A 114,819-nucleotide genomic window follows, 5' to 3' on the forward strand; every position below is an offset into this window, starting at 1 on the left:
GCCCGCGACGGTGAGCAGGTGTACCAGGAAGGCTGCCTGTCGGTGCCCGGCATCTTCGCCGACGTGACCCGGGCCGACCGGATCACCGTCGAATACCTCGACCGCGAAGGCGTGAAGCAGGTGCTGGACGCCGATGGCCTGCTGGCGGTCTGCATCCAGCACGAGATGGACCACCTGCTCGGCAAGCTGTTCGTCGACTATCTCTCGCCCCTCAAGCGCGAAATGGTCCGCAAGAAGCTCGCCAAGCAGCGCCGGATGGCCGCGGCCTGAGCGGCCCCGCCGCGGAGGCATGGTGGCGGGCCCCCTGCCGCGACGCAGGGCGCATGACCGTCCCTGCACCTGGCCCGCCGTCGCTTGCCGTGCGGCCGCCGGTCCGAGGCCCCGCCTTTCCCGCCCCGTTCTGATCCCCGTCCATGCGCATCGTTTTTGCCGGAACCCCCGATTTCGCCGTGCCCTGCCTGCGTGCCGCCGCTACGCGCGCCGAGGTGGTGGCGGTCTATACCCAGCCCGATCGTCCCGCCGGCCGTGGGCGCGGGCTCGCCCCTTCCCCGGTCAAACAGGCCGCACTCGAACTGGGCTTCGAGGTCCGTCAGCCCGGGAACTTCCGCGCGCGCGAAACGAAACGGGCGCTGCGCGACCTGCAGCCCGACCTGATGGTGGTGGTGGCGTACGGCCTGATCCTGCCGCAGTCGGTGCTCGATATCCCCGCGCACGGCTGCTGGAACGTACACGCCTCGCTGTTGCCGCGCTGGCGCGGCGCGGCGCCGATCCAGCGGGCGATCCAGGCGGGTGACGCGGAGACGGGCGTGTGCCTGATGCAGATGGAAAAGGGCCTGGACAGCGGTCCGGTGCTGCTGTCGCAGGCCATCGGGATCGGCGCCGACGAGACCGGCGGGCACTTGCACGATCGCCTGTCCCAGCTGGGCGCGCAGGTGCTCGCCGATGGCCTGGGCCTGTTGCGGGCCGAGATCAAGCCGGTGCCCCGCGCCCAGCCGGAGGCGGGCGTCACCTACGCGCACAAGCTGGACAAGGCGGAGGCGAAGCTCGACTGGCACCGTCCGGCCGCCAGCCTCGCCGCGACCGTCCGCGCCTTCAACCCGTGGCCGATGGCCGAGTGCCAGCTGGCCGGCGAGCGGCTGCGCGTCCACGCCGCGGTGGCCCTCGACGAAGCGCATGGCGCCCCGCCTGGCACCCTGCTGCGTGCAGGCCGTGAGGGCCTGGATGTGGCCTGCGGCACCGGCGTGCTGCGCATCCGCACGTTGCAGCGTGACGGCGGCAAGGCCATCACCGCTGCGGATTTCCTCAACGCGCGGCAGGACCTGCGCGCCGGCTGAGGCTCAGTCGGCCACGATGCCGGCGACGACTTCGCAGGGCAGGCCGGCCGCGCGGACCGCGTCGGCCCATCCGCTGCGTTCACCCCGGCGGAAGGCGTCGCCCGGCGCGAGAACCACGACGCGTACCCCCCGCAGGGCGGCGTCGACGACCTTCGCCCGTGCCGCTCCGTCGTCGGCGGAGAGTATCTCGACGTGGGCGTCGCGGCGTGCGAGCGCGCGCAGGTCCGGCGGGACCGCTTCGTCGTAGAACAACCGGTCGACCCGATGCATCGCGCGCAGCGCGTGCAGGGTCAACAGCGACGGGTCGCCAGGGCCGACGCCGACCAGGGCCACGCTGCCGGTCGCCGCCGGTGCATCCGCAGCCAGGCCCGCCGCGAGTGCGGCCTCCGCTTCATCGAGGCGCCGTTCGCGCAACAGCGCGGGAATGCGCCCGTCCAGTACCGCCTCGAACCAGCGCCGCCGCTGGGCCAGGTCCGGCAGTGCATGGCGGATGGCGTCGCGATGGCGCGCGAACAGGTCGGCGAGTGGCCCCAGCGAGGCGTCGAGGGTAGCTTCCAGCTGCTCGCGCACGCGCCGGGCCAGCATCGGTGCGGCGCCGGCCGATGAGATGGCGACCAGCAGCGGGCTGCGGTCCACGATCGCCGGGACCTGGAAGGTCGACAGTGCGGCATCGTCGACGATGTTGGCGAGCCGGCGGCGGCGCCCGGCCTCGGCGGCCAGGTGGGCGTTGAAGTCAGCGTCGTCGGTCGCAGCGACGACCAGCCAGCAGCCGTCGATCCAGTCCGGATTGAAATCGCCCGGGAGGCGCACCAGCCGCCCGTGGGCCAGCCAGTCCTGCAGCGTCGGATGCAGCTCGAGCGCGAACAGCCGCACGCGGGCGCCCGCGCCGAGCAGGGCTTCGACCTTGCGCAGCGCCACGTCGCCACCGCCGACCACCAGCACTTCGCGGCCGTCCAGGTCGGCGAACAGGGGGAACAGGCGCATCGGCACTCCTTCGGGACGGGGCATCCGGCGGGACTCGCCAAACCGGAATGTTGCATGGCAACATGACTGTAACCCACCGGTGTCATCGGCATGCTACGGGTCCTTCTCGTCAACGATACCGAAAGGCAGATCGGCGATCTTCGCGCGGCGCTCCGCGCGTTGGGCCATGACGTGCTCGACGGCGTGGCGACTGCGGGTGCCCTGCTGAAGGCGGTGGAGACGCAGCGTCCGGACGTGGTGATCCTCGATGTCGAATCGCCGTCGCGCGACACCCTGGAGCAGCTGGCGGTCATGCACCGGCATGCGCCGCGGCCGGTGGTGATGTTCGCCAACGATCGCGACGAGGGGCTGATCGAGGCCGCCGTCGGTGCCGGCGTGACCGCCTATATCGTCGATGGCCTCAGCCCGCAGCGGCTGGCGCCGATCCTCCGCGTCGCGCAGGCGCGCTTCGACCAGCAGGCGCGGGTGCAGCGCGAACTCGACCAGGCCCGCCAGCAGCTGCTCGACCGAAAGGTCGTCGACCGCGCCAAGGGGCTGCTGATGGAGAAGCGCCGCATGAGCGAGGACGAGGCCTATACCGCGCTCCGCCAGCAGGCGATGCGCCAGGGGGTGCGGCTGGCCGACGTTGCCCGCCAGATCATCGGCATGGCCGACCTGCTCGGATGAGGACCGCATGACATCGAACCCTTCCGTCCTGCAGCTGGGTTTCATCCCGCTGGTCGACTGCGCACCGCTGGTGGTCGCGCGCGAACTCGGGCTGGACCGTCGCCACGGCCTGGCCTTCGAACTGCGCCGACAGGCCTCGTGGGCCGCGGTCCGCGACCGCCTGATTTCCGGCGAACTCGACGCCGCGCATGCGCTGGCGGGCATGGTGCATGGCCTGCAGGCGGGCATCGGCGGCCCGCAGGTCGACATGGCAGTGCTGCTGACGCTCAACCAGAACGGCCAGGCGATCACCCTGTCGACGCGGCTCGCGGACGCGCTCGCGCAGATGCGCACACTCGGCAAGGCACTGGCGACCCTGCCAAGACCGGCGGTGTTTGCGCAGACGTTTCCCACGGGTACGCATGCGATGTGGCTGTACTACTGGCTGGCGGCCCAGGGCGTCGACCCGATGCGTGACGTGCGCATCGTCACCCTGCCGCCGCCGCAGATGCCGTGGGCGATGGAGTCCGGCGAGATCGACGGCTATTGCGCCGGCGAACCCTGGTCGGCGCAGGCGGAGGCACGCGGGCTCGGACGGCGGGTGATCCGCAGTGGCGAGATCTGGCCCGGCCATCCGGAAAAGGTGCTCGCCTGCCGGCGCGACTTCATCGATGCCGATCCGGGTCGCGCCGTCGCCCTTACCGCCACCGTGCTGGAGGCCTGCCGCTGGCTCGATGACGCCGACAATCGCCGGGAGGCGGTCGAATGGCTGGCCCGCCCCGATGTGATCGACCAGCCTGCCGCGCAGGTCGCGGCCTGCCTGTTGCCGGACGAACCGGCCGTTGCGGAGCGCACCCGCCTGCGTTTCCACGGTGGCGGGGAGGTCAACATGCCCTGGCTGTCGGACGGCTACTGGTTCCGCCGGCAGTTCCGCCGCTGGGGTTTGCTGGACGGTGCGGAGGCCATGGATCGCGAGGCCGTCGCGGCCGTGCAGCAGGTCGCGATCTACCGGGACGCGGCCCGCGTGTCCGGTGTCGCGGTGTCGCCGCACGACATTCGTGGGAGCGTGCTTTTCGACGGCGGGCGCGCCTGACGGTTGCATTGGAAACTGGATTTGTGCAGCGCACAAAAGCGCGCTAGGGTCGATCCACGGCCGATGCATGGGATCCATGCGGTGTCCGCGGAGGCAGGCAACGGTGCCGCCGCCGCGAACGGGCCGGCAGGGGGAGAAGGTGACGATCGGGCGCCGCTGTGCGGCGTCGAGGCACGAGGGCATCCACGCGGGGGCGGGGGTGCCAGGGAGGCAGGGCGGATCGCGACTAGGCAATCGGCAGCAACCTGAAAACGAAGCTCCGGCAGCAGGGCCAACGCAGGCTTTCGCTGCCCAAGACAACGGCGTCTTTCCCGGCATCCACCGGGGGGCGCCGTTTTCTTTTCCGACTTTCCAACCCATGCCGTGTGCGCCAGCGCGCCGCGGCCGTTGCAGGAGGCGTGCGGATGAACCGGAGTTTCTGGCAGGCGGGCCATGCACCGACGTTGCTGTCGGCCTTCCTCTATTTCGACCTCAGCTTCATGGTCTGGTACCTGCTGGGGCCGCTGCAGGTACAGATCGCCGAGGCGCTGCAGCTCGACACCCAGCAGCGTGCCCTGATGGTCGCCGTACCGATCCTGTGCGGCGCCCTGTTGCGGTTGTTCCTCGGCCTGATGGCGGACCGCATCGGCGCGAAGCGCACCGGAGCGCTGGCGCAGGTCGTGGTGATCATCGCGCTGGCCGTCGCCTGGAAAGTCGGCGTCCACAGCCTCGGCCAGGTGCTGCTGCTGGGCGTGATGCTCGGCGTGGCCGGCGCGTCCTTCGCGGTCGCGCTGCCACTGGCCTCGCGCTGGTATCCGCCGGAGCACCAGGGCACGGCGCTGGGCATCGCCGGTGCCGGCAACTCGGGCACGGTGCTGGCGGCCCTGTTCGCGCCGGCGCTTGCGATCGCCTTCGGCTACCAGAACGTGTTCGGCCTGGCCTGCATTCCGTTGCTGGTGGTGCTGGCAATCTTCCTGGTCTTCGCGAAGGACGCGCCGGTCGCGGTGCCGCGCAAAGGCCTGCGCGACTACGCGACGGTGCTGGTCGGCAACCGCGATTCCTGGTGGTTCATGTTCTTCTACGCGATCACCTTCGGCGGCTTCGTCGGCTTCGCCGGTGCCTTGCCCGGCTACTTCCATGACCAGTTCGGCTTCGAGCCGAAGCTCGCCGGCTGGGCGACCGCCGCCTGCGTGCTGGCCGGTTCGCTGATGCGTCCACTGGGTGGCGTCATTGCCGACCGCATCGGTGGCACGCGCTCGCTGCAGATGGTCTATGTCGCGGTCACGGTGCTGGTCGCCACCGCGGCACTGGGCATCGGCGGTGCGGCGGCGACGGTGGCGCTGTTCGTGCTGACGCTGCTGTGCCTGGGTGCTGGCAACGGTGCGGTGTTCCAGCTGGTGCCGCAGCGCTTCGGCGCGGAGATCGGCCTGATGACGGGCCTGATCGGCATGGCCGGCGGCGTCGGTGGCTTCCTGCTTGCGGCCGGGCTGGGCGTGGTCAAGCAGCAGCTTGGTTCATACGCCCTGGGGCTGTGGCTGTTTGCCGTCGTCGCGATGACCGCGGCGCTGTGCCTGGTCGGCGTCAAGCAACGCTGGCGCCTGCACTGGGCCGCCACCGGCGCGGCACGCGTCTGACCCGGAGAGCACGACGATGAAGAAACCCCGGCTGGTGGTGGTGGGCAACGGCATGGCCGGCATCCGCACGCTCGAGGAGCTGCTGAAGCTGGTGCCGGACATGTACGACATCACGGTGTTCGGCGCCGAGCCCCACCCGAACTACAACCGCATCCTGCTGTCGCCGGTGCTGGCGGGCGAGCAGGCCTTCGAGGACATCGTCCTCAATCCGCTCGAGTGGTACGCGGATAACGGCATCCGCCTGCACCTGGGCAAGCAGGTCGTGCGCATCGACCGCGTGCACCGCAAGGTGGTGGCCGACGACGGAACCGAGGCGGAGTACGACCGCCTGTTGCTGGCGACCGGATCCATGCCCTTCATCCTGCCGATCCCGGGCAAGGACCTGCAGGGCGTCATCGGCTACCGCGACATCCACGACACGCAGGCAATGATCGAGGCGGCCAGGGTCAAGAAGCACGCCGTGGTGATCGGTGGCGGCCTGCTTGGGCTGGAAGCGGCGAATGGCCTGAAGCTGCGTGGCATGGACGTCACCGTCGTCCACCTCGCCGGCTGGCTGCTGGAGCGCCAGCTCGATCCGGTGGCGGCGCAGCTGCTGCAGAAGTCGCTGGCCGAACGTGGCCTGGGTTTCCGGCTGAACACGTCGACTACCGAGATTATCGGCAACGACGCCGGCGAAGCGGTCGGCGTGCGCTTCTCCGACGGCACCGAACTGCCGGCCGACCTGGTGGTGATGGCGGTCGGTATCCGCCCGAACGCCACGCTGGCGCAGGAAGCCGGCATCCACTGCGACCGCGGCGTGGTCGTCAACGACACCCTGCAGACCTACGACCCGCGCGTGTACGCGGTCGGCGAATGCGCCAACCACCGCGGGATCGCCTACGGTCTGGTCGCGCCGCTGTTCGAGCAGGCCAAGATCTGCGCCAACCACCTGGCGCAGTACGGCATCGGCATCTACAAGGGTTCGGTGTCCTCCACCAAGCTCAAGGTCACCGGGATCGACCTGTTCTCCGCCGGCAATTTCATGGGTGGCGAGGGCTGCGAGGACATCGTGCTGTCCGACCCGGCGGGCGGCGTCTACAAGCGCCTGGTGGTGCAGGGTGACCGGCTGGTCGGCGCCTGCCTCTACGGCGACACCGAGGACGGCGGCTGGTACCTCAAACTGCTGAAGGACGCCACGCCGATCGACGACCGCCGCGACCAGCTGATCTTCGGCGAGACCGCGCTGGGCGAGGCGGGCACGTCGGGCCAGAGCCGCGCGGCGACCATGGCCGACGGCGACGAGGTTTGTGGCTGCAACGGCGTCTGCAAGGGCACGATCGTGAAGGCCATCAGCGAGCAGGGCCTGTTCACCGTCGACGAGGTCAAGAAGCAGACCAAGGCAGCGAGCTCCTGCGGGTCCTGCACCGGCCTGGTCGAGCAGATCCTGATGAACTGCCTGGGTTCGAACTTCCAGGAGACGCCGAAGACGAAAGCGGTCTGCGGTTGCACGTCGCACACGCATGCGGAGGTGCGCCAGGCGATCCGCGAGCACCGCCTGCTCAGCCATGCGCAGGCCTATGCCTTCATGGAGTGGCGCACGCCCAATGGCTGCGCCACCTGCCGCCCGGCGATCAACTACTACCTGGTCTCCACCTGGCCGCACGAGGCAGTCGACGACCCGCAGTCGCGCCTGGTCAACGAACGCGTGCATGCCAACATCCAGAAGGACGGCACCTACTCGGTGGTGCCGCAGATGAAGGGTGGCGTCACCAATCCGTCGGAACTGCGACGCATCGCCGACGTCGCCGACAAGTTCGCGATCCCGATGGTCAAGGTCACGGGCGGCCAGCGCATCGACCTGCTCGGGGTGAAGAAGGAGGACCTGGTCGAGGTCTGGAAGGACCTCGGCATGAAATCCGGGCATGCCTACGGCAAGTCGATCCGCACGGTGAAGACCTGCGTCGGCAGCGAGTTCTGCCGCTTCGGGACGCAGAACAGCACGCAGATGGGCATCGACCTGGAGACGATGCTCGCCAACATGTGGAGCCCGCACAAGGTGAAGCTGGCGGTCTCGGGCTGCCCGCGCAACTGCGCCGAATCGGGCATCAAGGACGTGGGCATCATCGCGGTGGACTCGGGCTGGGAGATCCACGTCGGTGGCAACGGTGGCATCAAGACCGAGGTCGCGCGCTTCCTGTGCAAGGTGCGCAACGCCGACGAGGTCAAGGAATACACCGGCGCATTCCTGCAGCTCTATCGCGAGGAGGCCTATTACCTGGACCGCACCGTTCACTACATCGAGCGCGTGGGCCTGGACTATGTGAAACAGCGCGTGGTGGAGGACGCCACAAACCGGCGCGCGCTGTTCGAGCGCCTGCTGTACGCGCTGGAGGGCCTGCCGGATCCATGGGCGGAACGCATCGCGGGCAGCCGGCGGCGCGAATACGAGCCGTTGCGCATCGACGCCCGGCTCGTCGCGGTGGAGGGCTGAGCGATGGCACGACACACTGGCTGGATCCGCATCTGCGTGCTCGACGACATCCCGGCACTGGGCGCGCGCGTGCTGGCGCAGGACGGCGGCACCGACATCGCGCTCTTCCGCACCGCCGACGACCGGGTGTTCGCGGTCGCCGACCGCTGCCCGCACAAGGGCGGGCCGTTGTCACAGGGCCTGGTCGCCGGCGACACGGTCACCTGCCCGCTGCACAACTGGACCATCGGCCTGGAAAGCGGCGAGGCCTGCGCACCGGACGTGGGCTGCGTACGCCGCTATCCGGTACGGATGGAGGGCGACGAGGTCTGGCTGTCGATGGCGGCGCCGGCCTGATGGACGCACCGGTCGCCACGCGTTCCGGCACGGATGCCGCTCCCCATGCCCTGGGAGGGGGGAGCGGCATCCGCCGGACGCGCACGCGATCGACCTGCTGCTACTGCGGCGTCGGCTGCGGCGTGGTGATCGAGGCCGAGCATGGCCCCGCGGGCAGCCGGATCGTCGGCGTCGAGGGCGATCCGGACCATCCCGCCAACTTCGGCCGGTTGTGCAGCAAGGGACATCGCCTCGCGGAAACGGCGCGCAGCGACGCCGGTCGCGCGTTGCAGCCGGAGCTGCGCCACCAGCGGCACGAGGCGCGCCGCGCGGTCGACTGGGGCATCGCCCTCGATACGGTGGCGCACCGGTTGTCCACGATCATCGCGGAGCACGGCCGTGATTCCGTCGGCTTCTACCTGTCGGGCCAGCTGCTGACCGAGGACTATTACGTCTTCAACAAACTGGCGAAGGGTCTGGTCGGCACCGCCAACGTCGACACCAACTCGCGCCTGTGCATGTCGAGCGCGGTCAGTGCCTACAAGCTTGCCTTGGGCGCCGACGGACCGCCGACCTGCTACGAGGACCTTGAACTCGCGAAGACGGTGCTGTTCGCCGGCAGCAATGCGGCGCATGCGCATCCGGTATTGTTCCGCCGGCTGGAAGCCGCGCGGGAATGCGATCCCTCGGTGCGCTGGATCGTGGTCGACCCCCGGCGTACCGACACCGCGGCGATGGCCGACCTGCACTTGGCGGTGCAGCCGGGAACGGACGTCGCGCTGTTCAACGGCATGTTGCACCACCTGATCTGGGAGGACCGGATCGATCGCAGCTTCATCGCCACCCATACCGCGGGCTTCGACGCGCTCAAGGACGTGCTGCGCGACTATGCGCCGCGCACTGCCGCAGAGATCTGCGGCATCCCGGTCGCCGACCTGGTCGAGGCCGCCGAATGGTTCGGTCGCAGCCCGGCGTCGCTGTCGCTGTACTGCATGGGCCTCAACCAGTCGGTGCATGGCACCGACAAGAACCTGGCGCTGATCCATCTGCACCTGGCCACCGGACAGATCGGGCGCCCCGGCGCGGGGCCGTTCTCGCTCACCGGCCAGCCGAACGCGATGGGCGGCCGCGAGGTGGGTGGTCTGGCGACGATGCTCGCCGCGCATCGCGACATCACCAACGACGGCGATCGCGCCGAGCTGGAACGCCTGTGGGGCCTTCCGTCGGGACGGCTGCCGTCGAAACCCGGCCTGCCCGCGGTGGCGATGTTCGACGCGCTGCGCGACGGCAGGCTGAAGGCGGTCTGGATCGCCTGCACCAACCCCGTGCATTCCCTGCCCGACAATGCGCGCGTGCGAGATGCCCTGGCGCGCGCCGAATTCGTCGTCGTCCAGGATGCGTTCGTCGACACCGACACCGTGCCCTTCGCCGACGTGCTGCTGCCCGCGGCCAGCTGGGGCGAGAAGGACGGCACGGTCACCAACTCCGAGCGCCGCATCTCGCGCGTGCGGGCCGCCGTGCCTCCCCCCGGCCAGGCCCGTACCGACCTGTGGATTGCCTGCGAAGTGGCCAGGCGCATGGAAGCGCGGCTCGGGGTCGCCGGCCAGCCGGCGCTGTTCAACTTAGCCGGACCGGCGGCCGTGTACGACGAGCATGTGAAGCTGACGGTCGGACGCGACCTCGACATCGGCGGCCTGGACCACGCACGGCTCGATGCCGATGGACCGCAACAGTGGCCGTTTCCCGCGGGTGCGACGACGGGTGCGTCGCGGCGCTACGGTGATGGCCGCTTCGAGACGGCGGATGGGCGCGCGCGCTTCCACCCGACACCGTGGCGACCGCCTGCGGAACCGACCAATGCGCAATACCCGCTGCGCCTCCTGACCGGTCGGTTGCGCGACCAGTGGCATGGCATGAGCCGCACGGGCCGCCTGCCCGAACTGTTCGCGCACAGCCCGCGCCCGGCGCTGCGGATGTGCCCCGCGGATGCCGCGCGGCGCGGCCTGTCGGGCGGCATGCTGGTCCAGGTCGAAAGCCGCCGGGGGCGCCTGGTGCTCCCGCTCGAGCTGTCCGATGAGGTGTCGTCCGGGACGGTGTTCGCGGCCATGCACTGGAGTGGCCAGCACCTGTCCAGCGGCGGCATCAACGTGGTCTGCCAGCCGGCGGTGGATGCGCGTTCGCAGCAGCCGGAGCTGAAGCATGCGGCCGTGCGCGTCCAGCCGGCATCATTCGGCTGGCACCTGCTGGCGGCGCGACGCGGTGACCCGCTGGCCTTGCACCAGGCGATACAGCCGCTGTTGGCGCGCTGCGGGTACGCGGCGATCGCGCTGTATCCCGATGCGGGCGATCCGGCGCTTGCGTGGTGCGTGCTGAATGCGGCGCATCCCGAGGCGCAGGCCGAAGACTGGATGCGATGCCTGGTCGAAGCCTTCGCCCTGCAGCCCGGTGCCGACACCCTCGAATACCGTGACGCCCGCCGCGGCCTGCTCAAGCGCGTGGCCTGGCGCGTGGACAGCCCGTCCCTGATCGATGGCCTGCTATGGGCCGATTCGCAGCCAGACCCCGCCAGCGAGGCCCTGCTCGAACGAGCGCTCTCCGGCGAGCCCTGGGCCGGATCGCGGCTCGGCGTGCTGTCCGGCGCGCTGGCCGCGGTCGCGCGCGACCCGGTGGTGTGCAGCTGCCGCGGTGTCCGCCTGTCCGCGATCCGCACCGGTATCGCCCAGGGCGACGACCTCGCGGCACTCAAGCAGGGACTCGGCTGCGGGACCGAATGCGGTTCCTGCGTCCCCGAACTCACCCGACTGTGCGCGGCATCGCCGCGCGCCGCGCTCACCGAACGAGGTGCCTGATGATGCCGACCCACGATACCCCCACGCCTGGTCGCCGCGCCCCCGCTGAGGTCGTGCTGCTGTCGGCCGGTCCAGGGGCACTCGACCTGTTGACCCTGCGTGCGGTGCGCGAGCTGGAGGCCGCCGACGTGCTCCTGGTCGACGAGCTGGTCGACCCGGCGATCGCTGGCTTCGCGCCCGGCGCACGGCTGATCCGGGTCGGCAAGCGCGGCGGCTGCCGTTCCACCCCGCAGGCGTTCATCTGCCGGCTGATGCGGCGTTATGCGCTGCGTGGCCTGCGGGTGGCGCGCGTCAAGGGTGGTGACGCGCTGCTGTTCGGACGTGCCGGCGAGGAGATCGCCTTCCTGCGCGCCGCCGGTATCGAAGTGCGCATCGTCAACGGCGTCAGTGCGGGCTTCGCGGCAGCGGCCAGCCTGGGCGTCTCGCTGACCCATCGCGATCATTGCCATGGCATCACCTTCGTTACCGCGCACACGCATGACCACGGTGAACCGGACTGGGCGGCCTTGGCGGCGACCGGCACCACGCTGGCGATCTACATGGGCATGCGGCGCGCGGGTGCGCTGGGTGCGGCCCTGCGCCGGCACCTGCCGGCCGCCACGCCGGTCGCCATCGTGCAGTCGGCCAGCCGGCCAGACGAGCTGCGCTGGCTGACCACGCTTGCGGGGCTGGAGGATGTCGCCGACGTGCTCGACCCCGGCGCGCCCGGGGTGATCTTCGTGGGCGAGGCGGTGGGCGAGGCCAGCGGTCGATTGCCGCGCCCCGCCGTGGCTGCGCGCGCCGACGCGGACCTGCGCGGGGAGGCGCTGGCGTTCGCCTGAGGCTCAGCCGGCCAGCAGGCGCCCGCCGTCGAGGTGGATGACCTGCCCGGTGCTGTAGGTCGCGTCGACCAGCAGCCAGCGCACGGCCTCGGCAACCTCCTCGGGTGTCCCGGTGCGCTGCATGGGCGTGCGCTCGATCATCGCCGCCTGCTTGACCGTGCAGGCATCGCCCGCAACCGCGTCGCCGTCGCCGGGCTCGGGCCACAGGATCGCGCCGGGCGACACCGCGTTGACCCGCACGTCCGGACCAAGCTCCATCGCCAGCGAGCGCGTCATCGCCAGCAGCGCCGCCTTCGCCATGCAGTAGACAGTGTGGTCGTGCAGCGGTCGCTCGGCATAGATGTCGACGAGGTTGACGATGCCGCCCTTCGCCGCCACCAGGTGCGGCGCGGCGGCCTGCGAGAGGAAGAAGGGCGCAAATGCATTGCTCGCGAACAGCCGGTCCCACTGTGCGGGCGTGGTGGTGCCGATCGGTGTTGGCTCGAAGCTCGAAGCGTTGTTGACCAGTGCATCGAGGCGGCCGAAATGCCCCACCGTGCGCGCGACCAGTTCCGGCAGGCGGTCGAACGTGCTGAGATCCGCCTGCAGCGGCAGCACGCTGCCCGGGCGCTCGGCATTCAGCGCTGCGGCCAACGCTTCAGCCTCGGCCACGGAGCCGCGGTAGTGCAGCGCGATGTTGAAACCGGCGCCGTGCAGCCGGCGCGCGGTGGCCGCGCCGATGCGGCGGGCGGCGCCGGTGACGAGCGCGACGGGGCGGGTCGATGCCATGGCAGTGCTTCACTAGACCAGCCACGAGGGTAGCCGGCCCGCCGCCGCAAGGCCAAGCGCGCGCCGGCCTGCGATAATCCGCCCCATGAACGCCCTGCCGACCCCCGACGCCGACGCCCTCGCGCACAGCCACCGACTGGCCGCCCACCTGCGGGCGGAGATCGACGCGGCCGAGGGCCAGGCCATCCCGTTCTCGCGCTTCATGGAGCTGGCCCTGTATGCGCCTGGGCTGGGCTACTACAGCGCCGGCGCGACCAAGTTCGGCGAGGCCGGCGACTTCATCACCGCGCCCGAGCTGGGCCCCGTGTTCGCCGCCTGCGTGGCCGAGGCCGTCGCGCCCGTGCTCCAGCAACTCGGCGAGGAGGCGCGTTTCCTGGAGCTCGGTGGGGGCACCGGTGCGTTCGCCGAGGTCGTGCTCAAGCGGCTCACCGAGCTCGACGCGCTGCCCGAACGCTACGCCATCCTCGAGCCCAGCGCGCAGCTGCGCGAACGCCAGCGCGAGCGCCTGCAGGCGGCGCTGCCGCCGCTGCATTTCGAACTCGTCGAATGGCTGGATGCACCGTTCGGCGACGACTGGGACGGCGTGCTGTTTGCCAACGAAGTCATCGACGCCCTGCCGACGCCGCGCTTCGCGATCGTCGACGGCGAGGTCCATGAGGAACTGGTGGTGCGCGACGGCGGCGACTTCGCGCGCATCACCCGGCCGGCCGATGCCTTCCTCGGCAATGCGGTGCGCCAGCTTGAGCAGCGGCTTGGGCGGCGCTTCCCGGACGGCTACCGCTCCGAACTCTTGCCGCAGCTGCCGTACTGGATCCAGGCCGTCAGCGGCGGCATGCGCCGCGGCGCGATGCTGTTCGTCGACTATGGCCATCCGCGCGCGGAGTTCTACCAGGCCGAGCGCAGCGACGGCACCCTGCGTGCGTTCTACCGCCAGCAGATGCACCACGACGTGCTGCGCTGGCCGGGCTTGCAGGACATCACCGCATCGGTCGATTTCACCGCCCTGGCCGAGGCCGGCGTGGGTGCGGGCTTCGACTTCGCCGGTTACTGCACGCAGTCCAGCTTCCTGATGGGCAATGGCCTGGCCGGCGTGCTCGGACGCATCGAACGCATCGCCGACGAAACCGAGCGCCTGCGCCGCACCGAAGAGGTCAAGAAGCTGACCCTGCCCAGTGCGATGGGCGAGCGCTTCCAGGTGATGGGCTTCCAGAAGGACGTCGAGTTCGGCACGGCGTTCCTCGCGGGCGACCTGAGCTTCCGCCTGTGAGTCGCGGCCGGTGACGCGGGTCCTGCGTCCGCTGCGCTGGCCACGCGGCTGGCTCTGCGCCTGGCTGATGTTCGTCGCCGCGGTGGTGGTGGTGTCGTTGCTGCCGGCGCGCGACCTGCCGCCGATGCCCTTCGATGGCGTCGACAAGCTCGAACACCTGCTCGCCTACGCCGCGATGGCGACCGGCGCGATCATGCTGTTCGCCTCGCGCCGCACCCATGCCGCGGTGGCGCTCGCCCTGGTTGCACTGGGCATTGCCCTGGAGTTCGCGCAGGGCGCGATGACCGATTCGCGAATGGCCGATGGCGCGGATGCCGTGGCCAATGCGCTGGGGGTCGCCATCGGCTGGTATCTGGGCCGCACCCCGGTCGCACGCGGGCTGTTGGCGCTGGAAGCGCGGTTGTCCGGCCGTCCGGGCCGACAGGGGCCGCGCACGCCCTGAGATGGGTGCCCGAGCCGTGACCGCGATCACCCAGTGCGGGCGTGGGGGCTTGCAGTGGCGTTGAAAAGTGGTGAACCTACGGCCGCCTGACAGGGGGTCGGGCGTCACCATCACAACGAAAGGAATCGCCCATGACTGCCCGTCCTTCCCGGCTCGCGCTCGCCGTTGCCGCATCGCTGGTCGCCGTTCTCGCGCCGGCCCAGGCCCAGCAGGCCGAAGACGCCGCCACCACTCTCGACCGGATCGAAGTGACCGGCTCGCGCGTGCTCGGACGTACCGCCGAGGAAACCGCGGCCCCGGTCGACATCATCGGCCGCGAGGAAATCGAATCCACCGGCGCGATGGAAGTGGGCCAGATCCTGCAGATGCTGGAGCCCTCGTTCAATTTCTCGCGCACCTTCGTGTCCGACGGCACCGACATCCTGCGCCCGGCCACGCTGCGCGCGCTGGGCCCGGACCAGGTGCTCGTGCTCGTCAACGGCAAGCGCCGCCACCAGCAGGCGCTGGTCAACGTGCAGCAGACCATCGGGCGCGGCTCGGCCGGTACCGACATCAACGCGATCCCGGTGTCCGCGATCGAGCGCATCGAAGTGCTGCGCGACGGCGCCGCCGCGCAGTACGGCTCGGACGCGATTTCCGGCGTGATCAACATCATCCTGAAGAAGCAGACCGACCACACCGACGTCGTCGTCGAGGGATCGCAGTACTACGCCGGCGACGGCGAGACGTTGCACGGCTCGGTCAATACCGGTTTCAAGCTCGGCGGCGATGGCGGCTTCCTCAACCTCTCGGCCGAGGCCCGCAACCGCAACGAGACCAATCGCGCGGGTCCCGACAGCCTGCGCGTCGATCCCCCGCGCGTGACCCAGCGCCTGGGCGACGCCGACGCCAAGGACCAGTACCTGTGGTTCAACAGCGGGCTGCCGGCCGGCGCCGGCGAGCTGTATGCCTTCGGCGGCCTCTCCCGGCGCGAGGGTGACTCGTCGGGCTTCTTCCGCAGCGCCGGCGACAACCGCACCGTGCCGGACCTGTATCCCGATGGCTTCCTGCCGAACATCCTGACCACGGTCGACGACGGCTCGATCGCGGTGGGCTACCGCGCACCGCTGGGCAATACCTGGGACTGGGACATCTCGGTCAACCACGGGCGCAGCCGTTTCGGTTTCGAGGAAGGCAACTCGGTCAATGTGTCGTGGTGGTACGAGCCGATCGATCCGGCTGATCCTTCCGCCGGCATCCATGCCGACTCCCCGACCCAGGCCGACACCGGCAAGCTCGAGTACGACCAGACCACCTTCAACCTCGACTTTCGCGGCAGCGTAGGGGGCTTCAACGGCGAGCCGCTGTACCTGGGCACGGGCCTGGAGTACCGCCGCGAGAACTACGCCATCCGCGCCGGCGACCTGGTGTCCTACAGCTATGGGCGCACCAACGATCGCGGCATCGACATCGTCGGTCAGACCGGCGAGACCGCGCAGCCGGGCATGCAGGGCTTCCCCGGCTTCTCGCCGACCGAGGCCGTCGACGAGGGGCGCCACAACGTGGCGGCGTACCTGGACGCGGAGACCAACCTCACTGAGCGCTTCCTGCTCGGTGCCGCCGTGCGCTTCGAGGACTACTCCGACTTCGGCAACACCACGACCGGCAAGCTGTCGGCGCGCTTCGACGCGACCGAGGCCTTCGCCGTGCGCGGCACGGTCTCCAGCGGCTTCCGCGCGCCGGGCGTGCAGCAGCTGTTCTACGGCCAGCGCTCGACCAACCTCAACGCCGCCGGCGTGCTGACCGACACCCTCACCGCGCGGCAGGACAGCGATGTCACCCGCGCTTTCGGCATCGAGCCCCTGCAGGAAGAGACCTCGACCAGTGGCTCGCTGGGCTTCGTCATCACCCCGAGCGACCGTTTCTCGCTGACCGTCGACCTGTTCCGCATCGACATCGACGACCGCATCATCTTCTCGAGCAACATCCAGCCCGAGTCGGTCGGCACCGATGGCAACCCCTGCGCGGCCGACAACGCCAACTGCCCGATCAGCGCGATCCTCGACCCGATCGGCGTCGGCCAGGTGCTGTTCTTCACCAACGCCATCGACACCCGCACCACCGGCCTGGACTTCGTCGCCAACCACAACACCGAGTTCCAGGGCGGCTCGACGCTCAACCTCACCGCGTTGCTGCACTTCAACGAGACCGAAGTCACCGCGCGCCGCTCGCAGTCGCCGATCCTCTCGCCCGAGGCGCTGTTCGACGACACCCAGGTGACCCTGCTCGAGGAAGGGCAGCCGGGCGAGCACCACGTGCTGCAGGCCATCTGGGGCAAGGACGCGTGGCAGGTGACCGGCCGCGCGAACTACTACGGCTCGGTCTCCGGCGAAGGCTTCACCCCGGGCATCAAGCAGACCTGGGGCGGCAAGACCCTGTTCGACCTGGCGGTGCGCTATGCGTTCTCCGACGCGCTCGCGCTGACCGTGGGCGGCAACAACATCTTCGACACCTATCCCGACACGTGGGACGCGGTCGACGGCGCTCCGTTCCCGCAACTGGGCTTCAAGTACGGCTGGGAGACCTTGCCGTTCGGCATGAATGGCGGCAGCTACTACATGCGGCTGGGCTACCGGTTCTGACCGGCGCCCGGCAGGGCAGCGGGCCGCGGCGGTGAATCGCCTGGTCGCGTGGCACGCAGGGTGGCTCGCCCGGGGCAGCCGGTCCGGGATACCGGCTCAGGGCATCGCCTCAGTGCCGCCGGGCCCTGCACTTCGTGCAATGGCTCTGATCCGTTCGCGTCGCAGCGCCTCGCCCACCGCGCGGCCGCTGCGTCCCTCGGCGACGTCGCGTGCCTTCACGGCGAGCGCGGCCTCGAGCGCGGCGACCAGCCGGTCCGCCTGGGGATAGGGGCTGTGTTCCAGACCGGTGCGTCCCTGCGCATCGGCGCGGCACGCCAGCGCCAGCCGGCGGATCCGTTCCGGTTTGCGGAAGCCATCGCAGCGTGCCAGCAGGTCGTGCAGGGTGGCGGGACGGAGTTCGTCGATGCGGTGGATGTTGAGGTGCTCGCGGCAGACCACCTCCGCCAGCTCGCGGTGTCCGTTGGGCACCTTGAGGCGCGTCGCCAGGGCCGCCAGCGGCGCGAGGCCGCGCTGCTCGTGTCCGCGATGGGAGGGCAAGACGCCATCGGGCGTGAGGGCCTTGCCGAGGTCGTGCGTGAGCGCTGCGAAACCGACCCGGTCGTCTCCCGGCGCCAGTGCGGCGGCCCGCTCGCATACCAGTTCGACATGCACGCCGGTATCGACCTCGGGGTGGTATTCGGCCCGTTGCGGAACGCCGTACAGGGCGTCGACCTCGGGCAGGACCACCGCCAGTGCACCGCAGTCGCGCAGGGAGCGCAGGAAGGCCGAGGGCGACGGCGCGGCCAAGGCCTTGCGCAGCTCCTGCCATACGCGTTCGGGCACCAGCTCGGCCACCTCGCCTGCGGCGACCATCGAGCGCATGAGCGCGAGGGTGTCCTCGGCGATGCTGAAACCGAGTGGAGCGAGGCGGGCCATGAAGCGCGCCGCACGCAGTACGCGCAGCGGGTCTTCGGCGAACGCGGGGCTGACGTGGCGGAGGCGGCGCGCTTCGATGTCGCGCCGGCCACCGAACGGGTCGATCAGGCGACCGTCGGCGTCCTCGGCGATGGCATTGAGCGTGAAGTCGCGGCGTTCGAGATCCTGTTCGAGCGTGACCGACGGGTCGGCGTGGACGACGAAGCCAACGTGGCCGCGCCCGCTCTTGCGCTCGGTCCGGGCCAGCGCATGTTCCTCACCGGTCGCGGGGTGCAGGAATACCGGGAAGTCGCGCCCGACTTGACGGAAACCCGCGTCGCGCATCTCCGCCGGCGTGCGGCCCACCACCACCCAGTCGCGATCCCCCGGGGGCAGCCCCAGCAGGCGGTCGCGCACCGCGCCACCGACCAGGTAGGTACCGGGGGGACTCATGTCCGGGCACGTACGCCCAGGATGACCGGGACCTGCGCAGGGACCGGCGTCGCATCGATGCCGAGGCGGGCAAGCCCGTCCTCGTCACTGATCGAATCCAACTGCAGGGCGCGCCAGTTATCCCGGCTGATCGGCTTGCCGGGCAGGTGCTCGCCGACGCCCGCCTGCAACCGGCCCAGAGCCTCGGGCAGACCGAGCACGATGCGATGGCGTCCACGCGCCCGCGCGGCAAGACGGATGATCCCGGCCAGCGTGAGGATGTCGGGACCGACCAGCGGATAGGTCTGGTGCACGGTGGCGGTGTTGCCCAGCGCGCGGGCGAAGGCCTCGACCACGTCGTCGATCCAGACCGGCTGGAACCTGGCGTCCGCCCGGCCCACGGGGAGCACCGGCGCAAACCGCAGGAGCGCGTCGAAGCGACAGAACAGGCCGTCGCCCGGGCCCGCGATCACCGACGGCTGGAACAGCGTCCAGTCCAGCCGCGAGGCACGCACTTCGCGTTCGGCATGTCCGCGCGCTTGCAGGTAGTGGCTCTGGCCGATGCCGGCGTTCAGGGCGCTCATCTGGAGCAGCCGGCGCACGCCGTTCTCGTGCATCGCGGTCACCAGCGAACGCGTGAGCGCAGTGAACACCCGCTCGAACTCTTCGCCGTCGTCGCGTTTCTCGTTGAGGATGCCGGCGAGGTTGACGACGGCATCGGCGTCGTCAAGCACCGCGCGCAGGAAGTCGACATCATGGACGTCGCCTTCGAGGACGCTGGCATCGCGGCTCAATGCCGCCCGCCGGGCCCGGTAGGCCGCCGCGTCCTTGCCCGGGCCGCGGCTGAGGACGGTCACCCGCCGGCCATCGTCCAGCAGGCGCTGCACCAGCGGACGGCCCACGAAACCGGTGCCCCCCAGTACAACCACGTGGCGAAGGTCGTCGCCCACCCGCTCAGCCTCCCACCGCCGCGGCAGGGCATGCGAATGCCTTCCGCGGGCCGTCGACCCGGCCGCGCATGCGGTCTTCCAGGCGCAGCGCATCGCCGTCCAGCTTCCAGTCGTAGATCACGCTGAAGGCCAGTACGCGGGCGGTGTACTCACGTGTCTCGCGGTAGCTGATCGTCTCGATCCAGAAATCGGGATCCATGCCCGGGCGCTGCGTGCGCCAGCGCAGCAACGGGGTCGGGCCGGCGTTGTAGCCGGCAATGGCGAAATAGGGTTGCCCACCGTTCTCGTCCATCATCTGCCGCAGGTAGGCGGTACCGAGCACGATGTTGGTGTCGGGATCGTAGAGGCTCGATGCCCCGCCCCAGGACCGGCCGAGCCGGCTGGCGACACTGGCACCGGTCGCGGGCAGGATCTGCATCAGGCCCATCGCGTTGGCGGGGGAGCGCGCGCGTGGATTGAAGGTGCTTTCGGCGCGGATCTCCGCGGCCACCCATGCCGGATCGAGGCGGTTGCGGGTGGCCTCGCGGCGGATGGTCGCGTCGTGGTGCAGGGGAAAGCGCAGGTCGTAAAGGCGGCGCTCGTCGGGGTTGGAGAGGTCCAGTCCGAAGACCGCGCGGTCGAACCAGCCGTTGGCTTCGGCATAGTCCACGGCGAGGATGCGTTCGGCGTCGCTGAAGCGCCCGCGCGCATCCTTCCACTCGGCCACGGCCCACCCGTAATGCCCCAGGCGTGCCAGCAGCACCGCGCGCTGCAGGGCCGGATCCCCGGTCACCTTGCGGACGGTCGCGGCATCGGCCTGTGGTTGCCAGGGGCACAGTGCGTAGGGCGCGTCGATGCGATCGGCGGCGAGGAAGCCGTGGAATTCGCTTTCGTTGGCGGCCTGGTGGTACAGGCGACGTGCACCGGCGTGATCGCCGGCCTTCTCGCTGAGGCGTGCTTCGAAGTACGTCCAACGCGCCTCGTTCCGCTGCTCGGTGCCCATGCGTCGGATGGCCGACAGGGCCGCGGTCCAGTCGGAGCGCGACAGCGCTTCGCGCACCTGCCATTCGTGCAGGCGCGGGTCGTAGCTCGCGTCCGGGACCCGCGCCAGGCGTTCAGCCGAGCGGGGCAGGTACGACGCCACGGTCCACAGCGCGATCTGGTACAGCACGCGGCCGCGGTCCGCTTCATTGAAACCCAGTGCATCGGCGTAGCGCGGCAGGGCGGCTTCGGCGGCATCCGGATCGGCCTTGCCCAGGCGCGCGAGGCCCTGCGAGGCCACCCGGCGGCTGCGTTCGGTCTTCGGCCAGTCCAGTGCGCGCGCGTGCGGCGCACTCATGAAGGCGGCGTAATCCGCGGCGAGCGTGGCGTCCCCGCCGGACATGCCGCGTCCGATCGCGCGCATCATGCCGGCATCCCATGCATCGATGGCCTTGTCGAAGCGCTCCCAGCGCAGTGCGGGCGTCAGCTCGCCGCGTGCCGCGAGGGTCGCGAACACCGGGTCGCAGGCATCGGGCAGGGACGTGCCACTGCCGGTCCACGTGGCCTGGGCGCGCGCGGTCCAATCGCTGCGCATGCGGCCCGTGGCGCTTTCCGCCTGCAGGGCATGGCACTCGAGCGCCGTCGCGTCGATGCCCTCGCGCCAGGCCGCGACGTAGGCGGGCCAGTCCTCGCGCCTGGCCAGTTGCCCCAGCCAGGCGAGCCGGAACGCGGTGCCCACGGCTTCGTCGCCATATCGCTTCAGGAAATCCTCCGCGCGCGAAGCGGGCAGCGTGTCCAGATTGCGGCGCAGGTCCGCGTATCCGATCCAGCGGTACAGGGCATGATCGGCCAGGTCGCCGTGACTGCCTGCGTCCAGGCGCCCTGCCTGGGCGGCGTCGATGGCGTCTCCCACCCGCGGGAGGCGCGGATCGGGCAGGGGTTGCAGCGTGGAAGGGCGTGGAGCGGGCGTGGACGCGGCGACGGCGGCCGTCTGGGCAGGGCTGGCGCATGCGGTGCCCGCAAGGGCCGCCACGATGAGCGCGAACGCGGTCCGGGGAGAGCGGGGGATGGTCATGGGCCGACTATAGCGGAGGCTTCATGAAGCCTTTGGTGAAAGCGCTCGCACGCAGGGTCGCGGTTCCAGCGATGGCGATCCTTCACGTACGCTTCGGAATCCTCTTCCCGGGTGTGCGTCATGTCCTTGCCGGTTTCCCTGTTGTGTTTCCTGGCCCTGGGAGGCGTCGCGGGCGTGCTCGCTGGGCTGTTGGGGGTCGGCGGGGGGCTGGTGCTGGTGGCTGCGCTGGCCTGGCTGCTGCCACTGATGGGGGTGCCGCAGGAAGCGGCCATGCATGCGGCGCTGGCCAGTTCGCTCGCGAGTATCGTACTGACCGCGGCGGCATCCGCGCGCGCGCACCATCGGCGCGGCAGCGTGATGTGGCCGACGGTGGCCTGGATGGTGCCGGGCCTGCTGCTGGGCGGCTGGCTGGGCAGCGGCATCGCGGTACGGATCGACGATGACGTGTTGCGCTGGCTCGTCGCCGGCTATTGCCTGCTGGCTGCAGCGCAACTGATGCTGGGCCGCCCCCGTACCGGCGTCACTCATGGAACGTCGCCGCGTGGCGTGGGCATGACGGCAGCGGGCGGGGGCATCGGTGCGCTCTCGGCGGTGGTCGGCATTGGCGGGGGCAGCATGACCGTCCCCTTGCTGGTGGCCCTGGGCAGCGCGCCGGTGCGGGCGGTGGGCACGTCTTCCGCATGCGGCATCGCCATTGGCCTGGCCAGTGCGGCCGGGTATGCCGCGCATGCACCCGACGGTGCCCTGCCCGCGCACGCCATCGGCTACGTGTATGTGCCCGCCGCGCTCGGCGTCGCGGCGGCCTCGGTACTGGCGGCGCCGTACGGGACCCGCCTTGCCCACCGCCTGTCCGGTGACGCCCTGAAGCGTGTCTTCGCCGTGTTCCTGCTGCTGGTGGGGGCCAGCCTGGCTTTCAGCGGCTGAACCCGATGGTCCGCCTCCCGCAGGAACGGGAACGCCCGGCACTCGGCCAGGCGTTCCGGCGCATCAGGCGATGCCGTCCTTCGGCGTGCGCCTGCCGGCGGCGTCCCTCGCCGGAGCCGTGTTGAACCGGCATTCAGGTTGCGGCGCCCGCCGACCTTAGTACGGCACTTGCAAGCCGGGACGCGCGGCCGTGGCGGCACCACACCCCGTCCCCATGCCTACGGTCATGGTTGTGGCGGATTCACAAAACGTTTACAAATCCCGGGTGCCCCCAAGGAATACGGACAGGGGTGGGGCGCATTGGTTTGTCAGTTCTGTCAGCCATTCCTAGGGAGAGAGAGCACCATGAACGTGCAACACCGCAACATCCTGGCGCGCGCGATCCGCGCGTCACTGCTGGCCGGCATGATCGTCGCGCCGGCCATCGCCACCGCCCAGGACTCGGGCGATGCGGCCAAGACCCTCGACTCGGTCACCGTCACCGGCACCCGCATCAAGAAAGCCGAGATCGAGACGCAGGTCCCGATCCATACGGTCAGTCGGGAGGACATCGACCGCACGGGACTGACGTCGCTGGGCGACGTGGTCCAGGAGCTGACCGGATCCGGATCGGCCCTCAACACCAAGTTCAATTCCTCGGGCAACTTCGGCTTCCCGCCCGATGGCGGCGGCGTCGGCGCGGGTTCCGCGCAGGTCGACCTGCGGCACCTCGGCTCCAAGCGCGTACTCGTGCTGGTCGACGGCGTCCGCTGGGTCAACGAAGCCTCGGCGTCCGGCGTGGGCGCCTCGACCGACCTCAACACCATCCCGCTCGCCATCGTCGAACGGATCGAGGTGCTCGAGGACGGCGCATCCTCCCTGTATGGCTCGGATGCGATCGCGGGCGTGGTCAACATCATCACCCGGCGCGACATGGACGGCGCGCAGATCAGCGTCGGCTATGGCCAGTACGGCGAGGGCGACGGCGCGAACAGCAACGTGGACCTGTCCTGGGGCATGACCACCGAGCGCAGCAGCCTGTTCCTCGGCCTGAGCTACGTCGACCAGGAGAAGATCAAGGCGTCCGACCGCGAGCAGTCCTCGTATCCGGTGCCTGGCACCGGCGTGGCGTTCGGCAGCTCGGGCACGCCCACGGGACGCTTCATCTTCACCGATCCCAACACCGGCGTGACCCATGACATCACGCCGAACGACGCAACGCCCGACCCGTCCTACGACCCGTCGCAGGGCTGCACGCGTACCGACGGGTTCCATTGCTTCGCCACCGACGACCGTTTCAACTTCGCGCAGTACAACCTGCTGCTCACGCCTTCGCGACGGATGGGCCTGTTCGGCCAGTTCCGCTTCGACATCAACGACAACGTCCAGTGGTACGTGAAGGCCCTCGCGAACCGCCGTGAGTCCACCAACCAGGCGGCACCGGAACCGATCTTCCTCGGCCCCGAGGCGGGCACCGGCAATCCGCTGGCGGACAACATCGTGATTTCCGGACTGAACCCGTACAACCCGTTCGGGTTCGACCTGGACTCCTCGAGCAACCTGATCCTGATCGGGCGGCGTCCGGTGGAAGGCGGGCCGCGCGTCTTCGAGCAGCAGGTCGACACCCAGTACGTCGCCACGGGCCTGGAAGGCAGTTTCGAGGCTGGCAGCCGCTACTGGTTCTGGGACGCCAACGCCGCCTACAGCCGCAACGAGGCCGAGCAGACCAACCGCGGCAGCTACAACATCCGCAAGATCTCGCAGGCGCTGGGCGACCCGGCAGCCTGTGCGGCGATCGCCGGTTGCGTGCCGCTGGACATCTTCGGCGAAGGCACCATCACCCGGGAAATGCTGGACTTCATCCAGCCGGTAGTGCGCGATAGGAGCGAGCAGACGCTTGGACTCTTCTCGGCGAACCTGTCGGGCGACCTGTTCGACATGTGGGCCGGCCCGCTGTCGTTCGCCACGGGCTACGAGTACCGCAAGTACGAAGGGTGGTACCGGCCGGATCCGATCACCGTGGCCGGCGATTACAACGGCGTGCCGTCGCAGGCGACATCGGGCGAGTACGACGTCAACGAGGTCTACGTCGAGTTCAACGTGCCGCTGTTCGCCTTGGCTGACGGCCAGAAGCTCGACCTGAGCCTCGCCGGGCGGTACTCGGATTACTCCACCTTCGGCGGTGAGTTCACGCCCAAGTACGGATTGCGCTGGCAGGTGGCCGACGAGCTGGTCCTTCGCGCGACGTTCGCCGAAGGCTTCCGGGCGCCGTCGATCGGCGAGCTGTACGGGTCCGACAGCCGGTTCGATGCGCAGCTTCGCGATCCCTGCACCGAGCCCTTCCTCGACCCGTCGGTGGAGCCGAACTGCCGCACGCTGGGCGTGCCGGCGGGCTATGCGCAGGCGAACCCGCAGATCTCGGTGGTGACGGGTGGCAATCCGGACCTTGAGCCGGAGACCTCGAACAGCTTCAGCACGGGCTTCGTCTACAGTCCGGCCTTCGCCAGCGACGCGGCATGGTCCGAGCGGCTCGACCTCGAGGTGACCTACTACCGGCACAGCCTGGAAGGGGCGGTGCAGGCGATCGACGCGCAGACCCAGCTCGACCTGTGCGTGGAGACGCTCGACCCGCTGTACTGCAATGGCATCTCGCGTGCATCGACGGGTGGCATCAGCAACTTCAGCAACCGCCTGACCAATCTCGGTTCGATCAAGACCGAGGGCTGGGATGCCGATCTGGCGTGGACGCTGCCGGAAAGTTCGGCGGGCCGGTTCCGTGCGACCTGGCAGAACACCTTCGTCACCCGCTACGAGGCCGTGGGCGCGGCGGGACAGGTGCAGCCGCGCGCACCCGGCATCGAGGTCAACGACAGCGCGATCCCGGAGTGGACGTCGAACGCGGTGCTGGACTGGTCGCGGAACGCATGGACGGCGTCATGGACGATCCGCTACATCAGCGAGCTGACCGAGGACTGCGGCGGCGCGGTGACGTTCCCGGTCTGCGGCGACCCCGACACCGGCACCAACACGCTGGATGCCATCACCTACCACGACCTGCAGGTGGGCTACCGCTTCGACTGGCTGAAGGGCTTCACGCTGACCGCGGGCGCCAACAACGTGCTCGACGAGGACCCGCCGATCTGCCTGTCGTGCTCGTTGAACGGCTACGACGCGTCGACCTACGACATCCCGGGCGGACGGTTCTTCTACGTGCGCGCCGACCTGCGGTTCTGAGGTCGCGTCAGCGGAATGGCGGCCGGTGCGAACGCGCTGGCCGCCAACCGTTCCACCCCTGTCCTGCGAACGCTCAGGGCGTGGGTGTGGGCGTAGGGGTGGCGGGGCGCTTGCGGTAGACGATGAAGATCACCAGGTCTTCGGAGCCCCGCTGGTACAGCGCATGGCGGCTGCCGTCGCGGGTGAGGATGGCATCGCCCGGGCCCACCGCACGGGTTTCGCCGTCGAGCATCAGCTCGCCTTCGCCCGACAGGATGTAGTAGATCTCGTCCTTGTCGTTGAGGTGCGCACCGATGCTGGCGCCCGGATGCAGGGCGCGCTTGCGGAAGATGGTCTCGAACCCCTCCGCGTCATCGAAGAACGGATAGGCGGTGGTGGTGCCCGTGCCCTCGTGGGGACCCGGTTGCTCGACCGCGATGTCGCGTTCGTTCTCGACGTAGGAATCCGTGCGCGGCTCGCCGGCATGCACGCAGGCGGCGAACGCGAACGTCGAAAGGAGGGCGATGCAGCGGGTCTTCATGGCCTGGTCCCGAGCGTCGATCAGGGAAGCGGGCAGCCTGTCGGGCCGCCCGCTGGGATTGCCTCGTGTGCCGGCTTACTTGCCGAGCACGGACTTGACGTAGGCCACGATCGCCTCGTCCTGCGCGTTGTCGAAGAACGCCTTCTGGAAGCGCTCGCCGCCGACGGCCTGCTTGACCAGCTCCGGGTCGATCGACTTCAGGCCCTCGACGAAGTCCTTGGACGCGCCGGCCTTCACGTCGGCCAGGATGCCCGCGTTGGTCATCTGCGATTCCTTGCGCTCGGCCGGGTAGCCCTGGCCGCGCTCGCCGGCAAACGCCTTCTCGAAGATGTAGCGGATGTTGATCTCCGCACCCCAGCCGTAGCCCTTGGCGAAGGGCAGGGCCAGCGCGTTGCCGTTGTTGACCTGGGCGAACAGGAAGGCGTCGGTCGGCTCGATGCAGTAGCCGCAGTACACGCCCGGCCAGGCATTGAGCGACATCATCGCGCCCTGGCCGGTGCCACAGCCGGCGACGACGAAATCGACCGCCTTCGAATTGATCAGCAGCGCGGCGCAGATGCCGAGGTGGATGTAGGTCAGGCGGTGGTCGTTGTCACCGTCCATGCCGACGTTGAAGACCTGGTGGCCCTGCGCGGCGGCGACGGTGTTCAGCTGCTCCAGCACGACCGGGTTCTTGGCGGCCTGGCTGAATTCCTGCATCAAAGCGATTTTCATGGGGGAGCTCTCTTGCGTGTATGGAGATGGTTAGCGTCCGGCACGCGGGGTGCCGGGGTGCGGTCCGGGCGCCTGCCGGGACCGCGAGGGGCGCGTCAGCGCGCCAGCCAGCCGCCGTCGACCGGGATCACTGCGCCGTTGACGTAGTCGGAGGCGGTGCTGGACAGGAACACCGCGGTGCCGCCCAGGTCGGCCGGCTCGCCCCAGCGTGCGGCCGGGATGCGATCGAGGATGGCCTTGTTGCGGTCCTCGTCCGCACGCAACTGCGCCGTGTTGTCGGTGGCCATGTAGCCCGGCGCGATCGCGTTGATGTTGATGCCCTTGGCCGCCCATTCGTTGGCCAGCAGGCGGGTGATGCCGGCGATTCCGCTCTTGGACGCGGTGTACGACGGCACGCGGATGCCGCCCTGGAAGGACAGCATCGAGGCGATGTTGATGATCTTGCCGCGGCCCTGGCCGATGAAGTGCTTGCCGGCGGCCTGCGACATGAAGAAGGCGGACTTGATGTTGACGTTCATCACGTCGTCCCAGTCCTTCTCGGAGAACTCGACGGCGTCGGCGCGGCGGATCAGGCCGGCGTTGTTGACCAGGATGTCGAGGCCGCCGAGGCCTGCAACGGTTTCGGCCACGATGCGCTCGACCGGCTCGATGCTGATCAGGTTGGCGTCGATGTTGAGGAAACGGCGGCCGAGGGCCGTGATCTTCTCGCCGGTCTCGTCGGCCGGCACGATGCCGGCGGCGGCAATGTCCGCGCCTGCGGCGGCCAGCGCCAGTGCAATGCCCTGGCCCAGGCCGGTGTTGGCGCCGGTGACCAGCGCGACCTTGCCTTCGAGACTGAATGGATTCGACATCGGTGTTACCCCTTCGCGTTCTGAGTTGGCGGGCGCGGGCCCGTGGTGGCGCTGGATGCGGGGTGCCCGTTGCAACCGGTGGCACGCCGCGATGGCGGGTTGGGCTGTCTTTCGATTCTAGGCGGTTTGGAAACCGGTGTCATTCCGCGCTGCGCCATTGGCTGGCCCGCGGCGGGGTGGGATTCAGGCTTCGGGCGGCTGGCAGGAGTCCCGCGCGACCAGGTGCGGGCGCACGCTGGCGACCGGTCGGCCGCGCAGGTCGTCCTCGGACTGGATCAGCATGGCCGCGGCGATCCGCCCGGTATCGCGCGTGTCGCGACGGACCGAGGTCAGCGGCGGCCACAGGCGCGAGGCCAGCGGGCTGTCGTCGTACCCGATCACGGACAGCTGGCGCGGGATGCTGATGCCCATGCGCAGCGCGACGCGGTACACGCCAGCGGCCATTTCGTCGTTCTCGCAGAAGATCGCGGTCGGCCGGTCCTTCGCCGAGAGCAGTTTCTCGGCCGCGGCCACGCCCGATTCGAAGGTGTAGCCGGCCTCGAGCACCCGCGACTTCGGCAGTTTGATCCCGCGTCGCGACAGTGCGTCGACGAAGCCCTCGGTGCGCTCGATCGCGGACCGGTAGGCGCCGGGTCCGGTGATCAGGGCGATGTCGCGATGGCCCAGGGTCTGCAGGTAGTCGGCCGCTTCGGCCGCGCCATCGCGGTCATGGGTGATGACCATCCGCGAATGCGCGTCCAGCGCTACCGCCGCGATGCGGGTGTAGCGGCAGCCTATGCTGGCGAGCATGTCGGCCAGGGCCTGGTCCTCAGACACGCGCGGGACCAGCATCACGCCGTGCAGCTTCTGCTGCTGCACGAAGCGCCGCACGCCGTCGATGTAGTCGGGGCTGCGGCTGTCGCAGGGATGCACCACGAGCTCGAAACCCGACCCGCGCAACGCATCCAGCGCGCCGTACTGCATGTTCACGATGAACTGCGCGGTCGGGTTGTCGTAGACCATGCCGATCAGGAACGAGCGGCGGAAGGCGAGGCCGCGCGCCAGCGGGTCGGGGGTGTAGCCCACCTCCCGCATCAGCGCCTCGACCCGTTCGCGGGTTTCCTCGCGCACCAGCGGCGAGCGGTTGATGATCCGCGAGACGGTCTTCTTCGATACGCCGGCGAGCCGCGCGATGTCGTTGATCGTCGCCGCCCGGCCCTTGAAGTCGGCCGGGTCGATCGCGCTCTTGCGTGGTTTCTTGGCTGCGGGCATCGGGTGGGTCGCGTCGTGGTCCCGTGGATTCTAGCCGCTCCGCTCAGTCGAGCGCGCGGTACCGGTAGTCGATGAAGCGCACCTTCCCGTCGCCGGCGGCATAGACGCCCGGACGCAGGGAGAGGAACCTGCCGGCGACGTTGTGGTGGTACCCGGACAGCTCCATCTGGACGCCGTACTTGGTCCACTCGTCGCCGTCGAAGCTGTAGTGGGTGGTCAGGATCTGATCCTGGTAGGTCATCCGCAGCCAGAGGTCGCCGCCGGGGCCGGGGGACAGCTTCGCGGGGCGCTCCTTGCCGTAGCGGTGCATGATGAAGTCCTTGCCGTTGCTGCCGACGCCGGCATACAGGCGGTCGCTGTAGAACATCAGGGCGCCGCCGACCGCGCCCGGTTCGATCCGCATGTGGACCTCGAACTGGTAGTCCCGATCGCCGGCGATCTGGGTCAGCGGCGACGCGTCGGCGGGGACGGTGCCCTTGCCGGCCAGGACCAGCGCGCCGTCTTCAAACGACACCCGCGACATTTCGCCCGGCTCGGGGTCGTAGAACGCCCACTGCGTTCCCAGTGCCGGGCCGTCGAACGCGTCGGACAGCGCCATGCCGTGCTCGACCGCCGTCCCTGCCGGCTTCGGCAGGGGTTCGCCGAGATCACCGCCCTTGGCGACGAACCAGCCGTCCGCGGTCCATTCGATCGGATCCAGCAGGGCCTGGCGGCCGAGCGTCCACAGGCCGTTTTCGTAGCCGTGGTAGACCATCCACCACTGGCCCGCGGTGTCTTCGACCAGGGTGGCGTGGCCACGCGACCACCAGTCCTCGCCGCGCGTTTCGGTGCGCACGACGGGGTTGTTCGGTGCGTTCTCCCAGGGGCCGTGGATCGACTTGGAGCGCGCGACGATCACCATGTGGCCGGTCGGCGGCCCGGCGGTGCCGCCGACCGCGGTGATCATGTAATACCAGTCGCCGCGGCGGGTGATCTTGGGTCCTTCCTGCGCGTAGCCTTCGACGACCCACTCCTCCGGGTACTGCCAGCCATCGTAGACGTGCTTGACCTCGCCCACCGTGGACAGGCCGTCGTCGGACAGCCCGACGTAGTCGCCGCCGCTCAGGAACAGGTAGCGCTTGCCGTCCTCGCCGACCGCGTGGCCGGGGTCGATGTGGCCCGGCAGGCCGATGTTGACCGGTTCGCTCCACGGGCCGTTGATGTCATCCGCCCAGACCACGTAATTGCTGCGTTGCGTGCCCTCGGTGCCGCCGACGCGCGCCGGGAAGTAGATGTAATAGCGACCCTCATGGAGGACCAGGTCGGGCGCCCAGATGGAGCCGACATTCTCGGTGATCGCATGGCCCACCGGAGCCCAGTTGACCAGGTCGCGGGAATGCCAGATCGGCAGGCCGGGATAGGCATCGAACGACGACAGCGTCATGTAGTAGTCGTCGCCGACGCGCAGGACCGACGGGTCCGGGTGGTCGCCGCCGAGGATCGGGTTGAGGAAGGTGCCGTTGCCCAGGTCCGCCTTGCGCTGGTTCTCGATGCCGCGGGCCCACGCCAACGTCGGCGACGTCGCATCCTGCCGCGGGCCGTCGCTGCGGGTGGCCGACGGTTCCGGGGCCGAGGGAGTCGGGCTGCAGCCGGCGGCCACGAGGGCTGCGAGCGCGGGAGCGATGAGCGAGGCGAGGGTCCGGGAATTCGAAAGGGGCATGGGTCTCTCTTGGAATGGGCGCTACCGGCGGGATGACACCGCTGGTCAATTCCAACCTAGCAAAGCGGCCGCCCGGGGGCATCGTGCGGCGCAACATGGCCTTCGCAGGCATTGCCGCTACAGTGAAGGTGAACCCACGGCAGCTTGCAGGGTGCTGTTATGACACCGTTGGCCATCCTCGCGGTCCCCTTGGAATACGGACCGGAACGTCCCGTAGAGGGGCGCCTCCGGTGAGCGTCACGCTGGGTCTGGACCTCGGAACGCAGGGCCTCAAGCTCATCGCCTGGGACGGTGAAGCGGCCGCGCCCCTGTTCGTGACGGGGGAGCCGCTGGCGTTGCATGAAGGGGCTGGCGGGGTCCGCGAGCAGCAGGCCGGGGACTGGGTGGTCGCGGCGACGCGATGCATCCAGCGCATACCCGCGGCCGTGCGCGAGCGGGTCGTCGCGATCGGCGTCTCGGGCCAGCAGCATGGTCTCGTTCCTTTGGGGGCGGAAGGCCGTGTACTGGCGCCGGTCAAATTGTGGAACGACACGAGCAGCGAAGCGGATGGCCGCGCGATCATGCAGGCGGCCGGGGGACGGGACCGTTGCATCGCGCTCGCGGGCAACCCGGTGCCGGCGGGCTACACCGCGTCCAAGTTGCCGTGGACGCGCCGCCACCGCCCCGAGGTCTATGCGGCGCTCGCGACCATCCTCCTGCCCCATGACTATCTCAACTACTGGCTGACCGGCGAACGCTGGATGGAGTGCGGGGATGCCTCCGGCACCGGGTGGCTGGACGTGCGGACGCGGCAGTGGAGCGATGCCATGCTCCGCGCCACTGACGCCGACCGCGACCTGCGCGATTGCCTGCCGCCCCTGGTCGCGCCCGACGCCTGCGTGCCCATCGATCCCGCGACAGCGGAGCATCTGGGCCTGCCGCGCCACGCCGTGGTGTCCGCGGGGGGCGGCGACAACATGATGGCGGCGATCGGCACCGGCAACGTCGTTCCCGGCAGACTGACCCTGAGCCTCGGTACCTCGGGCACGCTGTTCGCCCATGCCACACGTTTCGTGATTGACCCGGAGGCCCGCTGGGCGGCGTTCTGCGATTCCACCGGGGCGTGGTTGCCGCTGGTATGCACGATGAACTGCACGGTGGCCACGGAAGCCATCGCGGCCCTGTGCCGCATCGAACCCGGTGAGCGGGATGGACTCGTCGACGCGACGGCGCCCGGAGCCGGCGGGGTGGTGATGCTGCCTTTCCTCAACGGTGAGCGCACGCCCGACCTGCCATTGGCCACGGGCAGCCTCCATGGCCTGACGCCCTCGAACTTCGATCGCGCGTCGCTGTATCGCGCAGCGATGGAGGGTGCGACCTTCGGCCTGCGCCATGGCTATGACGGCCTGCGAGACGCCGGCTTGGCCTTCGACCGGGTGCGCCTCACCGGCGGCGGCAGCCGCAGCGCCGCGTGGCGGCAGATGGTCGCGGATGTGTTCGACCTGCCCGTCGAAGTGCCGGTCGAGTCCGAAGGCGCCGCGCTCGGCGCAGCCCTGCAGGCGCTCTGGGCGCATCGACGCCTGGTCGAGCCCGGGCTGGCCCTGGCCGACGTCGTCGACACCCACGTCGCGATCGACCCCACCCGCGCTGCCCGCCCGGACCCGCGCCGCCGCGGGGCCTATGCAGCGGCCCATGCGCGCTACCTCGAGCATCTCGATGCCATGGCGCCGATGTTGGTGCGTGGCGCTCCCCCCTCGTGACCACAGGAAAGCACATGTCCCAGAGTCCCTACATCGGTTCGACCGAATACTTCCCCGGCATTGGACGGATTCCGTTCGAGGGCGCCGGCTCCGACAACCCGCTCGCCTTCAAGCACTACGACGCGGACAAGGTGGTCGGTGAACGGACGATGCGGGAACACCTGCGGTTCGCCGCGTGCTACTGGCACACCTTCACCAATGCCGGCCACGATCCGTTCGGGCCCGGCACGCGGCGCTTCCCCTGGGAGCACCCGACACCGATGGCGACCGCCGAAGCGCGCGTCGATGCCGCGTTCGAGTTCTTCAGCAAGCTGGGCGTGCCGTACTACTGCTTCCACGACATCGACCTGGCGCCGGACGCCGACGACATCGGCGAATACGAGGCGAACCTGCAGCACATGGTGGCGTTGGCCGGCGAGCGCCAGCAGGCGACGGGCGTCCGGCTGCTGTGGGGCACGGCGAACCTGTTCACGCATCCGCGCTACATGAACGGTGCGGCGACGAATCCCGACTTCGCGGTGGTGGCGCGTGCCGCGGTACAGGTGAAGGCAGCGCTCGAGGCGACGGTCGCGCTCGGTGGCGAGCACTACGTCTTCTGGGGCGGCCGGGAGGGCTATGCCAGCCTGCACAACACCGACATGAAGCGGGAACTCGGGCACTTCGCGCGGTTCCTGACGATGGCGCGCGACCACGGCCGCAGCATCGGCTTCAAGGGCAAGTTCCTGATCGAGCCCAAGCCCATGGAGCCCATGAAGCACCAGTACGACTTCGACTCCGCGACCTGCGCGGGATTCCTGCGCGCGCACGGCCTGCAGGACGATTTCATGCTGAACATCGAAGCCAACCACGCCACGCTGTCGGGCCACACGTTCGAGCACGACCTGCAGGTCGCGTCCGATCACGGCCTGCTCGGCAGCATCGATGCCAATCGCGGCAATGCCCAGAACGGCTGGGATACCGACCAGTTCCCGACCGACCTGTACGACACGGTCGGCGCGATGCTGGTGGTCCTGCGCCAGGGCGGACTGGTCGGTGGGCTGAACTTCGATGCGAAGGCGCGCCGCGAGTCCACCGACATGCAGGACCTGTTCGAGGCCCACATCGGTGGGATGGATGCGTTCGCACGGGGGCTGGAGGTCGCCCATGCGCTGTTGCACGACTCACCGTGGGAGGCCTGGCGCGCCGGACGTTACGCCAGCTTCGACGCGGGCGCGGGGGCCCAATTCGCCGCCGGGACGCTTTCGCTGGACGCCCTGCGCGCGATCGCCGCCGGGCAGGGCGAGCCGGCCCAGCGCAGTGGCCACCAGGAACGCTACGAGAACCTCCTGAACCAATATCTGTTGCGCGCCTGAGCTGCACGGCAGGGCGCACTTCCACATGCACCGGGGACCACGAATGAGCAGCATTGCGCTTGAACGGAACGCGCCGCACGACGGCAATACCCGCTACATCCTGCTGATCAGCCTGGTGGCGACGATCGGCGGCTTCCTGTTCGGCTTCGACAGTGGCGTGATCAACGGCACCGTGGACGGACTCAGGGTCGCCTTCGATTCCGACTCGGTGGGCACCGGCTTCAACGTCGCTTCGATGCTGCTCGGCTGCGCGATAGGCGCGTTCTTCGCGGGGCGACTGGCCGACCTGTACGGGCGGCGCGCGCTGCTGATCGTGGCCGCGATGCTGTTCATCGCCTCGGCATGGGGCTCGGGCGTCGCCACGTCCTCCCTGGAGTTCGTCGTCTACCGGGTACTCGGGGGACTGGCGGTGGGTGCGGCGAGCGTGATGTCGCCGGCGTACATCAGCGAAGTGTCGGCCGCCCGCTACCGGGGCAGGCTCGCGACGGTGCAGCAGATCGCGATCATCTCCGGCCTGTTCGCGGCCTTCCTCAGCAACTACCTGCTGGCCCGGTTCGCGGGCGCGTCGACCGAGATCCTGTGGGCGGGGCACGAAGCCTGGCGCTGGATGTTCTGGATGGAACTGGCCCCGGCGGTGCTGTTCCTGCTGGCGCTTCTGTTCATTCCCGAAAGCCCCCGGTTCCTGGTGGTGAAGAAGCGCACCGGACAGGCGCGCGAAGTGCTGGTCAGGCTGTACGGCGAAGCCGTCGGCAACGCGAAGCTCGGCGAGATCGAGGCGAGCCTGGCGGACGACCACCATCGGCCGCGCCTGTCCGACCTCATCGGCAAGGCGACCGGAAAGGTCCGGCCGATCGTCTGGGTCGGCATCGGCCTGGCGACCTTCCAGCAGCTGGTCGGCATCAACGTGGTGTTCTATTACGGCGCGGTGCTCTGGCAGGCGGTCGGGTTTTCCGAGAACGACGCGTTGCTGATCAACGTGCTGTCCGGAGCGCTGAGCATCGGGGCCTGCCTGCTCACGGTGGCGCTCATCGACCGGATCGGGCGAAAGCCGCTGCTGTGGATCGGTTCGCTGGGCATGGCGGTCACGCTGGGACTGGTGACCGTGGCGTTCGCGACCGGATCGCTGGATGCGGAAGGCACGCTCCAGCTATCGGATGCGATGGGTGTGCTGGCGCTGGTCGCGGCCAATGTCTACGTGATCTTCTTCAACCTGTCGTGGGGTCCGGTCATGTGGGTCATGCTCGGCGAGATGTTCCCCAACCAGATCCGCGGCTCGGGCCTGGCGGTGGCGGGCCTGTTCCAGTGGGGCAGCAACTTCGCCATCACGATGACCTTCCCGATCATGCTGGCCGGCATTGGCCTGGCGGCGACCTACGGCTTCTATGCGCTCTCGGCCTTCGTCTCGATCTTCTTCGTCCTGAAGTTCGTGCACGAAACGCGCGGTCGTGAGCTGGAGCAGATGGAGGGCTGACCCCGCGACGTGGGGCAGAACCCGATGCGCGACGAGGCGCGTACACGACGAGGTGCGTACGCGAAGAGGTGCGTATACGAAGAGGTACCTACACGAAGGGGCGCGACCCGCCGGCCGCGCCCCTCCGGTTTTCCCGCGGTTTACGTCAGGCCTTGAAGAGCGCCGGCAACCACAGCGACAGCTGCGGGAACAGGGTGACGACCACCAGCACCAGGATCGCAGCGATCCAGAACGGCCAGATCGACTTCATGCATTCGCCGATGCCGATCTTGCCGATCGCAGTGCCGACGAACAGGACCGAGCCCACCGGCGGCGTCACCAGCCCGATGCCGCCGGCCAGCACCAGCACGGTGCCGAAGTGCAGCGGATCGACGCCGAAGGCCTTGGCGACCGGCAGGAAGATCGGCGTGCAGATCAGGATCATCGGCGCGAGGTCCATGAAGGTGCCGAGCAGCAGCAGGATCAGCACGATCAGGAACAGCACCGAGTACTTGCTGTCCGCGATCCGCCCCAGCAGGTCGACGGCCGCCGCCGGAACCTCGAGGTAGGCGAGCAGCCAGCCGAACAGGGCCGCCGTCGCGATCACGAACAGGATCACGCCGGTGGTGCGCGCGGCATGCGCGACCGCCCCGCGGAACGCGGTCCAGTCCAGCATCCGATAGATCGCGATGGTCACCAGCAACGCGTACACCACGGCGACCGCGGCACTTTCCACGGCGGTGAAGATGCCGGCGCGGATGCCGAAGAAGATCAGCGCGACCAGGCCGAGGCCGGGCAGGGCCGCCACCATGCGCACCAGCACCGCCCGCATGCCCGGGAAGACTTCGGTGCCATAGCCGCGACGCCGTGCCACCAGGTAGCCGGTGAACATCAGGGTCAGGGTCATCAGCAACGCGGGCAGGATGCCGGCGGCGAACAGGTCGGCGATCGAGATGCCCCCGCCGACCGCGGCCGAGTACAGGATCAGGTTGTGCGACGGCGGGACCAGCAACGCGACCAGCGCCGCGGTGATGCTGACGTTGACCGCGAAGTCGCGGTCGTACCCGCGGTTCACCATCTGCGGGATCATCGTGCCGCCGACCGCCGAGACATCGGCGATCGCCGAACCCGACACGCCGCCGAAGAACAGCGACGAAAGCACGCTGACCTGGCCCAGACCGCCCCGGATCCGGCCCACCAGCGCCGCGGCGAGGCTGATGAGGCGTTCGGAGATGCCGCCGCGCATCATGATCTCGCCGGCGAAGATGAAGAGCGGAATCGCGATCAGGGATGCCGTGCCGATGCCGGAGCCGATCTGCTGCACCATCACGATCGAGGGCAGGTCCAGGTACAGCAGTACCACCAGCGAGGCAGCGGCCAGCGAGTACGCGACCGGGACGCCCAGCAGCAACAGGACGATGAACACGCCGAACAGGAGGGTCATGGCCATGGGTCAGTCCTCCCTGGAGCCGCTATCGGTGATGAAAAGACGCGCGAAGCCGAACAGCACCATCAGCGCGCCGCCAACGGCCAGCGGCAGGAACGGGATGCTTTGCGGCAGTGGTGCGCCGGCCATGCTGATGGCGAAGCCGTCGGCGAGCAGGCGGGTGCCCCAGAACGCCATGACGCCGCCAATGGCGATCGTGACGATGCAGGCAAGCACGTGCGACGCCAGTCGACCCGCCGCCGGCATCGCCTGCGCCAGCAGGTGGAAGCGGAAGTGCCGGTCCTCGTGCACGGCGGCCGCCGCGCCCAGGCTCATCGCCGTGGCGAGCAGCAGCAGGGTGACCGGTTCGGTCCAGCTCGGCGAATTGTTGAGTACGTAGCGGGCGAACACCTGCCAGCCCTGCACGCCGACCAGGCCGAGCATGGCGACACCTGCGACGCCGACGGAGAGCGAAGCCAGCCGGTCGAGCATGCGCAGGGGCGCGGGGCGAGGGGGGGCGACCGCCGGGGTCGCATTTGCGGTAGCGGAAGTCGGGTTCATCGGTTTCCTCAGGCGAGGTCGCGGATCTGCCGGTACAGCGGCGCGATCCGGTCACGATTCAGATAGTCGTCCAGCAGCGGTTTCGCGGCGGCATGGAAGGCGGCGGTGTCGACGTCGTTGAAGGCGACACCATGCGCCGCCACCGAGGTACGGGCCTCGGCTTCGGATGCGTCCCACAGCTCCCGCATGACCTTGACCGACGCACGCGACACGTCGCGCAACAGCGCACGGTCACGTTCCGAGAGCGCGTCGAGCGTCCGTTGCGAGACCAGCAGGACGTCGGGCGCGTAGGAGTGCTCGCTCTGGGACCAGTAGCGAGCGGCCTCGAAATGGCGGCTGGAGTTGAAGCTGCGCATGTTGTTCTCGGCGCCGTCGATCAGGCGCGTCTCTAGCGACGAGAACACCGCGCCATAGGACAACGGCGTCGGGTTGGCGCCGAACAGCCGGAGCAGCTGGATGAAGATGTCGGAAGCGGGTACGCGGAACTTCAGGCCCTGCATGTCCGCGGGGGTGACCAGCGGACGTTGCGTGTTGTAGAAGCAGCGCGCGCCGCTGTCGTAGATCGCCAGGCCCGCGAGGCCGCGGTCCTCGAACCCTTTCAGCACCGCGTTGCCGACGGAGCCGTCGAGCGCACGGCGCAGGTGCGCCACGGAATCGAAGACGTAGGGCAGGCACAGGGCCTGGGTCAGCGGGAACGCGTTGTTCAGGCCTCCGGTGTACACGCGGGTGATGTCGATGGCACCAAAGCGGGCCATGTCGATCGAGTCGGCCTCGCGACCAAGCTGGCCCGAGTGGTACAGGCGGATGCGCAGCCTTCCACCGGTCTCGCGTTCAAGCGTCTCGCTGATCCACTTGACCGCCTCCACGGTGGGATAGCCATCGACATGCACGTCGGTAGCCGTCATGACGCCCTCGCCCGGGCGAGCGAGGCCAGGAAGCGGCAGCGCGGTGCAGGCGGCGGCGCCGAGGCCGGCCGCCAGGAATCGACGACGGTCCATCATGCCGCCGCACCGCCTGCGGTCGATGTCGCGGTCACCGCACGGCCCTCCAGTTCGCCCAGCACGTCACCCGCCTCGGTCGTGAAGCGCACGCGCGCCACCTGGCCGGGAAGAATGTCATGTATACCGGTGGCATTCCCGGTGGCAATAAGGTCGCCCGCCTTGAGCGGGCGACCACGCCTGGCCGAACGGGCCAGCGCGAACGCGATCGCTGCATGCAGGCCGCCGGGCAGCGTGGTCGCGCCCCCGCTGCCGACGCGTGCGTCGTCGATGAAGGTCTCCGCCTTCAGCCGTGCGTCGCCGAACCCGCGCCAGTCCGCGATCTCCGGACCGAGGACGAGACCGTTGTTGTTGCCGAAGTCGGACACCACCACGCGTGGACCGAGGATGTTGATGGTGGCCAGCGGGCTGCTCGCGACTTCGATGCCGGTGAACAGGCGCGCGGGCACTTCGGCGGCCTGCGCGGGCGTCCAGTCGAGTTGGTCGGCCGGGACATCGTGCTCCAGTTGCAGCACGTACTCGGCTTCCACCGCGCCGAAGCCGCCCTGGAACACGGGCAGGTCCACCGTGCCGTTCGCCTTCCAGAGGTTGCGCGCGAAGATCGGACCGAGCAGGCGCTCATCGCCCGACGCGTCCCGCCGCTCGGGGGCGATGAAGCCGACCTTCCAGCCCACCACCGTGTCCGGCCACGCGGAGATGGCGAGGTCCTGGACGGCGTAGGCGTCCACCAGCGTGTCCGGGATGGTCCCGGGGAAATCCGGAAGCGATGCGCCCGCCGCCCGCGCATCCACGAAGGCGGAGGCGATGGCCTCGCGCTGTGCTGGCGGCATGGCCGCCCCGTCGTCATTGCCTCTGCTCAAGCTGCTCCCCTCCCGGTTTGGTGGTTCTGCGCGCCGATGTTGCGGTGCACATGGCGTCATCGTTGGGTACTCGTATATGGTAAACCGGTGTCATTTTCAATGTGCAGTGCGACATAAGCTTCGCGAAAATCGAAGGGTCGCCAATCCGGAGGGTAGGCATGCAGGTTTCGAATACGGCGTCCGCGCGTTGGCCGGGCATTCTCTGTGCAGCGGTGTTGTGGCTGGCCGCGCTCTTGCCGGCACACCCCGTGCAGGCCGCAAGCGGCGACGCGCCCGTCGCGTTCCCCGGTGCGCAGGGCTGGGCGGCCCATACGCCGGGCGGCCGGGGCGGCCGGATCATCAAGGTCACGACGCTGGCGCCCGAGGGTCCCGGTTCGTTCGCCGAAGCCGTGCAGGCCAGCGGCCCGCGGATCGTGGTGTTCGAGGTGGGCGGCGTGATCGATCTGGGCATGAAAACCGTCCGGATCGACGAACCGTTCCTGACGATCGCCGGACAGACCGCGCCCCAGCCCGGCATCACGTTCATCAAGGGCGGCCTGGTCGTGGCCGCGCATGACGTCGTCATCCGGCACATCCGGGTCCGCCCGGGCGATGGCGGCCTTCCCCAGCGTGCGGGTGTCGACTTCGATTCGATCACCACCACGCGGGGTGCGGTCGACGTGATCGTCGACCATTGTTCGCTGACCTGGGCCACCGACGAGAACCTGTCCGCATCGAGCACCCGCTTCGCCGGCGAAAGCGAGGCGGAGTGGATGCAGAATGCGTCGCGCCGCATCACCTTCAGCAACAACATCCTGGCGGAAGGGCTTGCCAACGCGACCCATGCGAAGGGCGAGCATTCGAAGGGTTCGCTGATCCACGACCATGTCAACGACGTGCTCATCGTCGGGAACCTCTACGCACACAACTACGAACGCAACCCGCTGTTCAAGGGTGGGGCCCGGGGCCAGGTCATCAACAACCTCATCTACAACCCGGGCCAGCGCGGCATCCACTACAACCTGATCGCAGAGGAATGGCTGGGGCACGAGTATTCGCGCGGCCAGGTCGTGGCCCGCGGGAACGTCATGCGCGCCGGCATCTCGACCGAAGAGCTGGCGTTCTTCTCGGTCGGCGGCTCCGGCGACGTGGACGTGTTCTTCGAGGACAACCTGTCGCTCGACCGGATCGGCCGGCCGCTTCCGATGGAGGGGCGCTACACCACGGCGCCGATCGATGTCGCGGCGATGGCACGTGCGCCGGCGCTGCCGTTCGGGGTCGAGCTTCTGCCCTCCGCCGAGGTGCAGGATGCCGTCGTGGCGAACGCGGGTGCGCGGCCCTGGGACCGCGACGATATCGATCGCCGCATCCTGGCCGACACGATCGAGGGGCGCGGCACGATCATCGACAGCCAGGCGCAGGCCGGCGGCTATCCGCAGCATGAGCCGACGCGTCAGGCGTTCGTCCCGGCGGACTGGGACCTCGACACCATGGAGCCGCTCAAGCCCCTTCCGCGGCGCGAGCCATTGCGCTGATGGGGGAGCGGGCCCGGCGGCACAAGAGAACCTGGTACGCGGTGGCACTTGCGTGGATGGCGATGGCGATGCCGATGAGGCACGCCATCGCGGAGACGCCCTCGTCGGACACCCCGGAGGAAACGGCCTCGCGTATCGAACTGTGGCCGGGCGGCATCGCCCCCGGCTCGGAGCGTGTCGCGGTCGAGCAGCGGATCGTCGAACGCAGCGACGATCCGGCCCTGCCGGACCGCGTCGTCACGGGGGTGACCCGGCCGTACATGGTCGTGCACCGGCCGGCGAAGCCGAACGGCGCCGCGCTGCTGGTCATGCCGGGAGGCGCGTACCGGCGCATCGTGCTGGACAAGGAAGGCTCGGCGCTGGTGCCGGTGTTCGCCGGGCAGATGGGCTACACCGTGTTCGTGCTGCGTTATCGGCTGCCGGGCGAAGGGCACGACGCGGCGCGCGACGTGCCGCTGGCGGATGCGCAGCGGGCCATGCGGCTGATCCGTGCGCGGGCGAGCGAATGGGGCATCGATCCTGCCCGGGTCGCCGCGATGGGGTTCTCGGCCGGTGGGCACGTCGCGGCCAGCCTCGGCACGCGCTACGACGACGCGGTGCATGGGCCGGAGGACCCGATCGATGCCCTTCCGGCTCGCCCTGATGCACTTCTGCTGATGTATCCGGTGATCGACATGGGTGCATACGCCCACCCGCTGTCGCGCGAGAAACTGCTCGGTCCCACGCCCAGCCCCGCGGACATGGAGGCGTACTCGCTGCAGAACCGCGTGCGTGCGGGCATGCCGCCCACCTTCGTGCTGCACGCCGGGGATGATGCCAGCGTGTCCATCGACAACAGCCTCGTGTTCGTCGATGCGCTGCGACGGGCAGGCGTGCCCCATGAGTTCCATGCGTATGCGGAAGGCGGCCACGGCTTCGGCGTGCGCGACATCGGCGGCCTGTCGCTGGTCCTCTGGCCGACGATGGCCGATGCGTGGATGCGAGCCCAATGGAGGGAGGTGCCTGGCGATGCAGAGTGAGGACGGTTCCAGCCGCGTGGACGCAGGCCGGCGACGGCTGCTGGCCTCGGGTGCGCTCGGCGTGGGTCTCGCCGCGATGCCGTGGGGACGATCGCTGGCCTCGGGCGAAGCACCGCTTGCCACCACGCGCAGTGGCCGGATCCGCGGGTTCGATGACGGCGGATGCCGGGTGTTCCGCGGCATTCCCTACGGCGCCGACACGGCATCGCGGCGATTCCGCCCGCCGGTTCGCGAGCTGGCCTGGACGGGGGTCAGGGATGCGACCGCCTTCGGCGCCGCCTGCCCGCAGCGCGGCAGCGAGGCGCCGCAGGACGAGGACTGCCTGTTCCTCAACGTGACCACGCCGGCGCTGCGCGACGGCGGCAAGCGTCCCATTCTCTTCTACATCCATGGCGGAGGCTTCAACAACGGCTCCGGCAGCGATCCGCTCTACGACGGCGTGCATCTGTGCCGCCACGGCGACGTCGTGGTCGTCACCGTCAACCACCGCCTGAACGCCTTCGGCTACCTGTACCTCGGCCATCTCGGAGGCGAGGCGTTCGCAAGCTCCGGCAACGTCGGCCAGCTCGATCTCGTCCAGGCACTCGAATGGGTGCGCGAGCATGCCGCCGAATTCGGTGGCGACGCCGGCAACGTGACCGTGTTCGGCCAGTCGGGCGGTGGTGCCAAGATCGCCACGCTCATGGCCATGCCGGCTGCACGCGGGCTCTTCCACCGGGCCTGGACCATGAGCGGCCAGCAGGTAACCGCGGCCGGTCCACGGGCCGCCACGCAACGGGCCGAGCGCCTGATCGAGGCGGTCGGCCTCGCCGCGGGCGACGTCCAGGGCCTGCTCGCACTGCCGCCGGAGCGCCTGTTGGACGCGTCGAAGGTCAAGGATTTCTCCCGCGTGGAGGACAGCAGCCTGTACTTCGGTCCGGTGATGGACAGCGGCAGCCTGCCGGTCCACCCGTTCTGGCCGGAAGCGCCCGGGCAGTCCGCTTCGATCCCGATGGTGATCGGCAACACCCGCGACGAAACCCGTGCGTTCCTCGGCAACGACCCGGCCAACTTCGAGTTGACCTGGGAGGCATTGCCCGCGCGGCTGGAGGCGCAGCAGTTCGTCGATCTCGACGCAGCGACCGTCGTCGCCGAGTACCGCAGGCTCTACCCCCGCTACTCGCCCTCCGAGGTCTTCTTCGCCGCCACCACCGCGGGCCGCTCCTGGCGCGGTGCGGTGGAGGAGGCCGAGGCCCGGGCGCGCCAGCCAGGTGCGAAAACCTGGGCGTACCAGCTCGACTGGTATCCGGACACCGATGAGGGGCGCAGGTTCCGCGCGTTCCACACGCTGGACATCCCGTTGGTGTTCGGCAATACCGGCCAGCCCGGTTCGCGCACCGGCGACGATGCGGATGCACGCCGCATGGCGTCCACGATGCGCGATGCCCTGCTCGCGTTCGCGCGCACCGGCGACCCGAACCATCCCGCGCTGGCGCGCTGGCACCCCTACACGCTGCCGGCGAGGCAGACCATGGTGTTCGACCGCGAGAGCCGCACGGTCGACGATCCGCGCGGCGCCGAACGCGCGCTCTACCAGCGCGTTCCCTTCGTGCAGCGCGGCACGCAATGACATGTTCCCGGGAGATTTCATGAAGGCCCTCGCTTATGTCCTGTCAGCCACCTTCCTGTGCGCATCGGCGCATGCACAGCCGGTGGGCGAGCGTCCAGCGCCGACGCCGATCAGCGCCGACAAGATCATCCTCGTCGGGGATTCGACCACCCAGGTGATGAGCGGGTGGGGCGGTGCATTCTGCTCGCACCACGTCAGTTCGTTCCTGGCCTGCGTCAATCTCGGCCGTGGCGGACGCAGCAGCTACAGCTACCGTGCGGAAGGTTCGTGGGACATCGCACTCGCGGAGATGACGACCGGTGCGTACGCCAATACCTGGGTGCTGGTGCAGTTCGGCCACAACGACCAGCCGGGCAAGCCCGAGCGCTCGACCGACCTGGCCACGGAGTTCCCGGCCAACATGCGCCGTTACGTCGAGGAGATCCGCGCGGCCGGCGCGCGGCCGGTCCTGGTGACGCCATTGACCCGGCGCGTGTTCAAGGACGGCGAGCTTGTCGACGACCTGAAGCCCTGGGCCGATGCCATCCGCGTGATCGCCACGGACATGCAGGTGCCACTCGTGGACCTGCATGCGCGCAGCGTGGCGGCAGTGCAGGCAATGGGCCCTTCGCAGGCCATGCGTTTCGCGGAGATCCCCGCCCCTTCCTGGATGAACGCCGCGGCGCAGACCGGTACGACCGTCGACCACGTCGTTCCCGCGCCGGTCGAACCCCCGGCGGATCCGACCGGCCGTCCGCCGCTCGCCCAGCCCAAGTGGCAGTTCGACTACACCCACCTCGGCGACGAGGGGGCGGCGTTCTTCTCCGCCATCGTGGCCGACGAACTGTCGCGGGCGGTACCGGAGCTGCGCGGGCGGCTCCATCCCTGATCCAACTAAAGGAGTTGCCTGATGTTCGACAGGCGTCGCCGACGGCTGATGCAGGCTGCGCTCGCCGCCGCGGCCATCCGGCCCGGCGTGGGTGCGGCGGTCCCGATCCCGCCCACGTCGCCGATGCAGCCCGCGGACCTTGTGCTGCGCTATCGGGTACCCGCAAGGCAATGGGAGGACGCGCTTCCCCTGGGCAATGGTCGCCTCGGTGCGATGGCCTGGGGCGGCATCGCGCGGGAACGGCTGCAGCTCAACGAGGACACGCTCTTCGCTGGCGGTCCGTACGACGCCATCAATCCGGAGGCGCGCGATGCGTTGCCTGAAGTCCGGCGGCTGATCTTCGAAGGCCGCTACGCGGATGCCGAACGGCTTGCCGACGAGACGATGATGTCCCGGCCGCTACGCATGATGCCGTACCAGTGCCCGGGCGAGGTCTGGATCGATTTCGACGGCATGGGCGGCATCGATGACTACACGCGCCAGCTCGATCTCGACGAGGCCATCGCCCGCTGCAGCTTCCGCGCCGGCGACGTTCGACACGAGCGCGAGGTGTTCGTGTCGGCGGTGGACGATTGCGTCGTCATGCGGCATCGATGCGATCGCGACGGCGGCCTGGATGGCTTCGTTTCGATCACGTCCGAGTTGCCGCACGCCTTCGAGGCCGATGGCGCTGAGCTGCTGCTGCGGGGACGCAACGGCAGCCGGCACGGCGTCGAAGGCGCACTGCGCCATGCCATGCGCGTTCGACTCGAGATGGACGGTGGAACGGTGCGGGTGGAAGAGGGTCGCCTGCGCTTCGAAGGCGCCCGCAGCGTCCTTCTCAGGATCGCCGTCGCAACCAGCCATCGCGGCCCGCGCGACGTGTCGGGTGATCCCGAGGCGCTGACCGCGGCCACCCTCGATGCCGCCGTGAGGCGTCCGTTCGTACGCATGCGCGACGAGCACCTGGCCGACCATCGCGCGCTGTTCCGCCGCGTGTCCATCGACCTGGGACGCACGGCAGCGGCGGATCGAAGTACCGAACAGCGCATCGACCGGTTCGCGACATCGCACGACCCCGCACTGGCCGCCCTGTACTACCAGTACGGGCGCTACCTGCTGATCGCCAGCTCGCGCCCCGGGAGCCAGCCGGCCAACCTGCAGGGCATCTGGAACGACCTGCGCGACCCTCCGTGGGGCAGCAAGTGGACCCTCAACATCAACGCGGAGATGAACTACTGGCCCGCCGAGGCAGGGGCGCTGCCGGAGTGCGTCGAGCCGCTGGAACGGATGATCGCGGAACTGGCCGAGGCCGGTACGCGGACCGCGCAGGAGATGTACGGCGCGCCGGGCTGGGTCGTCCACCACAACACCGACCTGTGGCGGCAGACGGGCCCCATCGATGGCGCGCGATTCGGGCTGTGGCCGATGGGGGGCGCGTGGCTGCTGCGCCATCTGTGGGATCGCTGGGACTATTCGCGCGACCCCGATGTCCTGCGGCGGGTCTATCCGCTGTTCAAGGGCGCCGTTGATTTCTACCGCGCCGTGCTGGTGGAGGACCCGGCCACCGGTGAACTCGTCACCAACCCGTCGCTGTCGCCGGAGAATCCGCATCCGCACGGCGCATCGTTGTGCGCCGGCCCGGCGATGGACTCGCAGCTGCTGCGCGACCTGTTCGCCCAGTGCGCCGCGGCCAGCCGCATCCTCGATGTCGACCACGGGCTCGCCGAAGCGCTGGAGGCGCTTTCGGCACGCCTGCCCGAAGACCGCATCGGCAAGTCCGGCCAGTTGCAGGAGTGGCGCGAGGACTGGGACCTCGAAGCCCCCGAGCCGCAACACCGCCACGTGTCGCACCTGTATGCGCTCTATCCCTCCGACCGGATCAACCGGCGCGATACGCCCGCGCTGGCGAAGGCCGCGCGACGCTCGCTCGAGCTGCGTGGCGACGACGCCACCGGCTGGGGCATCGGCTGGCGCATCAACCTGTGGGCGCGTCTGGGCGAGGGCGCCCGTGCCTATGAGGTCCTCGAGAAACTGCTCAGCCACGCGCGGTCGTATCCGAACCTGTTCGATGCCCATCCTCCGTTCCAGATCGACGGCAACTTCGGGGGTGCCGCCGGCATCATGGAGACGATCGTGCAGGACTGGGGCGCTGCGGTGTTCCTGCTGCCCGCGCTGCCCGCCCGATGGCCCCGGGGGCGTGTCCAGGGACTGCGCCTCAGGGGCGACGCTTCGCTCGACCTCGCGTGGGACGGCGGCGTGCTGGAGGACGCGACGATCCGCACCGGGCGTGGCGGGCGCTGGCGTTTCGAGCATGCGGGCGCGGGGCTGGACCTCGACCTGCCGCCGGGCGGACGGGCGGTGATCGCTCCGGGAAGCGACGGCCGGCTGGTACGGCGGGCCTGAGTCCGGTTCTGCTTCGATGCAGCGGTCGTCTCCGCGGTCCGCGGAGACGACCTGGGCGAAAAGAAAAGGGTGGCGGACGCCGTTTTCGGGGTCGTGGCTTCGGGCCCACGAGCCCCGGGCGATCTCCGTCGCGGGCTGGAGAGAGTGACGCACCCGCGATTCGGAGATCCCCGACGCCCACCACCTGCGGTGCCATCAAGGCACCCTAGGAGGGGAAAGGGACGCGTGGGCTATTTCATCGGCCCGGCACCGAGGATCACGCGCGCGGGGACGCTGGGCGTCGGGTCCAGGCGTCGGTACAGCGTGGGTGTCCAGCCGACGTTCGTGCCGAGGGATGCCCCGTTCGCCGCGTTGTAGGCGCCGATCACGTCGACTTCGTGGTGGCGCGAGAAGCCGTTGAGCAGGGTACCTTCGATCCGCGCGGAGCTGCCGTTGTACACCTCCACCAGCAGGTCGGCGGTGATGGCGGCCGGCACCAGGAAGTGGTTGTTCTGCGCGATCAGCTGCGACTCGGCGCCGACTCCCCAGCTGTAGCCGTAGTTCGCCGCGCCGTCGCGGGTCAGGCTGTACTGGTTGTTGTAGACGTGGACCTGGCCGAAGCGTACCCGCGGCACGCGCTGGCCGAGGTCATGGAACAGGTTGTGGTGCAGGGTCACCTTGAGGCGGTTGCGGTCCGCAGACGCGGAATCCGACGAGCCGACCAGCATGGCCTTGTCGTGGTTCGCCATGATGTTCCAGGAAATGGTCACGTAGTCCGATGCATTGGTGACGTCCACGAAGCCATCGTGCACCTGGTACAGGCGACCGAAGTAGTGCGGCTGGCGATCGTCCGCGGTCGCGGCGTCGTAGAACGCGTTGTGGTCGATCCAGACGTGGGTGGCGTTCCGCACCGAAATCGAGTCGTACAGGGAGTTCCAGTTGCCGTCGTCCCCATCGGTCGGATCCCAGGCCGGGAAACAGTCATGGGTATCGGCGAAAGCCAGGTTGCGGATGATGACGTTGGCCGGGGCGTTGTTGCTGCCGCTGCCCGGCCGGATGTCGAACCATGCGCCGCGGATCGTGGCATCGCGGGTCACGCCCACGATCGTCGTGTTCGACGGTACGCGGATCCGGATGCGCGCCTGCTGCGCGGCGACGGACGCGACGCGCGCGCGTTCCTGCGGACCGGAAGGTTCGGCATCACGTCCCCAGGTTGCGGGGTCGTAATCGGCGAGGTACCGCGCCAGCGAGTACATCTCGCCGGTCTCCGGATCCGGGCGCGCGTAGTCCTCGCAGGAAAGCGGGGCACCCTCGGCATCGACATTGGCGTCGATGACGCCGGCGACCCGGATGATCTTCGGGGTCGCCGAGGGGTGCGCGAGCGCAGCGACCAGCGCATTGCGATCGCTGACGGTGTAGACGTGTTCCGGCGCGGCGGCCGAGCCACCGGTCGTGCCATTCGGCAGTGCTTCGGTGGGCTGCGCGGCCCAGCCGTCCCAGGCGGCGATCGGCTCCACGCCAACGTCGGGCGGACCGTGGCGGTGGCCGGCGGTGGCGGGGATCAGGGTGAGCGAGAGCGTACCGGCTGCAAGCGCGGCAAGGCGGGTGTGACGGGACATCATCTGACGGCTCCTTCTTTCCGGGGCGGTGAAAGCAGGCGGGCGTCATGCTTCCACGCCGCGCGCGATGGGCACATCGATGCAACGTTCACGACGGCGCGTGCGGGGGAACACGCGGGTGGCCGGGGCCACCGGGTACTGCAGGTGGACGAAGGCCCGGCGCGCTTCGCGGGCCGGGCCTCCGGGTGCTGCGGTCAGAAGCGGTAGCGGAAGCCGACCTTGTAGGTGCGGCCGGTGTGGTCGTACTCGTAGCGACGGTAGGTGTTGATGTCGGTCCAGCGGTCCTGGTAGTCGTCGGTGAGGTTCAGGGCCTCGAACGTCGCTTCCCAGTTGTCGTTGAACTTGTAGGTCGCCGATGCGTCCACGTTGAACGTACCGTCGTAGCCCTCGAACACGTTGCCCGTGCCGCTGGTGCCGGTCAGGTAATCGCTGCGGTAGGCCGCCGACGCACGTGCGCTGAACGTCTCGTTCTCGTAGTACAGGGTGAAGTTGTACGAGTGGTTGGAGAGGCCGAACAGGCGCTCGGTGATCGTCTCGCTGCCGAAGGTGTAGTCACGATCGGAGTCGACGTACGTGTAGTTGCCGATCATGCCCATGTTGCGGATCACCGGCACCGATTCCGTCATCACCGCGAACGGCATCTGGAAGCCGATCTCGTAACCCTTCACCTTGCCGCCCGGACCGTTCTCCAGCGTGCGGATCTCCCACGGACGGCCTTCCGGATCCTGCTGCGCCGGCGACGTGGGGACCAGCAGGTCCAGCGGCAGGCCGGTGGACGCGTAGGTGCCGGTACGCTCGGACGAGATCGGGCTCGACTCGATGTCCTTGTAGAAGTACGCGAAGGACAGGATCGACTCGTTGGCGAAATACCATTCCAGCGACGTATCGAACGCAGTCGCGCGGGTCGGGTCGAGGTACGGGTTCTGGTACGACACGCGGTAGTTGAAGCTGTCCACGCTGCCGCCCGGGGACAGGCTGCCCAGGCCCGGACGGGTCATCACCTCGGAGCCCGACAGGCGCCAGATGAGGTCCGGCGTCACGTTGTACGCCAGGTTGAACGACGGCAGCGTGTCGGTGTACTTCGGACGGTCGACGGTGACGTAGCTGCCGGAGTTGTATCCCGACGAACTCTGCTCGGTCTCCACGTAGCGCACGCCCACGTTGAAGGCGAGGTCGCGGTCGGCGATCACGGTGTAGCCATTCAGTTGCAGGTAGACGCCGGTGTCCTTCTCGCTGACCGTGCGGATGTTGCCCTGGTCGAGCCGGACCGGACGGTTCGGCAGGTCGATGAATTCCACCCAGGCGTCGAGGTCGGGGATCAGCCAGGTCGTGGTGGAGCCGGAACCGGTGTCGCCGTCGAAGTGGTAGAGCTCCGACAGGTCGCCGGTCGCGGGAATGCCGTACTCACCGGGTGCGCAGGTGTAGACATCGGACGCGCAGACCCCGGTGTCGCGCAGGCCGCCCCAGGTGCTGAAGTCAAACTGCTTGTAGTTGACGCCCGCCTGCAGCGAGTAGTCCGGGCTGAACGCCCACTCGATGTCGGCCTGCACGGTGTCGAAGTTGTGCTCGGTCTTGGTCGGGCGGTCGCGGAACTCGGCCATCTGGAAATTGGCCGGGTCGGTCATGTCCTCGCCGTTGAAGCCGATGACCGGGAACTCGTCGTCGCTGTAGTCGTAGTAGAAGCCGTTGTAGTCGCGGTCGTCGTAGACGAAGGTCCGCTCGTACGGGAACTCCAGCGTGGAGCGTGCGCTGCCCAGAAGCGCATGGCCGGTGACGGTGTCGCTGAAGGTCTGCTCGACGTTCACCGTCCACTGCTTGAACTCGCTTTCCCAGGCCTTCTTGAAGTTCTCGGTGCGGACCCAGGCGTTGTTGACCGTCATCGACGTCAGGTTGTTGGTGGCCGGGTCGATCACGTAGTCGACCACGTCCATGTCGTCCTCGTTGCCGCGGAACAGGACTTCGCCCCACTTCTCGCCACGCGAGGCATCGAGGTTGGAGTACAGCAGGTCCAGGTTGATGCGGGTGCTGTCGGTCGGACGTAGTTCGAGCGAGCCGGTCAGGCCAAGGCGCTCGCGCTGGACGTCGATCTCGCCGTAACGCGGGATGCGCGGGTGGAACGCGTTCGCGACTTCGGCACAGCCCGGGTCGCCAGGCGTGGCGACGCAGTCCACCCCGCCGACGGAGCGGAACTGGGCCTGCTGCCAGCGCACGGTGTTCTGGCCGAGCTCGAGGGTCTGGTCGTCCGAGTAGGCCGCCGAGAACGACACCGCCCAGGTATCGGAGGGTGACTTGTAGGCCCAGAGCGCCGCGACGCGCGGATCCACGCCGTCGGTGAGCTCGTTGAACTGGCCCTGGGCATTGGTCACGAAGGTGTGGCCCTGCTTGTAGCCGAAGGGACCGCCCGTGTTGAGGTCGACGATCGCGCCCAGCGAGCCTTCGTCCAGCTCCGCCTCGGCGGTCTTGTGGACCACGACGGAATTGAACAGCTCGGACGCGAACACGTTGTAGTCGAAGTCGCGGCCGCGATTGGGGCCGCCCTCGCCACCGGAGGAGGCAATGGCCTCCATCCCGTTGATGCGCACGCGCGTGTACTCGCCCGACAGGCCACGGACGGAGATATTGCGGCCCTCGCCCGAATCACGCGTGATGGTGATGCCAGGAATGCGCTGCAGCGACTCGGCGATGTTCTGGTCCGGGAAGTCGGCGATGTCCTCGGCGACGATGGCATCGACCGAACCGACTTCCGCGCGCTTGAGCTCAAGCGCCTCGGCGAGGCTGCCTCGGAAACCGGACACCACGACCGCGTCGAGATCGGTAGCGGTCGGATCGTTGGCCTGCTGGACGACCTCGTCTCCGGTGGCGGACTCCTGTGCAAGGGCCGCATGCGGGACCAGCTGCAAGGCGGCAGCGATTGCAACCGCCAGCGTGGTAACCGGTGTCTTTCTGATGGAACGTGTGGAATGCATGTAACCCCTCCCAAGGACTACGTAGCCAAAACACTTGGCCACTTCGTGTTGGTTGACGGCATCGAGAATGGCGACGGCCACCAATGACACCGCTGGTCAGAACCGTAACAACCGATGCCGCAAAGGTCATGCTGCGACGCGCCATTGCGTGGTATCCGCGTAACAGTTTGAAAAATGAAAGGAAAACATGCGCGTGGTGATGTTGCGGCGCAGCACCGGGGCGCCTGCGCCGCGTTCCGATGGCGCGGCGTGAGCGTGCAGTGGTTTCGATGGCACCGTTGGACAGCCAATGCGCCTGCGTCGCGCCGGATCCCGCCGTCGCCGCATTGCCCTCCCCAGCCAGCACCGCCTCCGGCGTTCCTGCGTGGTTGGGGCCGGGGACCCAAACAAAAGGCCCGGCGACAAGCGCCGGGCCCATGAAGCGTGTTGCCGGGAACGCGGGTCAGTACTTGTAGCGGAAGCCCAGCAGGTACTGGCGGCCCGTATGCGTGTACACGCTGGAGCGATCACCCACCGAGTCGACCCACTGGTCGCTCCACTCGTCCGTCAGGTTCAGCCCTTCCAGGCTGATCTGCCAGTTGTCGTTGATACGGTAGGAAACAGACGCATCCACCGTGGTGGTTTCCTTCGTGCCCTCGACGTCGTTGCCGTTGCGGCCCGGAATCGTGGTCAGGAAGGCATCCCGGTACGACACCGACGCACGTGCCGACAGCTTGCCGTCGTCGTAGAACAGCGTACCGCTGGCCGAGTTCTCCGACTGCCCGGTCATCGGGCCGACGGCCGCAGGCGCGCCCGAGGAGCTCAGGTACTGGATCTCCGACTCGACGTGCGTGTAGCTGAAGAGCACGCCGAAGTTCTGCAGCCAACCGCCCATCTCGGTGAACGGATGCTGGTAGTTGATCTCGTAGCCGGTGAGGTCGCCGCCCGGGGTATTGAGGGGCTGGGTGAAGTCGAAGTCGTCCGTCGGGCTGGCGCCCGTGCCGACCAGCAGCGAATCGGGCAGCCCCGAGGTGTTGAACGGGCGCGTCTCGCGGGACGTCTGGATGAAGCTGTCGATGTCCTTGTAGAACACGGCGACGCCCAGCAGCGCGTCGGTGCTGAAGTACCACTCCAGGCCCAGGTCGAAGGTCGTCGCCCGGAACGGGTCGAGCTTCGGGTTGCCCGTGGTGACGGTGCGTGCGCCACCGCTGACGCTCACCGTCGCACCCGGGTTCAGGAAGCCCAGGTTCGGCCGGGCCATGACCTTCGCCGCGGAGAATCGCAACAGGACGTCGGGAGTGAGCTCGCCGACCAGGTTCAGCGACGGCAGGGTATCGCTGTACTCATGGGTCACGCGCGTGGGCACCGCCACGCCGCCGACGAAGGAGTACCCATCGCTGGTCAGTTCGGTCTTGATGTGGCGGACGCCGACGTTGCCGTTGACCGGCATGCTGCCCAGGTCGAAACCGAAGTCGCCCTGCAGGTAGAAGCCGGTGTCTTCCTCGTTGACGGTGCGATTGTTGGCCGCCACGTTGGAAAGCGAATCGGATACCTCGAACAGGCCGCTGTTGCTGTAGATGTCGAACATGTCGTCGAAGGCGCCCACGTCGGGCACCACCCAGCGGTTGCTGGAAACATCGATGTCCTCGAGACCCGCTTCCTTGAGCATCGTCGCCAGCGTGGCTGCGTCGAGTACCGGCACGGCGGACTCGGAGGCACGGCGCCATTCACGCGATTCGTAGGTGAAGTCCTTGTAGTTCACGCCGCCACGCAGGGTGAACGAAGACGAGGCGACCCAGCGGAAGTCCAGCTGTGCATTGTCGAAACTGTTCTCCACCCATTGCGGACGCAGGCGGATCTCCGCGAGCGTCCAGCCGTTGGGGTCGAGCGGGTCTACGCTGCCGTAGTTGAAGTCCGGCAGGCGGCTGCTGCCGCGATAGTCGTACACGTAACCGTCGGCATCGAACTTGTCCATGATGACGGTCGTCTGCACCGGGTTGTCGTAGGTCGAGGTCGACTGGCCGACCAGGAACGACATGTCGAAGCTGTCGGTGAAGTCGATGTCGCCCGAGAAGCCCCACTGCAGGAACTCGGTGTCCTGCTCGTCCGTGCGCGACTCCGACCGGATGTCGACGTTGTCGAACACGCCATAGACGAGGTTGTTGTTGCGGACCTCGCCATCCAGCACGACGGTGGCGGGCTTGCCGGCGCCACTGCGCGAGAACGAGACCGCCTCGAAGTAATCCTCCGTGCGGTCCGCGTCGAAGGTCGCGTAGAGGACATCGAGCGCCAGGTCGATGTTGTCGGTCGGACGGAACTGCAACGAACCGGTCGCGCCGACGCGTTCCTGGTCGTGCTGCATGACGCCGTAGCGCGGGATGCGCGGGTGAAAGACGTCGGCGGAGCCCGCCTCCACGAAAGGCGAGGAGGGGTCGAAGCCGCCGTTGCTGGTGCCACGGTCCCAGCGCACGGTGCTGTGGCCTTCCTCGACCAGACTGCGCTGGGTGTAGGCCACCGAGAGCAACGCGCCGAACCTGCCGTCCGCGAAGGTATTGCTGATCAATGCGCTCGCACGCGGATCGCTGTCGCCGGACAGGTCGCTGTAACCGTACTGCCCGCCAGCGGCGAAGGTGAAGCCGTCGTAGTCGAACGGGCGCGCGGTGCGCAGGTCGATGGTGGCGCCCAGCGAACCTTCCTCGGTCGAGGCGTCGCTGGTCTTGCGCACGACCATCTCGCTGAAGAGCTCGGACGCGAAGGTATTGAAGTCGAAGCCGCGTCCGCGGTTGACGCCGCCGGAGCTGTCGGTGCCGCCGCCGGTGGCGAGCGCTTCCATGCCGTTCAGGCGCACCCGGGTGAACTGCGGGCCCAGGCCCCGCACCGAGATGCTGCGGCCTTCGCCGGCGTCACGGTCGATCGCCACGCCGGGGATACGCTGCAGCGACTCCGCGAGATTGAGGTCGGGGAACTCGGCGACGTCCTCCGCGACGATGGCATCCACGGCGCCCACTTCGCCGCGCTTGATGTCCAGCGCCTGCTCGAGGCTGCCGCGGAAGCCGGTCACGACGACCGAGTCGAGTTCCGTGGTCTGCGGATCCTGCTCGGCCGCCGGGTTGGCTGGACTGGTGGATGGCGATGATTCCTGCGCACGGGAATCGTGCGGCGCTGCCTGGAGCGCGAACGCAATGGCGATCGCCAATGCGGTGGCGGACGCCTTTCGTTGTCCAGCACGTACGGTTTGCATGTCTCCCTCCCATCGAGATGACGTGGCGTTATTGCCGTTCTGCGTTGTCGGGCGGTGTCGAGCCCGGTGCTGGAGCTGAGAATGACACCGCTGGCCAAAAAGCTAACAAATGATTTACAGAACAGCATGCTGCATTGCGCCATGCACAAAAGCGTCGCTAACGTGTTGAATTTGCTGAGGGGCTATCACCCATATTCTGCTGCTATGCAGCAAAAATGGCCCGGATCCGCCATACCCAAGGGCATGACGGGCCGTGGGCCACCCGTTGCGGCCGTCCGGACTCCCGACGCAAAGGCGCTTTCTGCGACGTCTTCTGGAGTTGACGACAGCGCGCCTGATGCCGAAGGATGACGCGGATACATGCGATGACACCGATGGGCAAACCGCTCCCGTCGCGCGCGCATGGCTTCCCCGATCCCGTTTGGAGCCCTGAATGCCCACGCCTTCCCTTCTCTGTTTCGGCGAACTGCTGCTGCGCCTCGGCGCGCCCGGTCGACAGACGTTCCTGCAGACACCGGCCTTCGACGTCCACGTCGGTGGTGCCGAGGCGAACGTGGCGGTCTCGCTGGCGCGCTTCGGCGACCCGGTCGGCATGGCGAGCGTGGTCGCCGACAATGCGCTTGGGCTGCATGCCAAGGGCGAGCTGCGTCGACACGGCGTCGACACCGCGCGCGTGCGCGCCGCGCCGGGCCGCATGGGCCTGTACTTCCTGGAAACCGGCGCGGGCCATCGGCCAAGCGATGTGTTGTACGACCGCGCGAACTCGGCGTTCACCCTGGACACGCAATACGACTGGGCGCGTTGCCTGGACGGGGTCGCCTGGTTGCACATGTCCGGCGTGACGCCCGCACTCAGCCAGGCCTGTGCCGACGCTGCGGTGGCTGCCGCGGAAGCCGCGGTGGCGGCCGGCGTGCAGGTGAGCTTCGACGGGAACTTCCGCGCGAAACTCTGGCAAGCCTGGGAGAGCGATCCGCCTGCGGTGCTCCGCCGGCTGATGTCGAGTGCCACCCTGCTGTTCGCCGACCACCGCGACATGGGGGTCGTGCTGGGCGTCGAATGCGATGCCGACGCCATCGAGGACAAGGTCGTCCAGGCCGCGCGCCATGCCTTCTCCGCGTTCCCGCATGCGCGTTACCTGGCCTGCACCCAGCGTCGGCAGCATGACGTCGACCACCACGAGCTGTCCGCGATGCTGGTCGAACGCGATGGCACCGTGCATGCCACGCCGCGCCACGCGCTCAACAACGTGGTCGATCGGATCGGCGGGGGCGATGCCTTCGCGGCGGGCGTGCTGCACGGCCTGTTGAACGGGCAGGCACCGGGGGATGCGCTGGCCTTCGGCCTGGGTGCCGCGTGCCTCAAGCACTCCATCCACGGCGATTTCAACCTGGCGCGAGTGGCCGATGTCGAGCACTTCCTCGGCGAGGAGGGCTTCCATGTCCGTCGCTGAGGCATCGATCGCCGCGGGAAGCGGCACGGACGCACGGTGGGCCGACCTGCTTCGCGGCGATCGCGTCGTCCCCGTGTACACCCCGGCGAGTGTCGAGGAAGCGGTGGCGGTCGGCGAAGCGCTGCTTCGCGGCGGGCTGCACACGGTGGAGGTCACCCTGCGCACGCCGGTGGCGTTGGACGCGGTGAGGGCCCTCTCCGGGGCCTGCCCCGGACTGGCCGTGGGGGCCGGCACGATCCTGGACGTGGCCCAGATGGAGCAGGCCCATGCCGCTGGAGCGCGCTTCGCGGTGTCCCCGGGCGGTTCGCCGGCCCTGATGCAGGCCGCGGTGTCGCTGGAGCTCGCTTACCTGCCGGGCGTCGCCACCGGAAGCGAGTTGATGACCGGCCTTGCCGCCGGCTACCGCACGTTCAAGGTATTCCCGGCGGAGCCGATCAATGCACTGGGCCTGCTCAAGGCCTGGGCGTCGCCCTTCGCCGCGGCGCGGTTCTGTCCGACCGGTGGGATCGACCCGGTGCGGGCGCGCGAATACCTGGCGTTGCCCAATGTCGTCTGCGTCGGGGGATCGTGGCTGACGCCTGCCGATGCCCTTGCCACCGGAGACTGGGCCGAGGTGGAGCGCCGCGCGCGCGATGCCGCGTCGATCGACTGAAACCCTTCGCTACCTGCGCAGCGCCTCGGCGGGGATATCGAGGTGCATCGACAGGGCCAGGTGGTCCGACCACGCGGCCGGCAACGCCAGCGCATCCGCGCAGGCCAACTGGTCGCTGGCCAGGATGTGGTCGATCGCCCGCTTGGGCCGCCAGCTGGGGAACGTGGGCACCTCGCAGGCCGGCGGCTGCAGGCGGGTGCGCCGGAACAGCGCCTGCATTTCCGGCCGGTCCACCGGAGCGTTGAAGTCGCCCATCAGCACGGCGTGCGGGTGGTCATGCAGCAGTTCGGCGATGAACGACAGTTGCGATGCACGCGACTGCTTGCCAAGCGAGAGGTGGGCGATCGCCACGACCAGGCCGAGGTCGCCTTCGCCGAAGCGCGCCAGCAGCACCCCGCGTCCCGCGATCCGCCCGGGCAGCGCGTGGTCGGTGACTTCCAGTGGCTCCAGCTTGCTGAGCAGTCCGTTCGCACTGGAGGCGACGCCGCCCACGCTGCGGTTGGGCTGGTGGCTCCAGTAGTCGAAGCCGCCGCGCTGGGCGAGGTAGTGCGTCTGGTTGGTGAACCCCGAGCGCAAGCTGCCGGGATCGCTTTCATTGAGTCCGACGATGTCGTGCTCGCCGGCCAGCCGGGCAATCGCATCCAGTGCGCCGCGCTTGTTGCCCGCCGGCAGCACGTGCGACCAGCTCCGCGTCGCGTAGTCGCTGTAGCGGCGGGTGCTGGAGCCGGCCTGGATGTTCGCGCTGAGCAGGCGCAGGCGGCGCCGGTCGTCCGGGGTGGACAACGGGACGGCGGGCGCCGCTTCGGTCATGGCGCTTACTCGGCGGCTGCGGTGTCGTCGGCCGGGCTGGATTCGGCGGGCTCGGCCGTGTCCGCGGGCGCCATGGCGGCACGCTCCATCGCGACCAGGTGGTCGGCGATCCGCAGGCGGTCCTCGAAGCTCTGGCCACCGGTCACGCGGTACTTGCCGTTGACGACCAGGTCCGGGGTGGACTGTACGCCGCTGCGGGTCAGGAACTGCGCGGCGCGCTTGAGCTTGCCGTTGACGCCGAAGCTGGACATGGTGCTGGCGAACTTGTCCGCGTCCACACCGTACTTGACGTAGAACGCCGCGATCTCGTCATTGCTCGCCACCTTCGGCGGCTGGGGCATGGAACGCTCGACGTGGACCGCGCGGAACACGTCATCGTGGCTCTGCTCGAGCACGCCCAGCGACTCGGCGGCATAGTACGCCCGGGCATAAGGCTCCCAGTAACCGCCGAACGGCGCAGCAAGCGCCACGACCTTCACGTCGGCGGGCTGGCGGGACTTCCAGGCCTCGAAGATCGGCTCGAAGGCCGCGCAGTGGGGGCAGGTGTAGCCGAACACCTCCACGACTTCGATCTTGCCCATCGCCGGGGCGAAGGGCTGCCCGCCGGTGATCTCGGCATAGTCGGTTCCTGCCACGGGCGCCGGTCCCTCGGGCGGCACCACGGGATTGTTGTTCGGGGCCGCGGGGGCGGTGGCGCCGGACGGGGAGGCGGTGCCGCTCGCGGCCGGGCCGTCGACCGCTTCGGGGACGGCGGCGGTAGGCGCAGCCGCTTCGCTGGCGGCGGGCGCGGGCACGCTGGACGGCTCGGCGCTTTCCTGCTGCGCGCAGGCACCCAGGAACATCGATGCGGCGAGGACGAAGGGAAGCAGGCGGACGGTCATCGGGTGTTCTCCGTTTTCTGACGGGTTTCGGACGGTCGGGGCGGGCGTATCGTCCGTTCGGGTTCAAGGATACCGGTACCGGCCCGGCGGGACGTGGGACGCGGCTGTCGGGGTTCAGTCACGCTCTGCACGTATCCGCGCGACGAGGGCCTCGGCGATGCGGAGATTGTCCTCGAGCGTGCGCGCGGTTACCCGGTAGCGGCCGTCGACGATCAGCGTCGGGGTGCCGGTCACCCCACTGTTCATGGCGAACTCGCGGGCCCGCTGCACCTGCTTTTCGCGCGCGGGGGCATGGGCGGCCGTGCGGAAACGGTCCGCGTCGACCCCAAGGCCCGCATAGAAGGCAGTGATCTCGTCGAGCGTCGGATTGGCCGGCAGGCTTCGTTCGGCGTGGATGCCCGTGAACGTGGCCGCGTGCGTACGGGCGAGGCCATCGACGGCCTGCGATGCGAAGTACGCGATCGAAAGGGGCTCGTCCGCGGCACGGGGAAGGGGCAGGTACTCGACACGCACGTCCGCGGGGCGGGACTGCTTCCAGCGCTCGAGCATCGGCTCGAAGTTGGCGCAGTGATGGCACCAGTAGCCGAACACCTCGACTACCTCGATCCGGTCCGGATCGGCGGCATTCCAGCGCTTGGGCTGGGGAATGGAGGCATAGTCCACCCCTTCCACCGGCTCTGCGGCCCGGCTGGCGAACGGCAATGCGGCCAGCAGGACCAGGAGCAGGACCGTCGGCAGGCGAGGCAGCAATCGGGGCGGGACGGCTCGGACGGGCATGGGCGGACCTCGGTTTCTGGACGATGGGCAGGCCGGGGTGGCGCCCCGGAACGTGAAACGCCGGCCGTGTGGCACGGCCGGCGTCAGCGGTCGCGCCTCCGGCCGCGCGACCGTGTGCTCCGGTCAGACCCCGCCGGGCACGAATGGTTCCGGGGCCGCTCAGCCCTGCGGCGCGGCATCCGCGTCAGGCGCCGGCGCGGCTTCGGCGTCGGTCCCGGAATCGTCGGCAGGGGCCTCATCCAACGGCTCCCCGGCAGCGGCGTCGTCCGAACCGTCGGCGTCGCTCGCGGCCTCGACCGCGGGCGCCTCGACGGCGGTCGAGGCCTCCGGGGCGGGGGCCGGGGCCGGGGCATCAGCGGCGGCGAAGTCCATCGCCCGCGGGTGCAGGCCCTGCAGGTAGCTGGCCAGCGCGCCGATCTCTTCGTCGGTCAGGTCGGCGGCAACCGTGGCCATTACGTTGAACAGGTGCGGGTCCGCCTCGCTGGTGGTGCCGGCGCGATACTCTTCAAGCCGGCGCTGCGTATAGGCCGACTGCTGGCCGCCGATGTGCGGATAGGCGGGGCCCGGATTGCCGGCACCATCGGGCCCGTGGCAGGCCAGGCAGGCCGGGATGCCGCGTGCCAGGTCGCCCGAGCGGAACAGCTTCTCGCCGATCTCGTAGAAACGCAGGCCTTCGTTCGGGCCGCTGGTGACCGGGGTGTCGTCGGCCACGCCGGCGCCGGAGGTCTGCGTGGCGAAGAACGCGCCGATGTCGCGCATGTCCTGGGACGAGAGCGGATCCGCGAACGGCTTCATCACCGCGGCCATGCCGGAATGACGCTCGCCGCTCTTGAACAGCGCCAGCTGGTGGGCGATGTAACGCTCATTCTGTCCGGCAATGCGGGGGTACTGCGGATCGGACGGATTGCCATCCGGCCCATGGCACGCGGCGCAGGCGGCGGCCTTGGTCGCGCCGGCCTCGGCGTCGCCCCAGGTCGCCGGACCCGCGTCTTCGGCCGCGCTGGTCAAGGGCGCGGCTTCCACCGGGGCTTCTTCCGGCAGGGGGGTGACCGTGGTCTGGGCATAGGCTGCAGCGGCAACCGCCAGCGCGGCGACGCTGATCATGCCGAGGACGCGGGCTTGGCTCATCAGGCTGGGCTCCGAAAACTTCCTGGGGGCGATGCAGATGCACCGCCGGAACCGTGGAATTATCGTCGCCCCCCGCGGGCGGGTCAACGCGCGCGCCCGGAGAGCCGCGACGGGGCCTGCCGTGCGATCCTATCCCCATGGCCAATCCCCTTGCCCGCGCCCGCTACCTGCTGGCTGCCCACACCCCCGCCCAATTGCCTCCCGACGGCGGGTTCGAGGTGGCCTTCGCCGGGCGCTCCAATGCCGGCAAGTCCACCGCGCTCAACGCGCTGTGCCAGCAGAACGCGCTGGCGAGGGTCTCCAAGACGCCCGGGCGTACCCAGCAACTGGTGTTCTTCGACATTCCCCCGAACACAGACCGCTACCTAGTCGACCTGCCCGGCTATGGCTACGCGAAGGTTCCCAAGGACCTGCAGGCGCACTGGCAGGCCTTCCTGGACCGCTATTTCCAGAACCGGGACGCCCTCAAGGGCCTGGTGGTGGTGATGGACATCCGCCACCCGCTGAAGGAGTACGACCGGCAGATGCTCGGGTACGCGGTCAACCGCGGGTTGCCGGCCCATGCGCTGCTGACCAAGGCCGACAAGCTGGGACGGGGACAGCAGGGCATGGCCTTGCAGGCGGTTCGCAAGGAACTCAAGGCGAACTTTGGCGACATCGTCAGCGTGCAGACGTTTTCCGGCGCGGCGAAGCTCGGCGTCGACGAGGCCCGCGAGGTCGTGGGGCGCTGGCTGGCGCTCTGAGGCGCGCCCGCTTCACGCGCGCCGCGGTGCCATGGACGGGTGCGCAGTGTTCCGCCCATGGCGTTGCCGGCGTCCGCGTGCCCGTTAAACTGCCCGCACCCCGTGGCGGATGCGCCGCCCCCCGACCGAGGTAGACGTGTCCGGCCCCAGCAACGTCAAGGACGCCAGGATCGAGAGCCGCGACGACCTGCTCGAGTTCATCGGCGGGGAGCCACGGCCGCGAGCGGCCTGGAAGATCGGCACCGAGCACGAGAAGTTCGGCTTCCGCACCGACGACCTGCGCCCACCGTCGTTCGATGGCGACCGCGGCATCGAAGCGGTGCTGAAAGGGCTGGTCCGCTTCGGCTGGGAGGAGGTCAGCGAGAACGGGCGCGTGATCGCCCTGACCCGCGATGGCGCTTCAGTCTCCCTGGAGCCGGCGGGACAGCTCGAACTGTCGGGGGCGCCGCTCGACAACCTCCACCAGACCTGCCACGAGGCGGCCACCCACCTGCGTGAACTGCGTACCGTCGCCGAGCCGATGGGCCTGGGCTTCCTGGGCATGGGCTTCCAGCCGAAGTGGCGGCGGGAGGACATGCCGTGGATGCCGAAGGGGCGCTACCGGATCATGCGCGACTACATGCCGAAGGTCGGCTCGCTCGGCCTCGACATGATGACGCGCACCTGCACGGTTCAGGTGAACCTCGATGTCGGCGGCGAGGCCGACATGGTGAAGAAGTTCCGCGTCTCGCTGGCGCTGCAGTCGGTGGCAACCGCGCTGTTCGCCGATTCGCCGTTCACCGAGGGCCGGCCGAACGGCTATCTCAGCTACCGCTCCCAGATATGGACCGATACCGACGCCGACCGCACCGGCCTGCTCGACTTCGTGTTCGAGGATGGCTTCGGTTACGAGCGTTACGTCGACTACCTGCTCGACGTGCCGATGTACTTCATATATCGCGATGGCACGTACATCGATGCGAGCGGTCAGTCCTTCCGCGACTTCCTCGAAGGCCGGCTGCCGGCGTTGCCGGGCGAGACGCCGCTGCTGCGCGATTGGGCCGACCACTGCACCACGGTGTTTCCCGAAGTCCGGTTGAAGAAGTACCTGGAAATGCGCGGTGCCGACTCGGGACCGTGGAACCGGATCTGCGCATTGCCCGCGTTCTGGGTCGGCCTGCTCTATGACGACACCGCGCTCGACGCCGCCTGGGACCTCGTCAAGGACTTCAGCCTCGCCGAGCTGCACGCGTTGCGTGATGGCGTGCCCCGCCACGGCTTCAGGCTGCCGTTCCGTGGCGGCAGCGTCCTGGACCTGGCCCGTCGCGCGCTGGAAATCTCCGCGCACGGCCTGCGTCGACGGGATCGGCTTGGCGTCGAGGCGCGCGACGAGGTGCACTACCTGGAACCCCTGATGGAGTTCGTTGAAGCGGGGATCACCCCGGCGGAACGCAAGCTGGAGCTGTTCCACGGTGCGTGGAACGGTTCGATCGATCCCGTCTTCCGTGAGTTCGCTTATTGAGGACGGGTCCGCTCAGCGCCGTTGCAGCGTCCGGTTGCCGACGGCCCCCATGGTGATGGAGACGCGTACGGTCGTCGGGCGATCGCCTTCGAACGGACTGAAGCGATACCGGGCCAGGCAGCGAGCCAGCACGTCGACCGTCTCGGTATTCGGGACGAAGTTTTCAAGCACGACGCGACCGGTTTCCCCGGAAGGCAGGACTTCCACGATCCACGACGCCGAGGCGGAGCCCACGCCTTCGATGACATTCTGGTAGCAGGTTTCCGCTTCGGGCAGCACGTGGGTAAGCACGGGATCCTGCGCGGAGATACGGCCGCGCCGCCCTTCGAAACGGTCGCGCATGCGGGCCGCGACGGCTTCGCCGTGGGTCGCGAGGTAATCGTCGAGGTCCTCGCGGATGGTCCGGCGGGACAGCGGCGGGCGGGTCAGCCGGCGGGCGACCAGGTCGCTGCGGGCCAGCAGGTGGCTGTTGTAAGCCGATCGCATGAATCGCGCTGACTCGGTCTCGTCGACGTAGTCCGCCTGCACGTCCTGTACGAAATGCAGGTAGACCTGGGTCCACTGCATCGCCTCGCGTGCGTGGGCGTGTCGCATCTCCATTTCCGCGAGGTCGGCATACGCAGGCAGGTAACCGTCCTCCGCCATGGGCAGGATCAGCGCCCGGGCCTTCTCCACGTCCTGCGGTAGCGGGTTGCCGGGGAGGTACGGGCCGTGCCGGTACAACTGGCCCAGGGTGTAGCCGAACTCGGGGCAGTCGGTCCGCGTCGCCAGCCCCTCATAGGCAGCGAGGGCGGCGGATCGGCGCTCCTCCGGTGCCGCCGGGTCCAGCAGGTCGAGGATCGCGTCGTGCGGCAGCGAGGCATAGGCGACGTCACAGGCCGTGCCATTGCCCTGCCGTTCGACGGCGTGGGCGGGCAGCGCCAGCAGCAGCCACCCGATGATGAGTCCGTATTTCATCCCCCGTCCCCCAGCGTCCCGGACGCACTGCCGCCCCGGTTGGCAGCGCGAGGACTATCGCATGGCCGGTTGTCCACGGATAGACGTCTGGTTGCGGCCGCAACCAACGGGCAGTGCTTGTTGCAGTGCGGTAGGCTGGGGGGATGAGTCAGACACCTCCCCCCGCCGTCGAACCTTCCGAAGAGCCCCTGCGCAGCGTCGATTTCGCGCCTACCGATGCCCTGTTGCGCGAGGACGTGAAAACCCTGGGCGCCCTGGTGGGCGAAATCCTGGCCGAACAGCGCGGTCCTGCTTTCCTCGAGGAAGTGGAAGGGCTGCGCCGGACGGCCATCCGCCGTCGCGAGTCCGGCGGACCGGTCGACGAACTGGCCGGGGCGCTGGCCGGCATCGAGCTTTCGCAGGCCAGCGACCTCGTGCGTGCGTTCGCGACCTATTTCCAGGCCGTCAACCTGGCCGAACGTGTGCACCGCATCCGCCGCCGCCGCGACTACGAGCGCAGTGGCGCGCGGCCGCAGCCCGGCAGCCTGCGCGACGTGCTCGGCGGGCTGGCCCGGCAAGGGGTGAGCGCGGAAGAGGTGGCGGCCCTGCTGCCGCGCCTGCGCATCGAGCCGGTGTTCACCGCCCACCCGACCGAAGCCGTGCGACGCGTCCTGCTCGAGAAGGAACGGCAGATCGTCAGCTGCCTGGTCGACGACATCGACCGTGGCCTGACGCCTGCGGAACGCCGGGCGGATCGCGAGCGCATGCGGCAGGCGCTGACGGCCAGCTGGCAGACCGCGGAGGCGCCGGTGGCCAAGCCGAGCGTCGCCGACGAATTCGAGCACGTGGGTTTCTACCTGTCCGAAGTCCTGTACAAAGTGCTGCCCGTCTTCCATGAAGCGTTCGACGAGGCCTTGCGCGAGACCTACGGCCTGGACGACGTGCTGCCCCCCCTGCTGGGTTTCGGCACCTGGGTGGGCGGCGACATGGACGGCAACCCGAACGTCGGCGCGGACACCATCGTGGCGTCGCTCGTGGGGCAGCGGGGCCTGGTCCTGGCGGCGTACAAGCGCGATATCGCTGCGCTCGCCGAGTCGTTGAGCCAGTCGGTGCATCGCGTGGCCGTCGACGACGCGGTGCTGGAACGCCTGCAGGCCTACCGGTCCCTCCTGCCCCGCGCGGCCGAGCGCCTGCGTCCGCGCCATGCGGACATGCCGTATCGCAACCTGCTGGCGCTGATGGCCGATCGCCTCGACCTGACCGCCGCGGAAGCCCCGGACGGCTATCCGGATGCCGCGGCGTTCCTGGAGGACGTGGAGGCGATCGAAGCGAGCCTCGCCGCGAACGGCGGCGCCCACGCCGGCCTGTTCGCGGTGCGCCGTCTGCGCCGTCGCGCGCAGTGCTTCGGCTTCCACCTCGCCAGCCTGGACCTGCGGCAGGATTCCGCCGTCCACGATGCGGCGCTGTCAGCGGTCCTGGAAGATGCCGACTGGGCGTCCCGCCCCGCCGGGGAACGGGCCGCACGCCTGCACGGCATCGTGTCCGGCGAAGACGAAGTGCCCGCGGTGGAGCCGGATCCGGCCGCTTCCGTGCTCGCGGTGTTCCGGGCCGTCGCCGAGCTGCGTCCGCGCTTCGGCGAGCGCGCATTCGGGCCTTACATCATCAGCATGAGTCGCAGTGCCGCGGATGCGCTGGCGGTCCTCGCGCTGGCCCGTGTCGCACGCTGCATGGACGACGAGGGGCACGTCCCGCTCGACGTCGCGCCCCTGTTCGAGACGGTCGACGACCTCGCGGCCGCGCCGTCCACGCTCAAGGCGCTGTTCGCCGACCCGCACTACCGGGCCCATCTCGCGTCCCGCGGCAATCGCCAGGTGGTGATGCTGGGGTACTCCGACAGCGCGAAGGACGGCGGCATCGTCGCGTCGCGCTGGGCCCTGCAGCAGACCCAGGTGGAGCTGACGCGGCTGGCCGAGGAAAGCGGCATCCGGATCGCGTTCTTCCACGGTCGCGGCGGGTCGCTGAGTCGCGGCGGGGGCAAGACCGAGCGGGCGGTGATCGCCGCGCCGCGCGGCTCGGTGGACGGTTACCTGCGCCTGACCGAACAGGGCGAAGTGATCCATCGCAAGTACGGCATCCGCGCGATCGCGCTGCGCAACCTCGAGCAGACCACCGGTGCCGTGCTGCGCGCCACCCTGCGCCCGCGCCCGCCGGAACCGCGCGAGGCCGAATGGCGACGCATCGCCGCCGGGCTCGCGGGGGATGCGCGGGCGCATTATCGGGCGCTGGTGCACGAGCACCCGGATTTTCCCGCCTATTTCCGGGCGGCGACCCCGATCGATGTGATCGAGCGCCTGCGTATCGGCTCGCGCCCGGCCAAGCGCGCCACCGGCGCCGGCGCGCCCGGCATCGGTACCCTGCGGGCGATCCCCTGGGTGTTCGCGTGGGCGCAGAACCGCTGCGGGATGACCGCGTGGTACGGCGTCGGCACCGCGCTGTCCAAGGCCCTGGACACGCACGGGCGCGAGGTCCTGGCCGAAATGGCGCGTGACTGGGCCTTCTTCGGAACCCTGGTCGACGACGTCGAGATGGTCCTGGCCAAGTCCGATCCGGACATCTTCGAGCGCTATTCGCGATTGTCGGGCGACCTGCATGCCCGCATGCATGCGGACATCGCCGGGGAGTTCGAGCGCACCCGCTCGGCCATCCTCACGATCAAGGGCGAGGATGACCTGCTGGCGTTCGACCGGCGCCTGGGGCAGTCGATCCGGCTGCGCAATCCCTATGTCGATCCGATCAGCCTGCTGCAGGTCGACCTGCTCGCACGCTGGCGCGAGGCCGGCAGTCCGGACGACGAACGCCTGCGCGCGCTGATGGCGACCGTGAACGGCATCGCCGCCGGCATCCAGAACACCGGTTGAGGTCCTGGCATGGCTGAGCCCTTCATCGGTCCGGATGGCGAGGCCCGCTGCCGCTGGTGCGGAGGGGCACCCGAGTTCCTCGACTACCACGACCGCGAGTGGGGGTTTCCGGTCGACGACGATCGCCGGCTGTTCGAGAAGTTGAGCCTGGAGGCATTCCAGTCGGGACTCAGCTGGCGGACGATCCTCGTCAAGCGCGAAAATTTCCGCCGCGCGTTCGAGGGCTTCGACTTCGACAGGGTGGCCGCCTTTGGCGCCGATGACGTCGAGCGCCTGCTGGGGGACCCGGGCATCGTCCGCCATCGCGGCAAGATCGAAGCGGTGATCCACAATGCGGGGCGGGCCCGGGCGCTGGTGGAGGAGGCCGGATCGCTGGCGGCCTTCTTCTGGTCCTTCGAGCCGGATGCCGCCTCGCTCCCACCGCCGCAGAGCGCCTCCACCTCGCCCGCCTCCATCGCCCTGTCCAAGGCGCTCAAGAAGCGCGGCTGGAAGTTCGTCGGGCCCACCACCGCCTACGCTTTCATGCAGGCAATGGGCCTGTTGAACGACCATGTCGCTCCCTGCGTGATCCGGGCCCGTGTCGAATCGGCGCGTCGCGGATTCACGCCGCCTGCTTGAGCAAAGCACCGCGACAGGGCGTGCACCGGCTTTCTGTCAGACTGGCGACCTGCATCGTCATCGGCGGCACGCGTGCCGCCGTGGCACCGCCATCCGTCACACAGGAGTCGCCATGAAGACCCGTGCCGCCGTTGCCTTCGAGGCCGGCCAGCCCCTCCGGATCGTCGAACTGGACCTCGAGCCCCCGCGCAAGGGCGAGGTGCTGGTGAAGATCAGCCACACCGGCGTTTGCCATACCGATGCCTTCACCCTGTCGGGCGAGGATCCGGAAGGCCTGTTCCCGGTCGTGCTGGGCCACGAGGGCGCGGGCGTGGTGGTCGAGGTCGGCGAGGGCGTCACCAGCGTCAAGCCGGGCGACCACGTGATCCCGCTGTACACCGCCGAGTGCGGCGAATGCCTGTTCTGCACCTCGGGCAAGACCAACCTGTGCACCTCGGTCCGCGCGACCCAGGGCAAGGGCGTGATGCCCGACGGCAGCAGCCGCTTCTCCTACAACGGCCAGCCGGTCCACCACTACATGGGCTGCTCGACCTTCAGCGAGTACACCGTGGTCGCCGAGGTGTCGCTGGCGAAGATCAACCCCGACGCCAACCACGAGCAGGTCTGCCTGCTCGGTTGCGGCGTGACCACCGGCATCGGCGCGGTCCACAACACCGCCAAGGTGCAGGAAGGCGATTCCGTCGCCGTGTTCGGCCTGGGCGGCATCGGCCTGGCGGTGATCCAGGGTGCGCGCCAGGCGAAGGCGGGCCGGATCATCGCGATCGACACCAATCCCGACAAGTTCGCGATGGCCACGTCGATGGGCGCGACCGACGTGGTCAACCCGAAGGACCATGAGGCGCCGATCCAGCAGGTCATCGTGGAGATGACGGGCTGGGGCGTCGACCATTCCTTCGAGTGCATCGGCAACGTCAACGTCATGCGGGCCGCACTGGAGTGCGCGCACCGTGGCTGGGGCCAGTCGGTGGTCATCGGCGTCGCCGGGGCCGGCCAGGAGATCAGCACGCGTCCGTTCCAGCTCGTCACCGGCCGCAAGTGGATGGGCACCGCGTTCGGCGGGGTGAAGGGCCGCAGCCAGTTGCCGGGCATGGTGGAGCAGGCGATGGCGGGCGAGATCGAGCTTGCGCCGTTCGTGACCCACACGCTGCCGCTGGAGCGGATCAACGAGGCCTTCGACCTGATGCACGAGGGCAAGTCGATCCGGACGGTGATTCACTTCTGATCGACGCTAACGCCGGCAACGCGAGCGCCAGCAACGTTTCCAGACGTGGGTGGGATTGGCTTTGCCGGACCGTATGCGGCATGGATGCCGCATCCGAGCCCCCATGGATGGGTTCACGGCGAGTCCGGCAAAGCCAATCCCACCCGCGTCCCACTGCGAACGCAAGAACGCCACCCGAACGCCATTGGATCCGCAACCATGCAGAAAATCGAATCCCACGCCTGTTTCGGCGGCCGCCAGGAAGTCTGGCAACACCTGTCCGGCGTCCTCGGCTGCGAGATGCGTTTCGGCGTCTACCTGCCGCCACAGGTGGCGCTCGGGCCCTGCCCGGTGCTGTACTGGCTGTCCGGCCTGACTTGCAGCGAGCAGAACTTCATCACCAAGGCAGGGGCCCAGCGGTATGCCGCGGAACACGGCTTGATCCTGGTCGCGCCCGATACCAGTCCGCGTGGCGAGGATGTCGTCGACGCTGACGGCTATGACCTCGGCAAGGGCGCCGGCTTCTACGTCAACGCGACCGAGGCGCCGTGGTCGCGCCACTACCGGATGCACGACTACGTGGTCGAGGAACTGCCGGCCCTGGTCGATGCCCACTTCCCGACCACCACCGCGCGCGGCATCAGCGGTCATTCGATGGGCGGCCACGGGGCGCTGGTGGTGGCGCTGCGCAACCCCGGGCGCTACCGCAGCGTCTCGGCGTTCTCGCCGATCGTCGCGCCGACGCGCGTGCCGTGGGGACAAAAGGCCTTCGGGGCCTACCTCGGGCTGGACACGGAAACCTGGCGCGAGTGGGATGCCTGCGAGCTGGTCGCCGGTGCGAAGGCGCGGCTGCCGCTGCTCGTCGACCAGGGCGAGGCCGACGAGTTCCTCGACCGGGAGCTGCAACCGTCGCGCCTGCAGGCCGCCTGCGAGGCTGCAGGCCATCCGCTGGAGTTGCGTCTGCAGCCCGGTTACGACCACAGCTATTACTTCATCGCCAGTTTCATCGGCGACCACATCGCGCACCATGCGCGCGCACTGAAGGAGTAGGCCATGCCCGCCGACCGCCGCATCAACTACATCGAGTTGCCTGCCGCCGACCTCGAGGCGGTCAAGGCGTTCTACGCCCGGGCGTTCGGCTGGACGTTCGTCGACTACGGTCCCGACTACGTGGCGTTCAACGATGGCGCGTTCGATGGCGGCTTCTTTCGCGCGCCCCTGAGTTCGAGCACGGCCAACGGAGCCGCGCTCGTCGTGCTTTACGCCGACGATCTGCAGGCGATGGTCGAGACCATCACCGCAGCGGGCGGGCACATCGTCAAGCCGGTCTTCGACTTCCCCGGTGGCCGGCGCTTCCATTTCGCCGACCCCGCCGGCAATGAACTGGCGGTCTGGTCCGCGGGCTGAGCCGGATCATGCGCCCGTCACGTCACGCAGCTGCCAGCCGGTGCCAGCCAGCAGCCGCAGCCGATGGCGCAGCACGTTACCCGGCAAGGCCGTCGTGACGATCAGCTCCACCTGCCCGCTCTTGTCCCGGCCCTCGACCCGCGCCCCCGGATCCGTACCCGCGAACTCAGCGGCCTCGGGGTCGTCTTCGGACTCGTCGACTTCGCGGGCGTCGACCCAGCGCTTGAACAGGCCATCCTCTCGCAGCGCCTCGCCGAGCTGCCGGGCGAATGCATCCGCGCCATGTGCGGTGAAGGCGAGGGCGGCATCTTCGCCACGCGCCCGGGCGGGATCGGGGAGGGTGATGTAGTAACGCAGTGCCATGGAATGTCCGGTTGCCATGCGGGATGCACAGCCTAGGCCGCCGGGGATTCGCGGCGAGTGAACGCAGCCGGGGCGCGCCGACGACGACACCACTCGGGGTGCCGTCGTCGCCCACGTGCCTTCAGTGGACGTGGCCGCCCGGCGCGCCGTGGCCCTTCGGGCAATGGCAGATCGCGGTGGGGCCGAATTCCAGCCCGAAGGTCTGGCCGTCGCGGTGGCGCTGCCAGTAGAACTCCGGTGCCGCCGCGCCGCGGTTGCCGATCTCCGCCATGTCGGCGTCGACGTCGAACAGGCGGCCATCGACCATCACGTAGCGGGTGTCGATCGTGCTGCGGATGTTCTCCAGCGGGTTGCTGTTGAGCACCACCAGGTCGGCCTGCTTGCCGGCCTCGATCGAACCCAGCTGCGATGCCAGCCCGAGCAGGTCAGCGCCATCGAAGGTCGCCGCGCGCAGCGCCTCGAAATTGCTGAAGCCGCCCTGGGTCAGCATCCAGGTCTCCCAGTTCGGCGACAGGCCCTGCAACTGGCCGTGGCCGCCGACCTGGATCTTCACCCCGGCGTCGCGCAGGACCTTCGCCGACTTCGCCACCTCGACGTGCCAGTAATCCCAGTCGGGCGCGGTCTCGCGGCGGATGCTGCGTGCGTCCAGCGTCTCGCGCGGGAAGAAGCGGTTGAGCTTGGCGTCCTCCCAGACATTGTCACGCGCATACCACCAGTACTCGCCCGACAGGCCGCCGTAGCTGACCACCAGGGTCGGCGTGTTGCGCACGTCGGTCTGCGACCACAGCTGCACCACGTCGCGGTACAGCGGCGCGACCGGGATGTTGTGCTCGATGCTGGTCGCACCGTCGAGGATCATCGTCATGTTGTGGTGGAAGGTGCTGCCGCCTTCCTCGACCACCAGCATGCCCAGCTCCCGTGCCGCCTGGTTGATCTGCTGGCGCTGCTCGCGCCGCGGCTGGTTGTAGCTCTTGACCGAGAACGCACCGTTGGCCTTCATGCGTGCGAGGTGGCCGCGGGCGTCGTCGAGCGAATTGACCACCGCCTTGAAGTCGCCATCCGCGCCGTACAGGATCGTGCCAGTGGAGAACACGCGCGGGCCGACCATCTCGCCCGCCTTCTGCAGCTCGCTTTCCGAGAACACGAACTCGGTCGTCGCCGACGGGTCGTGCATGGTGGTCACGCCGAAGGCGAGGTTGGTGTAGTACGCCCAGTTCTGCTGCGGCACCACGCCCTGGCCGAAGTGCGCCGCGTGCGCGTGCACGTCGACGTAGCCCGGCACGATGGTCTTGCCGCTGGCGTCGATCACGCGCGCTCCGGCGGGGACCGTGACGTCCGCACCGACTGCCTCGATCACGTCACCGCGCACGACCACCGTCCCGCGCTCGATCACGTCCTCGCGGTTCTCGGCATCGCGCATGGTGACGATGCGGGCGTTGGTGAAGGCGACCACGTCCTTCGGCGCGTCGACCGGCAGCTGCAGGCCGACCGGTATGCCACCGTCGTTGCTCGGCTCGGGAAGCTCGGCCGGTGCGCCGTCGACGAAGGCGAAGCTGTCGCGCAGCGCACGCGAGAAATAGCGGTCGCCGACCATCCAGTTCAGCGACTGGCTGTCCGCGCTCCAGTGCAGGTAGCTGCCGACGTTCTCGGTGACCTGTCGGACAGGCACCGCCTGGGTGTCCTTGCTCAGCTCGACCGGCTTGCCGGTGGTCGCCAGCGGTGCCACGTAGGCGTTGAACAGTTCGGTGAAGGCCACCCACTGGCCGTCCGGCGACAGGCTGACCGCGTCCACGTACTTGAGGTTGAACACCTCGCGCGGGTCCTCGCCGTTGAGGCCGACCGACATCAGCTTCTTTTCCATCCCGCCGCCAGCCAGGTAGTACACGCGCGTGCCGTCGGCGCTGAACTGCGGCGACTCGCCCGATTCGGCGATGCGCACCGGCGTGCCGCCCCCGCTGGGCATCACGTAGATCCCGCGGTCGCCGGACCACAGCGAACCGGTCAGGCCACCGCCGCCGGACTTGCTGTAGACGATGCGGCGCCCGTCGGGCGAGAAGCGCGGGCCGTAGTAGAAGCCCTTTTCCTGCGTCAGGCGCGTGCCGGTGCCGCCGCCGTTGGCGCTGCGGACGTAGATCGCGCCCATGCCGGCATCCGACCACGTGGTGTAAAGCAGCTTGCTGCCGTCGGGGCTGAAGCTCGGCTGGTACTCGTACACATTGCGGTTGGAGGTCAGTCGCTCGGGCTGGCCGTCCGGCAGGCGCTTGCGCCACAGCTGGCCAACCGCATGGAACACCAGGGTGCGGCCGTCGGCGCTGGTGGCGACGTCGCGGATCATCCGCGGCGTGAACATGCCTTCGTCGATGTGCTGCTCGAAGCGCAGCGGCTCGGCCACGGTCTGCTCGACGCTGGCGTTGAACGGAATGCCGCGCGCCTCGCCGCTGGCCATGTCAACGTTCCACAGCTTGCCCTGCGCCCAGACCACGACGGACTTCGAGTCCGGCGTCCAGTCGAAGTTGGCGTAGGGGCCGAAGATCGCCCACGCCTCCTGCTGGTCGTGCGACAGGCCGTCCCAGACGGGGCGCGTCTCGCCACTGGCGAGGTCGAGCACGTGCAGGACCGACTTGTCGCGGATGCGCTTGACGAAGGCCAGCGAGCGCCCGTCCGGCGAGGGCTGCGGACGCACCGCGCCACCCGGCGTGGCGATGATCGTCTCGATCTCGCCGCTCTCGCGGTCGAGGCGCTTGATCGCGTAGATCAGCCCGTGCGGGTTCTTGTTGTACTCGAAGGTAGTGCCGCCACTGACGTCCTCGGAGAAGTACACGTAGCGGCCGTCCGGCGATACCGCGGGCTCGCCGAGGTCCTGTTGGTCGTTCTTCTTCTCGGTCAGCTGGATGCCGCCGCTGGCCTCGCCGCTGGCGTGGTACATCCACAGCTCGCCGGCGCCCAGCGAGCGCGTCGAAGTGAAGTGCTTGCGGCCGATGATGAAGCGGCCGTCAGGCGTCCACGCCGGGTTGTTGAGCAGGCGGAAGTCTTCCTTGGTCACCTGCACGGGATTCGAACCGTCGACACCGATCCGCCACAGGTTGTTGCCACCGGCGCGGTCGGAGGTGAAGGCCAGTTCGCGGCCATTGGGCGAGAAGCGCGGCTGCACATCCCAGGCCGGACCGGAGGTCACGCGGCGTGCGCTGCCGCCGCCGATCGGCAGGGTGTACAGGTCGCCCAGCAGGGAGAACGCCAGGGTGCGGCCATCGGGCGAGACGTCGACGTCCATCCAGGTGCCTTCGTCGGTGTCGAAACGCACGGTGTGGACCGGGCCGTGCGGCGCGCTGACATCCCACTTCGCCTCTTCGGCTTCTTCGCCGGGGCTGGTGCGACCGCGCGCCGTGGTGGGATCGGCCACCGCCGGGTCGGTGCCGGCCGGGTCGAGCGCATCTTGCTCGAGCTGGGCTTCGCGGTCCTCCTGCGCGTCAGCGGGCGGGTCCTGGGCGAAAGCGGGCAGGGCGGGCAGGGTCAGGGCGCTGGACAGCGCCACGGCGAGCAGGCGGCGGGACAACATCAATGGGATTCCCCGGGCAACAAGACCCCGCAGCGTAACCCGCCGCGGGTCAGGCAGCCCCGGGTCGAAAGTCGTGGTGGCGCGACGTGCCTGCCGGGTCAGGTGAACTCCGGCGTGCGCTCCGCGGCGAAGGCCACGACCACGGCTCCCTTGCCGACGTTGACCATGCCGGTCAGGCTCATCACGCTCTCGAACACCTCGATGTTGTGCGCCTTGCATACCTCGATGAGGTGCGTGTACCCCGGGAGGGCGCGCATGTGTTCAAGCTCGCCGCCGTAGCTCAGGCACAGCGTCGGGGTCATCAGGCCCTTCTCCACCTCGCGGGCGGCATGCTTGAAGAGGCGCTCCACCGCTGCATCGAAGCCCTTGATCTTCGCCGCCGGCCGGGTCTCGCCGCGATACCCCAGCAGCACCGGCTTGATGTCCAGCGCGCTGCCCAGCGTGGCGCTCAGCAGGCTCACGCTGCGGTCGTTCTTCTTGCGGGCACGGGCACGCAGGTAATACAGGTCCGGCGGGATCATGTAGCCGTGCGTGTGCAGCGCGATGTTCTCCAGCCGTGCGCGGATCTTCGGCGCGCCCTCGCCGGCATCGCGCAGGCGGATCGCCTCGACCGCGGTGATGCCCTGCGCCGCGAACAGGTTCTGGGTATCGATCACGCGCAATGCGAACGGCGTGTTGTTGCCCGCCGCCGCACGCACCGGCTTGTAGTCGTTGAGGATCGCGAAGCTCGCCTGCTGGGCGTTGTCGTAGATCGGGCTGCGCGACTTCGTGATCGTCATGCAGAACACGTAGTCGTAGTCGATCACCAGCCGTTCGATGAACAGGTCGTGGATCTGCTGGACCGTGAACGGCATGGTTTCCGCCTCGGCGCCACGCTCGGCGACGTGGGCGTGCAGGAACTCCAGGGTCGCCTCTTCGTCGCGGTGGTCGGCGAGGACGGCTTCGCCGATGCGGACGGTGATGGGCAGTACGGTGACGTCGTGTCGTTGCAGATAGTCCAGCGGCAGGTCGCATGCCGAGTCCACGACGAGACCGATGCGCATGAGGGGCGACTCCAGGGGCGAGGTGACGCCTGCAGAATAGCGTGACGCCGGTCTCGGCTCATGCTGCAACGCGGCAGTGGTTGCGTGCGGGTGGCCAAGGGCCAGACCTCCCGTGCGGCCGGGCGCAGCCGGCGTGGCACGAAGGCGGCCGGGGTTGTCGCGCGCGCCATCGCGGGGGGACACTGGGGCCCCCAGCGGAGAGCGGAATGCCCCGGATCTGGACTGCGATCGCGTTGTGCCTGCTGTGCGTGTGCTCGGGCACCGGCCGTGCGGCGCTGCCGGAACGGGTGGAGCGGCTCGAAGCCGCCCCGGATGCGTCGACGGTGGCGTTGCGCTCCGCCACGCGTCATGCACGGCCGGTGGACGCCGGGCTAGGGAACGGCTGGTGGCGCGTAACGCCCGGCGCGGGAGGGGAACACGCGGAAAGGGAGCACGCGGAAGGGGAGCACGGACGCCTGCTGCTGGTCTACCACCCCTACAGCGCAGAGGTGACCGTGCGGGCGCCTCCCGATTATCGGCCGGTCGTCGCCGACATCTTCGGCCACGGCGAGCCGGCCCATTCCCGACGCGCCCTCGTGTTCGAGCTCGCGTCGTCGGCGCCCGTCTATGTCGGCATCCGCGATGCCCGCTACCCCCTGCAGCTGGCGATACGTTCCCCCGCGGCCTATGCGGTGGAGGACCATGCCCACGTGCGCGTGCTGTGGGGGTGCATCGGCGTCCTGCTGGGGGTCTCGCTGGTCGTGCTGCTGTTCTGGCTGCGCCTGCGCGAACGGGTGTACCTGCTGTTCGCGCTGAGCATGCTCTCGCAGACGTTGTACCTGCTGTGCGCCTATGGCGACGCGTATGCGCTTCCCGGCTTGGGCTGGCTGGGGCGTTTCGGCGTGCAGGGCATCTGGTTCGTGGCCACCGGATCCACCATGGTCACGGTGTTGTTCCTGCTGGATTTCGGCGAACTCAGGCCACGGGCGCCGCGCCTGAGCCAATGGCTCTGGGCGGTGGGGTTCGTATTGCCCGCGGTGCTGTTGGCGGCCTTGCTGGTGCCCACCGGAGGCAGCAAGGCGTGGTTCCCGCCGCTCGGCAACGGCTTGCTGCTGCTCGCGAACGCGCTTGCGCTGGTCGCGCTGGCGCGGGCCTGGCTGAAGGGCGGACGGCATGCCGGCTTCGTGCTGATCGCGTGGGTGCCGATCGTGGCGGTGTCGACCGCCCGGGCCGTGCAGCTGGGCCTCGGCGCGCGGCTGGTGCCATGGCTGGAATATGGCCTGCCGTTGATGCTGGCGTTCGCCGCGGTGGTGCTCGTGCTCGGGCTGGCCGACCGGATGCTGATGTTCCGGCGCGAGCGCGACGAAGCCAAGCAGCACGCCGAGCACGACGGCCTCACCGGTGCCTACAACCGGGAGGGCATCATCGCGGGACTGGAGCGGGCGCTGCAGGAGTCACGTCGGACCCACCAGCCGGTGGCGGTGCTGTTCCTCGACCTCGACCGCTTCAAGACGATCAACGACACGCACGGCCATGCGGTCGGCGATGCCTGCCTGCGCGCCGTGGTCCAGGTGATCCGGGAACAGGCGCGGCTGGGCGACCACCTGGGCCGCGTGGGGGGCGAGGAGTTCCTGCTCTATCTCCCGGGGGCCACCCTGGCGGCGGCCCGCGGCACCGCGGAGCGGCTGCGTTCGGAAGTCGAGAGCCGCTGCGCGCGGGTGATGGGGGCGCCGGTTGGCCTGACCCTCAGCATCGGCGTGGTCGGCTGCAGCGACCAGGACGACGTCCACTCGCTGATCGAGCGGGCCGACGCCGCCATGTACCAGGCCAAGCGCGATGGCCGGAACCGCGTCGTCGTGTTCGACGGCGACGCGGCCTCAAGCCGGCCTCAGCCCCCGGCGGGCGCCGGGTAGGCGCGGGGCAGCCCGCCCTGGTCGCGCGGTGCCTGCGGGCGCAGGTAACGGTCGCGCAGTTCGGTCTGGCGGCTGCGCATCGGGATCGCGCGACCATCCAGCCAGACCTGCTGGGCGACGCTGCTCACCTCGAGCGGGTCGCCGCTCCACAGCACCAGGTCGGCGCGGTGGCCCGGTGCGATGCGGCCGACTTCGCCGGCCACCCCGAGCGCCTGCGCCGGTACCGTGGTCAGTCCGGCCAGCGCCTTGTCCCAGGGCAGCCCGTGTGCGACCGCGTTGCCGGCGAGCTGGCGGACCTTCCGCGCATTGTGCGAGTCGCCGAGGGTGAAGCCGACCGGCACCCCGGCCGCCGACAGCCGGGCAGCGTTCTCGAAGCTCGCATGGGTGGCATCGAAACTGGACGGCAGATTGTCCAGCGGATTGACGAACACCGGCACGCCGGCTGCCGCCAGCTCCCCCGCGACCTGCCAGGCTTCGCCGCCGCCGGTGATCGCGATCCGCACGCCATGGCGCCTGGACCAGCGCAACAGTTGCCGGATGTCGGCGGCACGGTCGACGTCGACGAACACGCGTCCGCCGTTGTCGATGTAGTGCAGCAGGGTGCGGCGGCCGGCCGGCGTGAGCAGGGCCATGTTCGACGACGACGGGACCTGTCCGCGGGCCTCGTCGATCAGCTGGTCCAGCAGCATCCACTGCGCGGCCCGCGACTTGCCGGTCAGGCCCGACGCGCGGCTGCCCAGCCCCAGGAACAGCACGCGGTTGCCAATCGGGTCGAGGCTGCCGTCCAGGCGCACCGGCGCGCCCTGGCCGCCGATCAGCGAGCCGCCGGCCGTGCTGCCGGCCCCAAGCAGGGTCCAGCCGATGCCTTCGATCCGCGCCACCGGCACCAGTACCGACGCGGGGTTGTAGGCGAGGGTGACGTCGAATTCCGGACGGACCGTCATTTCCTTGGTCTCGGCGCCGAGCGCAAGCGTCGCATCGACCGTGCTTTCCTCGCCCGACACTTCTTCCAGGCCGATCTCGGTGATGCCGCCGAAGAGGGTCGGGGTCAGGTAACGGCCTTCGGCTTCCACCACCTGCACGCCGGCAGGTGCTGGCAGCTGGCATTCGGCGGATGCCGTGACGACAACCGAGCGGACCACGCCACCACGGACCAGCACGCAGCCACTTTCAGCGACCCCCGCGGCTTCGGCGCCCTGCACGCGGGCATTGCGGACCAGCAGGTCCTGCGCGAACGCCGGCATGGCGGCGCCGGCCAGCATCAGGCTGGCGGCAGCGAGCGCCTGGATCACGGGCCGCTTCATTCCGCACCTCCCATCGGGCTCTGCGCATCGGTCGCGCCGTGCCCCAGCATGAAATCGGAGGCCGGCTGGCGGCTCCGGTCGTTGAGGTCGAACACCCGCGCACCGTCGACATACACCTGCTCGGCCTTCGCGTAGACGCTGAAGGGCGTGCCGTTCCACACCACCACGTCGGCCATCTTGCCGGCCTCGAGCGTGCCGGTCTGCTCGAGGATGCCCAGCGATTGCGCGGCGTTCGAGGTCAGCCAGCGGATCGCGCGCTCCGGCGGGATGTCGATGCCCACCTGGCCCGCGTGCGCCATCACCTTCGCCGCCTCCTGGTTGAGGCGCTGGATGCCCTCCGCGGAATCCGAATGCACGATGGCGCAGCCGCCCTCCGGGCGGTCGACCAGCGCGATGTTCTCCTGGATGCCGTCGAAGGCCTCCATCTTGAAGCCCCACCAGTCGGCCCACAGCGCACCGCAGGTGCCGGCCTCGGCCAGGCGGTCGGCGATCTTGTAGGCCTCCACGCCATGGTGGAAGGCGGCGACCCGGAAACCGAACTCCTCCGCGAGGTCGAGCATCGTCGCCATCTCGTCAGCGCGGTAGCAGTGGATGTGCACCTGGATGTCGCCCTCGATCGCACCGGCGAGGGTGTCGAGCTTCAGGTCGCGCTTGCCGCCTTCTTCCTCGCCATTGCGCTTGTCGCGGTACTCGGCGGCCTCGATGAAGGCGGCGCGGTAGCCGGCGACGTTGCCCATGCGCGTGCCCGGCGCGGTGCCGCGGCCGCCATACACGCGCTTGGGGTTCTCGCCGCAGGCCATCTTCAGGCCCCATGGCGCGCCCGGGAACTTCATCGCCTGGTAGGTCACCGCCGGGACGTTCTTGAGGGTCACGCCGCGCCCGCCGACCAGGTTGGCCGAGCCGGGCAGGATCTGCATCGCGGTCACGCCGCCGGCCAGCGCCGCGGCGAAACCGGGGTCCTGCGGCCACACCGAATGTTCGGCCCAGACGTTGGCGGTGACCGGCGAGGTCATCTCGTTGCCGTCGCTGTGCGCGTTGACGTTCGGGCTGGCGTACACGCCCAGGTGCGAGTGCACGTCGATGATGCCCGGCGTCACCCACTTGCCGGTGCCGTCGACCTGGGTGGCACCCTCGGCCGACAGGCCACGTCCGACCGCTTCGATCCGGCCCTCGCGCATCAGCACGTCGGCGCCGTCGAGGCGTTCGCCAGTGCCGGTGAGTACGGTCGCATTGCGGATCAGCACCGGCGGCGCCGCGATGCGCTCGTAGGTGCTGGGATACGGATCGTCGACGAAGGACGAGGTCTTGCGGGCGGCCTGGGCGCCGCCGCAGGCAAGCGCGCCGGCGACCGCCACGGCGAGCGCGGCGTGGAAGGATCTGGACATGCGGTGGTTCCCCGGGGTGTCACGTGACAACCCGACGACCCTAGACGGCGCCGGCGCCCCTGCCAACCCTGACGAAGGTCATGGCGGGCGCCGGGTCGCAGCGTGGGAGACCGCGAACGGGCACACTAGCGTGCTAAACCGAAGGAGCGGTCATGGAACAGGTTCTGTATCTCATCGTTGGCGCGGCCTTGACCTGGACGTTCTACTTCGTCCAGCGAAGGGTCGAGCGCCGGCGCAGCACCGACGCCATCGACCGGCACCAGCGCCTTCTTGCGCTGAAGCAGGGCCTGGAGTCCGCCGACACCAGCGTCGAGGACCTGCGCCGGTTCGAGAACCGCCTGCTCGGACGTGCCGAGACCGCCGCGCGGCTGGCCGACAACTGGTTCACCAAGGCCGAAGCGCTGGCTCGCCATGCTGGCGACGAGGGCACCACGGTCACCGACATCGACCGCGAAGCGATGGCCGCGGTGCGTGAGGCCGATGCCACCCTCGAGGTGCTCGTCCGCCACCTGCGCCGGCAGCTCGACGGGGAAGCCCTGCAGACCTTCGAGCAGGCGCACGCGCGATGGCTGGAATACCGCGAGCGCTACGCGCGCTTCGTCGCCGCCTCGTACTCGGGCGGTGCACTGCGCCCGCTGATCCACGCCGTCACCCTCGAAAGCGTGACCCTCGCCTGGATCAACGAACTGGAAATGCAACTCGGCGACGAGGACGAGACCGACCTGGAGGACGCCCCGGCGTGAATGCGGCTCCCCGGCAGGAGCGGGGGATGCCGCGCATGCGGGTGGCCGGCCTCGCGGTGGGGCGCCCGGCGCTCTTGCGCCGGCGCACACGAGGGGGCTGTTAGGGTAGTCGCCCCCCGAACAGGAGCCCACCGTGAACGTCAGCCCATCCGAAGTCGTTACTTTCTGGCGCGATGCCGGCGTCGAACGCTGGTTCGGCAAGGACGAGACCTTCGACGACATGTGCGAGATGGCCTTCGAGGACGCCGTCGAGGACGCCGCCGCAGGCAAGGCCGAACACTGGATGGACTCGGCCGAGGGCGCGCTCGCCCTGGTCCTGCTGCTCGACCAGATGCCGCGCAACATCCACCGGGACAGTGCCCAGGCCTATGCGCACGACGCGCTTGCGCGCCAGTATGCCGACCAGGCCATCGAGCGCGGCTATGACGTTGAGGTCGATCCAACCCTGCAGGTGTTCTTCTACCTGCCGTTCGAGCACTCCGAGGACCTCGAGGACCAGCAGCGCTCGGTGGAGCTGCACCAGAACCTGGTGGGCGAGGACGCCGACAAGTGGGCCGTGCTGCACAAGGACATCATCGAGCGCTTCGGCCGCTTCCCGCACCGAAATGCCGTGCTTGGCCGCGAGACCACGGCCGAGGAGCAGGCCTGGCTGGATGCCGGCGGCTTCAAGGGCTGAGCCGGCCCCTGCAACGAAGAAGGCGCCGGGCCCGGCCCGACGCCTTCCTGTCACGCGGTCACGCGGGTGCGATCAGTACTTCGCGATCGCGCCGTCCACGTCCGCCCAGGCATCGATGCCGCCGGTGACGTTGTAAACCTCCCGGAAGCCGAGGCCGCGGAAATGTTCCGCGGCCTGCGCGCTGCGCTGGCCGTGGTGGCAGAGGAACGCAATCGGTGTCGCCTTGTCGAGCGCTTCGAGCGCCTTGATCCCATCGCCGTCGATGTCCGAGAACGCCACGTTGACCGAGGCCTGCGCGCGCTCGGCCGCCGGGCGCACGTCGACCAGGGTGAGCGTGCCCGCGGCCACGCGGGAAGCGGCATCAGCCGGGGCGATGTCGCGCACCTTGGGCGGCGCGTTCGGGTTCTCGATCACCAGGCCGCGGCCGCGCTCGTCGTCGACCCAGTCGATCGACAGGCCGTCCGCGCGGCGCACGCCGGCGACGTCGAACTGCAGGCGCAGGCCATCGAGCTCCACCGCGATCGCGTTGGCATCGGCCGGCGCGAGCTGGAGCCGGGCCTGGAAACGCGGATCGACCTCGACCTGCACCGCATAGCCGGCACCGGCGCCTTCGGCCGCTTCGCGCAGCATCTTCAGCGCCGACGGCGTCACCGTGATCGTCGGCGGGCTGCGGTCGGGTGCCGGTAGGCCCAGCGCCGCGTGCAGCTCACCGGAATTCAGCATCTGCTCGACGATGTCGCTGCCGCCGACCAGCTCGCCGCCGATGTAGAGCTGCGGGATCGTCGGCCACTCGCCGTAGACCTTGATGCCTTCGCGCAGCTCCGGGTCGGAGAGCACGTCGACGTGGGCGTAACCCTGCGGCAGCAGGCTGTTCAGCGCGCCCGAGGCCTTCGCGGAGAAGCCGCACTGGGGGGCATCCGGGGCGCCCTTCATGAACAGGACGACCGGGTTCGACTGCAACAGGGACTCGATGCGCGAACGCACGGCGGGGTCGAGGGACATCGGGCTACCTTCGTCTGGCGTGGGGTGTGGTCGGAACGTGGGGGCGGTGCGCCGGGGATGCAAGCGCGACCGGGGTAGGATGCCGCATGCGCCCTGAAGACCGCCTGCACCAATGTCCCCGCCATCCCTGGGCCTGGGCGTGGCTGTTCGGCGCCTCGCAGCTGGGGGTGGCCGCTCTGTGGTGGGCCGGGGGCTGGCGCTGTGGATTGCCGGCGCTGGCACTGAGCCACCTGGCGATGGTCTGGGGCACGCTGAAGCCGCAGTCGCGGCTGTTCGGTCCCGTATTGGACCGTCTGGAGACGGAGGAGAAGGTGGTCTGGCTGACCATCGACGACGGCCCTTCGGACGAGACGCCTGCGGTGCTCGACCTGCTGGAACGCCATGGGGCGCGCGCGACGTTCTTCATGGTCGGCGCGCGCGCGGCGGCACGGCCCGACCGCGTCCGCGAGGTGCTCCGGCGCGGCCACGAGGTCGGCAACCACAGCCTCGACCATCCCTCGGCGCGCTTCTGGATGCTGGGGCCGCGGGCCATGCGGCACCAGGTGGAAGACGGGCAGGCCGCGCTGGCCGCCATCACCGGCAGGCCGCCGCGCTGGTTCCGCGCGGTCGTCGGCATGGCCAATCCCTTCGTGCATGCGCCACTGAAAGACCTGGGCCTGGCCCGGGTGGCCTGGAGCGCACGCGGCTTCGACGCGGTCGCGTCGGACCCGACGCAAGTAGTCGCGCGCATCGAGCGCGACCTCGCGCCCGGCGCGATCGTCCTGCTGCACGAAGGCGCTGCGCATGGCCGGAACCTCGAGACGCTGGCGCTGCTGCTGCAGCGTCTGGACGCGCTGGGTTACCGCGCCGTCATCCCGGACGCGTCGCCAGCACCCGCCAGTTGTTGAAGGGCGTGTTGCCGGACAGCGAGGCGACCTGCACCTGCAGGCCGGCCGCTTCCAGCCGGCCGCACAACCCTGCCCGGTCCGGATAGCGGTCGGGGCCGGCGGCCATCCAGCCCAGCGCCCGCGAGAACACATCGACCGCGCGGGTGACCCGGGCACGGCGGCCGCCATCGTCGAACCCGGTGCGGATCACCAGCACCCCGCCGGGCGGCAGCATGCCGATGCAGGCGTCGAGCAGGTCGGCATGCGCGTGGGCCGGGACGAACTGCAGCACGTCCAGCAGGGCCACGTCGCCGGTGTGCGTGGGTCGCGACCGGGCCAGGTCGACCGCTTCGAAGGCAACATCCGCCAGTCCCGCCCGGGCTGCGGCACGCCGGGCACGCGCGACCTTGCCGGCATCGATGTCGACGCCCCGGTAGGGCATCGCTTCGCCGCCGTCACGCAGGGCGTGCGCCAGCAGGCCCAGGCCGCAGCCGAGGTCGAGCAGTGGCGTCTTCCGGCCGTGCAGTGCCTCCATGACGCCCGGGTAGAGCGGATCACGCGCGAGCTTGCTGCGCGTGTAGAAGTAGTCCCAGTAGTTGCCCAGTGCACGCTGCGGGCGGTAGGCCGCGGCGATCCGTCCGGCCGTGGCCGGCGGCAGTGCGCGCGTTTCGTCGCCCATCGGGTCTCAGCGGGCGAGCAGGCCGCGCGCGACCGGGACGGCCTCGCGGGTCCATTCGGCGTACATCGCGGCCGAGGGGTGCAGGCCATCGTCCGCGACCATGGCCGGCTCGCCACCTCGTGCCCGCGACACCGGGGTGATGTCGACGAAGGCCACGCCCCGCGCGGCGCAGCGCTCACGCGCGGTCGCATTGAAGGCGTCGATGGCCTGGCCGATGGACTCGCTCCCACGCGTGTCCTCGCGCCCGAACGGGGTCACCCCCCAGTCGGGTATCGACAGCACCACCACGCGTTCGGGACGGCCGCCTGCATACGCAATCGCGCGCTGCAGCAGCGCATCGAACTCGTCGCGGTAATTGTCGAGCGGACGGTTCCGATACTGGTTGTTCACGCCGATCAGCAGACTGACGAAGCCCCATTCGCCCAGCGGTTCGGCCGCATCCAGCGCGGTGGCGAGTTCGTCGGTGGTCCACCCGGTGGTGGCGATGATGCGCGGGTCCGCGAGCGGGAGGCCGTCGGCGCGCAGCGCCGTGGCCAGCTGTACCGGCCATCGGCTCTCCTCGGCCACCGCTTCGCCGATGGTGTAGCTGTCGCCGAGTGCGAGGTAGGTCGTCATCGGGGCGTCCCGGGTCTCATGGGGGGTGCATGCCGCCAACAGCACCGCGAACAGCAGGGCCGCGGCCGAGGCCAGCCGCACGGGGCTAGGCGATCGCCGCACGGGTATCGCGACGGGACGCCCCGGCCATGCGGTCGAGCACCCGGTCGATGCGCTCGAACACTTCGCGCAGCTGCTCCGGCGGCGGCAGCAGGGTCACGCGGAAATGGTTGCGGTAGGGCACGTTGAAGCTGCTGCCGGGCACCACCAGCACGTCCTCGGACTCCAGCAGCTCGAGCGCGAAGCGGTGGTCGTCGAAGCCTTCCGCTGCCTCGCCCACCACCGACGGGAACGCGTACAGCGCGGCATCCGGGGTGACCAGGGCCAGGTGCGGACTGGCCGCGACGGCGTCGACCACGGCGCGGCGCGCCTCATGCAGGCGCCCACCGGGCGCGCACAGCGCGCCGATGGTGTCGTCGCCCTGCAGCGCCGCCTGCACCGCGAACTGGCCGGGCACATTGGCGCACAGGCGCAGCGCGCCAAGCAGGTCCATCGCATGGTGGAACGCGCCCACCCGCATCGGATCGCCCGACAGCACCGCCCAGCCCACGCGCCAGCCGCAGGCGCGGTGCACCTTGCTCAGGCCGCTGAAGGACAGGCAAGGCACGTCGCCGGCGAGCGGTGCGATCGGTTGGAACGCCGCGTCGTCGTAGAGGATTGCGTCGTAGATCTCGTCGCAGAGCAGCAGCAGGCCATGGCGCTCGGCGATGGCGACGATGCGTTCGATCAGCTCGCGTGGATAGTTCGCGCCGGTCGGGTTGTTCGGGTTGATCAGCACGATCGCGCGGGTCCGGCTGGACACCAGCGCCTCGATCTCGTCCGGGTCCGGCAGGAAGCCGTTCGACGGCAGGCAGCGGTAATAGACCGGGCGCCCATCGTTGAGGATGGTCGCCGCCGACCACAGCGGATAGTCCGGCGACGGCAGCAGCACCTCGTCACCCGGGTTCAGCAGGGCACGCAGCGACAGGTCGATCAGCTCGCTGACGCCATTGCCGATGAATACGCGCTCCGGGGTCACGTGCGGGGTGCCGCGTGCCTTGTAGTGCGCGGCGACCGCCTCGCGCGCTTCCGGTAGGCCCTGCTGGTGGGTGTACGGATCGGTCTGGTCGATACCGTCGACGATCGCGCGCTGCAGGTGCGCCGGCGCACGGAAGCCGAAGGCCCCCGGGTTGCCGATGTTGAGCTTGATCAGCGTGCGGCCCTGCACCTCCAGCTCGCGGGCCCGCCGGGCGAGCTCACCACGAATCTCGTAACGGACTTCGGACAGGCGTTCGCGGGTCTTGAGGGGGGCAGCGGGCATCGGCGGGAAGGGGCGGTGTGAAGGGATGGGCGAAATTTCCGCCAGACTATCCGAATGCGCGGCCGTGTCCAATCAGGACAATGCCGATATGCCGGCGTTGTCCCGAGCTGGATATATGGCACCGCTCACTGCCAATATTTGCACGGTGCGGATTCCAGTTGTCGATGGCCAGACCTTGTCTTGGGTGCAGACAACGCTGACACCCAAAGTTCTGCGCGTTAAATGTGGGCGCTGGTGACTCCCTGACCTGGTGAGAGCTGTCAGCTCACGTCAGGAAATACCATGCCCATGCAGGTAAAGCTGCCCTCGTGCCACTCGGTCCTGACGCCATCTGCGTCAGTGAGGCGCGCGCGAAATTCGATGATCTGTTGTTCCGGCGGATCTCCACCGCATCTGAAGGGAAAGAGCAGTGGAGATTCAGTGCCCATCGTGGGATAGGTGCCATCCTCGCATTCTACGCCGGCAGGGCAGTGAAGTGTTTCTATCTCAATCGTTGCGGGAAGCTGAGGGTAACCTTCGTAGTGCGCGAGCAACGGCACGTATTTGCCAGGCGGGTTGGATCCAGCGCCAATCATGGGTATGTCAGTGACCCTGAACTCCTTGCATGGTTCTCCCTCGGCATGCAAGCGATAGCCTTTCTCAACTCCTTTCATTGCGGCTGTACGAAAAGCCGGGTCCTTTAGCGCTGCGGCATCGCTCGGATTGGTATGAAATCCAGACTCGACAATCACCGATGGCATTTCGGCCAAGCGATTCTTGCCTTTGTTGTTTGGCTCTGCTGCAGTTGCAACGTAGTAATCTTCGTATGGTCCCTGGGCTTGGATTAATTCCTTCATGTAGCAGAGAATGCTGTTGCCTAAACTCGAATCGGCAGGACGTCCTGTTTGGTAGTACACGCGAGTCCCGGTGATAGTTGTGTTCTCTGAGGCATTGGTATGCAGGTGGAGAAGTGTTGCGGCTTTTATATGGTTGGCAAACTTCGGTCGACTGCGAATGTCCTCTAAGGCCTCCCGATTTGCTTCAGGACTGCTCGGCAAGGAGGCCCATATTTCCGCCTCAGTTGGGAAGGCCGCTTCTAATGCGTAGCGTGCCCCCATTTGCCACCAGGGATGGCCACTTGCCGTATGCAATTCTGGTGATTGACTACGCGGGCGGGCGATAGCGCCTAACGTTTCGTGACTGCGCTCGATCAACCAGTGGCTGAGTTCGTCCGCGTACGCTGGTGTAATGAAATCTTCAACTATCCCATTGTGCTGGTCACGCTGGGGGCACCATGGCGTACCACACGCAGAGTCATAATGTAGATAAACGCCGTGTCCAGCGGCAACGACGACCGTCCCGTTGGTTGTGAATCTGTTGGTATCAGGCTGATAGGAGCGAAGTCGCTCAGGAGGTGCTTCTTCGGGGTAGTAGTGATAGATATCCCTGCCCTCGAAAAGGATCTCGACTCCGTTGATCTTCACTACATCTCGAAGTAATTCGTGAGCGGCCATGGAGATCGCTGACATGGCATCCTCGAAGTCTGCACCTATATAGCGTACGCCTCGGTTGTAGTCTGAGTTGCGCGGTAGATATCCTTTGCCCATGTCTACGATCAACCAAGGCGCGTTGGCGCCCGTGCCAAACTCGTCGCGGTGTTCGAATCGGGAGGACAAGACGAGAGGATGCATCCCTTGCCCTTCAATGCGCTTCTGTCTGTCAACGGTCCCCTGCAATTCCGCTTTCAACATTCTTTCCAGCTGAGCACGTTCTGTCTGCTTCATCTGGAAGGGCGATAGCGGTCGTGCCTGACCTTCAGTCTGAGCGATGACTGCCGGAGCACCCAATGCCAGGGCGAGTACCAACAGAGCGCGACGTAGTCCAGTCCTCATGAGGGGCTTTGCCCTTGAGGGTTTTGGCGAGCGAGACGAGCAGTACATAGTAGACACGTTGACCTCCTTGTTCCTTGTCTGTGCGTGATCAGACTCCTGCAAAAGAAGCGTCACGTCAAATAACTCCGAATTTTGTATAACTTGTTGCCTAAGCAGCACGCCCCTTCTTCCGTCCGGTAGAATCCCGCTAACCGCGATGGTGATCTATTCGTATGACCTCTGCGCTACAGGTAATCGGTTGGCCTTTTGTCGGGTCGCGGCCCATTGCAGGCGAAACCGTTCCCGGCGGCTGGGCAGTTCTGTTTATAGCCCATCCCGGCGCCCGGCCTGCCCGCATCGTCGAGCAGCACCGCAGCGGCTACGTCGTCGCCGAGGCGCCGGACGACGGCTACCCCGCCGAATCGCTGCCCGAATGGCAGCGCGCGGGCAACTACCGCAAGGGCGGCATCGACCCCGAATCGCGGCCGGCGGTCGGCGACTGGGTGCTGGTCGAGGGCGAAGGCGGCGCGGCCCGCATCGTCGCGCTGCTGCCGCGCTACAGCGCGGTCAAGCGCGCCGCGGCGGGCGAGCACTACAAACAGCAGCTGATCGCCGCCAACGTCGACACCGTGTTCGTCGTGTGCGGCCTCGACGACGACTTCAATCCGCGCCGGATCGAGCGCTACCTGCTGCTGGTGCGCAGTGGCGGCGCCGAGCCGGTGGTGGTGCTGACCAAGGCCGACCGCGCCGAGGCCGGGCGTCAAGGAGCGGTGGCGGACGCCGTCGCAGGTCTCGGTGACCTGGGCCTCGAAGGCCTGGCCGTGGTGCCGGTCAACGCACGCGACCCGTCCAGCGTCGATGCGCTGGCGGACTGGCTGCATCCCGGCCGCACGGTGGTGCTCGTCGGCAGTTCGGGCGCGGGCAAGTCCACGCTGACCAACAGCCTGTTCGGCAACGAGCGGATGAAGACCGGCGCGGTGCGCGAGCGGGATTCCCGTGGCCGCCACACCACGACCCACCGGGCGCTGGTGGCGCTGCCGAGCGGGGCCTGCCTGATCGACACGCCCGGCATGCGCGAACTCAAGCCGACCGGCGAGGAAGACGTCACCGAGAACTTCAGCGATATCGAAGCGCTGGCCGCGACCTGCCGGTTCCGCGATTGCGCCCATGGCAAAGAGCCCGGCTGCGCGGTGCGCGCAGCGATCGAGTCCGGCGTGCTGGACGCCGAACGCTTCGCCAACTACCGCAAGCTCAGCGACGAAGTCGCCGGTGCCGCCGCCACCCTGGCCGAGCGCCGTGTCGAGCAGAAAGCCCGCGGCCGCGACCAGAGCCGCACCCTCAACCGCCGCCTCGACGAGAAGTACGGCCGCCACTGAGGCGCCACCGCGCCGGCGAACGGGTATGCTCGGGCCAGGTCGACCCGCCCGCCGAGCCCAATGCCGGAAGCCCTGAACGCCATCGACCACCATGCCGCGCTGGATGCGCGCATGGTCGCCGCCGCCCGCGGCATCCACCTGCTGTCGCTGACCAGCTGGCCGGCGCGGGTCGAGGACACCTTCCTTGCGGCCCATGCCCGCGGCGCCCTGGTGCTGCCGCAGGTCGAGTATCCGAAGCACGACTTCAGTGAATCGCGCGCCGAACTGCAGGCGGTATACCAGGCGGCTGATCCGGACCACCCCCTGGGCCAGTACATCCGCGAATCCGCGACCAGTTGGATGAGCGCCACGCACCTGCTCGAGTGCCTGGGCACCCCCGACGTCACCCGACACTCGATCGACCTGTTCGGGCGTCCTGACCAGCCGCTTCCGGGCGACGGGCCGACCACCGTCGATGCCGCGCGCCACTTCATCTCGATCGCCGACGAACTCGACCGCGAGCTGCTCGCGCCCTCCGAGCACATCACCGTGTCCGCCACTGCGCTGCAACTGCAGCTCCAGCGCGAGCTCGACAATTTCTTCGGCGAACGCGTGATCGACGTCGAACTCGACCCCGACATGATCGCCAAGGCCGCCGCCGGCGCGACCCGCATCCGCCTGCGCAGCAATGCGGCGTTCTCCGATTACGACCGCGAGCAGCTGCTCCAGCACGAGGCCTTCGTCCATTCGCTGACCGCGATCAACGGCCGCGCGCAGCCGGTGCTCGGCAGCCTGGGGCTGGCCTCGCCGCGCAGCACCGAGACGCAGGAAGGTCTGGCGACCTTCGCCGAGCAGATCACCGGCGCCATCGACATCAGCCGGATGAAGCGCATCAGCCTGCGCATCGAAGCGGTGGGCATGGCGCTGGAGGGTGCGGACTTCATCCAGGTGTTCCAGTACTTCCTCGCCGCCGGGCAGACCGCCGAGGAAAGCTTCGCGTCCGCCCAGCGCGTGTTCCGGGGCTGCCCGGTCACCGGCGGTTACGCCTTCACCAAGGACTCGGTCTACCTGCGCGGCCTGGTGTCGGTGCACACCTTCTTCCGCTGGGCCCTGCGCGAACAGAAACTGCAGCTGTGCCGCTGGCTGTTCGCCGGGAAGATGACCCTGGACGACGTCCAGCGTTTCGAGCCGCTCTTCATCGATGGCACCCTCGAACCCGCGCGCTGGATGCCGCACTGGCTGACGCGTGCCAACGGCCTGGCCGGCACGCTGGCCTTCTCGCTGTTCGCCAACCGCATCCGCCTCGATGCCATCGCCGGTGGCGACGAGCCGCTGAGCCTGTAGGATGGCCGCAGTGCGCTGGCGTATGGATGGACGGCCAAGTGGGGTCACCGCCTGTTTGGACGCGCGGCGTTAGAATCCACGGCCCGCTCACGGTTCCACGCCCGATGTCCGACCAAGACGCCTTCAAGCAAGCCGCGCTCGATTACCACCGCCTCAGCCCCCCCGGCAAGATCAAGGTCACCGCGACCAAGCCGATGGTGACCCAGCGCGACCTCGCCCTGGCCTACTCGCCGGGCGTGGCCTTCGCCTGCGAGGAGATCGCGGCCAATCCGGACACCGCCCGCGACTACACCGCCCGTGGCAACCTGGTGGCGGTGGTCAGCAACGGCACCGCGGTGCTCGGCCTGGGCGACATCGGCGCGCTGGCCGGCAAGCCGGTCATGGAAGGCAAGGGCGTGCTGTTCCAGAAGTTCGCCGGCATCGATGTGTTCGACATCGAGGTCGACGAGAAGGACCCGGACAAGCTGGTCGACATCATCGCCAGCCTCGAGCCGACCTTCGGCGGCATCAACCTCGAGGACATCAAGGCCCCCGAGTGCTTCATCGTCGAGCGCAAGCTGCGCGAGCGGATGAACATCCCGGTGTTCCACGACGACCAGCACGGCACCGCGATCATCGTCGGCGCCGCGGTGCTGAACGCGTTGGAAGTCGCGGGCAAGCACATCGAGGACGTCCGCCTGGCCACCGCCGGCGCCGGTGCCGCGGGCATCGCCTGCCTCGACATGCTGGTCGCGCTGGGCATGAAGCCGGAAAACATCCTCGCGGTCGATCGCGACGGCGTGCTCTACACCGGTCGCGAGCACATGGACGCCGACAAGGCGCGCTATGCGCGCGACACCGACAAGCGCACGCTGGCCGACATTGTCGAGGGCGCCGACATCTTCCTCGGCCTGTCCGCCGGCGGCGTGCTGAAGCCGGAGATGGTCGCGAGCATGGCCGACAAGCCGATCATCCTCGCGCTGGCCAACCCGTACCCGGAGATCCTGCCGGAGGACGCGAAGAAGGTCCGCCCCGACTGCATCATCGCCACCGGCCGTTCGGACTACCCGAACCAGGTCAACAACGCGCTGTGCTTCCCCTACATCTTCCGCGGCGCGCTGGACGTCGGTGCGACCGGTATCAACGAGGCGATGAAGCTCGCCTGCGTGCGCGCGATCGCCCGCCTGGCGCGGATGGAGGCCAGCGACCTCGGCAATGCCTATGGCGGCGACATCCCGACCTTCGGCGCCGAGTACCTGATCCCGCGTCCGTTCGACCCGCGCCTGCTGGTCATGCTCGCGCCTGCCGTCGCGCTGGCGGCGATGGAATCCGGCGTCGCCACGCGCCCGCTGGAGGACGTCGAGGCCTACGTCGAGCAGCTCGGCCAGTTCATCCACCGCACCGGCCTGGTGATGAAGCCGGTCTACGACCGCGCCCGCGCCGACCGAAAGCGCGTGGTCTACGCCGAAGGCGAGGAAGAAACCGTGTTGCGCGGCGTGCAGACGGTGATCGACGAGCGCCTCGCATTCCCGATCCTGATCGGCCGGCCCGAAGTGATCCAGCAGCGCATCGATCGCCTCGGGCTGCGCATGCGCGCCGGCGTCGACTTCGAGCTGACCAACATCAACGACGACCCGCGCTTCAACGAGTACTGGCAGCAGTACCACGCGCTGACCCAACGCCGCGGCGTCACCCCGGCGGCGGCCAAGAACCTGCTGCGTTCGCGGCCGACCCTGATCGCCGCGCTGATGGTCGAGCGCGGCGAAGCCGACGCGATGATCTGCGGCCTGGTCGGGCGCTTCCACAAGAAGCTCGGCTACCTGCGCAGCGTGTTCGACTTCGACCGCGGCGTCACCGGCACCGCGGCGATGACCGGCGTGATCAACGAGAAGGGAATCTGGTTCTTCCTCGACACCCACGTGCAGGTCGATCCGCCGGCCGAGCAGATCGCCGAGGCGACCCTGCAGGCGACCTACCGCCTCAAGCTGTTCGGCATCGATCCCAAGGTCGCGCTGCTGTCGCACTCCAACTTCGGCAGCCACGACAACGCCTCGGCGGCGAAGATGCGCAGGGTCCGCGAGATCCTCGCCCAGCGCGCACCGCGGCTGGAGGTGGACGGCGAGATGATGGCCGACACCGCATGGGACGAGGAGCTGCGCCACCGCATCTTCCCGAACACCACGCTGAAGGGCCGCGCCAACCTGTTCGTGATGCCGAACCTCGACGCGGCCAACATCACCTACAACATGATCCGCATGATGACCGAGGGCGTCGCGCTCGGACCGATCCTGATGGGCCTGGACAAGCCCGCGCACATCCTGACGCCGAATTCGACCTCGCGACGGGTCATCAACATGACCGCGATCGCCGCGGTCGACGCGCAGATCCGCGCCGCGCGCGAGGCCGACGGCAAGGCCTGAGCCGCCCGGCATCGCCATGCGACGGGGCGGCCATGGCCGTCCCGTCTGCGTTCATGGCGCCCCGTTGCACCCCGGTCAGTGACCGAAGTCGTCCTCGGCCGGCCGCTCGTCGCCGAGCAGGCCTTCCAGCACCTGACGCTGCACCTCGTCGAGATAGGCGTCCAGCGCCTCGGTGGTATCGAACACGGCCTCCAGCGGCACGGCGCGGGCGAGGTCCATCACCTTGCGGATCTGCGCCTGCGGATGCAGCACCAGCACCTGCCCGCGCTTCGGCGCCAGCGCCTGCCGCGCCTGCAGGATGCAGCGGATCCCGGCGCTGCTGATGTACTCCAGATGCGCCATGTCCAGGACCAGCGCGCGCGGCCCGTCGGACAGCAGGTCCTCCAGCGCGTCCTGGAGCTGCCCGTAGGTATGGGTGTCCAGCCGTCCGGACAGTTTCAGGTACTGGTTGCCGTTGACCGGCGGGTAGACATCGATGTCCAGCGGCACGGCTGCGCCCTCCGTGTGAGCCGTTGCGTCGGGGTCAGTCTTCGTCGTCGCCCTGCAGCACCTTGCGCTGCATCGCGTCGAGGTAGGCATCCGCTTCCTCGGTCGAGGCGAAGATCTCGTTCATCGGCACCGCCTTGACCATGTCGAAGACCTTGCGGATCTGCGGCTGCGGGTTTGCCACCAGGACCCGGCCGCCGCGCGCCGCCAGCGCCTTGCGCGCCTTGAAGATCGAGCGGATGCCGGCCGAGCTGATGTACTCCAGCCCGCCCAGGTCCAGCACCAGCGTGGTCACGCCGCCGTCGGCGAGGGTCGGCACCAGGGCCTGATCGAGCTGGTCGTAGGTGTGGGTGTCGAGGCGTCCGGACACGGTGACGCGCTGGCTGTCCGCGCCCGGTTGGAGGTCGATCAAGAGGCTCATCAGGCGGTCTCCGTGTCGTGCATGCGCAGGGTCAGGTCCAGCAGGTTATACGGTCCTTCGCGCCGGTACTCCACCGACTCGGCAAGGTTGCGGATCAGGTGCAGGCCCAGCCCGCCGATATCGCGGTCGAGGATGTCCGCGTCCAGGTCCGGTTCGGCCATCGCGGTCGGGTCGAAGGGTGCACCGGTATCGCGGAACTCCAGCTTGAGCAGGTCGTCATCGATGCCGATGTGCACGGACAGCTCATGCCGCGGCATGCCCGACGGATCGCCGCCGTACTTGATGACGTTGCTGGCGAGTTCCTCGACGATCAGCCGCACGTCGTCGCGCAGCGCCTGGCCAATGCCATGGCGCAGCAGCACGGCCTCCAGCGAGGCATTCATGTCTTCCACCCGGGCCAGCTCGCCGGGCACGATCAGGCGTATCAACATCCTCGGGCCTCCTCCGGGAGCGGTGCTCCGTCCTCGCGCAGGCGGATCGCCAGCACGGTGATGTCGTCCTGTGCCGCCGGCTGCGCGTAGGCATGCACGTCGGCGATCAGGCGTTCGCACTGGTCGCGCGCATCGCGCTCGGCGCGGACGCTCGCCACCAGTCCCTCCATACCGAAAGCCACGTTACCCGCATCGAAGGCCTCGGTCACGCCGTCGGTGTAGGCGAGCAGGGTCATGCCGGCGGCGAGGCGCCCGTGCCAGCTCGGGAACGCCTCGTGGACTTCGAAGCCCAGCGGCGGCCCCGACTCGAACTCCAGCACGTCCGCGCGCCCGTCCGCATGCAGCAGCAGCGGCGGGTCGTGGCCCGCGCTCGACAGCACGCAGTCGCCCGTGCGCACGTTGATGCGCCCGCACAGCACCGTCGCGAACATGCAGGTGTCGTTGCCCTCGACCAGCCGCCGCGACGCGCGCGCGAGCACCTGTGCCGGCTCGCCGGTCGCCCGCGCCGCGACTTCGAGCACGGTGGTGGTGCGCGCCATGAACAGCGCGGCGGGCACGCCCTTGTCCGACACGTCGCCGATCGCGAACCACAGGTCGCCATCGCCCAGTTCGACGAAGGTGTAGAAGTCGCCGCCGACCGCCTTGGCCGGCTCCAGCTGTGCGTGGACCTCCAGGTGGTGGTCGGCACGGTCGATGACGCGGCCCGGCGGCAGCATCGCCAGCTGGATGTCGCGCGCGATCGACAGCTCGCTCTCCAGTTTCTGCCGCGCCGCACCCATTGCCTCGATCTCGGCCAGTTGCCGCTGGATCGAGGTGCGTGCGTGTTCCAGCGTGCGTGCCATCACCCCGACCTCGTCGCGGCGCCGGGTATGCGCCATCGGGCTGTCGTAATCGCCCGCGGCGATGCGCGCGGCCGATGCGGTCAGCGCCTGCACCGGCGTGGCGATGCGCTTGGCCAGCCGCCGCACCACGAACATGCACAGCAGGCTCAGTACCAGCCCGGCCAGCGCGATCAGCACCAGCGCCTGGTGGGCGCGCGCCAGCATCAGCGATTGCGACTGCGAGACCAGCAGCATCCAGCCGGTATCGCCGACCGGCTCCGCCACGCTGTAGCGCGACTCCCCGGTCTCGGTGTTGACGTGGGCGAAGGCGAGGTAGCGGCGGGCCTGGACCGCCTCGATCAGCGGGCCCAGGTCGGTGCGGCCGAAGGCGACGGCGAGTTCGTCCAGGGTGCGCCGGTCCTCGGTGACGTTGACGAAGCTGTCCATCGCCAGGGTGCCGTCGGGCGCGACCAGGGTCACCCGGGAGCCAGGCAGGTAGGCCAATGGCTCGAGTTCCCGGGTCAGCGTCTCCACCGGCAGGTCCAGGCTGACCATGCCGCGGTTCTCGCCGTCCGCGCCCCGCAGCGGCGCGTTGTAGGTCACGGTCCACAGGTGGCCGGCGGTCTCGTTCAGATAGGGGTCGGACCACCAGGCCGCGTCGGACGCGATCGTGCGCTGGAACCAGGCCTGCGCGCGGTAGTCGTAGCCGGTCGCGATGAAGTCGCGGCCTTCGCCGCTGGCCGGGGAATAGACCGCGTAGGCCGGCTGCTCGCCGCGGGGCTCCAGCGCCAGCAGGCCGCCGATGCAGCCCGGTGTCGCCGCGACCAGCGCACGCAGGGTCTGGGTGAGTTCGGCCGGCGCGAGGTCCGAACCGGCGGCCAGCGTCGACAGCCCCTGCGTGGTCACCGTGGTGGTGTGCATCACCGTTTCCAGGTGGTCGGCCGCCTGGCGCGCGTTCGCCATCGCATCCAGCCGGCTTTCCTCGGCGATGTCCCAGTGCAGGTAGGCGCCGATGGCGGTGGTCAGCAGCACCACCACCGCGATCAGCATCGCGCCCGTCCACAGCGCGATGCGCGTGCGCAGGCTGTCGCGGGCACGGACATGGTTCGGGTCGCCTGCGCGACCGGTGGGCCTGCCTTCCTGCATCGATCGTCGTCCCCCGGGCGGCCGCGCGCGCGGCCAGGGTCGAGTGTAGCCATGCGCGATGTCTGCATGGCGTGGACAGCCACGGACCGCGCGACCATGCGCCCGCGCATGTCCCGGGACAGCGCGGCCACGCGACCAAAGCCTCGTCCGGCGGTGTCATGGCCCCTGCTAGAATCCAAGGGTTTCTGTCGTCCATCCCCTATCGAGAGGCGCGGCCACGGGGCCGCGGAATGCATGAGCCAGACCTACGAGAGCCCCTTCGCCGACCTGCTGCAGAACGACCCCGACCCGGCCGAGACCCAGGAATGGATCGAGTCGGTCCAGGCCGTCATCGCGCACGACGGCGCCGAGCGCGCCCACCAGCTGCTGCAGGGCATGGTCGAGGTCACCCGCCGCGCCGGCGCCCACCTGCCGTTCGCGCCGACCACCGAGTACATCAACACCATCCCCGTGCACCTGGAGCCCAAGACCCCGGGCGACCAGACGATGGAGTGGCGCATCCGCTCCTTGATCCGCTGGAACGCCATGGCGATGGTCGTGCGCGCCAACCGCAAGCCCGGCGACCTCGGCGGCCACATCGCCAGCTTCGCCTCGGCGGCCACGCTGTATGACGTCGGCTTCAACCACTTCTGGCGCGGCCCCGAGGGCGACCATCCCGGCGACCTGATCTGCGTGCAGGGCCACAGCTCGCCCGGCATCTACGCGCGCTCCTTCCTCGAAGGCCGCCTGAGCGAGTCGCAGCTCGACCACTTCCGCATGGAAGTCGACGGCCGCGGCATCAGCTCCTACCCGCACCCGTGGCTGATGCCCGACTACTGGCAGGTGCCGACCGTGTCGATGGGCCTCGGCCCGATCTCGGCGATCTACCAGGCGCGCAACTGGAAGTACCTCGAAGGCCGCGGCCTGATCCCGAAGAGCGACCGCAAGGTGTGGTGCTTCCTCGGCGACGGCGAAACCGACGAGCCGGAGAGCCTGGGCGCGATCTCGGTCGCCGGCCGCGAAGGCCTCGACAACCTGGTCTTCGTCATCAACTGCAACCTGCAGCGCCTCGACGGCCCGGTGCGCGGCAACGGCAAGATCATCCAGGAGCTGGAAGGCCAGTTCCGCGGCGCAGGCTGGAACGTCATCAAGACCGTCTGGGGCAGCTACTGGGACCCGCTCCTGGCGCGCGACACCAGCGGCAAGCTGCGCCAGCTGATGATGGAAACCGTCGACGGCGAGTACCAGAACTGCAAGGCCTTCGGCGGCGCGTACACGCGCGAGCATTTCTTCGGCAAATACCCGGAGACCGCGCGCCTGGTCGCCAACCTGTCCGACGACGACATCTGGCGCCTCAACCGCGGCGGCCACGACCCGCACAAGGTGCACGCGGCCTATGACGCGGCGACCAAGATGAAGGGCATGCCCACCGTCATCCTCGCCAAGACCGTCAAGGGCTACGGCATGGGCGCCTCGGGCGAGTCGCTCAACCCGACCCACGGCACCAAGAAGATGGACGACGAGGCGGTGCGCGCGTTCCGCGACCGCTTCAACATCCCGGTGACCGACAAGCAGCTGGAAGACGGCCAGGTGCCGTTCTACCACCCGGGCAAGGACTCCGAGGAAGTGCAGTACATGCTCGAGCGCCGCCAGGCCCTCGGCGGCTTCCTGCCGCAGCGCCGGCGCAAGGCCAGCACCTCGCTGGAAGTGCCGAAGCTCGAGACCTACGACCGGCTGCTCAAGTCCACCGGCGAGCGCGAGATCAGCACGACGATGGCCTTCGTGCAGATGCTCAACATCACCCTGCGCGACAAGCAGGTCGGCCCGCGCTGCGTCCCGATCGTCGCCGACGAAGCGCGAACCTTCGGCATGGAAGGCCTGTTCCGCCAGCTCGGCATCTACGCCCCGCAGGGCCAGAAGTACAAGCCGGTCGACCGCGACCAGCTGATGTACTACCGCGAGGACGCCGCCGGCCAGGTGCTCGAGGAAGGCATCACCGAGGCGGGTGCGTTCTCCAGCTGGCTGGCCTGCGCCACCAGCTACAGCACCAACGACCTGCAGATGCTGCCGTTCTACATCTACTACTCGATGTTCGGCTTCCAGCGCATCGGCGACTCCGCCTGGCAGGCCGCCGACATGCGCGCGCGCGGCTTCCTGCTCGGCGCCACCGCCGGCCGCACCACGCTCAACGGCGAAGGCCTGCAGCACGAGGACGGCCACAGCATGGTCCAGGCCGGCCTGATCCCGAACGTCCGCAGCTACGACCCGACCTTCAGCTACGAGGTCGTCACGATCATGCAGTACGGCATGCAGCGCATGATCGCCGAGCAGCGCGACGAGTACTTCTACGTCACCCTGATGAACGAGAACTACACCCACCCGGACATGCCCGAAGGCAGCGCCGAGGGGATCATCAAGGGCATGTACCTGCTGAAGGACGCCGGCAAGCCGAAGAAGAGCGAACTGCGCGTGCAGCTGCTCGGCAGCGGCACCATCCTGCGCGAGGTCATCGCCGCCGCCGAACTGCTCGACAAGGACTTCGGCGTCACCGCCGACATCTGGTCCTGCCCCAGCTTCAACGAGCTCGGCCGCGACGGCGCCGCTGCCATCCGCGACAACCGCCTCAACCCCGAGGCCAGGAAGCCGGCCAAGCCCTACGTGACCGAACTGCTCGAAGGCCGCCAGGGCCCGGCCATCGCCGCCACCGACTACATCCGCACCTACGCCGACCAGATCCGCGAGTTCGTGCCGATGCGCTACACCGTCCTCGGCACCGACGGCTTCGGCCGCAGCGACACCCGCGCCAACCTCCGCCGCCACTTCGAGGTCGACCGCTTCCACATCGCCCACGCCGCCATCGCCGCCCTGGCCGCCGACGGCAAGATGACCGCCAAGGACGTCTCCCGCGCGATCAAGGAATACAAGATTGACGTGGAGAAGCCGAACCCGATCGGGGTTTGATCGGTCCGGTGATCCGGAAGGGCGCCCACGAGGCGCCTTTCCGGGTGCCTAGCGAAGCCGCTCCGCCAGGTCCGGACGCGCCACGAATACGTGCGCCTTGCCCTGCTTGTGCCGTTGCATCAGCCTGGCATCCACCAACCCGACAAGGTCGGAGCGGGCGGTGTCATAGACGATGTCGTGCGTGCGCTGGTGCACGGCGATGGTGTAGGCCTTGCCAGGGTTCCTGAGCGCGTTCAGCAGGAGTGCGCGCTGACGGTGGTTCAGGCGACGCGCGAGCCTGCTGCCCGGCCTCAGCAAGGTCTGCGCCTCCGCTTGCAACTGCTGCTTGCGCGCGATGTAGCCGTGCACGCCATCGATGGCCTCGAGCAGGACCTCCAGTTGGTGGGCCACGAAGTAGCTGAGGTCGCCTTCGTCCGATTCGGTGAACAGATAAGCGCGGGTGTATTGCGCCGGGGCGTTCTTGAGGATGCTGGAGATGGAGAAGTATTCCGTCATCCAGAAGCCGGCGCGAAGCATTGACCAGTAGAACAGCGCACGCGCCGTGCGCCCGTTGCCGTCCACGAAGGGATGGTCGTAGCCGATCATGAAGTGGATCACGATCGCCCGCACGACAGGATGGATGAAGTAATCGCCGTCGTCGGTCTGGTTGGCGAAGTCGCATAGCGCCTGCAACCGTTGCGGAAGCTCGCCCGCCGGGGGCGGCACGTGTAAGGTGGTACCGATCTCATCCTCGACGACGATGTCCTCGCCGGCCATGCGGAAGCGTCCAGCTGCGCCGGGATCTTTCAGCGTGCCGTCGGTCAGCATCCGATGGATCTCGAACACGGTATCCGGCGTCAACGGTTGCCCCAGCCACCGCTTAAGCTCCCGCATCGTCATGAAATTGTTGGCGATCATGCGTTCGCCGTAGTCGCGCGGCGCACGCCCGGAGCGCAGCATGTCCTTGGCCACCTGGGTGGTGGTTGCTGCGCCTTCCAGTTGCGAGGAGGTCATGGCCTCTTCCATCAGCGAGCGCACCAGGTAACGCTCCTGCATTGCGCCGGTGGGAAGCGCGTCCGCACCCTGCAAGGCGCCCGCGGCGTCGCGGGCGACCTGGTACAGGCGGCGCTGGATGCCGTCGCTCGGGCAGACATGGAACGGCTTGCCAGTCTTGTCCTGCAGCGGAAGCTCCTTCCGCAAGGACTGCCGCGCCAGCTTGATGCCCAGCCACCATTGCTCGACGTCGACGCCCTGTGGCGGCGTGAGATGTCGAAGGCGGTCCCAGTGCTCGTAGACGCCCCTGATCTCGGCGCGAATCCCGTGTCCCAGGATGGCTTGTATCTGCCCGGCATGGCGGTGGAAGAGGTCCAACCAGGGGGGCGGCGGAACGGGAAGCTTCATGGGTATCGACCGATTTTCTACCGAAACATATAGCAATCGGTAGAAAATTGGTAGGTGGATGCCATCTGGTTGAATGTAAACGGGAAATCAAGGCAAGAAAGAACGCCCAGGCGTACGCCTGCGGATTCCTGCCCGATGCCATCGCCGCCGACTCCCTGCACTCTCGCCGCCTCTGGAGACGCGGCCCGCGCGCTGCATCCAATCGCGCGCCGGCTGCGTAACGGGTCGAGTCGTTGCCTCGCAACGCACCCGTCCCCCACAAAGGAGTCTGCGCGATGAATCGCAATCTGCTGTTGGCTGCCGGCATTTCGCTGGCCGGCTTCACGTTGGCTTTCTCCGCCCCCGCGGCCGCCGCCGGCCCCGAGCAGGGCCGCTGGTCATTCACGGTGCTGGGCGGCACCGACACGCCGGTCGACGGCGAGGTGCACGACGGCGCCGTCGTGGTGGTCCCGGACCTGGGCCCGCTGAACCCGGCGCTGGCCGGTGTCGACGCGGAGCTGCGCATCGGCGCGCGCGGACACGACCAGATCTACGACAACGCCATCGGGTACGGACTGGAGTTGGGCTACGGCCTGAGCGACCGCGCCGAGGTGTTCGGCCACCTGCGCGAGACGGAAGCCGACGCAGGCACGGTGCAGGTCGGCGGCGCCTTCGTGCCGGCATTGAACACCGAGCTGCCGGTATTCGGCACCTTCAGCGACTACGAGGCCTGGAGCGCCGAGCTGGGCTACCGCTACTACTTCATGGAGCCCGGCGGCGCGCGTCCGTTCATCGCCGGCCGCGTGGGCGCCGCCGAGACCGAACAGATCCGCGCGACCTTCGTGATCCCGGACGCCGGCATCGCCATCAACGACGTGCCGTTCACCGACAAGGGCTGGGTGGTGAGCGGCGGCGTCGACATCGGCGTGCTGATCCCCATGGGCGAGCGCTTCAGCCTGGTCGCGCAGACCGGCGTGCGCTACGTCGACGATCTGGAAGGCGACGACAGCGCGATCGGCGGCCTGGGCCTGGGGTCGATCAACGACACCGGCAGCCGCTTGTCGGTCCCGGTATCGCTGGCGGCGCGCTGGGATTTTTGAGGATTGGCGGAAGCAAGGGCAGGGTCGGCTTTCGCGCCGCACACCGTGAAGCGTCGACTCTGCCCTGAGGTTCAACGCCCCGCGAATGCGTGGATGATGTAGAAGAAACACCCGTCGTCAGCCCCTTTCTGTTTGAGGGCGCTCTCAGCCGCGGGCATGCAGTTGATTCGCTTGACGCCGTGCTCAAATTTTCGAATGTTCATTCTTGCTCCGCCTCAAGTGGAACCTGTTGGAACCGTACCTGCAGACGTTTAATGAGTGCGCGGGTCTGCGCATTTGGAGCGCGCGTGCACACGAGGACAGCCTCGCCGTTGGGTACATAGCGCATGGCTTTCTGCTCAGCCCGCACGATCGCGCGATACTTCACGCACTGGTAGACGCCCCTTTGGAGCTCATCCTCCGCGCACGTACTTGTCTTCACTTCCACGGCCAAGCGTTGCTTGCCATTGTCGAAGTGGACATCCAGCCTGTCGCCTGAGCTAAGCAACTTTTCATTCTTGCCGACGCTGAAGTTGCCGAAGTCGGCCAGCTCTTCAGGATGCTCAGCAACCCACTTTTTCAAAGCCTTATGCGTTGCACTTTCTAGGCCACCGCCTTGCTGGACGTTTGGAAGAGGGATGGCGTGTGGGCCGTCGCCCTCAGACTTCTTTCCGCTGGATACTGGAAGGATAGGCGCCCCTAGAGCTCGGGCAACGCGATCCCAGTCTGGGTAGGTGACAACATCCTGAAACGCTTCCTCGAAGTGAGCCTTTCGTTGATCCGCGGTATCCATGGGCTTCCCTTCGAAATACGACGGAACGATATTCACAGCGCCCTCTCCGGGGATGCCCATGTTCTTATTGATGACTATGACGTGCAGTGGCGGAATCGCCTCGGCCCATTGGCCGCTCAGCCACTCGATAGCCTGCGCAACGCCGCCGGCGACGCGGCCGTAGTTCAAAGCGTGCTTAATGGAATGACCGTTCCGATCGTGTAGCTCACGGGCCAGGTCCGAGTACGACCGATGTTCGCCCTCCTTGGCCCACCGAAGAAGAATGGGTAGTGCATCGGGTACGAGCGGCCCCAGCTTCTCGCTCTGGGCCAACGGAATCAGCTTCCAGCTGAACTTCTCCATTCGTTTTCTCCATTCTCGTTGATCGATGGTTGTTACAGATTCAAACGACTGAGCTCTAAAGTCCCTTTCAAGCGTCTTTGAATTCAATAGCTCCACATTTCGTGAGGCGTATTGAGAAAGCCGGCGTTGGAGTGGTTCGCCAAATCCGTTGGCGAGTCCGATGATAGTCAGGGGGACATGCCTGCCTGAGGATCGGGATCAGGCTGGCCAAGGAGATGAAACTCCCCCGGTGGGAAAAGTAGATCCATGTCGCGCCGCCATATCCTGAACAAAGGTCCTTGCTCTCTAACTCGCCCTCGCTTGTTCTTGGTGATCAGGTGGTCAACCGTGACCACGCCAGTTTCCAGCAGGGTTGGCAATGCAGACGCTATTGGCTTCTTGGTGTGCAGGACGCTTTCATATCTAAACTCCTCCGCGTCGGAAGCAAGCCTGTTGCTTCTCGCGGTCACCCAGAATGTTTCTGGGTGTTTCATTTGCAAGGCCGACTTCAATTCGTCAATACGCCAAGTGGCCACTTCCCTGAGATCTGGCTGGATGCTGCCTTCATGGAGGTAGGCACCATCGCTTGGTACAAGCAAGAAGAGTCCTTGGGTATTCGGGCCTCTTGCGGAAACAGTGCACCTCAGCTGCTTCAGGTAGCTGTCGCCACGGACATAGCCGAACCTGTCGAGTATCTCGGCGCTGCTTTTTAGGTTGCTAAGGTGCCAGTCTGGAACCTTTGCAAACAGCGTCTGTCGGGTGCTGGACCTGCTGCGACCTGCTTTTATCTCGATCCCCTTGTAGTCAGGGCTTCTTGAGCTATTGGGCCTAATGCCAAGCAGCTCTTCGAGCAATCGGCCCACTTCCGTATCCCTTCGTATCCCCGGTACTCCCGCATGCCATTTGCCTGCTATTCCGTGTAGTAGTTCGAGGAGTTCAGTGGCCGTGTCGTTTGAGCGCGCAACCAAAGGCGCCAATATCGTTTCGAGGTCGACGTCGATGGCGTCCCTGATCTCGATCCGTTCGCCAGCGCGGGGTGGTACTCCGGGGACCAGTCCAGCATTACTTGCGTTGATGACCAGCAGTTCGTCTTTGCCGACAGCGACTAGGGCGAGCAAGTTGCCTGCTGATGCATGTTGCGCAAGACCATAGATCCAGATGCGTGGATCGCCAGCCTTCGTGACGGGTCTATAGAGGCTAGTCTGGGTTCCAACGATTCCGGCAGATGTCACGATTCGCGTGCGTAGCAGGCGCTTATGGGCTTGTCCTTGCGGCTGCCCTTCAAAGTCATGGAGCCCGCTGCTTCGAAGGAACTCACGGACATTGCCGGTGGCATCCATGATGCTTTTTGCCATTCCTGTTTCAGTAGGAACAAGCAGGCCTACTTCAATCCCGCGTTTCGTGAAGTATCTGAGAACCTCTTGGATCGATACATCTGACGTGGCGAGCATTTGTCCCCCCTGTTTCGCCCGGTTCGCCTTATCTCTCTAGGATGCCTCTGAGATGCTCGCCGACCGCCTTTGCCAACCCGACCGGCACCGCATTTCCGATCTGCGTGTACTTCGGGACTTCCCGGTCGAAGATGCCTTCGCGCGGATTGCCTGCCCGGCGAATACCGCCCGTGGTGCGCTTGCCCGCGAACTGGTACCAGTCCGGGAACATCTGGAGACGCGCCCATTCGCGAACGGTCAAGACGCGCGGTTGTGAGAAGTGCACGTAGTCGTCGGCGAGGGAGGTCGCAGTAATCGTCGGCCCGGCGTCACCCCATCGGGCGGGAAGCAGGCGCTGCGCGAACTTCTTGGTCTGGAACTCAGTCGGGACTGCGCCGCCGTTGGCATGCATGGCCTTGAACTTGGCGAGGATCCGCTCGTTGTGCTTGCTGTACTCGTGCTCCGTGAGCGGGTCGCCCTTCCGGAACGGCGTTCCCCCGCCCGCTGGCGTCCTGAGGTGCTTCTGGATCGCGGTGCGAGCAGCGGCGGGATATTGAACCGTCGCGCCACCGTTCTCATAGCCCGGGTCGACAAGGTCGCCAAGCAAGTCGATGAGGTCGGGCGCTTTGATCGAGCCGCCTGCAGGCAGGTAGCCACGTGCGATCGCATCCTCCGGATTGCCTTCCCGCGTGATGCCGCTGCCGACGTCATCGCGGATGCCGACCATCAGGACGCGCGGACGGTTCTGCGGGACGCCATAGTCTTTCGCGTAAACAAGGGAATAGGCGACGGAGTAACCGGGGATCTTCTGGTACGTGCCCAGGATGTCTTGCCAGATCTCACCATTGCGCCCGTCGGTGGTCCACTTGCTGTGCAAGAGCCCACGGACGTTCTCGAACAGGAATGCACGAGGCCGCAGGCGGTGGATGATCGCCGCCATGTCCTGGAAGAGGTGGTTGGAAGGCAGCTGCTCCTTGTCGACCGAGTAGGACCGGCGATGGCCGATCCCGGAAAAGCCTTGGCATGGTGGGCCGCCCACTAGCAGGTCAAGCTCGCCATGCTCGATCCCGAAGATGCTTGCGAAGCGCTTCTCGAGCGACGGCAAGAACGCCTTGTCCAGCACCATGCCCTTGACGTCGGAAGAGTGGAAACCCGGCTCGGCCAGCCACTCATGGGCATCGACGCGGTTCTGGATGTATGTTCCCCGTGCATCCGGACTGAGTTCGTTGACGAACACGGGCGTGAAGCCAGCCTGTTCCAGGCCCAACGAGAGCCCGCCGCATCCTGCGAAAAGGTCCATGACCTTCAAGGTCTTCTTGTTCAATTTCTTGGCCTCCCGGCCCTGTGCCTGGGAAGGCAAGTATCCACCGTCCAATCTCACGCTCCGCGACGCAGTCTGTTGGCGAGCTTGTCGATCGCGCGCTCACGCGTCGACGCCTTCGCGAGTTCACATTCCCAAAGGGTCAGCACCCGCCAACCCATCGACCTCAAGGCCCTGTTGTTCCGGGCATCCCGCTTGCGGTTCGCTTCGAACTTGGCTTGCCAGAAAGCTCCCCGGGTCGATGGGATCCTCCCTTTTTGGCATGCATGGGCATGCCAGAAGCAACCATGGACGAAGACTACCGCGCCATACTTTGGCAGAACCAAGTCTGGCCGTCCAGGGAGATCCTTGCGCTGGAGGCTGAACCGAAAGCCTCGCGCATGCAGGCCCCGCCGCACCCAAAGCTCAGGCTTGGTGTCCCGGCTCCGGATCCGGGACATGCGCTCACTGCGTCCCTCGGGGGTCAAGGTATCGACCATGGCAATAGCTTCGCCGAAGGAAGCTGGGAATTCCAGGGGCTACGCTATTCAGTTTGAGGCGGGTGGTCGCCGGTTCCTTTCATGACCATTGAACCCCAAGAGCTCGAAGCTTCCACCCCAAGAGGTCCAGCCTTCGACCTCAAAGGGTCGGAGCTTCCACCCCAAAAGGTCCAACCTCCCACCCCAGGAGCTCGAACCTTCCACCCCAAAAGGTCCAACCTTCGACCTCTGAAGGTCCAAGCTTCCACCCCGGAAGGTCGAAGCTTCGACCTCGATAGGTCCAGGCTTCCACCTCGGGAGGTCGAACCTTCCACCCCTTAGGGTCCAGGCTTCCACCCCAAAAGGTCGAAACTTCCACCCCTGGGGCTCCAACCCCCGACCCCCAGAGGTCCAAGCCCCAAACAAACCCGGCGGAAGGGCTTCCGCCACCTCCGCCGGGCAGGGCCCCGGGCATTGCATGCCGGGGCGGTGCTTCAGTGCGCCGTGGGCGCGGTCAGAACGGCTTGGGCGCGGGGTCCGGCTCGGGGTCGGTCGGGCGGCGCTTGCGGGCGAAGCGGGTGGACAGTTCGCGGCGGGCGCTCTTGAGCGCTTCGCCCTTGCCGGACACTTCGAGCAGGCGGTAGCCCTCGAGGGCGATGGCCATCATGTCGCTGCCCAGGGCCATCTCGGTGTCGTCGGCGCGTTCGACCAGCTGGTGCAGTTGCTGCAGGCGCGGGCGCAGGTGCTCCAGCGCGGTGCGGTCGGCGAGCGCTTCGTCCAGACCGAGGTTGGGCGGGACCATCTGGCGGTTGTTGTCGAGCAGGGTCAGGGCCTGCTCGCAGAACTCGCGCGACTTGGGGCCCATTTTCTTCAGCTCGATGCGGTCGCTGGGCTGCAGGGCGACGAACGGGGTGAACACCCGCTGCAGCGTGGCGATGGCGGCGTCGAGGTCGGCGAGGTCCTGTTCGGACAGGGTGAGTGAAATCAGGTTCTGCATTTGGCTTTCCTTATCTCCGTGTGCGAGTCCGGGCGTGCCAGGTGGCTGGGCCGGACGGTCCATGCTCCGCCGCGTTCCGTGCGGGCGGGTGTTGCGAGGCTGCGGTGCTGCGTGACCGACCGGGGTCGGCGGGGGAGCGGGCCGAGTGTGGCAGAGGGGGGATCGGCCGGAAACTGTGCGGCGGGGTACGTCGTGCACCCCGTCTCACCCCGCCTCCAGCTCCCGCTGCGTCAGGTACAGCCGCAGGTCGAACTCAAGCTGGTGGTAGTCGGGCGCCATGTGCGTGCACAGCTGGTAGAAGGCCTTGTTGTGCTCGGCTTCCTTCAGGTGCGCGAGTTCGTGCACCACGATCATCTTGAGGAACTCGGCGGGGGCATCGCGGAACACGCTGGCGATGCGGATCTCGCGGCTCGCCTTGAGCCGGCCGCCGTGGACGCGCGACACCGCGGTGTGGGTGCCCAGGGCCTGCTTCACCACCTGCAGCTTGCCGTCGTAGAGGACCTTGCCCAGCGGCACGGCCTTGCGCAGGTAGCGGTTCTTGAGCGCCTGCACGTAGTCGTACAGCTGGCCATCGTTGCGCACGGCGTGGGGCTCGGGGTACTTGTCGGACAGCATCGCGCCCAGCCGGTCCCGTGCGATCAGCGCGCGCACCTGGTCCTGCAGGTGCGGGGGATAGCCGGCGAGGTACTTCAGCGGTTGCATCGGCGCGGGCGATGCGGCGACGGCCCCCATGATGGGCCGCGACCGGGGGAAGGGCCAGCCGCGCGAGTGTTGCGCGGCGCTAGTCTGCCCCGTCCCGCCGGCGGTCGTACCAGAGTTCGAGCCCCTCGCGGGACTGCAGGATGCCGCGGCCGCGGAACACCAGGCGCAGCATCAGGCGCAGGTGTTCGCCGGGGCTGAAAGTGCGCAGCTTGCGGTCGGAGGTGCGGACCGACTCGCGCAGGACGACGAAGCGGCCGTGGCCGGCCAGCGTGCGGCTCATGGCGACGTCCTCGCCGGCGTACCAGCGCGGGTCGAAGCCACCGACCGCATCGAAGGCCGCGCGGGTGCAGAACAGGAAACAGCCGGGTGCGATGCGGGTCCAGCGGAAGCCGACCGCCGCGACCGCGGCGACGGCGCGTTCGTGCCAGCGCGCGGCGCGGGCCAAACGCACGCGGCAGCCCCCGCCGACGGCGCCGTCGTTCATCGCACGCATCGCCGCGCCGAGCACTTCGGCATCGACCAGGGTGTCGGCATCGAGGAACAGCAGCCGCGGATAGCGGGCCACCGCGGCCCCGGCATTGCGGGTAGCGGCGATCTGCCGGTGCTCGACACGCAGCACCCGCGCGCCGCGCGCGGCGGCGATCTCGGCGGTGCCGTCGCTCGACGCGTCGTCGACCACGATCACCTCGTGCACCAGGCCGAGCGCGCGCGTGGCGGTCGCCAGCGCATCGAGCGTCGCGCCGATCAGCGCGGCTTCGTCATGGGCGGGGATGATCACCGAGAGCATGCGCGCAGGGTGGCACGTCCGCTTGCGTGGCGGAGGTGAAGGCGACTCGTCGATGTTCAGGTGCGGGTCGGGCGACGCCACCTACTCCGCGACGAAGCGGTACTCCGGCGCGATCACATGGTCCCGCCAGCGGTAATAGCCGTCGCAGCGACTCTCGGCAGAGTTGTCGTCGACGCAGCTGGACGAACCGCGCGCCTCGTAGACACGGTCGTGGTAGACGAGGGTGCGGGTGGCCTCGTCCCATTCCACGTGCTCACCGTCGGCGAACAGGCCGATTTCGATCGGCAGTTCGTAGATGCGGTCGACGCCGGTGAAGGACGGCGGGAAGTCCACCCGGTAGCGCACGTCGCGGGCCGTGGCGCGGTACAGGTGGTAGCCGTTGCTCAACGGCGTGTAGATCGGGTCGGAGTAGTTCACCCGGTACTGGATGCGGAACCAGCTGGTGGTGCCTTCCGCGCGCAGCCGCCTGAGGCGGAACTCCACGGCCTTGTCGCCCTGCACGAAGCGCCAGCTGTCCAGCCATTGATCGGACCCGGCAAGCAGGGCGGCGGGTTCGGCCACGACCGGCAGCGCGGAAGCCGGTGGGATAGCGGCTGCGACGGGCGCAGGCGCAGGCACAGGCACAGGCACAGGCGTAGGGGCCGGTGCAGGCGGCGCGGCTGCCGCGGTCGCCGCGGGTATGGGCGTAGGCGGCGCCAGCTTGGCCGCCCCGGCCGCCTCCGAGCGCGCCTGCTTCAGCACCTCGGCCTTGCTCACCGCGGGTGCCGGTTCCGCCATCCGCGTTTCAAGTTCGACAGAGGCGACCGCCTGCGTGTCACGCGCCGGCGCACCCTGCCGCGCATACCGGTTGACGTAGCGCTCGTTGACCGTCCAGCGGCCATCGACCTCGCGCAGGGACTGGGTCAGGAATTCGCCCTGCGGACCCATCGCGATGCCATAGGGCATCTTGATCAGCGCATCGCGGACGAAATGGATCGAACCGTCGGGCTGGATCGCGCCGTCCCACACCTGCACCACACCCAGAGGCTTGCGCACCGACGCACTGAGGCGCCCGGGTCCGGCACGGCGGATCAGGGTGACGGTGCCCTCGCGGTCGCCGGTGAGCTGCACCTCACGGATTTCCTCGCCCGGCACCGCCCATTCGATCCGGTAGGCGGCGCTGGTGCTGGAAGACGTGCCGAACCGATGCCCGACCAGATCGGCATACACCCCCCATTCCTCGCGAGACGCGGCCGCCTCCTGGGCGTGCAAGGGCACGAGGGCCGCGACCGCGGCCAGGATGAGCGCACACACGGCCGCACGCGCGGCCCGCACTGGATTCGACATGTCGGTGTTCCCCCTGTGGGCCGACTATAGCGCTGCGGAGGCGCCCCGCGGGGCATTGGCGGGACCTTTCGAAACCGTGCAGGGCCGGGCTCCGGCCGGTCCGGAAAGCGCTGGTGCCCTGACTGGAAGCGGGCGACCCTGGAGTTCGCGTGACACGCCGTAAATCCATCCCTGGAGGCTCGGGCGCGGCATCCATGCCGCGCACGGTCACGCGAACTCCAGGGTCACCCGCTTCCTCCAAACACCTCCGGCGCTCGGGAAAGCCTCCAGAACTCCGCCTCTCCTCAGTAGTCGACCGCCACCGACATGATCCGCAACGGCCCCGCATGGCCCCCCTGCCGCACGATGTCGAAATACCACCAGTCCGCACTCGGCGAAAACCCATTGCCCGGCGGAATCACCACCGTCTGCTGCAACACGATCGTCAACGTCTGCGGCGCCGGCAGGATGTCGCTCCCGATCGACCCGTACGTCTCGAAACTGTTGCCGTGGTTCAACCCCAAGGGCGTCACCACGAACTGGATGTCCCCCGCCTGGTCGCTCATCACCTGGTGGAACAGCGTGATCCGCACCTTGCCCCCCGTGTAATCCAGCGGACGCCGCAACGTCAGGCTCATCACCCCCGTGTCGGCCAGCCAGTTGACCCCCCGCGCATGCAGGGTGAACGCGTTCGCGGGACCAAACGACAGCGCGTGTGCGGGAAAACTGATCCGATGCGCCGGCTTGCGCAGCAGGGTCGGGTCGAGCGCCAGCGCGGGCGACGCCGTGGGCGATACCTCGGGCCGCACGTCCGTGGCGACCTGTCCGGTCGGGCCGGCAGGGGTGCCGAACCCCACCAGCAGGGGGATCGCGATGAGGCATGCAAAAGGGGCGGACTTCATTCCGTTGTCTCCGAAGGGGTGTGACCGGAGCCAACGCGGCGCCACCGCCGACACGGACAGGTGATCGCCGCCCGGCGAGCCCGTACAGTGCGGGGATCGCCCCGCGGAGCCCGATGATGACCCCCGCCGAACGCGCGCACGCCGACCGCCAGATGCGCTGGATCATGGCCCTGACCGTGCCGGTGTATTTCGCCACCTGGGGCCTCGTGCTCGACGGCTGGTTCATCGGCACTGCCGGGCTGGCCTGGGCCACCGCCCTGGTCTATGCCGGCCTGCACGCGGTCGAGAACCGCTGGCGCGGCCACTGCATGCTGTCCGCGGACGCGACCGCGGTACCGGCCGCGGCGCTCGTGTACGGCGCGGGCATCGCATGGCTGTCGTACCACTTCCACCCGGAACTCGAGGGCTGGCGGGCGCTGAGCGCGCTGTTCGCGTTCGGCAGCGCGTTGATGGCCGGGCATGTCGCCGCGTTTGCCTGGGCCGCGCTGGTCGGCTGGGCGCTGGAGCGGTGGTGGACGTTGCCGCCGCAGGCGCCGGCGGACGTGCCGGCTGACGCGTCGGCGGATGGAGGCCGCGAGGCCTGAAGGCCGGCCGGAGCGCCGCTCAGGCCCCGGAAATCCCCAGCGTGTCGGAGCCGAGTTCGATGTCGGTCAGCAGGCCCAGCCGGTGTGCGTCGGCCGCGCGCTGCAGGGCGGCGTCGATCCACACCCGGTGCGGGTTCTCCTGCCAGCGCGGCAGCTTGTAGATGTGCGCGCGCGGGTATTGGCGGATGGTGTCGGCGTCCTGGATCCACTTCCAATCGCCCGGCATCAGCTCCTCGGTGTGGGCGAAGGCGCGGGCGGTGGCGAAACTGCGGGCGTAGATCAGGTTCATGGGGACGGCGGCCGGTGCGGGTCTCCCCAAGCCAACGCGACCCCCGACGATGCGCGGCCAGTCGCCGCCGCGCCGGCCCGGCTCAGGGCGTGGGAAAGGCGTCGTTGCCGCTGTCGAAGTCGCCCTCGCCCTCAAGGTCGGGCACCGGCAGCGGCTCCGGTTCCGGCAGCGCTTCGAACACCGGCGGCGGGGGCGGCGGGCCGAGCGCCTCGGTGCTGGGCACGTAGTAGGCGACCAGGTCGAAGAAGCGCGTGTAGAACTCGCCGCTCTGCACGGTGTTGCTGGCGACCTTGACCAGGTTGCCGACGCTGCTGCCGATGGGCAGCGACACCGAGCCGAGCATGCTGACGCCGACGCTGGCCGACTTCAGCGTGCTGTTGAGCGCGTAGCGGTCCTGCACGGCGTTGACGAACACGATCGAGCCGCCGCCGGTCTGCGCCAGGCAGGTCGCGCGGATCAGCAGCTGGGTGTGGATGTCGTCCTCGGGCTGGAAGTTCTTGCTGGCCTGCAGGGTGTCGGGCGTGGTGGCTTCGCCGATCACGTAGCCCTGGCCGAGCAGGGCGCGCCGGGTCGCCTCGCAGGCGGTCGCTGCCGGCACCGCGTAGGTGCGCGAGAACGTGTCATTGGCGCCGAAGGTCTCGCCCGAGGGCGGCGGCTCCGCTTTCTGGTTCCAGCCGCAGGCGGACAGCGACGCCGCCAGCATGGCAGCGAGGGCCAGGGCGGTCGGGGTCGGTCGGCGATGGGGGCTCGGCTGGGGCATGGCGCGGCACGGGGTGGATTCGACGCGCGAGTGTATCGGCGGCCGGGTGGGCCGCTGCTGAATGGAGGCTGTGCCGGGGACAGGTGCTGAGGCGCGCCTCAGGCCCGGTGCAGGCGCCACCCGCCGGCGGCGCGCTCGCGCAGGGCGAGGGTGGCGATCAGCAGGCAGGGCAGGAAGGTCAGGGTGACCACCGCCGAAGTGGCGATGCCCGACAGCACGATCGCGCCGAGGCCGCGGTACAGCTCGGTGCCGGCGCCGGGGATCAGCACCAGCGGGGCAAGGCCGAACAGCGTCGTGCAGGTCGACATCAGGATCGGCCGCAGGCGGGTGCGCACGGCGTCGTTCACCGCCTCGACCACCGAGGCCGCGCCTTCCTCCATGCGCGCGTAGGTCTCCAGCACGATCAGGATCGGGTTGTTGACCACGGTGCCGAGCAGCACCAGGAAACCGAGCAGGGTGATCATGTCGAAGGACTGGGTGATCGGCGCCAGCCCGACCGCGCCGAGCACCGCGCCCAGGCCGTTGAGCAGGGCAAGGCCGACGATGCCGCCGGCGATGCCCAGCGGCACCGTCGCCATTACGAACAGCGGCCGGCCCCAGTGGCGGAAGATCGCCACGAGCAGCAGGTAGGACAGCAGCAGGGCGATGGCGAAGTTGCCGGTCACCGCCTCGCGGGTGGCGTCGAGCTGGTCGCTGGCGCCGGAGATGTCGATGCTGACGTCGGGCGGGATCTCGCCCTCGCGGCGCATCGCCTCGATCAGTTCGGCGCGCACGCGCTCGACGCCGGTCTCCAGCGCGACCGAGCGCGGCGGCACGATGTTGAGGGTGACCGTGCGGCGGCCGTCGAGGCGGCGGATGCTGTCGGTGCCGGCGGCCTCGCGCAGGTCGGCCAGCGCCGACACCGGCAGCACCGCGCCGGAGGGCGTCGCCACCGGCAGGTCGCCGAGGCGGTCGAGGCGCTGTTCATTGCCGGCGCTGCTGAACAGGAAGATGTCGACCTTGCGGTCGCCGATGATCATTTCGTCGGCGAAGGCGCCGTCGCTCAGCGCCGCCACCGAGTAGCCGAAGCTGCCGGCGTCCAGCCCGGTCTCGGCGAGGCGTTCCCAGCGCGGGTGCAGTTCCAGCAGCGGCTGGTCCAGGCTCAGCGAGGACGGCGAGGAGCCGACGCGGGCGCCTTCGAACATTGACTCGGCACGCTCGACCGCACGCCCGGCGACGCGGTAGATCGCCGGCAGGTCGGGGCCGGAGATGTTCCCCGTCGACCAGTGTGCCGGACCCGTCCTGCCGCTTCCAGCCGGAGTCAGGGCGCGCCGCCCGGTCCTGCAACGAAGAAGGGCGGCCTCGATGGGCCGCCCTCCGGGTGTCGCGCGTGCGCGTCGCGTGCGTGGTCGCGGTCAGAGTCCCAGCACGGTCTCCGCCGGCACGTAGGCCAGGTCCTGGGCCTGGGCGACCGGCTCGCAGGTCACCTGGCCTTCGCAGACGTTCAGGCCGTTGCGCAGGTGCACGTCGTCGGTCAGCGCCTGCTTCCAGCCCTTGTTGGCCAGCGCCAGGGTGAAGGGCAGGGTGACGTTGTTCAGCGCGAAGGTCGAGGTGCGGGCAACCGCGCCGGGCATGTTGGCGACGCAGTAGTGGACGACGTCGTCGACCACGTAGGTCGGCTCGGCATGGGTGGTGGCGCGCGAAGTCTCGACGCAGCCGCCCTGGTCGATCGCGACGTCGACGATCACGGCACCCGGCTTCATGGTCTTGACCATGTCGGCGGTGACCAGCTTCGGCGCGGCGGCGCCGGGAATCAGCACGGTGCCGATCAGCAGGTCGGCGCGCGCGACCAGCGTCTCGATGGCCTGGCGGGTCGAGAACACGGTGGAGATGGAGGTGCCGAACTGGCTGGCAAGGCGCTTGAGCGCGTCGGCCGAGCGGTCGACCACGGTCACGTTGGCGCCCATGCCGATCGCGATCGTGGTGGCGTGGGTACCGGAGACGCCGCCGCCGAGCACCACGACCTCGGCCGCCGGTACGCCCGGCACGCCGCCCAGCAGCACGCCGCGGCCGCCCTGGGCCTTCTCCAGCGCGTGCGCGCCGACCTGCGGCGCGAGGCGGCCGGCGACCTCGGACATCGGGGTCAGCAGCGGCAGCGAGCCGTTCGGCGCGGTGACGGTCTCGTAGGCGATGCAGATCGCGCCGGAGTCGATCAGGTCCTTGGTCTGCGGCGCGTCGGGCGCGAGGTGCAGGTAGGTGAAGAGCACCTGGCCCCTGCGCAGCTTGCGGCGCTCCTCGGCCAGCGGCTCCTTCACCTTGACGATCATGTCGGCCTGCGCGAACACCTCGTCGGCGGTGGCGAGGATGCTGGCACCGGCGCTCTGGTAGTCCTCGTCGGTCAGGCCGATGCCGAGGCCCGCGCCGGACTGCACCACGACTTCATGGCCGTGGTGGACGAGTTCCTGCACGGACGACGGGATCAGGCCGACGCGGTACTCGTGGTTCTTGATTTCGGTGGGGACGCCGATGCGCATCGCGATGTTCTCTCGATTCGGGAAGGGGCGGGGCGAGGGCGCGCCGCCGGCGGGAAAGTGGTGAAGTATGATCGAACAATCACGCACTTATTCGCCAAATATGCCCCTGTTAAGGCGATGGCATGGCATATTCTGCGTTCATTGGCCGATTTCATTGAATCAGGATTCGAACAAATGAAGATCGACGTGGATCGACGCGACCGCGCCATCCTCGGGCTGCTGCAGGAAGACGGCCGCCTGACCAATGCGGAGCTCGCCCAACGCATCAACCTCTCGCCCTCGGCCTGCCTGCGCCGGGTGAAGCTGCTGGAGGAGCGCGGGCTGATCGCCCGCTACGTGATGCTGCTCGACGAGGAGCTGGCGGGGCTGGCCGGCACGGCGTTCGTGCTGGTCACCCTGGACCAGCAGGGCCGTGCCGCGCTGGATGCGTTCGAGGATGCGATCCAGGACCATCCGGAAGTCACCGAGTGCTGCCTGCTCGCCGGCGCCGCGGATTACATGGTGCGGGTGGCCTATGCGGACTCGGCGGACTTCGAGCGCATCCACACCGAGATCCTGACCCAGCTGCCGGGCGTGGTGCGGGTGCAGTCCACGCTCGCGTTGCGTACGGTCAAGAAGACCACCGCGCTGCCGGTATGAGGATGCAGGCGCCGGGTGCCGGCGTGGTGTCCGCAGGCCGCTCCGGCAACGCGAGCAGGCTCAGCGGGTCTTCGTGAACATCGCCAGCCAGCGCCAGACGGCATACAGGCTGAGCAGGCCGAGCACCGGCCAGATCACCAGCAGGTCCACCCGGATGTCGGCCCCCGGGGTGCGCCATTGCACGAGTGCCTCCCACGCCGCATAGGCCAGCCACGCCGCCGCCGCCCAGGTCATGGCCCGGCGTGCCCGCGGCAGGGCGGTCGCGCTGTAACGCGGCCACCACGCGGCGAGCACGAACGGCACGGCGACCAGCAGGATGTTCAGCGGCTGGCCGACGAAGAACGAGGCGAGGGTTTCCATCCGCGCGTTGGAGGGCCTAGTAGCCGAGCGCTTCGGCGATGACGCCTGTGGCGATCTCGACCAGCAGGTACCGGTCGTCCATCGGACGGACCCAGCGGTAGCCGCGTGGCGGTTCGCGGAGGCGGTAGTGGGCGTAATCGTCCAGGTAATAACGCGGGTCGATGTCGGCATAGGGCACGCGATCGCCACGCTTCCATTGCTGCTTGTACCAGCCCTCATGGCGCCCGTTGTCGTGGCGCGCGGCATCGCGGGCATGCGGAGGGGCATTGGAA

At 68.6% G+C, this 114,819-nt stretch carries 94 protein-coding genes and 1 pseudogene (2 of these 95 only partly in view); 43 read left to right on the plus strand and 52 right to left on the minus strand.

The features are described 5' to 3' along the window. Nucleotides 1-270, plus strand: partial view of a peptide deformylase gene (gene def / locus H4F99_RS04505; protein ID WP_182668539.1) — the 3' portion only. It extends 246 nt beyond the left edge of the window; the window shows 270 of its 516 coding nt (coding positions 247-516); its start codon lies off the left edge, out of view; it ends in the stop codon at nt 268-270. Nucleotides 271-413: 143 nt separating this feature from the next. Beyond that, nucleotides 414-1,334 carry a methionyl-tRNA formyltransferase gene (gene fmt / locus H4F99_RS04510; RefSeq protein ID WP_182668540.1) on the plus strand — a complete coding sequence of 307 codons (921 nt, stop codon included), beginning with the start codon at nt 414-416 and terminating at the stop codon, nt 1,332-1,334. A 3-nt stretch (nt 1,335-1,337) separates the two neighbouring features. On the opposite strand, the gene H4F99_RS04515 is transcribed toward fmt, so the two are convergent. Continuing rightward, nucleotides 1,338-2,318, minus strand: a complete 981-nt coding sequence (locus tag H4F99_RS04515; protein WP_182668541.1) for an NAD(P)-dependent oxidoreductase — start codon at nt 2,316-2,318, stop codon at nt 1,338-1,340. A 90-nt stretch (nt 2,319-2,408) separates the two neighbouring features. Here H4F99_RS04515 and H4F99_RS04520 point away from each other — a divergent pair, with 90 nt between their 5' ends. From H4F99_RS04520 to cobA, 7 genes are all read left to right on the plus strand, one after another. After that, nucleotides 2,409-2,984, plus strand: a complete 576-nt coding sequence (locus H4F99_RS04520; RefSeq protein ID WP_182668542.1) for an ANTAR domain-containing response regulator — start codon at nt 2,409-2,411, stop codon at nt 2,982-2,984. A gap of 7 nt (nt 2,985-2,991) precedes the next feature. Further along, on the plus strand, nt 2,992-4,056 hold the full coding sequence (locus H4F99_RS04525; protein ID WP_182668543.1) for a CmpA/NrtA family ABC transporter substrate-binding protein: 1,065 nt from the start codon (nt 2,992-2,994) through the stop codon (nt 4,054-4,056). Nucleotides 4,057-4,499: 443 nt separating this feature from the next. Then, nucleotides 4,500-5,669 (plus strand): nitrate/nitrite transporter, encoded by a 1,170-nt coding sequence (locus H4F99_RS04530; RefSeq protein ID WP_220481051.1) that lies wholly within the window; start codon nt 4,500-4,502, stop codon nt 5,667-5,669. A gap of 16 nt (nt 5,670-5,685) precedes the next feature. Next, a complete protein-coding gene (gene nirB / locus H4F99_RS04535; protein ID WP_182668545.1) occupies nt 5,686-8,139 on the plus strand; it encodes a nitrite reductase large subunit NirB in 2,454 nt (817 codons plus the stop codon). 3 nt (nt 8,140-8,142) lie between these two features. Continuing rightward, nucleotides 8,143-8,475, plus strand: coding sequence for a nitrite reductase small subunit NirD (gene nirD / locus H4F99_RS04540; RefSeq protein ID WP_182668546.1), 333 nt, complete (start codon nt 8,143-8,145; stop codon nt 8,473-8,475). Next, on the plus strand, nt 8,475-11,303 hold the full coding sequence (locus H4F99_RS04545) for a nitrate reductase (RefSeq protein ID WP_182668547.1): 2,829 nt from the start codon (nt 8,475-8,477) through the stop codon (nt 11,301-11,303). Before nirD ends, H4F99_RS04545 begins: the two co-directional genes overlap by 1 nt. Before the next feature lie 2 nt (nt 11,304-11,305). Further along, nucleotides 11,306-12,124 carry a uroporphyrinogen-III C-methyltransferase gene (gene cobA, locus H4F99_RS04550; RefSeq protein WP_220481052.1) on the plus strand — a complete coding sequence of 273 codons (819 nt, stop codon included), beginning with the start codon at nt 11,306-11,308 and terminating at the stop codon, nt 12,122-12,124. Nucleotides 12,125-12,127: 3 nt separating this feature from the next. Here the strand turns inward: cobA and H4F99_RS04555 are convergent, their stop codons facing one another. Further along, nucleotides 12,128-12,892: a pteridine reductase gene (locus H4F99_RS04555; protein ID WP_182668549.1), complete on the minus strand. Its 765-nt coding sequence runs from the start codon at nt 12,890-12,892 to the stop codon at nt 12,128-12,130. Nucleotides 12,893-12,977: 85 nt separating this feature from the next. On the opposite strand from H4F99_RS04555, the gene H4F99_RS04560 reads away from it, so the two are divergent. The 3 genes from H4F99_RS04560 to H4F99_RS04570 all read left to right on the plus strand — a co-directional run bounded on the left by H4F99_RS04560 (nt 12,978) and on the right by H4F99_RS04570 (nt 17,222). Continuing rightward, nucleotides 12,978-14,159 carry a class I SAM-dependent methyltransferase gene (locus tag H4F99_RS04560; RefSeq protein WP_182668550.1) on the plus strand — a complete coding sequence of 394 codons (1,182 nt, stop codon included), beginning with the start codon at nt 12,978-12,980 and terminating at the stop codon, nt 14,157-14,159. A 10-nt stretch (nt 14,160-14,169) separates the two neighbouring features. Then, on the plus strand, nt 14,170-14,601 hold the full coding sequence (locus tag H4F99_RS04565; protein ID WP_182668551.1) for a VanZ family protein: 432 nt from the start codon (nt 14,170-14,172) through the stop codon (nt 14,599-14,601). 131 nt (nt 14,602-14,732) lie between these two features. After that, nucleotides 14,733-17,222, plus strand: coding sequence for a TonB-dependent receptor plug domain-containing protein (locus tag H4F99_RS04570; protein ID WP_182668552.1), 2,490 nt, complete (start codon nt 14,733-14,735; stop codon nt 17,220-17,222). 96 nt (nt 17,223-17,318) lie between these two features. On the opposite strand, the gene H4F99_RS04575 is transcribed toward H4F99_RS04570, so the two are convergent. Genes H4F99_RS04575 through H4F99_RS04585 form a run of 3 tightly spaced genes read right to left on the minus strand, consistent with a single transcriptional unit; the run spans nt 17,319 to nt 21,533 of the window. Beyond that, on the minus strand, nt 17,319-18,569 hold the full coding sequence (locus H4F99_RS04575; protein ID WP_182668553.1) for a multifunctional CCA addition/repair protein: 1,251 nt from the start codon (nt 18,567-18,569) through the stop codon (nt 17,319-17,321). Continuing rightward, nucleotides 18,566-19,498, minus strand: a complete 933-nt coding sequence (locus tag H4F99_RS04580) for a complex I NDUFA9 subunit family protein (protein WP_343064136.1) — start codon at nt 19,496-19,498, stop codon at nt 18,566-18,568. The genes H4F99_RS04575 and H4F99_RS04580 overlap by 4 nt, the downstream gene beginning before the upstream one ends. 4 nt (nt 19,499-19,502) lie before the next feature. Next, nucleotides 19,503-21,533, minus strand: a complete 2,031-nt coding sequence (locus tag H4F99_RS04585) for a lytic transglycosylase domain-containing protein (RefSeq protein WP_182668555.1) — start codon at nt 21,531-21,533, stop codon at nt 19,503-19,505. A gap of 120 nt (nt 21,534-21,653) precedes the next feature. Between H4F99_RS04585 and H4F99_RS04590 the strand changes: the two genes are divergently transcribed. Both H4F99_RS04590 and H4F99_RS04595 read left to right on the plus strand, forming a co-directional pair. Beyond that, on the plus strand, nt 21,654-22,457 hold the full coding sequence (locus H4F99_RS04590) for a sulfite exporter TauE/SafE family protein (protein WP_182668556.1): 804 nt from the start codon (nt 21,654-21,656) through the stop codon (nt 22,455-22,457). Between the two features lie 345 nt (nt 22,458-22,802). After that, nucleotides 22,803-25,670 (plus strand): TonB-dependent receptor, encoded by a 2,868-nt coding sequence (locus H4F99_RS04595; protein WP_182668557.1) that lies wholly within the window; start codon nt 22,803-22,805, stop codon nt 25,668-25,670. A gap of 73 nt (nt 25,671-25,743) precedes the next feature. On the opposite strand, the gene H4F99_RS04600 is transcribed toward H4F99_RS04595, so the two are convergent. The 5 genes from H4F99_RS04600 to H4F99_RS04620 all read right to left on the minus strand — a co-directional run bounded on the left by H4F99_RS04600 (nt 25,744) and on the right by H4F99_RS04620 (nt 30,705). Beyond that, nucleotides 25,744-26,190, minus strand: a complete 447-nt coding sequence (locus tag H4F99_RS04600; protein ID WP_182668558.1) for a cupin domain-containing protein — start codon at nt 26,188-26,190, stop codon at nt 25,744-25,746. A gap of 75 nt (nt 26,191-26,265) precedes the next feature. After that, nucleotides 26,266-26,904 (minus strand): RpiB/LacA/LacB family sugar-phosphate isomerase, encoded by a 639-nt coding sequence (locus tag H4F99_RS04605; protein WP_182668559.1) that lies wholly within the window; start codon nt 26,902-26,904, stop codon nt 26,266-26,268. 95 nt (nt 26,905-26,999) lie between these two features. After that, complete coding sequence (gene kduD / locus H4F99_RS04610; protein ID WP_182668560.1) at nt 27,000-27,755, minus strand: 2-dehydro-3-deoxy-D-gluconate 5-dehydrogenase KduD; 756 nt, start codon at nt 27,753-27,755, stop codon at nt 27,000-27,002. 183 nt (nt 27,756-27,938) lie between these two features. Next, nucleotides 27,939-29,006, minus strand: coding sequence for a LacI family DNA-binding transcriptional regulator (locus H4F99_RS04615; RefSeq protein WP_182668561.1), 1,068 nt, complete (start codon nt 29,004-29,006; stop codon nt 27,939-27,941). A gap of 43 nt (nt 29,007-29,049) precedes the next feature. Next, nucleotides 29,050-30,705, minus strand: coding sequence for a family 43 glycosylhydrolase (locus tag H4F99_RS04620; protein ID WP_182668562.1), 1,656 nt, complete (start codon nt 30,703-30,705; stop codon nt 29,050-29,052). A gap of 230 nt (nt 30,706-30,935) precedes the next feature. Between H4F99_RS04620 and xylB the strand changes: the two genes are divergently transcribed. Genes xylB through H4F99_RS04635 form a run of 3 tightly spaced genes read left to right on the plus strand, consistent with a single transcriptional unit; the run spans nt 30,936 to nt 35,267 of the window. Further along, nucleotides 30,936-32,444 (plus strand): xylulokinase, encoded by a 1,509-nt coding sequence (xylB, locus tag H4F99_RS04625; protein WP_182668563.1) that lies wholly within the window; start codon nt 30,936-30,938, stop codon nt 32,442-32,444. A 14-nt stretch (nt 32,445-32,458) separates the two neighbouring features. Next, nucleotides 32,459-33,796: a xylose isomerase gene (xylA, locus tag H4F99_RS04630; protein ID WP_182668564.1), complete on the plus strand. Its 1,338-nt coding sequence runs from the start codon at nt 32,459-32,461 to the stop codon at nt 33,794-33,796. Between the two features lie 25 nt (nt 33,797-33,821). After that, nucleotides 33,822-35,267, plus strand: a complete 1,446-nt coding sequence (locus tag H4F99_RS04635; protein WP_425487991.1) for a sugar porter family MFS transporter — start codon at nt 33,822-33,824, stop codon at nt 35,265-35,267. A 145-nt stretch (nt 35,268-35,412) separates the two neighbouring features. On the opposite strand, the gene H4F99_RS04640 is transcribed toward H4F99_RS04635, so the two are convergent. The 4 genes from H4F99_RS04640 to H4F99_RS04655 are packed head-to-tail and all read right to left on the minus strand — an operon-like array spanning nt 35,413 to nt 39,061. Beyond that, complete coding sequence (locus H4F99_RS04640) at nt 35,413-36,696, minus strand: TRAP transporter large permease (RefSeq protein WP_182668566.1); 1,284 nt, start codon at nt 36,694-36,696, stop codon at nt 35,413-35,415. Between the two features lie 3 nt (nt 36,697-36,699). Next, the gene (locus H4F99_RS04645; RefSeq protein WP_182668567.1) at nt 36,700-37,233 is read right to left on the minus strand and encodes a TRAP transporter small permease; all 534 of its coding nucleotides are present in this window, start codon (nt 37,231-37,233) and stop codon (nt 36,700-36,702) included. An 8-nt stretch (nt 37,234-37,241) separates the two neighbouring features. Then, entirely contained in the window at nt 37,242-38,234 is a 993-nt protein-coding gene (locus H4F99_RS04650) for a TRAP transporter substrate-binding protein (RefSeq protein ID WP_182668568.1), read from the minus strand. After that, the gene (locus H4F99_RS04655; protein ID WP_182668569.1) at nt 38,231-39,061 is read right to left on the minus strand and encodes a 2-keto-4-pentenoate hydratase; all 831 of its coding nucleotides are present in this window, start codon (nt 39,059-39,061) and stop codon (nt 38,231-38,233) included. The genes H4F99_RS04650 and H4F99_RS04655 overlap by 4 nt, the downstream gene beginning before the upstream one ends. 188 nt (nt 39,062-39,249) lie before the next feature. Here H4F99_RS04655 and H4F99_RS04660 point away from each other — a divergent pair, with 188 nt between their 5' ends. The 5 genes from H4F99_RS04660 (at nt 39,250) to H4F99_RS04680 (ending at nt 46,486) form a co-directional block, all read left to right on the plus strand. Then, nucleotides 39,250-40,605, plus strand: coding sequence for a pectate lyase family protein (locus tag H4F99_RS04660; protein WP_220481035.1), 1,356 nt, complete (start codon nt 39,250-39,252; stop codon nt 40,603-40,605). A 68-nt stretch (nt 40,606-40,673) separates the two neighbouring features. Next, nucleotides 40,674-41,624: an alpha/beta hydrolase gene (locus H4F99_RS04665; protein ID WP_425487992.1), complete on the plus strand. Its 951-nt coding sequence runs from the start codon at nt 40,674-40,676 to the stop codon at nt 41,622-41,624. Then, on the plus strand, nt 41,614-43,233 hold the full coding sequence (locus tag H4F99_RS04670; RefSeq protein ID WP_182668571.1) for a carboxylesterase/lipase family protein: 1,620 nt from the start codon (nt 41,614-41,616) through the stop codon (nt 43,231-43,233). The genes H4F99_RS04665 and H4F99_RS04670 overlap by 11 nt, the downstream gene beginning before the upstream one ends. Nucleotides 43,234-43,252: 19 nt before the next feature. Continuing rightward, complete coding sequence (locus tag H4F99_RS04675; RefSeq protein ID WP_246371311.1) at nt 43,253-44,101, plus strand: rhamnogalacturonan acetylesterase; 849 nt, start codon at nt 43,253-43,255, stop codon at nt 44,099-44,101. A 21-nt stretch (nt 44,102-44,122) separates the two neighbouring features. Then, nucleotides 44,123-46,486 carry a glycoside hydrolase family 95 protein gene (locus H4F99_RS04680; RefSeq protein WP_182668573.1) on the plus strand — a complete coding sequence of 788 codons (2,364 nt, stop codon included), beginning with the start codon at nt 44,123-44,125 and terminating at the stop codon, nt 46,484-46,486. A 230-nt stretch (nt 46,487-46,716) separates the two neighbouring features. Here H4F99_RS04680 and H4F99_RS04685 read toward each other — a convergent pair whose 3' ends face one another. From H4F99_RS04685 to H4F99_RS04695, 3 genes are all read right to left on the minus strand, one after another. Next, nucleotides 46,717-48,087 carry a pectate lyase family protein gene (locus H4F99_RS04685; RefSeq protein WP_220481036.1) on the minus strand — a complete coding sequence of 457 codons (1,371 nt, stop codon included), beginning with the start codon at nt 48,085-48,087 and terminating at the stop codon, nt 46,717-46,719. A gap of 191 nt (nt 48,088-48,278) precedes the next feature. Continuing rightward, nucleotides 48,279-51,050, minus strand: a complete 2,772-nt coding sequence (locus H4F99_RS04690) for a TonB-dependent receptor (RefSeq protein ID WP_182668574.1) — start codon at nt 51,048-51,050, stop codon at nt 48,279-48,281. A gap of 442 nt (nt 51,051-51,492) precedes the next feature. Further along, nucleotides 51,493-54,270 carry a TonB-dependent receptor gene (locus H4F99_RS04695; protein WP_182668575.1) on the minus strand — a complete coding sequence of 926 codons (2,778 nt, stop codon included), beginning with the start codon at nt 54,268-54,270 and terminating at the stop codon, nt 51,493-51,495. Nucleotides 54,271-54,351: 81 nt separating this feature from the next. On the opposite strand from H4F99_RS04695, the gene H4F99_RS04700 reads away from it, so the two are divergent. From H4F99_RS04700 to eda, 3 genes are all read left to right on the plus strand, one after another. Beyond that, complete coding sequence (locus H4F99_RS04700; protein ID WP_182668576.1) at nt 54,352-54,621, plus strand: hypothetical protein; 270 nt, start codon at nt 54,352-54,354, stop codon at nt 54,619-54,621. 82 nt (nt 54,622-54,703) lie between these two features. Continuing rightward, nucleotides 54,704-55,720, plus strand: coding sequence for a sugar kinase (locus H4F99_RS04705; protein ID WP_182668577.1), 1,017 nt, complete (start codon nt 54,704-54,706; stop codon nt 55,718-55,720). Then, entirely contained in the window at nt 55,707-56,372 is a 666-nt protein-coding gene (gene eda, locus H4F99_RS04710) for a bifunctional 4-hydroxy-2-oxoglutarate aldolase/2-dehydro-3-deoxy-phosphogluconate aldolase (RefSeq protein ID WP_182668578.1), read from the plus strand. The genes H4F99_RS04705 and eda overlap by 14 nt, the downstream gene beginning before the upstream one ends. Before the next feature lie 9 nt (nt 56,373-56,381). On the opposite strand, the gene H4F99_RS04715 is transcribed toward eda, so the two are convergent. The 4 genes and pseudogenes from H4F99_RS04715 to H4F99_RS04730 all read right to left on the minus strand — a co-directional run. Continuing rightward, a complete protein-coding gene (locus H4F99_RS04715; RefSeq protein ID WP_182668579.1) occupies nt 56,382-57,182 on the minus strand; it encodes an endonuclease/exonuclease/phosphatase family protein in 801 nt (266 codons plus the stop codon). A gap of 5 nt (nt 57,183-57,187) precedes the next feature. Then, nucleotides 57,188-58,063, minus strand: coding sequence for a thiol:disulfide interchange protein DsbA/DsbL (locus H4F99_RS04720; RefSeq protein ID WP_182668580.1), 876 nt, complete (start codon nt 58,061-58,063; stop codon nt 57,188-57,190). Nucleotides 58,064-58,177: 114 nt separating this feature from the next. Beyond that, entirely contained in the window at nt 58,178-58,840 is a 663-nt protein-coding gene (locus tag H4F99_RS04725; RefSeq protein ID WP_182668581.1) for a thiol:disulfide interchange protein DsbA/DsbL, read from the minus strand. A gap of 330 nt (nt 58,841-59,170) precedes the next feature. Next, nucleotides 59,171-59,968 (minus strand): annotated as a pseudogene (locus H4F99_RS04730) (c-type cytochrome); the annotation flags it as partial. A gap of 137 nt (nt 59,969-60,105) precedes the next feature. On the opposite strand from H4F99_RS04730, the gene yihA reads away from it, so the two are divergent. Then, nucleotides 60,106-60,711 (plus strand): ribosome biogenesis GTP-binding protein YihA/YsxC, encoded by a 606-nt coding sequence (gene yihA / locus H4F99_RS04735; protein ID WP_182668583.1) that lies wholly within the window; start codon nt 60,106-60,108, stop codon nt 60,709-60,711. Nucleotides 60,712-60,847: 136 nt separating this feature from the next. Continuing rightward, the gene (locus H4F99_RS04740; RefSeq protein WP_182668584.1) at nt 60,848-62,212 is read left to right on the plus strand and encodes a glutamate--cysteine ligase; all 1,365 of its coding nucleotides are present in this window, start codon (nt 60,848-60,850) and stop codon (nt 62,210-62,212) included. A gap of 12 nt (nt 62,213-62,224) precedes the next feature. Here H4F99_RS04740 and H4F99_RS04745 read toward each other — a convergent pair whose 3' ends face one another. Next, entirely contained in the window at nt 62,225-63,169 is a 945-nt protein-coding gene (locus H4F99_RS04745; protein WP_182668585.1) for a hypothetical protein, read from the minus strand. Nucleotides 63,170-63,312: 143 nt separating this feature from the next. Between H4F99_RS04745 and ppc the strand changes: the two genes are divergently transcribed. From ppc to H4F99_RS04770, 5 genes are all read left to right on the plus strand, one after another. Further along, entirely contained in the window at nt 63,313-66,066 is a 2,754-nt protein-coding gene (gene ppc / locus H4F99_RS04750; protein WP_182668586.1) for a phosphoenolpyruvate carboxylase, read from the plus strand. 9 nt (nt 66,067-66,075) lie between these two features. Further along, nucleotides 66,076-66,684: a DNA-3-methyladenine glycosylase I gene (locus H4F99_RS04755; protein ID WP_182668587.1), complete on the plus strand. Its 609-nt coding sequence runs from the start codon at nt 66,076-66,078 to the stop codon at nt 66,682-66,684. A gap of 112 nt (nt 66,685-66,796) precedes the next feature. Beyond that, the gene (locus H4F99_RS04760) at nt 66,797-67,906 is read left to right on the plus strand and encodes an S-(hydroxymethyl)glutathione dehydrogenase/class III alcohol dehydrogenase (protein WP_182668588.1); all 1,110 of its coding nucleotides are present in this window, start codon (nt 66,797-66,799) and stop codon (nt 67,904-67,906) included. Between the two features lie 198 nt (nt 67,907-68,104). Beyond that, nucleotides 68,105-68,935, plus strand: a complete 831-nt coding sequence (gene fghA, locus H4F99_RS04765; protein WP_182668589.1) for an S-formylglutathione hydrolase — start codon at nt 68,105-68,107, stop codon at nt 68,933-68,935. A gap of 3 nt (nt 68,936-68,938) precedes the next feature. Next, on the plus strand, nt 68,939-69,292 hold the full coding sequence (locus H4F99_RS04770; RefSeq protein ID WP_182668590.1) for a VOC family protein: 354 nt from the start codon (nt 68,939-68,941) through the stop codon (nt 69,290-69,292). A gap of 6 nt (nt 69,293-69,298) precedes the next feature. On the opposite strand, the gene H4F99_RS04775 is transcribed toward H4F99_RS04770, so the two are convergent. From H4F99_RS04775 to H4F99_RS04785, 3 genes are all read right to left on the minus strand, one after another. Further along, on the minus strand, nt 69,299-69,655 hold the full coding sequence (locus H4F99_RS04775; RefSeq protein ID WP_182668591.1) for a hypothetical protein: 357 nt from the start codon (nt 69,653-69,655) through the stop codon (nt 69,299-69,301). A gap of 121 nt (nt 69,656-69,776) precedes the next feature. Continuing rightward, nucleotides 69,777-73,211, minus strand: coding sequence for an amidohydrolase family protein (locus tag H4F99_RS04780; protein WP_182668592.1), 3,435 nt, complete (start codon nt 73,209-73,211; stop codon nt 69,777-69,779). Between the two features lie 98 nt (nt 73,212-73,309). Beyond that, nucleotides 73,310-74,254: a DegV family protein gene (locus H4F99_RS04785; protein WP_182668593.1), complete on the minus strand. Its 945-nt coding sequence runs from the start codon at nt 74,252-74,254 to the stop codon at nt 73,310-73,312. A 206-nt stretch (nt 74,255-74,460) separates the two neighbouring features. On the opposite strand from H4F99_RS04785, the gene H4F99_RS04790 reads away from it, so the two are divergent. Next, on the plus strand, nt 74,461-76,146 hold the full coding sequence (locus H4F99_RS04790) for a sensor domain-containing diguanylate cyclase (protein WP_182668594.1): 1,686 nt from the start codon (nt 74,461-74,463) through the stop codon (nt 76,144-76,146). Here the strand turns inward: H4F99_RS04790 and H4F99_RS04795 are convergent. Together H4F99_RS04795 and H4F99_RS04800 are read right to left on the minus strand one after the other, a co-directional pair. Beyond that, nucleotides 76,122-77,450, minus strand: a complete 1,329-nt coding sequence (locus H4F99_RS04795) for an amidohydrolase family protein (RefSeq protein WP_182668595.1) — start codon at nt 77,448-77,450, stop codon at nt 76,122-76,124. The genes H4F99_RS04790 and H4F99_RS04795 overlap by 25 nt on opposite strands. Next, nucleotides 77,447-78,835 (minus strand): amidohydrolase, encoded by a 1,389-nt coding sequence (locus H4F99_RS04800; RefSeq protein ID WP_182668596.1) that lies wholly within the window; start codon nt 78,833-78,835, stop codon nt 77,447-77,449. The genes H4F99_RS04795 and H4F99_RS04800 overlap by 4 nt, the downstream gene beginning before the upstream one ends. Before the next feature lie 152 nt (nt 78,836-78,987). Between H4F99_RS04800 and H4F99_RS04805 the strand changes: the two genes are divergently transcribed. Together H4F99_RS04805 and H4F99_RS04810 are read left to right on the plus strand one after the other, a co-directional pair. Further along, on the plus strand, nt 78,988-79,578 hold the full coding sequence (locus H4F99_RS04805; protein ID WP_182668597.1) for a lysozyme inhibitor LprI family protein: 591 nt from the start codon (nt 78,988-78,990) through the stop codon (nt 79,576-79,578). A 133-nt stretch (nt 79,579-79,711) separates the two neighbouring features. Further along, complete coding sequence (locus H4F99_RS04810) at nt 79,712-80,254, plus strand: DUF924 family protein (protein WP_182668598.1); 543 nt, start codon at nt 79,712-79,714, stop codon at nt 80,252-80,254. Nucleotides 80,255-80,326: 72 nt separating this feature from the next. On the opposite strand, the gene grxD is transcribed toward H4F99_RS04810, so the two are convergent. Further along, nucleotides 80,327-81,256 carry a Grx4 family monothiol glutaredoxin gene (grxD, locus tag H4F99_RS04815; RefSeq protein ID WP_182668599.1) on the minus strand — a complete coding sequence of 310 codons (930 nt, stop codon included), beginning with the start codon at nt 81,254-81,256 and terminating at the stop codon, nt 80,327-80,329. A gap of 86 nt (nt 81,257-81,342) precedes the next feature. Here grxD and H4F99_RS04820 point away from each other — a divergent pair, with 86 nt between their 5' ends. Next, nucleotides 81,343-82,143, plus strand: a complete 801-nt coding sequence (locus tag H4F99_RS04820) for a polysaccharide deacetylase family protein (RefSeq protein ID WP_182668600.1) — start codon at nt 81,343-81,345, stop codon at nt 82,141-82,143. On the opposite strand, the gene H4F99_RS04825 is transcribed toward H4F99_RS04820, so the two are convergent. The 4 genes from H4F99_RS04825 to H4F99_RS04840 all read right to left on the minus strand — a co-directional run bounded on the left by H4F99_RS04825 (nt 82,106) and on the right by H4F99_RS04840 (nt 86,518). Then, a complete protein-coding gene (locus H4F99_RS04825) occupies nt 82,106-82,801 on the minus strand; it encodes a methyltransferase domain-containing protein (protein ID WP_182668601.1) in 696 nt (231 codons plus the stop codon). The genes H4F99_RS04820 and H4F99_RS04825 overlap by 38 nt on opposite strands. A 6-nt stretch (nt 82,802-82,807) precedes the next feature. Continuing rightward, nucleotides 82,808-83,416, minus strand: coding sequence for an SGNH/GDSL hydrolase family protein (locus H4F99_RS04830; RefSeq protein WP_182668800.1), 609 nt, complete (start codon nt 83,414-83,416; stop codon nt 82,808-82,810). A gap of 85 nt (nt 83,417-83,501) precedes the next feature. Continuing rightward, on the minus strand, nt 83,502-84,755 hold the full coding sequence (locus tag H4F99_RS04835) for a pyridoxal phosphate-dependent aminotransferase (protein WP_182668602.1): 1,254 nt from the start codon (nt 84,753-84,755) through the stop codon (nt 83,502-83,504). A gap of 260 nt (nt 84,756-85,015) precedes the next feature. Next, nucleotides 85,016-86,518, minus strand: a complete 1,503-nt coding sequence (locus H4F99_RS04840) for an N-acetylmuramoyl-L-alanine amidase (protein ID WP_182668603.1) — start codon at nt 86,516-86,518, stop codon at nt 85,016-85,018. Between the two features lie 320 nt (nt 86,519-86,838). On the opposite strand from H4F99_RS04840, the gene rsgA reads away from it, so the two are divergent. From rsgA to H4F99_RS04855, 3 genes are all read left to right on the plus strand, one after another. Beyond that, nucleotides 86,839-87,981: a ribosome small subunit-dependent GTPase A gene (gene rsgA, locus H4F99_RS04845; protein ID WP_182668604.1), complete on the plus strand. Its 1,143-nt coding sequence runs from the start codon at nt 86,839-86,841 to the stop codon at nt 87,979-87,981. Nucleotides 87,982-88,041: 60 nt separating this feature from the next. Next, nucleotides 88,042-89,304, plus strand: coding sequence for a flavohemoglobin expression-modulating QEGLA motif protein (locus H4F99_RS04850; RefSeq protein ID WP_182668605.1), 1,263 nt, complete (start codon nt 88,042-88,044; stop codon nt 89,302-89,304). 104 nt (nt 89,305-89,408) lie between these two features. Next, a complete protein-coding gene (locus tag H4F99_RS04855) occupies nt 89,409-91,703 on the plus strand; it encodes an NADP-dependent malic enzyme (RefSeq protein WP_182668606.1) in 2,295 nt (764 codons plus the stop codon). Nucleotides 91,704-91,778: 75 nt separating this feature from the next. Here the strand turns inward: H4F99_RS04855 and H4F99_RS04860 are convergent, their stop codons facing one another. Genes H4F99_RS04860 through H4F99_RS04875 form a run of 4 tightly spaced genes read right to left on the minus strand, consistent with a single transcriptional unit; the run spans nt 91,779 to nt 95,008 of the window. Then, a complete protein-coding gene (locus H4F99_RS04860) occupies nt 91,779-92,192 on the minus strand; it encodes an STAS domain-containing protein (protein ID WP_343064137.1) in 414 nt (137 codons plus the stop codon). Nucleotides 92,193-92,226: 34 nt separating this feature from the next. Continuing rightward, nucleotides 92,227-92,610, minus strand: coding sequence for an STAS domain-containing protein (locus H4F99_RS04865; protein ID WP_425487993.1), 384 nt, complete (start codon nt 92,608-92,610; stop codon nt 92,227-92,229). Then, on the minus strand, nt 92,610-93,041 hold the full coding sequence (locus tag H4F99_RS04870; protein WP_182668608.1) for an ATP-binding protein: 432 nt from the start codon (nt 93,039-93,041) through the stop codon (nt 92,610-92,612). Before H4F99_RS04870 ends, H4F99_RS04865 begins: the two co-directional genes overlap by 1 nt. Then, nucleotides 93,035-95,008 (minus strand): SpoIIE family protein phosphatase, encoded by a 1,974-nt coding sequence (locus H4F99_RS04875; RefSeq protein ID WP_182668609.1) that lies wholly within the window; start codon nt 95,006-95,008, stop codon nt 93,035-93,037. The genes H4F99_RS04870 and H4F99_RS04875 overlap by 7 nt, the downstream gene beginning before the upstream one ends. Before the next feature lie 234 nt (nt 95,009-95,242). Between H4F99_RS04875 and aceE the strand changes: the two genes are divergently transcribed. Continuing rightward, a complete protein-coding gene (gene aceE, locus H4F99_RS04880; RefSeq protein ID WP_182668610.1) occupies nt 95,243-97,948 on the plus strand; it encodes a pyruvate dehydrogenase (acetyl-transferring), homodimeric type in 2,706 nt (901 codons plus the stop codon). A 48-nt stretch (nt 97,949-97,996) separates the two neighbouring features. Here the strand turns inward: aceE and H4F99_RS04885 are convergent, their stop codons facing one another. Further along, complete coding sequence (locus H4F99_RS04885; RefSeq protein WP_182668611.1) at nt 97,997-99,328, minus strand: Fic family protein; 1,332 nt, start codon at nt 99,326-99,328, stop codon at nt 97,997-97,999. 275 nt (nt 99,329-99,603) lie between these two features. Here H4F99_RS04885 and H4F99_RS04890 point away from each other — a divergent pair, with 275 nt between their 5' ends. Next, entirely contained in the window at nt 99,604-100,407 is an 804-nt protein-coding gene (locus H4F99_RS04890; protein WP_182668612.1) for a hypothetical protein, read from the plus strand. 199 nt (nt 100,408-100,606) lie between these two features. On the opposite strand, the gene H4F99_RS04895 is transcribed toward H4F99_RS04890, so the two are convergent. The 9 genes from H4F99_RS04895 to H4F99_RS04935 all read right to left on the minus strand — a co-directional run bounded on the left by H4F99_RS04895 (nt 100,607) and on the right by H4F99_RS04935 (nt 109,402). Then, nucleotides 100,607-101,521: a hypothetical protein gene (locus H4F99_RS04895; RefSeq protein WP_182668613.1), complete on the minus strand. Its 915-nt coding sequence runs from the start codon at nt 101,519-101,521 to the stop codon at nt 100,607-100,609. Between the two features lie 167 nt (nt 101,522-101,688). Next, entirely contained in the window at nt 101,689-102,951 is a 1,263-nt protein-coding gene (locus tag H4F99_RS04900) for an MvaI/BcnI family restriction endonuclease (RefSeq protein WP_182668614.1), read from the minus strand. A gap of 28 nt (nt 102,952-102,979) precedes the next feature. Then, on the minus strand, nt 102,980-104,254 hold the full coding sequence (locus H4F99_RS04905; RefSeq protein WP_220481038.1) for a DNA cytosine methyltransferase: 1,275 nt from the start codon (nt 104,252-104,254) through the stop codon (nt 102,980-102,982). 53 nt (nt 104,255-104,307) lie between these two features. Continuing rightward, complete coding sequence (locus H4F99_RS04910; RefSeq protein ID WP_182668615.1) at nt 104,308-104,730, minus strand: DNA mismatch endonuclease Vsr; 423 nt, start codon at nt 104,728-104,730, stop codon at nt 104,308-104,310. 493 nt (nt 104,731-105,223) lie between these two features. Further along, a complete protein-coding gene (locus H4F99_RS04915; RefSeq protein ID WP_182668616.1) occupies nt 105,224-105,706 on the minus strand; it encodes a hypothetical protein in 483 nt (160 codons plus the stop codon). Nucleotides 105,707-105,910: 204 nt separating this feature from the next. Beyond that, entirely contained in the window at nt 105,911-106,408 is a 498-nt protein-coding gene (locus H4F99_RS04920) for a M48 metallopeptidase family protein (RefSeq protein WP_182668617.1), read from the minus strand. Between the two features lie 79 nt (nt 106,409-106,487). Then, a complete protein-coding gene (locus H4F99_RS04925; protein ID WP_182668803.1) occupies nt 106,488-107,195 on the minus strand; it encodes a glycosyltransferase in 708 nt (235 codons plus the stop codon). Between the two features lie 81 nt (nt 107,196-107,276). Continuing rightward, nucleotides 107,277-108,521 (minus strand): hypothetical protein, encoded by a 1,245-nt coding sequence (locus tag H4F99_RS04930; protein WP_182668618.1) that lies wholly within the window; start codon nt 108,519-108,521, stop codon nt 107,277-107,279. Nucleotides 108,522-108,805: 284 nt separating this feature from the next. Further along, a complete protein-coding gene (locus H4F99_RS04935; protein WP_182668619.1) occupies nt 108,806-109,402 on the minus strand; it encodes a hypothetical protein in 597 nt (198 codons plus the stop codon). Nucleotides 109,403-109,518: 116 nt separating this feature from the next. Here H4F99_RS04935 and H4F99_RS04940 point away from each other — a divergent pair, with 116 nt between their 5' ends. Then, a complete protein-coding gene (locus H4F99_RS04940) occupies nt 109,519-109,986 on the plus strand; it encodes a hypothetical protein (RefSeq protein WP_182668620.1) in 468 nt (155 codons plus the stop codon). 19 nt (nt 109,987-110,005) lie between these two features. Here H4F99_RS04940 and H4F99_RS04945 read toward each other — a convergent pair whose 3' ends face one another. From H4F99_RS04945 to ald, 4 genes are all read right to left on the minus strand, one after another. Then, nucleotides 110,006-110,275 carry a hypothetical protein gene (locus H4F99_RS04945; protein WP_182668621.1) on the minus strand — a complete coding sequence of 90 codons (270 nt, stop codon included), beginning with the start codon at nt 110,273-110,275 and terminating at the stop codon, nt 110,006-110,008. Between the two features lie 82 nt (nt 110,276-110,357). Then, nucleotides 110,358-111,035 (minus strand): DUF2242 domain-containing protein, encoded by a 678-nt coding sequence (locus tag H4F99_RS04950; protein ID WP_182668622.1) that lies wholly within the window; start codon nt 111,033-111,035, stop codon nt 110,358-110,360. A 98-nt stretch (nt 111,036-111,133) separates the two neighbouring features. Further along, entirely contained in the window at nt 111,134-112,219 is a 1,086-nt protein-coding gene (locus tag H4F99_RS04955) for an efflux RND transporter permease subunit (RefSeq protein WP_182668623.1), read from the minus strand. Nucleotides 112,220-112,429: 210 nt separating this feature from the next. Then, on the minus strand, nt 112,430-113,548 hold the full coding sequence (gene ald / locus H4F99_RS04960) for an alanine dehydrogenase (protein WP_182668624.1): 1,119 nt from the start codon (nt 113,546-113,548) through the stop codon (nt 112,430-112,432). A gap of 174 nt (nt 113,549-113,722) precedes the next feature. Between ald and H4F99_RS04965 the strand changes: the two genes are divergently transcribed. Beyond that, on the plus strand, nt 113,723-114,187 hold the full coding sequence (locus tag H4F99_RS04965; RefSeq protein ID WP_182668625.1) for an Lrp/AsnC family transcriptional regulator: 465 nt from the start codon (nt 113,723-113,725) through the stop codon (nt 114,185-114,187). Between the two features lie 60 nt (nt 114,188-114,247). Here H4F99_RS04965 and H4F99_RS04970 read toward each other — a convergent pair whose 3' ends face one another. Further along, nucleotides 114,248-114,547: a hypothetical protein gene (locus tag H4F99_RS04970; protein WP_182668626.1), complete on the minus strand. Its 300-nt coding sequence runs from the start codon at nt 114,545-114,547 to the stop codon at nt 114,248-114,250. A gap of 16 nt (nt 114,548-114,563) precedes the next feature. Beyond that, nucleotides 114,564-114,819, minus strand: the 3' portion of a protein-coding gene (locus H4F99_RS04975; RefSeq protein ID WP_182668627.1) for an RcnB family protein. 107 nt of this gene lie beyond the right edge of the window; 256 of the gene's 363 nt are visible here — the last part of the coding sequence; its start codon lies off the right edge, out of view — the gene reads right to left on this strand; the stop codon is at nt 114,564-114,566.

Origin of the sequence: Marilutibacter penaei, from assembly GCF_014145395.1 — a bacterium.
GTDB classification, from domain to species: domain Bacteria; phylum Pseudomonadota; class Gammaproteobacteria; order Xanthomonadales; family Xanthomonadaceae; genus Marilutibacter; species Marilutibacter penaei.

Excerpts from the sequence above, each read along its gene's own strand:
- H4F99_RS04520 (WP_182668542.1), top strand. The coding sequence starts at position 2,409 with ATGCTACGGGTCCTTCTCGTCAACGATACCGAAAGGCAGATCGGCGAT.
- H4F99_RS04595 (WP_182668557.1), top strand. The coding sequence starts at position 22,803 with ATGAACGTGCAACACCGCAACATCCTGGCGCGCGCGATCCGCGCGTCA.
- H4F99_RS04965 (WP_182668625.1), top strand. The coding sequence starts at position 113,723 with ATGAAGATCGACGTGGATCGACGCGACCGCGCCATCCTCGGGCTGCTG.
- H4F99_RS04915 (WP_182668616.1), bottom strand. The coding sequence starts at position 105,706 with ATGCAGAACCTGATTTCACTCACCCTGTCCGAACAGGACCTCGCCGAC.
- H4F99_RS04835 (WP_182668602.1), bottom strand. The coding sequence starts at position 84,755 with ATGCCCGCTGCCCCCCTCAAGACCCGCGAACGCCTGTCCGAAGTCCGT.
- fghA (WP_182668589.1), top strand. The coding sequence starts at position 68,105 with ATGCAGAAAATCGAATCCCACGCCTGTTTCGGCGGCCGCCAGGAAGTC.
- H4F99_RS04895 (WP_182668613.1), bottom strand. The coding sequence starts at position 101,521 with ATGGAGAAGTTCAGCTGGAAGCTGATTCCGTTGGCCCAGAGCGAGAAG.
- nirB (WP_182668545.1), top strand. The coding sequence starts at position 5,686 with ATGAAGAAACCCCGGCTGGTGGTGGTGGGCAACGGCATGGCCGGCATC.
- H4F99_RS04700 (WP_182668576.1), top strand. The coding sequence starts at position 54,352 with ATGACACCGCTGGCCAAAAAGCTAACAAATGATTTACAGAACAGCATG.
- H4F99_RS04955 (WP_182668623.1), bottom strand. The coding sequence starts at position 112,219 with ATGTTCGAAGGCGCCCGCGTCGGCTCCTCGCCGTCCTCGCTGAGCCTG.
- H4F99_RS04840 (WP_182668603.1), bottom strand. The coding sequence starts at position 86,518 with ATGAAGCAGACAGAACGTGCTCAGCTGGAAAGAATGTTGAAAGCGGAA.
- H4F99_RS04875 (WP_182668609.1), bottom strand. The coding sequence starts at position 95,008 with ATGCAGGAAGGCAGGCCCACCGGTCGCGCAGGCGACCCGAACCATGTC.
- H4F99_RS04745 (WP_182668585.1), bottom strand. The coding sequence starts at position 63,169 with ATGAAATACGGACTCATCATCGGGTGGCTGCTGCTGGCGCTGCCCGCC.
- H4F99_RS04790 (WP_182668594.1), top strand. The coding sequence starts at position 74,461 with ATGCCCCGGATCTGGACTGCGATCGCGTTGTGCCTGCTGTGCGTGTGC.
- H4F99_RS04820 (WP_182668600.1), top strand. The coding sequence starts at position 81,343 with ATGCGCCCTGAAGACCGCCTGCACCAATGTCCCCGCCATCCCTGGGCC.
- cobA (WP_220481052.1), top strand. The coding sequence starts at position 11,306 with ATGCCGACCCACGATACCCCCACGCCTGGTCGCCGCGCCCCCGCTGAG.
- H4F99_RS04925 (WP_182668803.1), bottom strand. The coding sequence starts at position 107,195 with ATGCTCTCGGTGATCATCCCCGCCCATGACGAAGCCGCGCTGATCGGC.
- H4F99_RS04635 (WP_425487991.1), top strand. The coding sequence starts at position 33,822 with ATGCACCGGGGACCACGAATGAGCAGCATTGCGCTTGAACGGAACGCG.
- H4F99_RS04660 (WP_220481035.1), top strand. The coding sequence starts at position 39,250 with ATGCAGGTTTCGAATACGGCGTCCGCGCGTTGGCCGGGCATTCTCTGT.
- H4F99_RS04775 (WP_182668591.1), bottom strand. The coding sequence starts at position 69,655 with ATGGCACTGCGTTACTACATCACCCTCCCCGATCCCGCCCGGGCGCGT.
- H4F99_RS04715 (WP_182668579.1), bottom strand. The coding sequence starts at position 57,182 with ATGACCGAAGCGGCGCCCGCCGTCCCGTTGTCCACCCCGGACGACCGG.
- ald (WP_182668624.1), bottom strand. The coding sequence starts at position 113,548 with ATGCGCATCGGCGTCCCCACCGAAATCAAGAACCACGAGTACCGCGTC.
- H4F99_RS04855 (WP_182668606.1), top strand. The coding sequence starts at position 89,409 with ATGTCCGACCAAGACGCCTTCAAGCAAGCCGCGCTCGATTACCACCGC.
- kduD (WP_182668560.1), bottom strand. The coding sequence starts at position 27,755 with ATGTCGAATCCATTCAGTCTCGAAGGCAAGGTCGCGCTGGTCACCGGC.
- H4F99_RS04575 (WP_182668553.1), bottom strand. The coding sequence starts at position 18,569 with ATGAGTCCCCCCGGTACCTACCTGGTCGGTGGCGCGGTGCGCGACCGC.
- H4F99_RS04555 (WP_182668549.1), bottom strand. The coding sequence starts at position 12,892 with ATGGCATCGACCCGCCCCGTCGCGCTCGTCACCGGCGCCGCCCGCCGC.
- H4F99_RS04600 (WP_182668558.1), bottom strand. The coding sequence starts at position 26,190 with ATGAAGACCCGCTGCATCGCCCTCCTTTCGACGTTCGCGTTCGCCGCC.
- H4F99_RS04945 (WP_182668621.1), bottom strand. The coding sequence starts at position 110,275 with ATGAACCTGATCTACGCCCGCAGTTTCGCCACCGCCCGCGCCTTCGCC.
- eda (WP_182668578.1), top strand. The coding sequence starts at position 55,707 with ATGTCCGTCGCTGAGGCATCGATCGCCGCGGGAAGCGGCACGGACGCA.
- H4F99_RS04795 (WP_182668595.1), bottom strand. The coding sequence starts at position 77,450 with ATGAAGCGGCCCGTGATCCAGGCGCTCGCTGCCGCCAGCCTGATGCTG.
- H4F99_RS04525 (WP_182668543.1), top strand. The coding sequence starts at position 2,992 with ATGACATCGAACCCTTCCGTCCTGCAGCTGGGTTTCATCCCGCTGGTC.
- H4F99_RS04645 (WP_182668567.1), bottom strand. The coding sequence starts at position 37,233 with ATGAACCCGACTTCCGCTACCGCAAATGCGACCCCGGCGGTCGCCCCC.
- H4F99_RS04760 (WP_182668588.1), top strand. The coding sequence starts at position 66,797 with ATGAAGACCCGTGCCGCCGTTGCCTTCGAGGCCGGCCAGCCCCTCCGG.
- H4F99_RS04725 (WP_182668581.1), bottom strand. The coding sequence starts at position 58,840 with ATGCCCGTCCGAGCCGTCCCGCCCCGATTGCTGCCTCGCCTGCCGACG.
- H4F99_RS04545 (WP_182668547.1), top strand. The coding sequence starts at position 8,475 with ATGGACGCACCGGTCGCCACGCGTTCCGGCACGGATGCCGCTCCCCAT.
- ppc (WP_182668586.1), top strand. The coding sequence starts at position 63,313 with ATGAGTCAGACACCTCCCCCCGCCGTCGAACCTTCCGAAGAGCCCCTG.
- H4F99_RS04605 (WP_182668559.1), bottom strand. The coding sequence starts at position 26,904 with ATGAAAATCGCTTTGATGCAGGAATTCAGCCAGGCCGCCAAGAACCCG.
- H4F99_RS04570 (WP_182668552.1), top strand. The coding sequence starts at position 14,733 with ATGACTGCCCGTCCTTCCCGGCTCGCGCTCGCCGTTGCCGCATCGCTG.
- H4F99_RS04690 (WP_182668574.1), bottom strand. The coding sequence starts at position 51,050 with ATGCATTCCACACGTTCCATCAGAAAGACACCGGTTACCACGCTGGCG.
- H4F99_RS04935 (WP_182668619.1), bottom strand. The coding sequence starts at position 109,402 with ATGAAGTCCGCCCCTTTTGCATGCCTCATCGCGATCCCCCTGCTGGTG.
- H4F99_RS04560 (WP_182668550.1), top strand. The coding sequence starts at position 12,978 with ATGAACGCCCTGCCGACCCCCGACGCCGACGCCCTCGCGCACAGCCAC.
- H4F99_RS04785 (WP_182668593.1), bottom strand. The coding sequence starts at position 74,254 with ATGCGCATCGGTCTCGTCGTGGACTCGGCATGCGACCTGCCGCTGGAC.
- H4F99_RS04805 (WP_182668597.1), top strand. The coding sequence starts at position 78,988 with ATGGAACAGGTTCTGTATCTCATCGTTGGCGCGGCCTTGACCTGGACG.
- grxD (WP_182668599.1), bottom strand. The coding sequence starts at position 81,256 with ATGTCCCTCGACCCCGCCGTGCGTTCGCGCATCGAGTCCCTGTTGCAG.
- H4F99_RS04720 (WP_182668580.1), bottom strand. The coding sequence starts at position 58,063 with ATGACCGTCCGCCTGCTTCCCTTCGTCCTCGCCGCATCGATGTTCCTG.
- H4F99_RS04665 (WP_425487992.1), top strand. The coding sequence starts at position 40,674 with ATGCCGATGAGGCACGCCATCGCGGAGACGCCCTCGTCGGACACCCCG.
- H4F99_RS04650 (WP_182668568.1), bottom strand. The coding sequence starts at position 38,234 with ATGATGGACCGTCGTCGATTCCTGGCGGCCGGCCTCGGCGCCGCCGCC.
- H4F99_RS04615 (WP_182668561.1), bottom strand. The coding sequence starts at position 29,006 with ATGCCCGCAGCCAAGAAACCACGCAAGAGCGCGATCGACCCGGCCGAC.
- fmt (WP_182668540.1), top strand. The coding sequence starts at position 414 with ATGCGCATCGTTTTTGCCGGAACCCCCGATTTCGCCGTGCCCTGCCTG.
- H4F99_RS04670 (WP_182668571.1), top strand. The coding sequence starts at position 41,614 with ATGCAGAGTGAGGACGGTTCCAGCCGCGTGGACGCAGGCCGGCGACGG.
- H4F99_RS04695 (WP_182668575.1), bottom strand. The coding sequence starts at position 54,270 with ATGCAAACCGTACGTGCTGGACAACGAAAGGCGTCCGCCACCGCATTG.
- H4F99_RS04590 (WP_182668556.1), top strand. The coding sequence starts at position 21,654 with ATGTCCTTGCCGGTTTCCCTGTTGTGTTTCCTGGCCCTGGGAGGCGTC.
- H4F99_RS04680 (WP_182668573.1), top strand. The coding sequence starts at position 44,123 with ATGTTCGACAGGCGTCGCCGACGGCTGATGCAGGCTGCGCTCGCCGCC.
- H4F99_RS04770 (WP_182668590.1), top strand. The coding sequence starts at position 68,939 with ATGCCCGCCGACCGCCGCATCAACTACATCGAGTTGCCTGCCGCCGAC.
- H4F99_RS04950 (WP_182668622.1), bottom strand. The coding sequence starts at position 111,035 with ATGCCCCAGCCGAGCCCCCATCGCCGACCGACCCCGACCGCCCTGGCC.
- H4F99_RS04755 (WP_182668587.1), top strand. The coding sequence starts at position 66,076 with ATGGCTGAGCCCTTCATCGGTCCGGATGGCGAGGCCCGCTGCCGCTGG.
- xylA (WP_182668564.1), top strand. The coding sequence starts at position 32,459 with ATGTCCCAGAGTCCCTACATCGGTTCGACCGAATACTTCCCCGGCATT.
- H4F99_RS04890 (WP_182668612.1), top strand. The coding sequence starts at position 99,604 with ATGAATCGCAATCTGCTGTTGGCTGCCGGCATTTCGCTGGCCGGCTTC.
- H4F99_RS04910 (WP_182668615.1), bottom strand. The coding sequence starts at position 104,730 with ATGGTCGATACCTTGACCCCCGAGGGACGCAGTGAGCGCATGTCCCGG.
- H4F99_RS04825 (WP_182668601.1), bottom strand. The coding sequence starts at position 82,801 with ATGGGCGACGAAACGCGCGCACTGCCGCCGGCCACGGCCGGACGGATC.
- H4F99_RS04970 (WP_182668626.1), bottom strand. The coding sequence starts at position 114,547 with ATGGAAACCCTCGCCTCGTTCTTCGTCGGCCAGCCGCTGAACATCCTG.
- H4F99_RS04620 (WP_182668562.1), bottom strand. The coding sequence starts at position 30,705 with ATGCCCCTTTCGAATTCCCGGACCCTCGCCTCGCTCATCGCTCCCGCG.
- H4F99_RS04675 (WP_246371311.1), top strand. The coding sequence starts at position 43,253 with ATGAAGGCCCTCGCTTATGTCCTGTCAGCCACCTTCCTGTGCGCATCG.
- aceE (WP_182668610.1), top strand. The coding sequence starts at position 95,243 with ATGAGCCAGACCTACGAGAGCCCCTTCGCCGACCTGCTGCAGAACGAC.
- H4F99_RS04920 (WP_182668617.1), bottom strand. The coding sequence starts at position 106,408 with ATGCAACCGCTGAAGTACCTCGCCGGCTATCCCCCGCACCTGCAGGAC.
- H4F99_RS04850 (WP_182668605.1), top strand. The coding sequence starts at position 88,042 with ATGCCGGAAGCCCTGAACGCCATCGACCACCATGCCGCGCTGGATGCG.
- H4F99_RS04640 (WP_182668566.1), bottom strand. The coding sequence starts at position 36,696 with ATGGCCATGACCCTCCTGTTCGGCGTGTTCATCGTCCTGTTGCTGCTG.
- H4F99_RS04515 (WP_182668541.1), bottom strand. The coding sequence starts at position 2,318 with ATGCGCCTGTTCCCCCTGTTCGCCGACCTGGACGGCCGCGAAGTGCTG.
- H4F99_RS04585 (WP_182668555.1), bottom strand. The coding sequence starts at position 21,533 with ATGACCATCCCCCGCTCTCCCCGGACCGCGTTCGCGCTCATCGTGGCG.
- H4F99_RS04885 (WP_182668611.1), bottom strand. The coding sequence starts at position 99,328 with ATGAAGCTTCCCGTTCCGCCGCCCCCCTGGTTGGACCTCTTCCACCGC.
- H4F99_RS04780 (WP_182668592.1), bottom strand. The coding sequence starts at position 73,211 with ATGTTGTCCCGCCGCCTGCTCGCCGTGGCGCTGTCCAGCGCCCTGACC.
- yihA (WP_182668583.1), top strand. The coding sequence starts at position 60,106 with ATGGCCAATCCCCTTGCCCGCGCCCGCTACCTGCTGGCTGCCCACACC.
- H4F99_RS04705 (WP_182668577.1), top strand. The coding sequence starts at position 54,704 with ATGCCCACGCCTTCCCTTCTCTGTTTCGGCGAACTGCTGCTGCGCCTC.
- H4F99_RS04870 (WP_182668608.1), bottom strand. The coding sequence starts at position 93,041 with ATGTTGATACGCCTGATCGTGCCCGGCGAGCTGGCCCGGGTGGAAGAC.
- H4F99_RS04800 (WP_182668596.1), bottom strand. The coding sequence starts at position 78,835 with ATGTCCAGATCCTTCCACGCCGCGCTCGCCGTGGCGGTCGCCGGCGCG.
- nirD (WP_182668546.1), top strand. The coding sequence starts at position 8,143 with ATGGCACGACACACTGGCTGGATCCGCATCTGCGTGCTCGACGACATC.
- H4F99_RS04940 (WP_182668620.1), top strand. The coding sequence starts at position 109,519 with ATGACCCCCGCCGAACGCGCGCACGCCGACCGCCAGATGCGCTGGATC.
- rsgA (WP_182668604.1), top strand. The coding sequence starts at position 86,839 with ATGACCTCTGCGCTACAGGTAATCGGTTGGCCTTTTGTCGGGTCGCGG.
- H4F99_RS04655 (WP_182668569.1), bottom strand. The coding sequence starts at position 39,061 with ATGCCGCCAGCACAGCGCGAGGCCATCGCCTCCGCCTTCGTGGATGCG.
- H4F99_RS04685 (WP_220481036.1), bottom strand. The coding sequence starts at position 48,087 with ATGATGTCCCGTCACACCCGCCTTGCCGCGCTTGCAGCCGGTACGCTC.
- H4F99_RS04930 (WP_182668618.1), bottom strand. The coding sequence starts at position 108,521 with ATGTCGAATCCAGTGCGGGCCGCGCGTGCGGCCGTGTGTGCGCTCATC.
- H4F99_RS04830 (WP_182668800.1), bottom strand. The coding sequence starts at position 83,416 with ATGACGACCTACCTCGCACTCGGCGACAGCTACACCATCGGCGAAGCG.
- H4F99_RS04865 (WP_425487993.1), bottom strand. The coding sequence starts at position 92,610 with ATGAGCCTCTTGATCGACCTCCAACCGGGCGCGGACAGCCAGCGCGTC.
- H4F99_RS04900 (WP_182668614.1), bottom strand. The coding sequence starts at position 102,951 with ATGCTCGCCACGTCAGATGTATCGATCCAAGAGGTTCTCAGATACTTC.